The sequence below is a fragment of the Coriobacteriaceae bacterium genome, assembly GCA_025992855.1.
In the GTDB taxonomy this organism is placed as follows: Bacteria; Actinomycetota; Coriobacteriia; order Coriobacteriales; family Coriobacteriaceae; genus Collinsella.
The window spans coordinates 2,133,844-2,249,186 of the sequence record DAJPGB010000001.1; the positions used below are offsets into that span (position 1 = coordinate 2,133,844).

Sequence of the window (115,343 nt, forward strand, 5' to 3'; positions counted from 1 at the left end):
TCGACCGCCTGTATCGGGCATGTCTTCTACGTGACCTGCCATGGTGCGGTGGCATTGTCGTCTGCACCGGCACCGGCATCGCAGCGCTTCGCCACTCCCCGCGCATGGGCCTCTTGCGTCGGCCATTTTCGGAAGCGATGGACAAGCTCGTGGGTGCGGTGCGTATGGGGTGTTCCGTCGAACACGCGCAGCTGCTTGGCGGTGGCAATGCCGGTAGCGTCGATGCCGACGGCATGGTGCGCGTCAAGCCCGCGCTGCCCGCACCGATCTGGCAAGCCATCATGAAACGCCTCGGCGCCCGCGCCCAATCAGATATCTAAATTACAGAGCGCCCCAGTTAACGGCGTCGCGCCAGCGCTCGACAAGGCGTTCCAGGCGCCATGCCGCATTGGCGGGACTAGTCGACGGCAGAACGATGGCCGACAGCCCCGTGCGTTCTTGTAGATAGCGCTTGTAGAGCCGACCAGCTGTACCACCGTTGCATATCACCTGCTCAATGGGAGCTGCGCCGGTAATGCGCTCGACATACGCCGGAACGACGTTTTTGATGCTGGCGTCACTCGAACCCTTAATGTCGCAGCTCTCGATCACGTCCCACAGGGCCACACCGCCGTTGAGCAGCATAGCCCGCTTGGCGGCAATCGAGGCGTCGAGCGTCGCGGGCTCGCCGCTCGCCAAAGAGCCTCCCTCGTTGGGCGGCACGGGCACACCGAGGCACGCGGCCATCACGCGCCAAAAGCGGTTCTGCGGATTGCCATAGTAGAAGGCATTGGCACGCGAGAGCACCGAGGGAAACGACCCCAACACCAAAACGCGCGAGCGCTCGTCAAACACGGGCTCAAACCCATGCTCAATATGCTGATAGCCCTCGTCCGGCGCAGCCACGAGCTAGGCCCTCAGCAGATAGCGCACCTCGTAGGGTGCAAGCTCAAGGGTACCCGTCAGCTCGACCGCGGGTGCATCGTCGGCAAGCAGGTCGACGAAGGAGCCGTTGAGCTCGCCGGCTCCAAAGGTATAGGGCTCGTTCACGGCATTGACCGCCACGAGCACCGTCGCATCGTCGCAAGCGCGCTCGAACAGCAGCTGCTTGTTCTGGATCACCACGTTGCGATAGGCACCGTAGTTGAGGGCACGGGCCGCTGCGTCGTTTGCCGAGCGCAGGTACGCAAGCTGCTTGATGAAAGCCGTCAGCTCGTTGGGTGCAGGCTCATCGAGCGCAGGGCGCAGTGCCCAGTCGCCATCGGGGCCGCCCTTTTCGCCGGCAATTCCCCACTCACTGCCATAGTAGACGCACGGAATGCCCGGCATGCCAAACAGCATGCCATAAGCGGGGCGCAGACAGGACTTGTCGGTAAGGATGCTCGCCAGGCGCGGCACATCGTGGTTGTCGACAAACGACAGCAGATGCTTGCCGCGATAAATGCACCACGGGTCACCGCCAAACTGGCGATGCAGCGAGTGGGCGATCTCGAACAAGTTGACCGAGTTAAAGCTGGAGTACAGGCCCTTGTAGCACTCGTAGTTGGTGCAGGAGTCAAGCATCTCGTCATTGACGATCTGGTTGTAGTCGCCGTGGAGCGTCTCACCAATCAGCACAAAGTCGGGCTTGAGCTCACGGGTAAAAGTATGCAGGCGGCGCATAAAATCGCGATCGAGCATATAGGCGACGTCCAAGCGCAGGCCGTCGATGCCAAACACGTCAGCCCAACGGCGCACGGACTCGAGCAGGTAATCGACCACAGCGGGATTTTGCAGGTTGAGCTTCACAAGCTCAAAATGGCCCTCCCAGCCCTCGTACCAAAAGCCGTCGCCATAGCAGGAGTCGCCGTCAAAGCTGATGTGGAACCAATCCTTGTAGGGCGAGTCCCACTTGCGCTCCTGAACATCGCGGAAGGCCCAAAAGCCGCGACCGACGTGGTTGAAGACGGCATCGAGCACCACGCGGATGCCATGGGCGTGCAGCGTCTCGCACACAGCGGCAAAGTCGGCATCCCCACCCAAGCGACGGTCGATATGGCGCAGGCTGCGCGTGTCGTAACCGTGGCTATCAGACTCGAGCGGCGGGTTGATAAGCACAGCGCCGATGCCGAGCTCTTGCAGGTAGTCGGCCCATTGGGCAATCTTCATGATGGGGGCATCGGGGCTAGCTGCGGCATCGGCAGCCTGGGCGAGCTCATCCTCGGCAACGGGGGCGGCGTTTTCGCGCGGAGCTCCGCAAAAGCCCAGCGGATAGATCTGATAGAACGTCGTCTCGTATGCCCACATAGCAACCTCCCGGTAAACTCAACACAACGACGTCCATTGTATGCCCAACAGGGTAGCTAATTTGGGACGGGGCTTTTTTAGCTGCCCCGCAGGTGGGGCAGCTAAAAAAGCCCCGTCCCAAATTAGCTACCCCAGTCCGTATTTCACCGCAACTGATGAGGGGATGTGGTTAGGCGACGGCTTTGGCGCGGCGAATAGCCGGGAACATTACCGTGATGGCGAGGATGACGCCGACGACGGCAATTGCGCCACCTGCGCAGCCAATCCAGGCGATGCCAGGGCCCGAAACCACGGCGCCGCCGATCGCGGTGCCCGTGCCGATACCGAGATTAAACAGGCCCGAGAAGATTGACATGGCAACGGCCGACGAATCCGCCGGCGTGTACTTGATGAGCTCGGCCTGGAACGCCACGTTAAAGGCCGTGGCGCAGCAGCCCCACAGCGCGCAGACGCCAAGAACCGCGGCAAGCGACGACGCGGCAGGACCCATAAGCAGCAAGGCAACCGGCACGCCGGAGAGCGTGATCGCAAGGAACGGGAAGCGGTGCCCGTCGAACAGGCGGCCGAACAGCCAGCTGCCGAGCAGGCCAGAACAGCCGAACGCCGTCAGCGTCATGGTGATGGCGCTTGCGTCGACATGTGCGACCTGAGCCAGGAAAGGCTCAATATAGCTGTAGCCCGCGTAATAGCCGGTCGCCATGAACACCGTAACCACATAGAGCGCGATGAGGAACGGGTTCTTGAGCAGCTCGGGCAGCTGCTTGAGCGTAAAGCGCTCGCCCGCTGGCATGGCGGGGAACACCGTGGCCTGGTACACCACCGCAGCGGCAGAGAGGGCCCCGACCACGGCAAACGTCATACGCCAGCCCACGGCCAGGCCGATGGCGCGGCCGAGCGGCAGACCAAAGATCTGCGCGATGGACGAGCCCGTGGCAATCATGCTGATGGCGAGCGCTCCGTGGCGTGTATCGACCAGGCGCGAGGCCATGATCGATGCGACCGACCAGAACACGGCATGTGCGCAAGCGACCACCAGGCGCGCGCAGACCAGGATGGGATAGGTCGGCGCCACAGCAGACAGGAACTGGCCCAGCGAGAACACGGCCAGCACGCCCAGCAGCATCCGCTTAAACTCAAAGCGCGAGGCGAACACCATGAGCGGCAACGACAGCAGCATGACGCCCCAGGCATAGACCGAGATCATGATGCCAGCTTGGGCCTCAGTGAGTGCGAACGACGCAGCGATATCGGTCAGCAGGCCGATGGGCATGAACTCCGACGTGTTGAACACGAACGCGCAGCAGGTGAGCCCGATGAGCGGAAGCCACTGCTTGAGTGTGATGCCATCTTGCCTTGCCTGACTCATATATAACGTCTCCAATCATTTTGAGCGGAGGCGATTATATAGCAACGGCCCCGCATCCGTCAGCAACAGATGCGGAGCCGAAAACAATTCGATACACAGAGGTTGCGCCGTCAATACATAACTAAGCCAGCCCCAGCAATATGCCCGCCGAATGCACGACAAACGCCACGATCCAGGCGACCGTCACCTGAAACGCGAATACGGCCACGGCATAGCGCGCGCCCAGCTCGCTCTTGACGGCGCCGATGGCCGCCACGCAGGGCGGGTACAGCAACGTAAAGACCAGAAACACATAGGCAGTAAACGGCGAAAACATGGTCGACAGTGCCGCGGGCGAGGTCGCGCCCAAAAGCACCGTGAGCGTCGATATGACGCTCTCCTTGGCGATAAGTCCGGTGACGAGCGCCGTGGACGCACGCCAGTCGCCAAACCCAAGCGGCGCCAGCGCCGGCGCGATGATGCTGCCGAGGCCCGCAAGCAGGCTTTGCGACTGATCGGCGACCACATTAAAGCGAATGTCGAACGTCTGAAGGAACCAGATGACCACGGTAGCGGCAAAGATAATGGTAAAGGCCTTGGTAATAAAGTCTTTGGCCTTATCCCATGCCAGCATCACCGTCGTCTTGACGCTCGGCAGGCGGTAATTGGGGAGCTCCATGATAAACGGCACCGGGTCGCCCTTAAATGCCGTGCGGTTGAGCACCAAAGCCGCGACGCAGCCGACCACGATACCGATCAGATAGAGCGAGACCATGGCGGGAACCGTCGCCTGCGGGAAAAACGCCCCGCACAGCAAGCCGTAAACCGGCAGCTTGGCTGAGCAGCTCATAAACGGCGTGAGCATGACCGTCATCTTGCGGTCGTGCTCGGATGGGAGCGTACGGGTCGACATGATAGCCGGCACGGTGCAGCCAAAGCCGACGAGCATGGGCACGAAGCTGCGGCCCGACAGACCAAAGCGACGCAACACCTTATCCATGACAAAGGCCACGCGCGCCATGTATCCGGAGTCTTCCAGAATGGAGAGGAACAAAAAGAGCACGACGATAATCGGCAGGAAGGTCAGCACACTGCCCACGCCCGTAAGCACGCCGTCGACAGCCAGCGAGCGCACCACGTCGTTGGTACCGAACGCCTTGAGGCCCGCATCGGCCGAGGCGATGATGGCAGCGATACCGTCCTCCATGAGTCCCTGCAACGCCGCGCCGATCACGCCAAACGTCAGCCAAAAGACGAGGCCCATGATCAACAGAAACGCCGGAATGGCCGTATAGCGACCCGTCAGAATGCGGTCGATTTTGACAGAGCGCACGTGTTCGCGACTTTCGTGCGGCTTGACGACGCAGCGCCCGCACACATCGCCGATAAAGCTAAAGCGCATGTCCGCCAGCGCAGACAGGCGGTCAGTGCCGGCCTCGCCCTCCATCTGGGTGATGATGTGCTCGATAGCGTCGAGCTCGTTGCGATCCAGGTGAAGCGCCTCGGTTACCAGCTCATCGCCCTCGACCAGCTTGGTCGCCGCAAAGCGCACCGGGATGTGCGCCGTCACGGCATGGTCCTCGATCAGGTTAGCAATGCCGTGAATGCAGCGATGCAGTGCACCGCCGTCCGGACCGTCGGGCGCGCAAAAGTCCAGGCGACCGGGGCGCTCGCGGAACCGTGCCACGTGCAGGGCGTGGTCCACCAGCTCGCCGATGCCCTCGTTGCGGGCAGCGCTAATGGGGACAACGGGCACGCCCAACAGGCTCTCGAGCAAGTTGACGTCTACGGCGCCGCCGTTGGCGGTCACCTCGTCCATCATGTTGAGCGCGATGACCATAGGACGGTCAAGCTCCATGAGCTGCAGTGTCAGGTACAGGTTGCGCTCGATGTTGGTGGCGTCAATGATATCGATGATGGCGTCGGGATGCTCATCCAGGATAAACTGGCGGCTCACGATCTCCTCACCCGTGTACGGCGACAGAGAGTAAATGCCGGGCAGGTCGGTAACGCTCGCCTCGGGGTGGTTACGAATGGTACCGTCTTTGCGGTCGACCGTTACGCCGGGAAAGTTGCCGACGTGCTGGTTGGAGCCCGTAAGCTGGTTGAACAGCGTGGTCTTACCGCAGTTTTGGTTGCCGGCGAGGGCAAAATGCAGCGGCGCGCCCTCAGGCACGGCCGTCTTCGCGGCGCGGGGCGAATACGTCCCCTCGCCCAGGGCCGGATGCTCCGTCGTGCCGATTGCGGCGTTAGCGCGCGGACCCGCATCGGTGTCGTGAACACCCACGAGCTCGATGCGAGCGGCATCGTCCTTGCGCAGCGTCAACTCGTAGCCACGCAGGCGGATCTCGAGCGGGTCACCCATGGGGGCGTACTTCATCATGGTAACTTCGGTGCCCGGCGTTAGACCCATGTCCAAAATATGCTGTCGAAGCGCCTGATCGTCGGATGTCACCGATGCGACAACGGCGTCCTTTCCAATCTCGAGTGTATCGAGCTTCACGTCCGTGTTCCTCCCCCGGCGCCCACAGGGCGTTGCATTTATGTTCACCATGGCTAACCGTTTGCCATGGCTAACCAATTTTAAGCTTACATGATAGCGTGAACACACAATGACGTTCAATCAGCAGATTGGCGCAATGGGGACAGGCAAGAGTTCAGGGCCATAGTTTCCCGATGAGGCCTCTCGGGGAAACTACATCCCAGAATTCTGGCTCGAAACGGGATATGGTTTCCCAAACAGGCCTCTTACGGAAAATGCATCCCGGAATCCCCACTCGAAACGGGACGCACTTTCTCAGTCGAGGCCCTATGGGAAACCGTGTCCCACCTTGAAGGGGGAACTGGGATGCAGTTTCCGGACGGGACATCAAAAACAAAGTTGCGGTGGAATAGTTCCTGGATGGGCTGGTTGATGCCCCAGATAGGAACTATTTCACCGCAAGTTATTGAAGGGCTGGGATGCCCGTCCTCTTACAGATGGCGCTCCAGAAAGCGGAAGGCTAGGCGAATCCAGGGGCGGACCGCCACCTGCTTGTCCTCGTTGTCGACCGCGGTGTTGGCGTTGCCGAGCGAAAGGCCGTGACCGCCCTGGTCAAAGACGTGCATCTCGCAAGCGACGCCCTCCTCCGCCATGCGTTGGGCAAACGGATAGACCTGCGCGATCGGCGCCGTCTTGTCGTCGGACACGCCCCATACAAAGGTCGGTGGCATCTGACGCGAAACATGCGTGGTGGGGCAGATGTCGGCCAGATGCTCGTCAGTTGCCTCGCCGCCCGTCACCATCGACAGGTAGTCGTTGAGCAAATCGCGCCCCGTCTTGCCGCCCGTCTTGGGCACGCGCAAGTCAATGCGCGGATCGCGCGTCTGCATGTCGCGCACATAGGCAAAGTCGAGCAATGGATAGCCCAGCACCACGGCATCGGGACGAATGTCGTCCGGACGCGCCCCGGCAAGTGCCGCGAAGGGGCCGGTCTTCCACTGCGTTGCCAGCGAGGCGCAAATCATGCCGCCAGCAGAAAAGCCCACGACGCACACGCGCTTGGGATCGACATGCCACTCGTCGGCATTCGCACGCACCGTGGCGACCATCTTGGCAAGATCTGCCTGGGGGTGCGGAAAGCTCACGTCACCCGTAGAACTTGTGACATAGTTGAGCACAAAGGCCTGGTAACCGTGATCCAAAAACGCAAACGCCACGGGATCCTGCTCATGCGGAGCGATATGCGTAAACGCACCTCCGCCGCAGATAATCACGGCAGGGCGGCGGCCATTCGGTTTATCGGGCAGCGGTTCGGCACCCAAATACGTAAACGTCGCCGGATATTCCTCGGTCGGCTCCTCGCCCCACAGCGCATGGTTCTCGACAATCATATGTGCTCCCTTCGCGCAAATTAAGCGCCATTGTTTTTCGCCTTCAAGCGTACCCCACTTGAACCCGTGGCGCAGAAACACGCCAGCAATAAGTTTCCCTTCAACTGATATATCACATAATCCCAGCTCAGAGGTATCGCTGAGCAGCGTAGAATAGGGGGTGTTGACCAAGCCGCGAAACAGATATGAAACGTTTCCGGCAAACCAAACGCGCGATATGCGCCTATTTAAGTTGGAGGCAACTATGGGTCTGCTCGATTCGCTTAAGTCCACCTTCACCTCGACCGGCGAGGCGTCCGTTCCGCCCGCAGCAAGCTTCGCCACCCGCGAAGGCGTCATCTATGCCCCCGTCAACGGCGTGCTCGTCAGCCTGGACGAGGTTCCCGACGAGACGATCGCCTCGGGCATGCTTGGCCAGGGCTATGGCATCGAGCCCATTACCGGCACCATCTATGCGCCCGCCAACGGCCGCATCGGCGCCACCACTGTCACCAACCACTCCATCGGCATGATTACCGAGGACGGTCTGCGCGTATTCATCCATGTTGGCCTGGGCACCGTGGAAATGAACGGCAAGGGTTTTGCCCGCTTTGTCGAGATGGGCGATGTGGTCAAGGCCGGCCAGCCGCTCATCAGCTTCGATCGCGAGGCCATCAAGGCCGCCGGCCACGAGGACATCGTGACCGTCATCGTCTCCGAGCTCGATCGTCTTAAGAGCATCGACCATGTCGGCGAGTCTGGAACGCTTATCGGCGGCAACCCGCTCGTCAAGCTTGGCGACCCGCTGCTGGTTGCCAAGACCAAGTAGCCAGGCCCCGCGCCACACAGCCAAAAGGCACCTCGTCAAGCGCCCGCGACCATTTGGCCGCGGGCGCTTTTCGTTTGAAAAACCATCCCGCCAATGCCTTATCTGTATAGCCCAAATGAGCCGAGCTGCTAGAATATCGAACTGTATGGATAACTATCATTCAACCGTTATGGGAGGATACGTGAACCGCACCAAAATCGCGCAGCTCTATGCCGATGCCGAGTCGCTCGGCGGCCAGACCGTCACCGTCGCCGGCTGGGTCAAGTCCATCCGCGACATGAAGAACTTTGGCTTTGTTACGCTCAACGACGGCAGCTGCTTCCGCGACCTGCAGGTCGTCATGAACCGCGAGGCACTCGACAACTACGACGAGATCGCCCATCAAAACGTCTCGGCCGCACTCATTTGCACCGGCACCGTCAAGCTGACCCCCGATGCGCCCCAGCCTTTCGAGCTTTCTGCCACTTCCATCGAGGTCGAGGGCGCGAGCGCCCCGGACTACCCGCTGCAGAAGAAGCGCGCAACCGTCGAGTTCCTGCGCACCCAGCAGCACCTGCGCCCGCGCACCAACCTGTTTCGCGCCGTGTTCCGCATCCGTTCTGTCGCGGCTGCCGCCATCCACCGCTTCTTCCAGGAGCAGGGCTTTGTCTACGTCAACACCCCCATCATCACCACGAGTGACTGCGAGGGCGCCGGCGAGATGTTCCGCGTGACCACGCTCGACCCCAAAAATCCGCCCCTCACCGAGTCCGGCGAGGTTGACTGGAGCCAGGACTTCTTTGGAAAGCACGCGAGCCTTACCGTATCCGGCCAGCTCAACGCCGAGAACTTCGCCATGGCCTTTGGCGACGTGTACACCTTTGGCCCCACCTTCCGCGCCGAAAACTCCAACACCACGCGCCACGCCGCCGAGTTTTGGATGATCGAGCCCGAGATGGCCTTTGCCGACCTGAACGACTACATGGACAACGCCGAGGCCATGCTCAAGTACGTCCTTAAGGACGTTATGGCCACCTGCCCCGACGAGCTCAACATGCTCAACAAGTTTGTGGACAAGGGCCTGATCGAGCGCCTGGACCACGTGGCAAACTCCGACTTTGCCCGCGTCACCTATACCGAGGCCGTCGAAATCCTGGAGCAGGCCGTCGCCGCCGGTCACAAGTTTGACTATCCCGTGAGCTGGGGCATCGACCTGCAGACCGAGCACGAGCGCTTCCTGACCGAGGAGCACTTTAAGCGACCGTCCTTCGTGACCGACTACCCGGCCGAGATCAAGGCGTTCTACATGCGCATGAACGAGGACGGCAAGACCGTCGCCGCCGCCGACTGCCTGGTTCCCGGTATCGGCGAGATTATCGGCGGCTCCCAGCGCGAGGAGCGCCTGGATCTGCTCGAAGCCCGCATCAAGGACCTGGGTATGAATCCCGAGCAGTACAAGTACTACCTTGACCTGCGCCGCTACGGTTCCTGCAAGCACGCCGGCTACGGTCTGGGCTTCGAGCGCTTGGTCATGTATCTGACCGGTGTGGGCAACATCCGCGACGTCCTGCCGCACCCGCGCACCGTGGGCAACGCCGACTTCTAATCGCCACAGCGCCACCAAACGCGTTCCAGCGCATCACGCCAGCGCCTCTCGGCAACAGCCGAGGGGCGCTTTTTTCAACAGCATCCGTCAAGCTTTTGGCAAGCTTTTGGTTAGTTGAGCAGGGCTGTTGAAAACTCGACCCACCGTTTGCCGGCAGCCATCGACCGTCCAAGGCGTCATGCGTCCTTGGCCAGGCTCCACGTCCTAGGCTCTGAACCGCCAACACCAAAAACGGAAGGGACGTGGACGCTATGACCGAAGCCGTTGTTGAAAACTACGAGACCACGACCAGGGGTGCCGCTTCGATGGCAGCCTATCGCGCCGTGCGCATCCTACAGCTCTTGAGCGAGAACACCGGCGAAGACAAAGCCTTGCTTTCCGACGAATTGGTCGAGCGCCTTGCCCATCCCGACGACCCCGCCCGCATGCCCATCTCGGCGGCGCGCCGCAGTATCTACACCTCGATATCCGCGCTTCGTCACGCCGGATACGAAATTGACTACAAACGCGGCACGGGCTATCGGCTGCTTACCCGCCCGCTTACTGACGAGGAGATCATACGGCTTCATGGCATGGTCATGCGCAACCGCTCCACGCCCATCGCCATTCGAAAGAGCATGGCGCAGCACCTGGTCGCCATGGCGAGTGCCGACGTTCGCGGCTACCTCGATATGCCCGAACCCGCACCAAGCGCAGACAGTAAATCTACCAAGGCCAAACACGCGCCCATCAAACGTATCGATACCTGCGAGCTCGTCGAACAAGCCATCGACCACGGGGCCACGGTGAGCTTTGATATTTCGAACGTCACGACACGCGGCGAAACCGAAGTGGTGCGGATGACGATCCGACCCTTTGCCATCAGACAGCGCGATGGCATCTCGTATCTACTGGGAACGGTCTACGACGCCCGAGGCACCGACGATACCCTGCGCACCGTTGAGATCGGCCGCATGAGAAACGTCAGTACACGCCTGCTCGACGGCAAGAAGCTTTTTGCCGCCCTGGACGAGGACGAGAGTCCCGCACCCGCCGCGTAAGCCCGACTACCGTCCATCGTTCCTCAGCGCCGCCCATCCGATTCAGAATTAAATTACCCGCCCAGATGTTGTAAAAATGGACATCGGCGCTACTATAGACCCACTTGCACTTTTTCTCAGTGCAGTGTTTCCAGCCATTTTTATACTGGGGGTAATGCTATGAAGGACATCACCATCAGCCGCAGGAGCCTTCTGGTCTCCGCCGGCCTGCTCGCGCTCGCTCCGCTCGCCGGATGCGGCGGCAATTCTGGCTCCGGCTCCGCTGCCGCCGGTTCCGACTACACCATCGGCGTTCTGCAGCTCACCGAGCACTCCGCGCTCGACGCCGCCAACGACGGCTTTGTCAAGGCCATCAAGGAGAGCGGCCTCAAGGTCAAGATCGACCAGAAGAACGCCCAGAACGACCAGTCCACGTGTAAGTCCATTGCCGACAAGTTCGTGGGCGACGGCGTCGACCTGATCTATGCCATCGCCACGCCCGCCGCGCAGGCTGCCGCCGGCGCCACGGCCGATATCCCCATCGTGGGCTGCGCCATCACCGACTACGCCGCTTCCGGCCTGGTCCAGGACAACGACAAGCCCGGCACCAACGTCACCGGCGCCTCCGACCTCACCCCGGTCGCCGAGCAGCTCGAGATGATGCAGAAGGTCCTGCCCGACGTTAAGAAGGTCGGCCTGCTCTACTGCACCGCCGAGTCCAACTCCGACGTCCAGATCAAGGCCGCCAAGAAGGAGCTCGACAAGCTAGGCCTCGAGTACACCGACTTCACCGTCTCGAGCTCCAACGAGATCCAGTCCGTCGTCGAGTCCGCTGTGGGCAAGGTTGACGCGCTCTACTCCCCCACCGACAACACCATCGCCGCAGGCGCCTCACAGGTCGGTCAGATCTGCAAGGAGAACAAGCTTCCCTTCGTGACCGGCGAGGAGGGCATGTGCATGGCCGGCGGCCTGTTCACCCTCTCCATCAACTACGAGGACCTGGGCTACGCTGCGGGCGAGATGGCCGTCAAGATCCTGAAGGGCGAGGCCAAGCCCGAAGACATGGCTATCAAGCACCTCTCGAGCAAGGACCTGGTCGTCGTCAAGAACGACGAGATGGCCGAGGCTCTGGGCATCGACCTTTCCGCTCTGGACGAGTAACGCCATGCACGGCGATGCGTCTAGAGCCCGTGCTCGCGCTACAGCCGTGTTATTCAATATCTGAGTCCTTGGGGCGAACGCTAAAGACCGGCGTTCGCCCTGCTTGTTTCGGATGAGACAAAACATCCGTCCGCAGCTCTTTTATGCATTGGTACCGCTATTATGGAAAATCACGTGTCCACCCTATCCTAGGAGGTATGAAGCATGCTCATTGCATTGCAGGGCGCCGTTTCGCAGGGCGTCCTCTGGGGCATTATGGTGCTTGGCGTGTTTATCACGTTCCGCCTGCTCGACATCCCCGATATGACCTGCGACGGCAGCTTTGCCCTCGGCGGCTGTGTCTGCGCCGTACTCATCGTCAACAATAACGTCGACCCCTTGCTCGCCGTGCTGGCCGGCATGTGCGCCGGCGCCATCGCGGGCGCCGTCACGGGCATCTTGACCACCGTCTTTGAGATTCCCGCAATCCTCGCCGGAATCCTTACGCAGATCAGTCTGTGGTCCATCAACCTGCGCATCATGGGCAAGTCCAACACGCCCATCCTTGCCAAGGGCACTATCTTCTCATCCGTCAGCAACATGACGGGCCTGCCGCAGTCCACTGTTGCCATTATCCTAGGCATTGTGCTGGCCGTGGCCATCGTCGCCATCCTGTACTGGTTCTTTGGCACCGAGATCGGCTCGGCGCTGCGTGCCACCGGCAACAACGAGTACATGATCCGCGCCCTGGGCGTTAACACCAACACCACCAAAATGATCGCCCTCGTGCTCTCCAACGCCCTCATTGGCCTTTCGGGTGCGCTCATCTGCCAGAGCCAGAAGTATGCCGACATTGGCATGGGCACCGGCGCCATCGTTATCGGTCTTGCCGCCATCGTCATCGGCGAAGTGCTCGGTCGCCTGCTGCCCGGCGGTCTGACGCAGTTTAGCGTCCGTCTTGCCTCCGCCGTCTTTGGCTCCGTGGTGTACTTCCTTATCCGCGCCATCGTGCTGCAGCTGGGCATGGACGCCAACGACATGAAGCTGCTCTCTGCCGCGATCGTCGCCGTGGCCCTGTGCGTGCCCGTGATTTGGGAGCGCTATAAGCTCCGCAGCTCCTACACGAAGGGAGATGAGGCAGATGCTTAAGCTCTCGCACGTCAAGAAGACCTTTAACAAGGGCACCGTCACCGAGAAGCGCGCGCTCACCGGCGTCGACCTCACCCTCAACGATGGCGACTTTGTAACCGTGATTGGCGGCAACGGCGCCGGCAAGTCCACGCTGCTCAATATGATCGCCGGCGTGTATCCGCTCGATTCGGGCGTTATTGAGCTCGACGGCAACGATATCTCGCGTCTGAGTGAGTCGCAGCGCGCCAAGTACCTGGGCCGAGTGTTCCAGGACCCCATGCGCGGCACCGCAGCCGACATGCAGATTGCCGAAAACCTAGCCCTCGCCAAGCGTCGCGGTCAGCGTCGCGGTCTTTCGTGGGGCGTCACCAAGGCCGAGAAGGACGAGTACGTTGAGCTGCTCAAACGCCTGGACCTTGGCCTGGACACACGCCTCAACGCCAAGGTCGGTCTGCTCTCGGGCGGCCAGCGCCAGGCACTCACCCTGCTGATGGCCACGCTCACCAAGCCGCGCCTGCTGCTGCTCGACGAGCACACAGCGGCCCTCGATCCCAAGACGGCATCGAAGGTGCTCAACCTGACCGAGGAGATCGTCGACGAGAACCACCTGACTACGCTCATGGTCACGCACAACATGAACGACGCCATCCGTCTGGGCAACCGTCTGATCATGATGCACGAGGGTCACGTGATTTACGACGTAGCGGGCGATGAGAAGAAGTCACTCACCGTGGCCGACCTGCTGCAGAAGTTCGAGGAGGTCTCGGGCGGCGAGCTCGCCAACGACCGCATGCTGCTGAGCTAAAACCCGCCAAAAAGGGACAGGTCTATTTTGGCAGGTTTTATCTGCGCAAACGTCAAAACCGCCGCAAAGGGACAGGCGCCCTTGCGGCGGTTTTCGCATATTATGTCGATAATCCAGCATCAGCAGGGACCACTGGTTAAGAACTAAGGAAACTGCCATGAGAAGATCTCTTCCCCGCCGTGCAAACCTTATACCCACCAAGAAGCCCGTCCGAATTTGATCGGACAGGCTTCTTGGTGGGTATCATGGTTGGACGATCATTAGGAGGTTTCCCCACATGGAATTGTTTGAGCCAATTCTTCATTTCTTTGCACAACGATGGGTCCACAACATCATCTGGGCAGGTATCTTGGCCATCGGCACCGCCGTTGCCGCCAAGGTCGCGTCCAAGACCCTGCACCACCTGCTTAGCCGCGACGATAACCCACTCCCTTCATCGAGCATCTTCATCAACATCGCGCGCGCTATCATCTGGATGATCGGCGGCAGCTTTATCCTCGACAACTGCTTTGGCATTAACGCAAACGCCCTCGTCGCCGCCCTTGGCGTCGGCGGCATCGCCATCTCGCTCGGCTTTCAGGACACGCTGTCAAACCTTATCGGTGGCATGCAGGTGACCTTTATGGGCATCATCAAGCCCGGCGACAATATCGAGGTCGGCGGCGTGTCGGGCGTGGTCCAAGACATCACCTGGCGTCATACGACCATCGAGGACGCCTGTGGGCAAACCATCATCGTCCCCAACTCCAATATCTCCAAGAACACGCTCGTGCACCTCATGCCCTTTGGGCGCGTAGCCGTCCCCGTCGCGGTCATGGACACGTCCAAGTGGGCCTCGCTCGACGCACTGGCAGACGAGCTGACCAGCGCCACCAAAACCGCCGTGCTTCCCATCTCGAGTTTTGACAAGGAGCCGTATGTGCTCTTTAGCGAGATCGGCGACTTTGGCATCAAGGGCAAGATCATCTTTATCGTCAGTGACGACAGCACCACCTTTACGGCAGCCGACGCCTGCATCCGCGCCATCGCCCCCATCATCGCCTAAAACCACCACAAAGGGGACAGGCACCTTTGTGGTGGTTTCGCATCGTGGTACCATGGTTCATATCGTTGTTTAAACGACTAAGGGAGTAGACACCATGGAAGAGGCCTATCGTCAAGCACGCAAGCGCGGCGAGCAGGGACGTCGTCGCGCCATCAGCCAAAGCGAGCACCCGTACCTTACGGACCTCGACGGCCTCGTTGCCCAGCTCCCCTTAGGCCAGCGAGAGAGCGTCGGCCTGAGGGACATTCCGCTCGAAATGGTCGTCGGCACGGTCACCAAAGGCCGTCAGTCTGCCTTTTCGTGTAACTTTATGCCCCTGCTGCCGTTTAACACCGAGTTCGCCCGCAAGTGGTCCAACCTCTACGACATCCAGGTGACCGAGGGCTATCGCGACCCCATCATCGTCACCGAGTTCATGCATCGGTTCTATGTCCAGGAAGGCAACAAGCGCGTCAGCGTCCTCAAATTCCTGGACGCCCCGACGGTTTCGGCCAAGGTCACCCGTCTCTACCCCGGCAAATGGGATTCCGTCGAAAGCCGCCTGTACGGCGAGTTCTGCGCGTTTTGGCGCGTCTGCCCCCTATACGAGATCGAGTTCTCGCGTGAGGGAAGCTACGAAACGCTCGCCAAAATGCTCGGCCAGAACCTTATCGAAAAATGGCCGCAGAAAAAGGTCGACTACCTGCGCCACACCTTCCTACTCTTTAAGCGCGCCTACCTTCGCGCAGGCGGCGACCACCTGGACATTACGCCCGCCGACGCCATGCTCGTCTACCTCAATGTGTACAACCAGGACCGCCTGCTGGATACGCCAACGGATATCGTCGTAAACCGCCTGTGCAAGATTTGGCGCGAGCTGGTCATCGCCGGCAAAAATGACGAGGACAAGGTCGATCTTGTCGAGGCACCGAGCGTCGATGAGGAAGAGTCGCCCGCCAAGTCCACCTCCGGCGTGCTCAACTTCTTTATGGGCAAGACCGTTTATTCGGCGGCCAACCCTCTGCGCATCGCCTTTATCCATGAATTCCCCTGTGCATCGTCGAGCTGGGACAGCTTGCACGACCAAGGGCGTCAGTATCTCGATGAGCACTTTGGCGGTATCGTGCGCACCGAGGCGTTCGAGGACTGCCACGATCCGGACGCGTTCTACGCCGCCGCGGAAACGGCTGTCAAACATGGAGCAAACGTCATCTTCTCGACCTCGCACCGCCTGATGGAATACACGCTCAGGGCTGCCGTTGAGTATCCTCGGGTTCGGTTCCTCAACTGCTCTATCGGCCTTCCCCACCAAAGCGTGCGCTCGTATTTTGGAAAGATGTACGAGGCCAAGTTCCTCCTGGGCGCCCTTGCGGCCAGCATGGCGGACAACCATCGCATTGGCTACCACGCGTCGGTCTTTGCGTCGGGTGCGCTTAGCGAGATCAACGCCTTTGCCATCGGCGCCTCGTTGCTCGACCCTCGCGCGCAGGTAATCCTCACCTGGGGCGATGTGCCCGCCGGCGGCCTTGCCGAGGCCATGTGCCGCGAAGGCGTGAGCGTCATGACCGGCGCCGACATGTCAAAGTCGCTCGAAGACCCCACGGCTTACGGACTCCACCGCCTGGTCGATGGCAAGGTCGTCGGCATCGCCATGCCGGTATGGAACTGGGGCCGATACTACGAGCTTATCGTGCGAAGCCTGCTGCATGGCACCTGGGATGAGACCAGTGACGACAGCCAGGTTCGCGCCGTCAACTACTGGTATGGTATGAGCTCGGGCGTTATCGACATTCGCTACGCTCCGGGCCTGCCTTATCAGACGCGCAAGCTTGTTCAGCTGCTCCGCAATGGCATCGTCGAGGGCTCCATCAATCCGTTTGGCGGCGAGCTCCACAGCCAAGACGGCGTGGTGCAGATCGAGGGCTTTCCCCCGCTGCCGAGCACGCAGATTGTCGAGATGAATTGGCTGGCCGACAACGTGGTGGGCACCATTCCGCAGTCCAACGATGAGCCGAAAGTCCACGCCCTATGAAAATCCTTGCCGTAGCCGATACCGAAGAACGATGCCTTTGGGAATGCTTTCACAAGGAACGCTTTGAGGGTGTTGACCTGATTTTGTCAGCTGGCGATCTGGACCCGGACTATCTTGAGTTTTTGGTCACCGTCATCAATAAACCGCTCATCTACGTGCGCGGCAATCACGATGACCGCTATGCACGTCATGCACCGGGCGGCTGTATCTGCGTCGAAGACACCGTGTACGTGTATCGCGGCGTCCGCATTGCGGGGCTTGGCGGCTCCATGCGCTATCGAGACGGTGCCAACATGTATAGCGAGCGCGAGATGGCCAAGCGCGTGCGCAAGCTGTCGCGTAAAATCAGGATGGTCGGCGGCTGCGACATCTTGCTCACCCATGCACCCGCCGCCGGTGTGGGCGATCTGGATGATCTGCCACATCGAGGATTCGAATGCTTTAACACAGCGCTCGAGACCTGGAATCCCGACTATATGGTGCACGGGCATGTGCACCAATGCTATGGTCGCGACTTTCAACGTGAGCGTCAGCATGCATGCGGGACAACGATTATCAATGCCTGCGGCTATACGCAGTTTGAGCTGGACGAAGCGCGCTACCCCATCCGTGGATGGCAGGCAGCCTGGCTCAACTCGCAAACCATGCGGCACGAGCTCAAGCGCCACGAGGCCATCGAGTCCTCATTCGGCAAGACTCCCTGGTAACCACCAAAAACCACCACGAAGGGGACAGGCACCTTTGTGGTGGTCGTACTCGGCTTGCACGGGTCGTTCCGCCGGTTTGTCTCAATCTGTAACAGTAAGAACCCAAATACTCGGCTAGATGTTACAGATCGAGATTAACCGCGATAACGAAACCGAAAATCTCAATCTGTAACAGTTAGGGGCATTTTTGCCGTCCAGATGTTACAGATTGAGATGTTTGACGGCAAGTGCTACAGGGCGGCAACGACCTTGTCGCCCATTGCTGTGGTGCCGAGGATTTTGTCGGCAGGGGTATTGGCGTCGGCGATGTCGCGGGTGCGCCAGCCTTCGTCGAGCACGCGCGTCACGGCGCTCTCGATCCAAGCGGCCTGCTCGCCCATGTCGAGTGCATAGGTGAGCAACATTGCCGCCGACAGGATCTGTGCCAGCGGATTGGCGATACCGAGTCCCGCAATATCGGGTGCACTACCGGCACTCGGCTCGAACAGCGACACGCCGTCACCCAGCGAGGCGGAGGCGAGCATGCCGAGTGAACCCGTAATCTGCGCAGCCTCGTCGGACAGAATGTCGCCGAACATATTCTCGGTCACCACGACGTCAAAGTCCGCCGGTCGGTTGATGAGCTGCATCGCCGCGTTGTCGACGAGCAGGTCCTCGAGCTGCACATCGGAATATTCCTCGTCATGCACGCGATGCACGACCTCGCGCCACATGCGGCTTGTCTCCAGCACGTTGCGCTTATCCACGCTCGCTACCTTACCGCGGCGCTTGCGAGCAGCCTCGAACGCCTGACGGGCGATGCGCTCCACCTCGTACTCGCGGTACTCCATAATGTCGATGGCACGCTGACCGGCAGCACCATCTACACCCGCGCCATCCTCATCGTAGAAACGCTCATGCTTACCAAAGTAGACACCACCGGTGAGCTCGCGAACGAGCACCATATCCACGCCCTTGATGACCTCGGGGCGAAGCGTCGACGCACCGGCCAGCGCATCGTAGATCTTGACGGGACGAAGGTTGGTATAGAGACCGAGTTCCTTGCGGATGCGCAGCAGGCCCTGCTCAGGGCGCGGAGCCGTCGGATCGGTCGAATCCCACTTGGGACCGCCCACCGATGCCAGCAACACGGCATCGGATGCCTTTGCCGCCGTAAGGGTCTCGGCGGGCAGCGGATCTCCGCATGCGTCAATCGCCGCGCCGCCAATCAAGTGATCTTCAAAGGCAAACTCCACACCGACGCGTTTACCCACCGCAGCCAGTACCTTCTTGCCCTCGGCAATGACCTCGGGGCCAATGCCGTCGCCCGGAAGGCAGCAAATCTTATAGCTCTTCTTCACGTTGCAGCTCCAGCTCTCGCTACTCGGCCCGCTTGCAAACGGGTTATCCAACTTGACCGTCATAATCGCCTACGCCTCCTGAGCCTTTGCCGCGGCAATCTTGGCACGCGTGCGCGCGACCAGGCCGCCGGCCTCGATAATCTCGGCAATAAACGGCGGAAACGGCTCAGCCGTAAAGCTCTCGCCGGTACGCTCATTGGTAATGACACCCGCCTCGGTATCAACCTTCACCGCATCACCGGCGTCAATCGCGTCGACCGCCTCAGGACATTCCATAATGGGCAGGCCAACGTTAATGGCATTGCGATAGAAAATACGCGCAAAGCTCTTAGCGATGACGCACGACACCCCAGCAGCCTTAATAGCAACCGGAGCATGCTCACGCGAAGATCCACACCCAAAGTTCTCCTCAGCCACAATGATGTCACCGGGCTTAACGGTGGCGGCAAATGACGGATCAATATCCTCCATAGCATGCGCCGCGAGATGAGTATGATCCGACGAGTTGAGATATCGAGCCGGAATAATCACATCAGTATCGACATCGCGCCCATACTTAAAAACCTTGCCTTCAAAGTTCATATCGTTCTCCGTTCAAAAATGGGATGTGGGGGATTTGATATTTACTTGCTTATTCGGACAGTCCTGCTCGCACGGAGAGCACATTAAGTGCTCTCCGGCTCGTGCGGAACTCAACGCGAGCAAATATCAAATCCCTCGTTCTCGTTTCGACTACAAAAAAAGCTAATGGTTCAATATCAGATAAGACCTTTCCACGGCGCGGGTCCATCTGGCCCCACCCAGCAGTACGGCAACCCCTACCGTGGCAAACATGTCATGTCAGACCTCATAACTGCAGGGCCTTCGACCTTTGCTCGATACAAGTTCCGCACGAGCCGGAGGCCACTAAATGTGGCCTCCGTGCGAGCCAGGACTGTTCGCAGTAGCGAGCAAAGGTCGAAGGGCCCCGTAGCCCTTACAGGTCGCTCGGCAGACAGATATGCCCCGCCACAGCAGAAGCGGCAGCAACAGCCGGCGAGGCCAGATAGACCTCGGACGTGGGGTCGCCCATGCGTCCGACAAAGTTGCGGTTGGTCGTGGAGACGCACCGCTCCCCCGCCGCCAGGATGCCCATGTAACCACCCAAGCACGGACCGCACGTGGGCGTCGAGAACACGCAGTTGGCATCCAGGAAGATGTCGGTCAGGCCCTCCTTCATGCACTGACGGAAGACCGCCTGCGTCGCCGGAATCACAATGCAGCGCACGCCGTCGGCAACCTTATGGCCGCGCATGACCTCGGCCGCTGCACGCATGTCCTCAATGCGGCCGTTGGTGCATGAGCCAATGACCGCCTGGTCAATCGTGATATGGCGGCTCTCACTCACCGGATGGGTGTTGCTCGGCAGATGCGGCCACGACACGCACGGTTTAATGTCTGCGGCGTCGATAGCAATGACCTGGGCATACTCGGCATCCGGATCGGCATGGTACTCAACGTAATCGCGCTCGCAACGTCCCCTGAGCCAGGTGCGGGCAACGTCATCGACCTCGATAATGCCCGCCTTGCCACCCGCCTCGATCGCCATGTTCGAGATGGTCATACGACCTTCCATCGACAGGCCCTCGATGGTGCTGCCGGCAAACTCCATTGCCTGGTAGAGGGCGCCATCAACGCCGATCATGCCGATGATGTGCAAGATGATGTCCTTGGCTGTAGCGCCGTCCGTGAGCTCGCCGTTAATCTCAAAGCGAATCGTCGGCGGCACCTTAAACCAGGCACGACCCGTCGCAATGCCCACGCCGGCGTCCGTCGAGCCAACGCCTGTCGAGAACGCACCCAGCGCGCCATAGGTGCAGGTATGCGAATCCGCGCCGATGATCAGGTCGCCCGGTACCACCACGCCGCGCTCGGGCAGCAGAGCATGCTCAATACCTGCGCACCCCTGCTCGTAGTAGTGCGTCACATGCTGCTCGTGCGCGAAATCGCGCATCTTCTTGGTCTGCTCGGCGCTCTTGATGTCCTTGTTGGGCGCATAGTGGTCGGGCACCAGGCAAATGCGGTCGCGATCGAACACCTCGATCGCGCCCAGCTCGCGGAAAACGTCGATCGCAATGGGCGCGGTAATGTCGTTGGCGAGCACAATATCCAGGTCGCACTCGACCAGCTGCCCCGGCTTTACCTCGTCCAGGCCTGCATGTGCTGCCAAAATCTTCTCTGCTACGGTCATGGAACGTGCCATGTGATTCCCCTCTCATGCGGGCTTGCGCCCTGCCAAATATCGTTACTTGCCCGCCTTGGAACGATTGGTCTGGATCATGCGGTTGATGGCGTTGATGTAAGCCTTGGCCGAGCTCACGATAATGTCGGTATCCGCACCGCGGCCGGTATAGATCTTGCCGTCCTCGGCGGTAATACGCACCGTCACCTCGCCAATGGCATCGATGCCGCGCGTGATGGCCTTGACGTTGAACTCCGTCAGCTCGCCGTGGGCCGAGATTGCCTTGTCGACCGCCTTGTACGCCGCATCGACCGGGCCGGTGCCTGTCGAGCACACCACGTGGGTCACGCCCTCCTCGTCGGTAATGGTTGCGGTGGCCGTAGGAATGAGCGGATCGCCGCAGGAGACCTGAAGTGCATCGAGCGTGTAGATAGCTTTGACCTCGCGCTGACGCTCCTGGATCATCGACTCCAGATCCTCGTCAAAGACTTCCTTCTTTTGGTCGGCAATCTCCAGGAAGCGCTGGTAAATGGCCTCGAACTCCTCGTCGGCAAAGGTATAGCCCAGCTCGGCGAGGCGGTGGCGCAGCGCCGCATGACCCGAGCGTGCCGAAAGGATGATCTCGGAACCGGCGGCGCCCACGTCCTTGGGATCGATGATTTCGTAGGTATCGCGCGCCTTGAGCACGCCGTCCTGATGAATGCCCGAGCTGTGGGCGAAGGCGTTGGCGCCCACGATGGACTTATTGGGCTGCACGTTAATGCCAGTGATGGAGCTGACGAGCTTGGAGGCGCGCGTGAGCTCGGTCGTCACGATGTCGGTGTGGGCGTCCAAATCCTGCTCGTGCATCTTCATGGCCATCACGACCTCCTCGAGCGCCGTGTTGCCCGCGCGCTCACCCAGGCCATTGATCGTGCACTCGATCTGCGTTGCGCCATTGCGAACGGCCTCGAGCGCAAGCGCGGTGGCCATGCCCAGATCGTTATGGGTGTGGACCGAGATCGTGACGTCCTCGATACCGGCCACGCGCTCGCGCAGGTCACGGATACGAGCACCGAACTCCCAGGGCATGTTGTAGCCCGTGGTGTCAGGGATGTTCACGACCGTGGCGCCGGCCTTGACTGCAGCCTCGATAATGCGGACAAGGAACTCCTGATCGGAGCGGCCCGCGTCCTCGGCATAAAACTCAACATCGTCGACAAACTTGCGAGCATGCTTCACGGCGTGAATGGCGCGTTCAATAGCCTCATCCTCGGTCATATGGAGCTTGTCGCGCAGATGGCTGGGACTCACACCCAGACCGGTGTGGATACGGGGCCTCTGAGCCATTTTGAGGGCTTCTGCGGCCACCTCGATGTCCCTGTCTACCGCGCGGGTGAGACCGCATACCGTGCAACGGTCGCCCGCGATCTTGCCGATCTCCTGCACCGAGCGAAAATCACCGGGGCTCGAGATGGGAAAGCCCGCCTCGATAACGTCCACGTTCATGCGCACGAGCTGACGCGCGATGACGAGCTTCTCCTCGGTATTCATGCTGGCGCCGGGAGACTGCTCTCCGTCGCGCAGGGTGGTGTCAAAGATTGCGATTTTGCGGCTCATGATTTCCTCCTGATAGGCCTGAGATACAGATGGCTTTCAGGAGAGATGGAGTGCCCCAAGATAGAAAAATACCCGTGTCGCTCATCACGCCCAAAAGCGGCGGACGATAGCGCACCCGGGTACAACTCATCGTTATAGCGAGATTACAACCCTAGCGCGCTATCCCATCTAGTAGCGCTAGGCCTAGGAGCTGCTGCGTGTTCTTAAACATGTTCGGCTCCTCTCGGCCTCGGGTATTCACTACATCGCGCTAAAGTGTAACACAGACGAAACGATGCGCAACGGCGATTTTGGTCCGTCCGGGGCAAAACCACCACAAAGGCACCTGTCCTCTTTGTGGTGGTTTTGGTGTCGCGATAGCAAGAAACCCGGCCCTGCACGAGGCAGAACCGGGTTTCTTTAGCAATGCTTGCTTTGCTCAGGCAGTAACTAAAAGTTACTCAGCCAGGAAGTCGCGCTGGACAGCGGGATCGACCTTGATGCCAGGGCCCATGGTGGAAGACACGGAGATGGACTTGACGTACTTACCCTTAGCAGAAGAGGGCTTGACGCGCAGGATCTCGGTGTACAGGGCAGCGTAGTTCTCGACGAGCTGCTGCTCAGAGAAGGACTTCTTGCCCAGGGGCACGTGGCAGATGCCGTAGCGGTCGGCGCGATACTCAACGCGGCCGGCCTTGAGCTCGGAGACCATCTTGGCGACGTCCATGGTAACGGTGCCGAGCTTAGGGTTCGGCATGAGGCCACGGGGACCAAGGATCTTACCGATGCGGCCAACCTTGGCCATCATGTTCGGCGTAGCGATAGCGGCGTCGAAGTTGATCTCGCCCTTCTGGATCTGGGCGACGAGCTCGTCGGAACCGATGATGTCGGCACCAGCGGCCTCGGCCTCGCGGGCCTTCTCGCCCTCGGCGAAGACGGCAACACGAACGGTCTTGCCGGTGCCGTGGGGCAGAGAGATGGAACCACGGATGTTCTGGTCAGCCTTACGAGTATCGATGCCCAGACGGAAGTGGGCCTCGACGGTCTCGTCGAACTTGGCGGTGTCGAGCTCCTTGATGAGCTTGGCAGCCTGAAGGGGGGTGTAGAGCGTAGCGCGGTCGATCTTCTCGGCAGCGGCGTTATAGCTCTTACCATGCTTAGCCATGTGCATTACCTCCTGTGGTTAAACGGGCTTATGCCCTCCCACATCGTATCGTGTGCCCTATTGCACACATATAACGGGCGCCCCGGTCGGGGCACCCGTCATTACCTAAAGAAATCGCTACTCAGCGATGGTGACGCCCATGGAACGGGCGGTACCGGCGATGATCTTCTTGGCGGCGTCAATGTCGTTGGCATTGAGGTCCGGCATCTTGATCTCGGCGATCTTGGTAAGCTGCTCCTGGGAGAGCTGACCAACCTTGTCGGCCTGGGGCTTAGCGGAACCAGACTTGAGGTTCAGCTCCTTCTTGATGAGGTGAGCCGCCGGCGGGGTCTTGGTGATGAAGGAGAAGGACTTATCCTCGTAGACAGAGATCTCAACGGGGATGATGTCACCCTTCTTGTCCTGCGTCTCGGCGTTAAAGGCCTGGCAGAACTGCATGATGTTCACGCCAGCAGCGCCCAGGGCGGGACCGACGGGAGGAGCGGGGTTAGCTGCACCAGCAGGAATCTGGAGCTTAATGACGTTGGCAACCTTCTTCTCAGCCATGGTCATTCCTTTCGAATCACGAGTGTGAAGTACTTGCTATATCGTAAGCACGCACGTGTTAGAAGCACTCCTGAGATGAGCAGTCACAGAAGAAGCACGCTCGCGCGAACGGACAAAAACTTAAGCGATGACAGCGACCTGGTTAAAGTCGAGCTCGACCGGCGTCTCGCGGCCAAAGATCATCAGCGTGACCTTGAGCTTGCCAGCCTCGGTGTTAACCTCGGAGACCTTGCCATCAAAGTCGGTAAGCGGGCCATCGGTGACGCGGACGGACGTGCCGACCTGAATATCAACCGAGGTGCGCTTGGGCGAATCGCCCTTACCGGGACGACGAGTCATCTTGTTGTACTCGTCACGGGAAAGCGGAGCGGGCTTGCCGTTGCCGCCTAGGAAACCGGTGACGCCAGGCGTGTTGCGAACACACGTCCAAGCATCGTCATCCATCTCCATGCGGACCAGGACATAACCCGGGAAGATCTTGGAATCCTTGGTCTCGCGCTTGCCACCCTCTTTAATCTCGGTGACGCGCTCCATAGGAATCTCGATATCAAAGATACGGTCCTGCATGCCCATGGTCTCGATGCGATGCTCGAGATCGGACTTAACGCGGTTCTCGTATCCAGAGTAAGTGTGAACGACGTACCAACGCTTAGACATGGTTTAGCCCCTCAATCCAGAGAACAGAGCAAGAGCCTCGCCAAAGCCAGCATCGAGCAGAGCGATGACGACGCCGACGACGATCAGAGAAGCGCAAACGACGACCGAGTAGTTCACGAGCTCCTTCTTATCGGGCCACGTGACACGCTTCATCTCGGACTTCACCGAGGCGAAATACTTCTTGGTACGGGCGAAGAAACCAGGCTTCTCGTTCTTCTTGGACTTCGCAGCCTTCTCGTTCTTCTTGGCAACGGCCTTCTTGGCCTCAACCTTGGAGTTGGCGGCAGCGTTGTTGGCAGATGCCGGCTGCTGAGCCTTCTTCTTGTTCTTCTTGTTGGCCATTTGGGTTACCTCCGCGCAATGCGCTTATACATGAGTAAACCGTAAGCCCCCAATTGGGAGCTTACGGAATAATGACTGGCACGCCAGGAAGGACTCGAACCCTCAACACTCGGTTTTGGAGACCGATGCTCTACCAATTGAACTACTGGCGTATGTGACTAGAGACTAGCGAGTCTCTTTGTGCAGCGTGTGGTGACGGCACCAGGGGCAATACTTCTTGATCTCCATACGATCAGGCATGGTCGACTTGTTCTTGGTGGTCGTATAGTTGCGGCGCTTGCACTCAGTGCACGCAAGAGTAACTAGAGTACGCATGTATCCTGAACCTTTCATTTCCGCCCCGTACGGGCACGAGTTGGTACTTTATCAGCTCTATATAAGTGCTGTCAATGAAAACCTCGAATCAATTGGTTCTCGGTGGATCCATTCATATTTGGAACACATCAATGAAGCCAACGAGAGCTAATCGACGGTGCGCCCAGGACCATTGTCGATCCTCTCGACACCAGCAACGGCTCAATATCCATTGCAGAAAAGAACCCGGCACCCATATAAGTGCCGGGTTCTCTAAGTCAGCTATATCAAAGAGCTAATTTACTCAATGATCGTGGAGACGATGCCCGAACCGACGGTGTGGCCACCCTCGCGGATAGCGAAACGCAGGCCCTCCTCCATGGCGATCGGGTGGATGAGGTCGCCCTCGATGGTGATGTGGTCACCAGGCATAGCCATCTCGGTGCCCTCGGGGAGCTTGACCGTACCGGTAACGTCGGTGGTACGGAAGTAGAACTGAGGACGATAACCATCGAAGAACGGGGTGTGACGGCCGCCCTCCTCCTTGGTCAGAACGTAGATCTCGCCGGTGAACTTGGTGTGCGGGGTAACCGAACCGGGCTTGCAGAGAACCTGGCCGCGCTCGATGTCCTCGCGCTTGATGCCGCGGAGCAGCAGACCGACGTTGTCGCCAGCCTCGCAGAAGTCCATGGACTTACGGAACATCTCGATACCGGTGACAACGGTGTTCTGGGTATCCTTGATGCCGACGATCTCGACGGGCTCGTTGAGCTTGAGCTCACCGCGCTCGACACGGCCGGTAGCAACGGTACCACGGCCGGAGATGGTCATAACGTCCTCAACAGCCATCAGGAACGGGAGGTCGTTGTTACGAGCAGGCGTCGGGATGTACTCGTCGACAGCGTTCATGAGCTCGCGAATGGCGTCCATCCACTTGGCGTCGCCCTCGAGAGCGCCCAGAGCGGAACCACGGATGACGGGGATGTCGTCGCCGGGGAAATCGTACTCGGAGAGGAGCTCACGGGTCTCCATCTCGACGAGGTCGATGAGCTCGTCATCGTCGACCATGTCGCACTTGTTCAGGAAGACGACGATGTAAGGAACGCCGACCTGACGGGCGAGCAGGATGTGCTCGCGGGTCTGAGCCATGGGGCCGTCGGTAGCAGCGATGACCAGGATAGCGCCGTCCATCTGAGCAGCACCGGAGATCATGTTCTTGACGTAGTCAGCGTGGCCCGGGCAGTCAACGTGAGCGTAGTGACGGGCAGCAGTCTCGTACTCGACGTGGGAGACGGAGATCGTAATGCCGCGCTCGCGCTCCTCGGGAGCCTTGTCGATGTTCTCGAACGCAGTGAAGTCAGCCTTGCAGCCCTCGGTCTCGGAGAGAACCTTGGTGATGGCAGCGGTCAGCGTGGTCTTGCCGTGGTCGACGTGACCAATGGTGCCGATGTTAACATGCGGCTTAGTGCGCTCAAACTTCTCTTTGGCCATAAAGCCCTCCTCTAAACAGGTCGTCCCCGGACGGGACTTTGCCTTTATACCATAGTGGCCTCTCAACATACTATTGAGAAGCCACCGTGTTACCTATGGTAGCGGTGACTGGATTCGAACCAGTGACGCCACGGGTATGAACCGTGTGCTCTAACCAACTGAGCTACACCGCCGGATGGAGCCTGCAACCAGACTTGAACTGGTGACCTCTTCGTTACCAACGAAGTGCTCTACCGACTGAGCTATACAGGCACTTGACGGGTGGGAGCTATAGGATTCGAACCTATGTAGGCAGAGCCAACGGGTTTACAGCCCGTCCCCATTAACCACTCGGGCAAACTCCCAATCGTTCAAGTATCCGCAGGTCCTTTGGTCTTTTGGACCGCCGCCCCCGCGAACGAAAAAGATAATACGATGCAACCTTGGGGGCTGTCAACGAAAACCTCTAGATACACGGTGCCGGGCGTATCTATATACCTTTGACCTGCTGTTTTGCTGAGTTTGAATATGAAGGACGGTGGATTTTGCTGCACTGGTGACATTTCCCGAGGGAGCACTTTGTCACGGTGGAGTACTCCGGCGGGAACGAACTTCGATAACGGCTCATTTGCACCTATATATAGGTCGTGATCGGGGTCCGGCAGAATCGAGCGTGGATAATCTCCCACTTTTGGCGTACCCCCAAGGCCAAAGTGGCAGATTATCCACGCTCATTCACTAGGCGGGAGATTTTCCACGCTCGTTCGTCCGAAAATCCTCGCCCGATCAAGTAGACCAGGGGCCTCATCGTTTTCATCTCAATCTGTAACAGTAAGAGGGTTATTCCTCCCCTATCTGTTACAGATTGAGATATTACGCAGACACCCCAGCTCACGTCTCATTCTGTAACAGTAAGAACGGTTTTCCGCCCCTTCGTGTTACAGATCGAGACAAACCTGAAGCCTGGTTGACGCCAAACCCGCTACTTATCGACATAAATAGAAACGGGCCCTGTCCCATAAGGAACAGAGCCCGAAACTCTCATGGAGCCAGTGACAGGAATCGAACCTGCAACCCACTGATTACAAATCAGTTGCGCTACCGTTGCGCCACACTGGCACACTTGGCGCTTTCGCGCGAAGCCTGTTAAGAATAAAGGAATTGCGGACGGGGCGCAACAGACCCTTCGACCGACCACATCTCAAAACTATTCGCCAGAACGAATAGTTTTATCTGTTCGCCAAAACAAAAAACTATTCGTTTTGGCGACGGCAAGTCCACAACCCAACAACTACAAGTCAGTGAATTGACCAGCCGAGTAGCTGGTCTCTACAGATACTCCCCTACCGGCCACGAAGGGCCTTGAGCTTGGCCAGGGCATCGGGGCTCAGGCGACTGCCCAGAGTCATCTTGATCTGCGGAGCTTCCTCTGCCTCGTGAACGTCGTTATCGATCTGCTTGATCTCGTCCACCAGCATACGGCTCGAGATGCGCGTAACACCCTTGCCCATGACGACGGCCTGGATTGTGCCGTCACTCGACACCACGGAGCATGCGCGGCCTTCCTCGCGTGCCTCGATGCAGAGCTTCTGCACCACGGTATCGGCAGAGACACCCGTCGGCGAAAACTCGATGCGCACGCCGCGGGCCGGCAGGTTGGGACGCTCGCTGGAGATATTGCCCGCGCCGTCAAACACGATCACGGCCTCGTAGCGGCCCTGGGCAAAGGCGGCGACGTCGTTGATGAGGGCGGTGCGCGCCATATCGTGAACGTCGCTGGAATACGGATCGTCGGAATGGTCGTATACGAGCTTTTCGTAGCGCGGCGTGCAGTGGATCACGTTGTAGCCGTCGACCACCAAAAGCTCGGGCTTGTTGGAGTGCACCGTCGAGACCGGGTCAGCGATAGCCTGCGCAAACGCATTGCCGCCCACGCCATAGGTCGCGGCCGAAACAATCGGCTTGGCCGAGCCCTCGCCAAAGCGCTTGGCCTTGGACTTGGCACGGTTCTTTTTGGACATGCGCTACTCCTCCCCCATGAGCTCGCCGGCGTTGCGGCGCAGCCACTCAAAGCAGAGGGCCGTAGTCGCCTGGGCAACATTGAGGCTCTCGGTCATGCCGCGCTGGGGAAGCTTGGTCAAAAAGTCGCATTTCTCGAGCACCAGACGCGAGATGCCGTCGCCCTCGGAACCCATGACGAGTGCCACGCGGCCCTCGAAGGGGGCATCCCAGCAGCTGCCCTCGGCGTGCTCAGAGGCACCGCCCACCCAAAAACCGGCGGCTTTGAGGTCATCGAGCGCACGAGCGATATTGGGGACCTGCGCGATGGGCAGATGCATAACGGCGCCGGCAGAAGTCTTGTAGCTACCCACCGTTACGCCGGCGGCTCGTTTGTTGGCGATGATGACGCCCGCTGCGCCCACAACCTCGGCAGAGCGCACGATGGCGCCAAAGTTACCGTCGTCGGTCACATGGTCGAGCACAACGACAAGCGCCGGGCCGTCGCCCGCGCGATCGAGGATGTCGGCGACATCGGCATAGGGGAAGTTGCCAACCTCGAGCGCAATGCCCTGGTGAGCGCCATGGCTCGACAGCGCATCGAGCTGCGCGCGTGGAACGAACTTAATGCGGACGCCCGCGGCGTTGAGGTCATCGACCAGGCGCGACAAGGCGGCATCGCGCTCCCCGCCCTCGGCAATGAGCGCGCACTTGATGGGAAAACCAGTGCGTAGCGCCTCGGCGGCAGCACGACGACCTTCGATAAACTCGCCCTTGGGAGCCTGGACAGCGTCGCGGTTGCGATCGCGCTGCGGACGTGCGGCCTGGGTGCGATCGCGCTGGCCCTTGGGAGCGGCAGCGCGATCATTGCGGCGAATCGGACGCGAGCCAGAAGCAGCCTGCTTGCCGCCACGAGGCGCACGCTTGCGATTGTCGGCCATAAAGCGACCTCCTAAATACAACTATCAAACGAAACAAAATAAACGACCGCCCATGAATATTAATTCGGGCGGTCGGTACGGGTTTTCCAAGTGCCCGAGATTGCCGTGAAAGAGGAGCGACGCGTACTTGAGTACGCGAGCGACGGTTTGAACGGCAAGGTCGGGTGCTTGGGAAACCCGCGGGGATTAGAGAGATTTGATACGAGTGCCGGCGGCGGTATCCTCAATGGTGAGGCCCAGGTCCTTGAGCTGGTCGCGGATGGCGTCGGCCAGATCCCAGTTCTTGGCGGCACGGGCCTCGGCGCGGGCCTCGAGAATCTTGGCAGCAGCCTCGTCCACGTCGTCGCCCGTGTAGGCGACCAGGCCGGCGGCAACGCCCAGCAGGCCCAGCGGCAGCTCGACCTTGGGCTCGGGAAGCTCGACGCCAAACGTATCGAGCAGCTCGACCAGCGTATCGGCGGCGGCCAGGGCAGCGGCCTTGTCGGCAGCATCGCCCGCCTGCTCCAGGTACTGGTTGCACTCGGTCACAAAGCCAAAGACAGCACCCATGGCACCGGCGGTGTTAAAGTCGTCATCCATGCACTCCTTAAAGGTGGTGCGGGTCTCGGCGGCCTTGGCGGCAAACGCCTCGGCAGCCGCTTCGTCGGCATCGGCCGTCGCGTGGTTCGCGGCCCAACGCAGGTTCTCGACCGTACCGGCGATACGCGTGAGCGAGTTCTCGGCACCCTCCAGGCGCTCCCAAGAAAAGTCGAGCGGCGAGCGATAGCTCGTCTGCAGCATCAGCAGGCGCAGGGCGGCAGCGGAGTGCTGCTCGAGGACCTCGGCCAGCGTAAAGAAGTTGCCGAGCGACTTGGACATCTTCTCGCCGTCTACCAGCAGCATGCCCGTGTGCATCCAGGTGTTGGAGAAGCCCTGGTGCCAGGCGCAGGTGGCCTGGGCGCACTCGTTCTCGTGATGCGGGAAGGCAAGGTCGGAGCCGCCGCCGTGGATGTCGATCGGAGTGCCCAGGTAGCGATGCACCATGGCGGCGCACTCGGTGTGCCAACCGGGACGGCCCTCGCCCCAGGGGCTCGGCCAGCTGGGCTCGCCGGGCTTGGCGGCCTTCCACAGGGCAAAGTCGAGCGGGTCGTTCTTGTCCTCGTTCTCCTCGATGCGCGCGCCAACCATAAGGTCGTCGATGTTGCGGCCCGAGACCTGACCATAGTTGGGATCGCTGCGCACGGCAAAGTACACGTCGCCGTTATCGGCTGCGTAAGCGTGGCCCTGCTCGATAAGCGTCTTGATCATGGCGATCATGGGGCCGATCTCCTTGGTGGCGCGGGGGCGCACATCGGGATCGAGCACGTTGGCGGCGCGCATGACGCCGATGAACTTGTCGGAGAACTCCGTCGCGACCTCGGCGGCCGTACGGCCCTGCTCGTTGGCGCGCTTGATGATCTTGTCGTCGACATCGGTGAGGTTCTGGGCGAACGTGACCTCGTAACCGCTCGCGATGAGCCAGCGGCGAATCACGTCAAAGCTGATGAACGTACGGGCGTTGCCGATGTGGATGTTGTCGTAGACCGTGGGGCCGCACACGTACATGCGGACCTTGCCGGACTCGATGGGCTGGAACTCTTCCTTTTTATGGGTAGCGCTGTTGTAGATACGCATTCGTTACTCCTTAACGGTTTTCTGTAGCAGGCAGACGGCCCAGGCGCCGATTCCCTCGCCCTGGCCTTCCCAACCGAGCTTTTCGGTCGTAGTGGCGGCGACGCCCACGTTTTCGACGTCAACGCCCAGGGCATGGGCAAGGTTGGCGCGCATGGCATCGCGATGCGGGGTGATCTTAGGCTGCTGGCAGGCAATGGTGCAATCGGCATCGACAAACTCAAAGCCCAGCTCACGCGCATAGTCCATCACGCGGGCAAGCAGCACCATCGAATCGGCACCCTCGTAGGCGGGATCGGTGTCGGGGAATAGCTTGCCGATGTCTCCCCCACGGCAGGCGCCCAGAATGGCGTCGGCCAAGGCGTGCGCGAGCACATCGGCATCCGAGTGGCCCAGCAGGCCGCGCTCGTAGGGAATGTCGACACCGCCGATGATACATCGACGCCCCTCCACCAGACGGTGAACGTCGTAGCCATGGCCAATGCGCAGGTTACTGAACATGGGGAAGGTCCTCTCCCTCGGCCATGCGGCCAAGCAGAATCGCGGTTACGGGACGCAGGTCCTCGGGCACCGTCACCTTAAGGTTATCGCGTGGGCTCTGGACGCAGCGGACGCGCCCACCCATGCGCTCGACCAGCGACGAATCATCGGTACCGATAAAGCCCTCGGCAATGGCTGCAGCGTGGGCGCGCTTCATAGCATCGACGCTAAAGATCTGCGGCGTCTGCGCTGCCCAGTAGAGTTCACGCGGCGGCGTCTCGACGATATTATCGCCGTCAACGATCTTGAGCGTGTCGATCGCGGGCTGACCGCACACGACACCGTCGAGGGCACGGTCGCTCACGAGCACGTCGATAGCGTGGTCGATGGCCTCGGTCGTAATGAGCGGACGAGCGCCGTCGTGGATGGCGACATATTCGAAACCCGCCGGAACCGCATGCACGCCGGCACGGGTGGAATCCTGACGGGTATCGCCGGCATCGGCAAAGCTGATGGGCGTGTCATAGTCAAACGGGTCAATGGCCAGGCGGCGCATCTCGGCACGGCGCTCGGCAGGGCAAACCACGACGATATGGCCGACCTTATCGCTACGATCGAACGCGCGGATGGACCAGCTCATGAGCGGACGGCCCGCCACATTAACGAGCTGCTTGCCGCCGGGATTTCCAAAGCGCTGGCCGCTGCCGCCGGCAACGACCACGGCGCATACGGGCGCCATTATGCGTTCCCCTGTTTGGTGCCCTTCATGCGGTACAGCGAGTCCGCAAGAATGGCAGGGTTGTTGACGCCAAAGTCGCCCAAGCGCTCCGGATCCTCGCTGATGTCGTCCATGAGCTCCTGCAGCGAGCCGTACTCGTCGACGATCTTCTCGGCCACGCCGTCGCGCACGACGGACACGCGCGAAAGCGTGCGCAGGCCCAGCGGCGTCATGACGGAGTCCTCGTCCAAGTCGTCATAGCCCAGAACTGCCGCCACGTGCTGCGGGTCGGACAGGTCCTTAGGCGTCATACGGCTCAGCTCGGCGCGAATCTTCTCGGCGTTGGCCTCAGAGGAATCGCTCGCGTAGTCGCGGATCATCAAGTCGTATTCGGTATCCATGCTGGAGCCCGCGAGCTGCTCGAGCTGCATCTGCACGAGCTTACCCTGGTTACCCAGCTTGACAATGCAATCCTTAAGCTCGGTCTTTGCCTGCTGCATGATCTCGAAGCTCGAGAAAATACCGGTAATGTCGGCGAGTGTGACGTAGTCGTCGAGCTCGAGGGCCGTTAGGCGCAGCAGGGAGCGATCGAGCGACTGACGGGTAGTCTGGAGCGTGGCGACGAGCTGGTTGACCGAACTCATGATGGTGGTGACGGGCTGGATCTCGTAGCTCTTGCCGTGGACGTACACGTTGACGACGGCACGACGGGCCGAGACCGAGATCACGATGGCATCGGTGAGCACCGACATGCGAGCGGCGGTGCGGTGACGCATGCCCGTCTCGCTCGTGGCAAGCGAGGGATCGGGATTGAGGTGGAAGTTGGCGCGCAGGATCTGGGTGAGGTCGCCGTCGATGACGATGGCACCGTCCATCTTGGAGAGCTCGAACAGACGGTTCGAGGTGAACGAAATGTTGAGCGGGAAGCCGTCGTTACCGGCAGCGAGCACGTTTTCGGTGTCGCCGACGCAGATAAGGGCGCCCAGGTGACCGGCGATGATCATGTCGAGGGCGGTGCGGATCGGCTGACCAGGTGCCGTCAGGCGGATGGCCTGTTCCATACGCTTTTGCAGCTCGTTCTTATCCAAGGCATCGCTCCCATCGTATACGCTCCATAAACGCTAAATAGTTTCTCACGGTTTGTCCCCGCAGCGCTTGCGAAATCCGATGCTTACAGAATGAGCGAACACCGCTTAGGTAGCTCATTTGGGACGGGGTTCTTTTGACTGCTCGTGTGGTAGCATCGGGTCTCATATTAATGAGGGAGTAGTCGCGTAATCGGGCTCGCCCGCAGAGAGGGAGCCAGACTATGGGACTCGCAGAGCTCGTGCTGCTCGCCGTTGGCCTTTCGATGGACGCTTTTGCCGTTTCCATCTGCAAGGGTCTCGGCATGAAAAAGATCAACCTTAAAGTCGCCGTGGTGCTCGGCCTATTCTTTGGCGGCTTCCAGGCCGGCATGCCCGTAATCGGATGGGCGCTCGGCAGTCAATTCATGGGCATCATCGGACCGATCGACCATTGGATCGCCTTTATCCTTCTGGCCTTTATCGGCGGCAAAATGCTGTGGGAAGCCTTTTCCGAAGACGAAGATGAGGACGAAGGCGACGACAAGGATGCCGAAAAGATTGACCTGGTAGAATACCTGATCCTCGCCATCGCTACCTCAATCGACGCCCTAGCCGTAGGCATCTCGTTTGCGGCGCTCTCGGTTGACATCGTTCCCGCTGTATCGCTTATCGGCGTCACAACGTTTATCTTCTCCGTCGCCGGCGTAGCGATCGGCCACACCTTTGGCGCGCGCTACGAAAAACCCGCCACCATCGTGGGTGGCGTCGTGCTCATCCTCATCGGGCTTAAGATCTTGCTTGAGCATCTGGGGATTCTCACGATATAAAAACGCCTCTCATAAGCTCAACGTCAATGTAGAGGCCTTATGCAGAGTTTTGCATGAGGCCTTTTCGTGCAGACTTTTGCATGTCATACTGATATGCAAAAGTCTGCATGTTGGAGATCGCCATGGATACCCTTCCCATCACCACGCCGCGCCAAGCTGGCATCTATGTGCGTCAGGCACGCGAGTCGCAGGGAATCACCCGTGCGACCCTCGCTAAAAAAGCCGGTGTTTCGGAGCGTCTGCTCGCATCGCTCGAGCTAGGAGACGCCACCGGCATTCGACTCGACAAGCTGCTGACGATTTTCAATGCTCTTGGACTGGCACTCGCCGCTCAAGGGGATATCGGCGAAGCGAAAAACGAGCGACCAGTCGACGCCCCGCATGCCAATCCGCTGCCTCGCAGCATCCCCAGGCGCCATCACACTCAACGTCCTCATCATCGCAACCGTCGTAGTACCCCCATTCCGGCTCTTGCAGATGCCCCCTTTACATCCGCACTCTACGACGAGGTCTTCGCCGATTTCGCCATGTCCAATCTCGGAGTCTCGATTGCCGCAAACGTATCTAACCAAACCAAGCCCGAAGGGAAATAGCCAATGGCCAGAACATCACTTCGGACCATTATTTGCGACGTACCTGCGGGAACGCTCACGCAAGATGAGAACGGTCTTATCAGTTTTACCTACGATCATGACTATGACGGGCCAGCCCTATCGACCAACATACCCGTATCGAATCGCACATACGGACAACAGGTCATGAATCCGTACCTGTTTGGCCTTCTACCCGACAGCGAGGACCAGCGAAAAGCGATTGCCGCCGAATTCGACGTTAGGCCCAACAATCCCGTTGCGTTGCTCAGCCATATCGGACTCGACTGTCCGGGCGGAGTGCAGTTTTGTGCCGAAGAAGATGCCGATGCCGTCCTGCATCGCGCTGGCGAATACCGCCCTATAGACGACCACGAAATTGCTCTCCGTCTCAAGTCGATCAGAGATGACCGCGATGCATCGTGGATGGGTCTAGATGAAAGTTGGTCACTCGGAGGCAATCAGGGCAAGTTCGCGCTCGCGTTCATAGACGGTCGCTGGTGCGAATGCGTAGGTTCCTCGCCCACGACGCATATTTTCAAAAATGGCGTTATCGGATTTAAACTCGAGGCTCTGAATGAGTTTGTCTGCATGAAAAGCGCCCAGCGCGCGGGTATCGCAACGGCGAACGTTGAGTATCGCTTATTTGAGGACGAACCCGCCCTCATTGTTGAGCGATATGACCGCGTGAAAGTCAAAGACGGAACAATCATGCGTCTACACCAAGAAGACCTCTGTCAGGCTCTTGGAGTGATGCCCGCTCAAAAGTACACGGCAGACGGCGGCCCGACCGCACGCGATATTCAGGAACTCCTCGTCAATACGAGCCACCATCAACTTAACCTGTATCTGTTTACGCAGATACTTTTCTTTAACGCCATCATCGGCGCACCGGACGCGCATGCGAAGAACTATTCCCTGCTTCTTGGAAACGGCGGCACAGCTATGATGGCCCGTATGTATGACGTTGCATCGGGGCTGGCATACGAACGCATGCGGCGAAAAGCGCGCCTTGCCATGAGCGTTGGCGGCGAAAATCGTGTGGGGCGCTTCGGTCCAGGCGCTATCCGCCGATACCACGGTATGGGCGACCCCGCGCTGGAGGCGGCGCTCACCGATGCCGGGCTATCCGAGAAGTTTTGCTTTGCGACCATGATGGACCTCGCCTACGAGGTACCCATTTGCATGGAAGAGGTCATGGACGAATACGCCGACCTGCCCGGCATGGCGGACCTGCGCGAGCACATGCTCGGCCCCGTCCGCGAAAACTGCCAGCGCGCCCTCGACCTCATCAAGGCGGATATGGGCTAGGTGTCCGTAATCTCCCATTTCCCAAAAGAAGAGAGGGGGCACCCGTCGCAAAAGCTCGGGTGCCCCCTCACGCAATGTCATTTGCAATCCACCAGCACGTGGCTCGGACTGCTGCTAGCGAACCTTTACGCAGCGAGGCGCTTTAGGACGTCGATGAGCAGCTCGTAGAAGCGCTCGGCAGAAGCGAGCTCCATGCTCTCGTCCGGGGTGTGGACATCGGAGAGCGTCGGGCCCACGGCGATGGCGTCCAGGCCGTGCAGGGCCTCGGCAAACAGGCCGCACTCAAGGCCGGCGTGAATGGACTCGATGCGCAGCTCGGAGCCAAAGAGCTCGCGATAGCTCTCGACAAAGACGTCGCGGACCGGCGAATGCTCAGCATAGCTCCAACCGGGATACTCGAACTCAAACTTGGCGTCGAAGCCCAGGACATCGGCAAGCGTCTGCAGACGATCCTTGAACTCGTTCTGTAGCGAGGTAATCGAGGAGCGCGGGGACAGCATGATCTTGACTTGGTCGTCAGAGGTGGCAACCACGCCGATGTTGGAGGAAACCTCGACGGAGCCGTCGGTGGCGACGTTGCGGCGAATCACGCCGTTAGGAGCAAGACGCAGGGCGCGGATGAGGGCAAGCGCGGACTTCTGGTCCATGGCCTCGACCTCAGTGTTGTCGGCAATCTCAACCGTGCAGGTAAAGCCGGGGTCGAAGACCTCGAGCTCGGCAGTAACGTCGGCGATGATGCCCTTTGCGATCTGGGCCGCGGCCTCGGCTGCAGCGTGGTCGGCGTAGACCAGAACAGCCTTGCACTCACGGTTGATGGCGTTGTCCTTGGTGCCGCCGTTAAAGCTAACGATGGCGGGCTCGCCGGCAACCATCAGGCGGTCGATGATGCGGGCCATGATGAGGTTGCCGTTGCCGCGCTCCAGGTTGATATCGCTGCCGGAGTGGCCGCCCAGCAGGCCGGAGATGTCGAGCGTGAGGGTGCTACCGGTCTTGTGCTCGCGTACGATTGGGCAGGTGTAGGTAACGACGACGCCGCCGGCGCAGCTGACGGTGGCCACGCCCTCTTCCTCGGAGTCGAGGTTAATCATGGTGCGGGCGCTAATCTGGGACTTGTCGAGCGTCTCGGCGCCGACCAGGCCAGTCTCCTCGTCGGTGGTGAACACGCACTCGAGGGCGGGGTGAATGATCGAATCGTCATCGAGAACAGTGAGCATCAGAGCGACGGCAATACCGTTGTCGGCGCCCAGAGTGGTGCCGTTAGCGGTGAGGACGCCGTCCTTGACGACCAGGTCGATACCGTCGGTCGTAAAGTCGTGCTCAACGGAGCCCAACTTGTCGCACACCATATCGATGTGGCCCTGCAGCATCACGGTCGGGGCATTCTCGGCACCGGCAGATGCGGGCTTGCGAATGATGACGTTGTAGACCTCGTCCTGGTACACATCGAGGCCGCGCTCCTTGGCAAACGCGACCAGAAAATCGCTGATGCCCTTCTCGTTGCCAGACCCGCGGGGGATCGCGCTGACCTCCTCAAAGAAATGGAACAGCTGGGCGGGCTCGTAGCCGGTAATCTTGTAGTCCATGGTGCCTCCTTGGCGCAACTGGTTAGACAGTAAGACATGCGACTTGTATATTCCCAGACTTTGCGTGCATAAACCAGTCGAAAACGCCGAGCGCCCTCGCATCATCGGCTAACGGTGGACCGCATAGCGTAACGGTCACAGTTACCGCAGCTCTACAAATCGAGGCGCCCTTTCCGGAGCGCCTCGATTGCGCGTATCAAATTGTCGCCACGCCCTACAGCGCGCCGGAACCGGCTTGCATCATGCCGCCGGGGCCCGAGCTCACGCCACTGCTCACAGGCGCGGCGTTTCCGGTGTGCGGCGCCGCCGGAGCGGTATCGCCCCCGAGTGCACCCGCCGGACGCGGCGCCGGAATCTCACCCGTGCCGTGGCTAAAGACAAACTTGCCGTCGACCACGTCGCACAGGACGGTATCGCCCTCGCCCCACTCACCGGCCAGCAGCTCCTCGGACAGCGGATCCTCGATGAGCTTTTGGATGGCACGACGCAGAGGACGCGCGCCGTTGGTGAGGTCGGTACCCTCCGCCACAATCTTGTCGTAGGCCGCATCGGTAAGCTTGATGTTCATGCCGTTTGCGATCAGGCGCTGGCGCAGATCGTCCACCAGCAGGTGCGCAATCTTGGTCAGGTTCTCGCCCGAGAGCTTCTGGAACACCACAATATCGTCGATACGGTTGAGCAGCTCGGGGCGGAACAGGCGCTTGAGCTCGCCCATCGCACGGCCCTTGATCTCGCTCGACGTGAGACTCTGCTCGCCGGTGGTGCCAAAGCCAACGCTCGCATCCTGCGCGATCTCGCGGGCGCCCACGTTTGACGTCATGATGATCACCGTATTGCGGAAGTCGACCGTCTTGCCCTGGCTATCGGTCAGACGGCCCTCCTCCAACACCTGCAGCAGGATATTGAAGATGTCGGGGTGCGCCTTCTCGATCTCGTCGAACAGCACGACCGAGTACGGGTGACGGCGAACAGCCTTGGTGAGCTGGCCGCCCTCGTCGTGGCCCACATAGCCCGGGGGGCTACCGATGAGCTTGGAGACCTCGAACTCACTGCCAAACTCCGACATATCGAAGCTGATGAGCGCGTCCTTGCTGCCAAAGAGATACTCGGCGAGCGTCTTGGCGAGCTCGGTTTTGCCCGTGCCGGTGGGGCCCAGGAAGATAAAGCTGCCGCCGGGGCGACGCGGGTCCTTGAGCGGCGAGCGGCTGCGGCGCACGGCCTTGGCAACGGCCTCGACGGCCTCGTCCTGACCGATGATGCGCGTCTTGAGCACGCTTTCGGCCTGCAGCAGGCGGCGGCTCTCGCTCTCGGTGAGCGAGGACACCGGCACGCCCGAGGTCACGGACACGATGTCGGCAATCTGGGAGACATCGATGGTGAGCGGGCTGGCGTCGAGCTCGGCCGTCCAGGCAGCCTTGGCCTCGGCGAGTTCAATCTCGGCAGCCTTTTGCTGCTCGGTGATCTCGGCGGCCTTGTTCATGTCGTCGCTCTCGGTGGCCTCCTGCGCGGCGGCCTTAAGCTCCTCCACGCGATGCTCGGCCTCGCGCACCGGCTCGGGCGCGCGGTTGGCGGCGATGCGGGCGCGGGCGCCGGCCTCGTCAATGAGGTCGATGGCCTTATCGGGCAGGAAGCGATCCTGGATGTAGCGGTCGGAGAGGTTCGCGGCGGCCTCGATAGCACCCTGCGTATAGCGCACATGGTGGTGCTCCTCGTAGCGCGGCTTGAGCGCGGTCAGGATCTTGACCGTGTCCTCGACGCTCGGCTCCTCGACATCGATGGTCTGGAAGCGACGCTCGAAGGCCGGGTCCTTGGTGAGGTACTTGCGGAATTCCTCGGCCGTGGTGGCGCCGATAATCTGGAAGGCACCGCGCGCGAGCACGGGCTTGAGCATGGAGCTCGCGTCGATGGAGCCCTCGGCAGAGCCGGCACCGATGATGGTGTGCATCTCGTCAATAAACAGGATGACGTCGTCAGCTTCGGTGGCCTCCTGGATCACGTTCTTGAGGCGCTCCTCAAACTCACCGCGATACTTGGCGCCCGCAACGAGGCCCGGCAGGTCGAGCGTCCAGATGTTCTGGTTCATAAGGTTCTCGGGCACGTTGCCAGCTGCAATCTGCTGAGCCAGACCCTCGACGATGGCCGTCTTGCCCACGCCGGGGTCGCCCAAGATAAGCGGATTGTTCTTGGTGCGACGCGAAAGGATCTCCATCATACGCTGGACTTCCTTTTCGCGACCAATTACAGGGTCGAGCTCGCCATCGCGCGCCTTCTGCGTGAGGTTGGTGGCGAACTGCTTGAGCGTATCGGTGCCACTCCCCTTTTGCTGAGAGGCATCCGAGCCGCTAAAGAACGGCAGGCCCGCACCGGGACGACCAGCACCGGCGCCGGCGAGCGGACGCTTCTTGTCCTGGTCCTTGGCGGTGAGTTTCTCGATAGCCTTTTTGATGGAGGCGGACGACACACCCAGGCGCATGAGGATGTCCATGGCCATGCCGTTGCCCTCTTCGACGATGCCGATCAGCAAGTGCTCGGTCGACACGTAGGTCTGGTTGTTCTCACGCGCCACGCGGAAGGAGCGCTCCATCACGCTAATGACGAGCGGCGTAAAGGCAAGCTTGGCAGCCTCGGTCTCCTCGCTGGGCTCGGGAACCGTGGTCTGGACCTCCTTGAGGGTATCCATGATGTCGTCGTAGGAGATATCAAGCGAGCGCAGCGCCTCGGCAGCAATACCCTCGTCCTCCTTAGCGAGCGCGAGCAGCAGGTGCTCGGTGCCCACCTTATTTGAGTGCAGATCGAGCGCCTCCTGCTTGGCCATGGACATGACCTTGCGCGCTCGATCGGTAAATCTATCTAACATGCTCGTTTCCTTACATGAGTTCATCGAAATCAAAACGCCCGCCCGTCGGCGGCGCTTTTGTCTCTTTACCCACAGGTTGTCTATGTTAACAGCTGGAGGAATATCTATAAACCCGGCTCACATGAATGCAGGTTATGACCGCATCGCGGGACTCACCGCGCGATGCGCGACAGGCGCCCCGCAAGAGAAACCCTAGGCGTCTTTCACCACGTCGGGACTCGTCGCACGCGATGCGCGATAGGCATCGGCCTCCTTGGAGACGCGTTCGAGCAGCTCGGATGTATCGACGCCCTCGACTTGCGCGACCGTTTCCACCGTCTGCATGGCGACCGCCCTCAGGTACGCGCACGCGCTGTCCCCCGGCTGCTCGAGGTCTATCTCCTCGCCGCCCTCCCGGGCAAAGCCGACCGCCATCACAAAGCCCATGATGCCCGAGACCAGAAAGCCCACCGCAAAGCTCGAATCTGCCTTGAGCTCTTCTCCGTCGGGGTGGACGATCTCTCTCACGCGGTCGATGATGATCGTATGGATGCCCTGCACGACCTGCTCGGCGGCACCCGCCCTCATGGTGATGACGATGCGCTGCAGCAGGCAGCGGACGTCGCGCCGGTCGAACGCCGAAAGGTCGCCCTCGCTCGAAAAATGCCAGAGGGCATCGGTGATGAGCTCGTTATCCTGCAGCAGCTGGGCTATGGCGATGGCGACGAGTTCATCGAAATCGTGAAAATAGTAGTAAAACGTTCCGCGATTGCACTGGGCGGCGCGGGTCACCTCGCCAACCGACAGCTCGAAGATGCTGTTGTTCTCGATGAGCTCCCAAAACGCCTCGATGATACGGGTGCGTGCATCGGGCGCATCGGCGTCCTTACGCGGTCTCGCCATGCGCCTCACCGCACCCCTGCGCCTTGGCGTTCATGATGAGCATCTGAAGACGGTTCTCCACGTTGGCGAAGCTCACGTCGGGATCGTAGTCGAGCGGCAGGAACTGCGCCGTGGGATACTGCTCCTTGAGCGCATGGATGAGCCCGCGCCCCACGACATGGTTGGGCAGACACCCGAACGGCTGCAGGATCACGAAGTTGCGGCAGCCGCGCTTGGCGTGCTCGAGAATCTCCGCCGGAATCAGCACGCCCTCGCCCGCATCGAACGTATGGTGCAGGATCTTATCGCTCGCGCGCACGAGCTCGGGCATGCGCGTCGGCGGCTCGTAGAGCGGGCTCGCCGCGCCCAGGCGGTCGCAACGGTCGTGCGCGAGCTCGAACAGGTTGTCCGCCGTGGCGTACCAGGCCTTTTCGGGCAGCGACAGGTCGACGTGGAACTCGCGCGACTGCGCATGCTTGTAGAAATAGGTCTTGCGGATCACGTCGGTCATGCGCGCCTCGATGACCTCGAGCCCGTTGTCCTCGAGGTAGCGCTCGATCTCGTGGTTGGCGCCGAGATGGAAATTGAGCAGGTACTCGCCCACGATGAGAACGGTCGGATGCGGGTTCGAGCGGTCGTACGGAACGGCGTCCATGATCGCAAGCGCGCGTTTGAAGCCCGTCGCCTGGCCTCTCAGCCCGGAGCGCTCCATGCCCTCGATAACCTCATCGAGCGCGCGGTCGAACGCAGCGTCCGCCGCGCCCTTCTCGAGCTCGTAGGGACGGATGCGCCTAAGCATGGCCTCGAGGGCATCGATCATGGGAAGACCGTAGGCGATCTGGATGCTCGGGCCAAGGCCGAGCTTGAAGCCCGGATGCGCATTGTGGGCATCGACGTCGTCGTTGGTGAGCACCGGGACATAGTCGTATCCCGCGTCGTCGAGCGCGCGGCGCAGCAGGGGCATGTAGTGCGTCAGGCGGCAGTCGCCGATATACTTGCCAGTCACCACGGCGACGTCGTGCGGGTCGTACTTACCGCTCTCGAGTGCCGCGAGCGCCTCGCCGATCACGATTTGCGCGGGGAAGCAGATGTCGTTGTGCACATAGCGTTTGCCCAGGCGGATGGCATCCTCGCGCCCGATATCAAGGGCCTCGGCGCGCACGCCCTGATTGCGCATCGCCGCGGTCATGAGCCTGCAGAACGCATGGGAGGTGTTGGGGACCAGCGCGATCTTGTCGTGCCGGTCGCGCTTGGTGTACTTGACCTTATACGGGTCGTCGAGCGGATGGACCGCGTGCACCCGGGCGCCCTCGGCACGCTCCTCCGCGCGACGACGGTTGACCGACTCGATAAACGAACGCACGCGAATGCCCATGGGACCGGCGACGTCGCTCTCATCGAGCTTGATCATCATCGGAACCTTGGAGCCCATCTCGCCCATCATGCGCGCGATCTCGTCGGTGAGATACGCATCGTGGCCGCAGCCGAAGCTGCCCATCTGCACGAGCTCGAGCTCGGGCGTCGATGCGACGATGACCGCGCACGACAGCATGCGCGCATGATAGTTGTTCACGATGTCGATGCGGCTGTTGGAAAGATCGACGTTGCAGACCCCCGGCACCGCATCGGGCGTCAGCACGGGGATGCCGCGCTCAGAGAAGAGCTTGGGCAGCCCGTGGTTGACCAGCGGGTCGTTGTGGTACGGGCGCGAAGCGATCACCACCGCGTAGCCGCCGTCCTCGTGCACGTTCTCGAGCACCTGCCTGCCGCGCAGCTGCAGCTGGTTCTCAAACGTCTCCTGCGCGCGGTCCGCCTGCTCGGTCGCCTTGGCAACCAGGTCGGCATCGATATCGAAGGTCTCCTTGCACCACGCCTTGAGCTGGCGGTTTCGGTCGCCCTCGTCGTACCAGTGGAACAGCGGCGTATCGAACGGAACGCCGAAACGCTCCTCCGGGTTATCGGAATTGCGCATCACGTAGGGGTATCCCTTTACGACGGCGCACATCCACTCGCTGGTAGAGGCGGTGTTTTCGGTGGGCACCGTCGTGATGATGGGCATGAAGATGCGGTCGACGCCGGCGTCGACGAGATTGCGGATGTGCCCGTGGACGAGCTTGGCCGGGAAGCACACGGTGTCGGATGTGACGTGCGCCAGACCGCGCTCGTACATCGCCTTGGTGCTGCGTCCCGAGACGCGCACCTTAAAGCCGAGCGTGCTGAAGAACGTCGACCAGAACGGCATGGTGTCCCAGAACTCGAGCACACGGGGAATGCCGATCGTGACATCGCGCCCCCCGCTGACGGGAACCGTGGGGTACGGCTCGAACAGCAGCTTCTCGCGGTCGACAAAGAGATTGGGGGCAGCCGCGGTCCGGTCGCGCCCCGTGCCGGGTGCCTGTGCCTCGCAAGCACCCTGCGGACGCAGCTCCTCCGCCGCGAGAACCTCGCGCACGAGCTCATCCCATGAGATGGCGCCGCCGCGCGGGCAGCGATTGCCCGTGACGTAAAGCGAGCCGTCGCCAAATGCCACGACCGCGCGCTGGCAGCGGTTGTTGCACCGACGGCAGGTAACGCCGCCGAACTCGCGATGCTCGAAGCGCTCCACGGCATCGAGCCCGATAAACGACGTGCCGGCATCGCCCTTGCGGCATTCCTCGCGCGCGAGCAGGGCGATACCGATAGCGCCCATCAGCCCCGGGTGGGGCGCACGCGTGACGGGTTTGCCCAGATACTGCTCGAATGCGCGCAGCACCGCGTCGTTTCGGAACGTGCCGCCCTGGACGACGACTTTGTCGCCCAGACGGTTGAGATTTGAAACGCGAATGACCTTGGTGAACACGTTCTCGATAATCGAACGGCAGAGACCGGCCATGATGTCGCCCGGACCCTTACCGCGCCGCTGCTCGGAAACGACGCTGCTGTTCATGAACACCGTGCAGCGGCTGCCGAGAACGGCGGGGGCTTTGGACGAAAATGCCTCGGTCGCGATATCCTCAACGGCTATTCCGAGGTTTTTGGCAAAACCCTCGAGGAACGAGCCGCAGCCCGCAGAGCACGCCTCGTTGACGACGATATCGGTCAGCACGCCGTGGTTGAGCCAGATGGCCTTCATATCCTGTCCGCCGATGTCGAGCACGAAGGTCGCATCGGGAACGCATGCGCACGCGGCGCGGGCGTGCGCGACCGTCTCGACCGTATGGTAGTCGGCGTGGAACGCGCGCGCGAAAAGCTCCTCGCCGTATCCCGTGGTGCCCACGGCATCGATCGCAAGCGTGACTCCCGCTGTCTCCCAGCGGTTCTTCAAGCTGACAAGACCCTGTTGGGCGACGTCGAGCGGTCTGCCGTTATTAGACGCGTAGAACGAATCGACAAGCTCACCCGCCTCATCGACCAGGGCGAACTTGGTCGTCGTGCTCCCCGAATCGATACCGAGCGCCACACGCACCGTCTCTCCGGGCGCATACGCATCCGGACCCTTTGCCGGCGTCTCTTTGCCATGGCGTGCCGTAAAATCCGCCTGCTCGGCAGGTGTGGCAAAAAAGGGCTGGGCAAGACGTCCCTCCCCGCTTGCGGGCGCGACCGTCTCGAGCTTATCCAGCCGGACAAAAGCGTCGGGAAGGTCGATCGGTTGGGACGATGCGAACATGTCGGTCAGCGACAGGGCGGCACCGCGCGCGACCATGATCTGCGGATCGCGCGGGACGATAACCTGATCGTCCGATAGATTCAGTTGCTCCCGGAACACGCGGACCAGTGTGGGGTTGTAGGCGAGCGTACCGCCCTCGAAGATTACCGGCGGCTCGATGTCGATACCCTGGGCCAGACCGCCGATCGTTTGGCGGGCGACCGCGTGAAGCGCCGAAAGCGCCAGGTCGGTGGTAGGAATGCCCTCGTTGAGCAGCGGCTGGATATCGGTCTTTGCGTACACGCCGCAGCGGCCCGAGACCTCGTGGACGGTCGTTCCCCGGCTTGCGAGCTGCTCGAACTCGCCCGATTCGGTGCCGACCCCCATGAGCTTTGCCATCTCGTCGATAAATGCACCGGTACCGCCTGCGCACGAGCCGTTCATGCGCATGTCGGCAACCTCGATGTCTCCCTTATCGTTGGTGCGGAAGAAGATCATCTTGGCGTCTTGGCCGCCCAGCTCGATGGCGCAGCGCGTCTGCGGATAGAACCTGCTGATCGCGAGCGCGTTGGCGACCACCTCCTGAACGTACGAGGCGCCCAGCGCGGTCGCGATATCGCGCGCACCCGAGCCGGTCACCGCAACGCGCAGTGACTCATGGGGAAAGCGCTCGGCGAGCTCGCCGAGCATGGCGCGCACGCTCGCTGTCTGACACGCCCCGTGGCGGCGATATCCCCACCACGCCTCGGTCATATCCTCGTGCATCGCGTAAACTTTGGTCGTCGTCGACCCTACGTCCAGTCCTACTAGCAACGCCATAATGCTCCGTCTCTCGCATTTTTCCCGCTAGAGATATACCACTCTACGTAATACAACAGACTGTTGTATTTAAACTCCGTATAAAAAGCGGCTGCCGAAACGCTTCAGCAGCCGCCGAATGCACCAACAGATTGTTCTGCGCGCTAGCACGTCGGGCAACGGAGCAGCACGGGCCCTCCGGTCATGCGCACCGCTCACGCCCGCGATGTCGCCGAGAGAGCTATCCACGCTTTGGGCTCCAACCAAGCAAGTCGCCCGCGCTCAGCAGATCCCTAAGCGAGCTACTCGCACTCAGGAGCCATAGCCTGCTCCAAGAGCTCGGCATGCTCCTCCTCGAAAACCGTCCCCACAGGGAAGGCGCGACGGAAGACGAAGCGGGAAATCGGACCGGCTACCAAAAGGTTCCACGGCAGCGCCATCACAAAATTATGCGGGATGTTGATCATCCAGATCGCGGGCACGGAATACAGGTTCGCAAGGATGCCGCCGGGCATGTGCGTCAGACCCTCACAGGCACCGTACAGCGACATGATGATGACCATGGGAACGACCATGCAGGAGCTGACGGCAAGCGTCATGGCAAGCGGCGAACTCTTGCCCGGCGTGACCAGGAATTTAAAGGCGAAACCCTTGGCAAGGGGGCTGGCAACAAACCAGTCGCAGCACATGGCAAAAATGTAGGCAACGGGGAAGCCGAGCCACGCGGCGGCAACAACCTCGCCGTTGATGGCCCCATGCTGCAGGGCAACGTTGTAGATGCTCATCCAGAGCACCATGCAAAAGCACATGATAAAGGTGAACAGCAGGCTCTCTCGTTTGTTGATAGGCATAAAGGGCATTGTCCTTTCTGTGTTACGCCGCGGCACCACGCAACAAAAACGGGCGGGCAAGATGGAGCTGTTGGGACTTCATCTCGCCCGCCCGTGGTACGTGCGTCTGCGACTACTTATGTGGTGGAACTACCCTAACACGAACGGCGCGCGCTTCGTAAGCGTTGAGTTTATGGAGATGCAGGGCACCAATAATCCCCCCCCCCGACCCCATAAGTTGCGGTGGAATACGGACTGTTTTGACCCTTTAAGCAGCAATTCAGTCCCTATTTCACCGCAACTCATTGGGGGTGCAAAGTAACCTGTCCCCTTTGCACCAATTAGCTGGTGTGGCGCCAGCGAGGGTCGGTGAGTGTACGTGCCACACCCAGACCAACGGGCAAAAACGCCACGATGAGCACTGCACGCACAAACCAACCGAGCATATTGACTGTGTCGAAGGTGCACATGTAATACATCGAGCGATACAGATACAAACCCGGCACCATAATGACAATCGAAGGCACCGTGAGAGCGATACGCGGGTAGGTGAGCTTGACTTCGGCCAAGCTTGCCAGCAGACCCGATACCAGCGCGCCGATAAACGCTGCTGCCTCGGGAGGCATTCCCGTGCTGAGGCCCAGGAAGGGAATCATCGTCGGCGCATCGACGAGCGTAAGGCGCAGGGTATTGGAAACGGCGCCGATCAACCCAGCTGCCGCGGCCATCTTTACCGGGCTGTTGAACATCACCGAGAAGCCGAATACGCCAACGAAGCTCATCACCACGCGCAGGAGCGTAAGGGCAAGCGGCGAAAGGCCGAGCGGGGCAAAATCATCCGGTGCCAGCCCCACACACTCGGCAACCATCCAGCCCACAAGGGTCGCCATCACAATAATCGACACGGCATACGAAAGACGCTCAATGCCGCTTCGCATATCGAGCTTAGCGATGTCGAGGCCTGCCGTAATGAGGGGAAAGCCGGGAATCACGAAGAGCATGGCGCCGATATAGCCTTCTTGGTGCGACATTGCCCCCGGTACGACCTGGCCAAGGCCGAGCAATGCCAGCAGATACGAAACGCAAGCGAGCGCAACGCCCGTCGTCAGCGCGCTAAACTGGCCAAGACCCTGCTTGAGAATATGGGAGCGAGCAAAGTTACCGACACCAGCGCCTACGAATGCGCAGGCCATCTCGATAGGGCCGCCGCCGAGCAAAAAGACGAAGGCGCCGCAAGCACAGGCTGCCGCAAGGCCCTGTTGCCAGGGAGAGTAATCGGGTTTTGAGCTCTCAACGGTCCTGAGCATCTCGTGGTACTCGTGTACCGTGAAGCGACGACCATAGGTCTCGATTTCCTTGAGGAAACTCTCCATCATCCAAATGCGATGGGTATTGACTCCCGTTGTGGGCAGGCTGACAACCTCGTTAAAGCAGTGGCCATCTTCGATGCAAGTACACTCAAACGACAGAAGGCTCAGGTCGACGTGAATCGTGACGCCGAGTACGGCAGCAACACGATTCATGGTATCGCGCACGCGCCAGGCACCTGTTCCGCTTGCCAGCATAAGCATGCCGGTGCGGCAGATGATGGATGACTTATCGGTGAGCGGCGCATCGACGGCAAGCTCATCGCCTGCCGTCACGATCTGGTGCCAGTCAGTTTTCATATGGAGCGCGCCGGCACGAACGCCGTGGTGCATGGGGGCTCTCGAAAGCAGCGAGTCAAGGCGCGAAGGCTGTGGGGGCTCCACTGATTCACCCTCAACCTCATCAGCCTCTTCATCGACCAGATCAAAGGAATCAAGCGGCGCTGGCTCGCGACGGTCGATCAGCTCCTCGTCCTCATCATCAAAGTAATTGAACTGATCGAGCATGTCCTCTTCGATTGCACGCTCGCTCGCGTCGTCCATATAGACGCTCCCTTCCTGCCGACTAACACCCATCCTAGGCAGCAACGGCTAAAGGAAACATAAAAGAGACGACTGTCATGCGAGCCATGTGGGCAATAGCCGTTGGGTAGTCGTTTAAGAACGTCCCCAATGACTACATCGATGTTCTAAGTGTCAACCAAGTCAACGCCGCAGATAGAGGACGGACAGCGAGCGACGTCCAGGGCGAACAAGTTGGCATGAAAAAGGCAAGGCATAGACCTTCTGGTCATGCCTTGCCTTTTGAATGACAAATTGTCGCCCTGGACGTCGCGCAGCGTCGAGCCGTTACGCGGTTCGTAGAACCGCGTAACTAGTTAGTACATCTTTGCGCCGGCGGGAATGGAAGCGTCGAGCTGAATCAGGTTAAGGCGCTCCTCGCCCCCCTCCTCGTGGATGGCACTGATGAGCATGCCGCAGCTGGGGATGCCCATCATCTTACGCGGAGGCAGATTGGTGATGGCAAGCAGGGTCTTGCCGACCAGGTCCTCGGGCTCATAGTATTCATGGATGCCGGAGAGGATGGTGCGGTCGGTGCCGGTGCCGTCGTCGAGCGTAAAGTTCAGCAGCTTCTTGGACTTCTTGACGGCCTCGCATGCCTTGACCTTCACGGCGCGGAAGTCGCTCTTGGAGAAGGTATCAAAGTCGACGAACTCCTCAAACAGCGGCTCGACGGCGATCTTGGAGTAATCAACCGTGGGCTTGAGCGGCTTGACGAACGGGCTCGCGGTGTTGCCGGCCTCGGCAGCCTTGGCGGCAGCGGCACCGGACTGGAAACCCTTCTCGGGCTTCATGTGCGGGAACAGTAGCACGTCGCGGATGGAAGCCTGGTTGGTGAGCAGCATGACCACGCGGTCGATACCGATGCCGATGCCGCCCGCGGGAGGCATACCGTACTCGAGGGCGCGCACGTAGTCCTCGTCGTACTCCATGGCCTCGTCGTCGCCGCCAGCCTTCTCGGCCATCTGAGCGGCAAAGCGCTCGGCCTGGTCGACCGGGTCGTTGAGCTCGGAGAACGCATTGGCGTACTCGTGACCGGCAATAACCAGCTCAAAGCGGTGCGTCAGGCGCGGGTCGTCCTCAAAGCGCTTGGCAAGCGGGCTGACCTCGATGGGGTAATCGCACACGAACGTGGGGTTGACGATGGTGTCCTCGCCCAGCTCATCGTAGATCTCGGCGATAATCTTGCCGGCGGTCCACTCGGGCTTAATCTCCAGGCCCTTCTCGCGCGCGGCGGCAGCAAGCTCCTCGACCGGCGTGTCGATGGTGACCTGCTTGCCGAGTACGTCGGAGACGATGTCGGTCATGGGACGGCTGGCCCACTCACCAGAAAGGTCGATGGTCTGGCCCTGGTACTCGATGACCTCGGGGTTGCCGATGGCCTTGTTAGCCGCCTTAATGACACCCTGGGCGAGCGCCTTCATACCCTCGAGGTCGGAGAAGGCACGGTAGGCCTCCATCGTGGTGAACTCGGGATTGTGGGTAAGGTCCATGCCCTCGTTACGGAAGATACGGCCGATCTCGAACACGCGCTCAAAACCGCCGACGATGCAGCGCTTGAGGTGCAGCTCGGTAGCAATACGCAGGTAGCACTCCTGATCGAGCGCGTTGAAGTGCGTGATGAACGGCTTGGCAGTAGCGCCGCCCTGGATGGTCTGCAGGATGGGGGTTTCGACCTCCATGTAGCCGTCGGACTCCATAAAGCGACGGAAGGTGGAAAGAATCTGCGAACGCTTACGGAAGGTCTCGCGAACGTCGTCGTTGGCGATCAGGTCGACATAGCGCTGGCGATAGCGGGTCTCCTTGTCGGAAAGACCGTGGAACTTCTCGGGCAGCGGACGAACGGCCTTGGAAAGCAGGGTCGCGCTCTTAGGGGCAACGGAAAGCTGGCCGCGCTGGGTGCGCACAACCACGCCGGTCACGCCCAGGATGTCGCCCAGGTCGAGGGACTTGAGCGTATTCCAGGCAGCCTCGTCCATGTCGTTGATGCGGCAGAACAGCTGAATCTCGGCAGTCGCATCGCGCACGACGATGAACATGATCTTGCCCTGACCGCGCTTGGCGACCACACGGCCGGCGATCTTCACGACGTCCTCGGTGTCCTCGCCATCGGCAAGCTCGGCGTACTTAGCCTCGATATCGGCAACGTAGTCCTCAAGCTCAGAGTGCTCGGGATAGGGGTTCTGGCCCGCCTCGAACAGGGCGGCGCGCTTGGCCAGGCGGGTGGCGCGCTCGTCGTTGAGCGTCGATGCCTGATCGGCGGCGTTCTGGTTCTCTGCCATAAGTTAGCTCCTCAAACTAAAACGCTCCCCAGGATTCGGTCCCAGGGAGCGAAAACATACCTTTACGCGGGACCGTGGTCTAGCGTGCGATCTTGGCGATGGTGTAGACGCGAGTCTTGCCGGAAGGCGTAACGACTTCGACGGAGTCGCCCTCGCCGTGACCGATGATGGCGTGGCCGACCGGAGACTCGTTGGAAATCTTGTGCTCGAGCGAGTTGGTCTCGGTGGTACCGACGAGCGTGACTTCCATGACCTCACCGTTGGGATCAATCAGAGAAACGGTGGAACCGATGGAGACGGTCAGATCACCTGTGGTGGCAGCAACCTGAGCGTTGGCAAGGATGGCCTGGATCTCGGCAATACGAGCGGCGTTCTGGGCCTGCTTGTCCTTGGCGGCATCGTACTCGGAGTTCTCCGAAAGGTCGCCGAACGCGCGGGCTTCCTTGATGTCCTCGACGATCTCCTTGGCGTAATCACCCTCACGCCAAGCGAGCTCCTCGACGAGCTTCTGGCGGCCCTCAGCGGTCAGTACGATCTGGCTTGCGTCCATACGGATATCTCCCCAACTCTGATCAAACAATCAACTGTCAACAAAACGAAAAAGACCGGCTAGCCTGCGGGCAAGCCGGTCAGGTGCTCACCCCAAAGGGATGGGACTACTCTGCGTCCGCGTCGCTGTCCTCTGCCTGCTTCTTCTTGGCAGCAGCGAGCTTGGCCTCGAGCTCAGCGATCTCCTTGTCCTCCTCGGACTGCTCGACCACGACCTCCTCGGCCTGCTTGGTCTCGGCCTTATCGTCGCCCTCCATACCCTCACGGATATTCTTGACGGTAGAGCCGAGGGACTTGCCGAGCTTCGGCAGGTTCTTGGGCCCGAAGATAATCAGGACAACGACGAGAATAATGATGAGCTCAGGAGCCCTCAGTCCAAACATGTAGACCTCCACAATACAGCGAGACAAGCTCGAATGAGTATACCGCGGGTCTCGCGGTATCACAACAATAGCTAAAAAAAAGGGACCGCAAGAAGCGGTCCCTCCTCATGCTCTGGTCGGGTTGACTGGATTTGAACCAGCGACCCCTGCGTCCCGAACGCAGTGCTCTACCAAACTGAGCCACAACCCGTTAGCTCGACTATAGTAACAAAGATTTTCGCCGCGTGCTAGATAAATTTTTATTTCTTTGGCGCTTCAATGCGAACCGTGTCGGAAACGAGCTCCGTTGCATAAGCCCACCAGCCGTTTTGTTGAGCCGTCGCCGCAAGATTGGCTGCCGTGGCGGCGCTATCGCAGAGAGCAAACGAGCAGGCACCCGAACCGCACACGTTTGTGGCAATGGTACCGTCCTGTGAACGAAGCCAGTCGAGCACCGTTTGAATCCGCGGCTCCATCTGCGCGGAAATGGCACCCAGGTTGTTGTGGACGAGCGCGTAGGCCGCCTCTGCGTCTCCCGAGCGAAGGGCAGATGCGATCGCTCCGGGCTTGTCCGCAGGCGCTGGGGTCTCGTCAAAACGTCGATAGGCTTCAATTGTCGAAACGCTTGCCTCGCGCGGCTTGACCAACACGACGGGCGTTGCGGGCAGCGCGGGATACTCAGTTGCCAGCACGTCTCCCCCACCTACGTAGAACGCAGGGCTCGCGTGCAAAAAGAAGGGAACGTCGGCGCCAATACCGCGCGCGATGTTGTCCAGCGCGGGATCGGTGCGATCAATTCCCCAGAGCTCCGCCAAGGCAACAATGACCGCGGCCGCATCCGTCGAGGGACCGCCCAAGCCGGCGCACAATGGAATGCGCTTCTCAATCGTCACGCAGATGTTTGCCTCGCGACCATAATGCTCGGCCATAGCAACCGCAGCCCGATACGCCGTATTCTTTTGCATGGGAAAATCTGATGACGGAACCGTCTGGACGGTCAACGCCTGCGCCGGCGTAACCGTCACGGTATCGGAAAGACCGACAGCTGCCATCAGGGAATCGACCCTGTGGTAGCCGCGGTCATCGCGCTCGGTATGAACCCCCAAGTAGAGGTTAATCTTTGCCGGCGCGGAAAGAGTCAGGGACCGATCGGTCACCGCTAGTGCTCCTCGAGCTGATTGCCGAGCGGGGTAAAGATATGCTCGCCGCTCTCGGGGTCGAACAGCTCGACCTGACCGGTGAGGACATCGATATACTGGTAGGACTGACGCGACTTGCGGCCGCGACGTTCGTCAACCTCGACGATAAAGACTGCCGGATGGACGCTCTTGATGGTGCCCATGCGCTCGACGACGCGGGTGCGGCCCATGTTGGCCTTCACCTTGACGCGATCGCCCACCATATCGGTCAGCTTCTCGTGGATGTCGTCGACGTGATTGACTTCCATCTCTTCCATGAACAGGGCCTCCAGAAGGTGCAATTCAAAAAGGGGATAATACCCCTAAGATAGACAAAACTCTAATACTATAGCACCCTGTTGCCGCTATACGCAAGTAGCTAAATCAGCCCCGTCCCAAATACGTACCAGACGACAACCTCGCATGACCAGTTGTTACGCGGTTTAGTAAAACCGCGTAACCTAAAGGTTGTCGGTATCGAGGACGATGGTGAATGGGCCGTCGTTGACGAGGTCGACTTTCATATCGGCGCCAAAGATGCCGTGCGCCACGTGTTCGACATCTTTGCGAACGAGCGTCAAGAAGTACTCGTAGAGCTCGTTGGCAACATCGGGGGCGCCGGCATCGGTAAACGATGGGCGGCGGCCGTGACGGCAATCGGCGAACAGCGTGAACTGCGACACTACGAGAACCTCGCCGTCGACATCGGCAAGTGCCAGGTTGGTCTTGCCGTTCTCGTCCTCGTTAATGCGCAAGCCGCGGAGCTTGCCCCACAGCTTATCAGCCTCGGCGCGCGTGTCGCCGTGGCCCACGCCCAACAGCACCAGATAGCCGCGCCCAATTTTGCCCACGTACTCGCCGTCGACCGTCACGCCGGCGTTGAGCACGCGCTGAACCACCGCACGCACGGCCTACTCCTCGCCCGTCAGTTTGGCGGATAGGTGCTCGAGCGCATGGAATCGATGGCTGATGGCGTTCTTCTCGTCCGCCGTGAGCTCGGCCATAGTCTTGCCCGGCGTATCGACCGGCAGGAACAGCGGGTCGTAGCCAAAGCCGTGATCGCCGCGGCCCTCGTGCGCGATAACGCCCTCACAGGCGCCCTCGCCATAGGTGACCAGGCCGTCCGTATCGATGAGCGCAACGACGCTCATAAAGCGCGCGGTGCGGTCCTCGTCTGCCACGCCTTCCAGATTCACGAGCAGCTTGGCATTGTTGGCGGCATCGTCGCCATGCACGCCCGCATAGCGCGCGCTATACACGCCCGGCTCGCCGTCCAGGGCATCAACGACCAAGCCCGAATCGTCGGCAATGGCCATAAGGCCCGTCTCCTCAACCGCGGCTTGGGCCTTGATGATGGCGTTCTCCAAAAACGTCGTGCCGTTTTCCTCGGGGTCCTCAAATTCGCCCAGCTGGCCGAGCGCCACAAAGCGCACCTCGGGCATGACCTTGCCCAAAATGGCCTCGATCTCGGTGAGCTTATGGGCGTTGCCCGTTGCCACGACAATGGTCGCCGCCGGGTCGAGGGTGTCGATGTCGATCTTCTCAAGTGCCATGAGTGGTCTCCTTGTCTCTATAGCAATGCCGCGCCGAGGGCGACGAGGGCCTCCGCCTCTCCCCTCTCAATCAACGGCAGTCTTATACTTCGACGTTTTCCCAGATAAAACCTGCCAAAATAAACCTGTCCCTTTTTGGCAGGTTAGGCGAGGGCTTGGCGCTGAAGCTCGATGAGCTCGGCGATACCCTTGTCACCCAGGTCGACCAGGGCGTTGAGGCGCTTGCGGTCGAAGGGCGCCTGCTCGCCGGTACCCTGGAGCTCGATCATCTCACCGGTGTCGGTGGCGACGAGGTTCATGTCGACCTCGGCATGGCTGTCCTCGGAATAATCGAGGTCAAGCAGCGTATTGCCGTCGACAACGCCCATGGAGATGGCAGCCACCTGGCCGATAAGCGGGATGCGCTCGATCTTGCCCGCCTCGACCCACATGGCGAGGGCGTCGTGCAGCGCCACCCAGGCGCCGGTGATGCTCGCTGTACGCGTGCCGCCATCGGCCTGAATCACATCGCAGTCAACGGTGACGGTGTACTCGCCGAGCGCCTTCATGTTGACGACGGTACGCAGGCTGCGGCCAATGAGGCGCTCGATCTCCATGGAGCGACCCTTGCGGTTGGCGTGCTCGCGCTTGCAGCGCTTGCCGGTCGACGCCGGCAGCATGGCGTATTCCGCGGTCACCCAGCCGGCCTTAGCTCCCTTTCGCCAGCCCGGCACGCCCTCCTCGATAGTGGCGGCGCACAGCACGCGCGTGTCACCGAACTCGGCCAAACACGAGCCGTGGGCGTGCTTCATGACCCCACGGGTGAGCTTAACGGGGCGTAACTCGTTGGCGGCGCGATCGTTGGCGCGGTTGACCTGCATGTACTCCATAGAAATTTCCTTTCGGCAAAAGATGTGGCGAAGGCTTTGGCGGCTGCCTTACATCTATTTCAGCTCATCGATATCGATATGTTCGATGCTCTTGAGCGGCTGACCAAAGATAAAGCTGCCCGCCACCGCAAACTCGGCAATGTTATCGGCCGTCGTGGCAAAACGATGCTGCGGCTCGGCGGCGTCGCCCGCCAGCTGCTCGCGGCGCGTGAGGATATCGGTCAGCTCGCGTGTGGTCTCCTCGGCGGAACTCACGACGCGCACCCCAGACCCCAGCGCATGGCGGATAGGTCCCACCAACAGCGGGAAATGCGTACAGCCGAGCACCACGGTATCGATACCGTGGTCGCGCAGCGGCTCAACCGTGGCACCCACCAGCGCACGCACGGCAGGCGTATCGAAGATGTCCTCGTTCTCAAGCCACTGTTCCTGCAGATGTGCACCCGAGGCGAGCTCGTGTTCGACAACCTCGACAAAGCTCGAGGCAGGACAGCCGTATACATCGACGCCGGCATCTAGATCCTGAATGGCGCGCGTGTAGGCGCCCGAGCGAATGGTGAGGTTGGTGGCGAGCACGCCCACGCGACGCGCACGCGTGCTGTTGATTGCTGCACGGGCACCCGGCGCGATCACGCCGATCACGGGAACGTCGAGCACCTGCTGGGCCAAACGCAAGGCCGCAGCGGTCGCCGTGTTGCAGGCGATGACCATAATCTTGACGTCGTGCTTCGAAAGCCAACGACCCGCCTGCAACGCAAACGAGCGCACCTCATCCTCGGTGCGCGTGCCGTAGGGGCAGCGCTTGGTGTCGCCAAAGTAGTAGACGGACTCGTGCGGCAGCGCCGTCGCGATGGCGCGCGCAACCGTCAGACCGCCCAAACCAGAATCGAACACGCCAATCGGGCGCGTGTCGCCTGCCGGATTCTCGATATCGGACATTACCTCACCAGTCTCTCTCGAAAAGACATGTCCAAGTGCGGCGGCGCCGCGCTACGAACGCGCCGCGACCAGCAGCTCTGCCGTCGCCGCCCAACCGTCGACAATTTTGCCGCGCGTAACGAAAGCGTTCTCGCAAGCAGCCAGGAACTCGGGCGCGCCGGCGCTCGTCAGGCCATTCTCGACCAGGCAGAACGTGCCCACGTGATCGGCCATGTAGAAGTCGGACTCGGAATCGCCGAGCGCCAACGTCTCCTCGCGCTCGATCCCCAGGTGCTCGCAGAAGTGCGCAATGGCGACGCCCTTGTTGAGGCCCGCGGGGTTGATGTTGAATGCGCGACCGTCCTCGACGCGATCGAGCTCGAGCGTCGTCGGCTTGGACAGGTGAGTCAGATGGCCGTTGCAAGCCCAGATCAGACCGCAGCCGGCCTCGTCCAGGATGGCCTGAACCTCATCGTCGGGCACATCGCCGCGCATGCCGACGGTGACCTCACGGTATTTGTAGCCGGTCGACATGTCGTTGTGATACTCGATCTTGTGCGGCCAGCGGGCGAGGATCTTCTCGCACACGCCGGTCTGCTCGATCACCTGGTGCGGCGTGAGGCCGCAAGAGGAGTCGTAGGGCATGTCGCCGGTCAGATACTCCCAATCGTTGGCTTTAAGGTCGTACATGACCAGACCGCCCATCTCGCCAATGTAGGAGTTGAGGCCGAGCACGCGCGCGTCCTCGTGGATCATGGTACGGTTGCGGCCCGAGGTGGGAACCACCTGAATACCAGCGCAAGCGAGCGCCACGACGGCCTCGACGAGTTTGGTCGAGGGGTTGCCGTCGTTGTCGCGCAGCACGCACGAGCCGGGTGCAAGCATCGTGGCATCCAGGTCGGTAAAGACGTACTTGACCTTGGCCAAGCGCTCGCGCATCTCGCCCGAAAGCTCGGCGACGGTCGGCAGGGTATTGTGGGACATGGTTACTCCGTTTACGTAGAAGGGTTTGGACTTGGACGGCATGTTTTGATTGAGGGAACACGCTTATGGCGACAGCGCACTCAGGGCGCCGCCGCCATCATGGTTCATTAGTCAAACTGGGCAACATCGATCAGGCGATTGGCCAGCGAAAGGTCGCTCTCGATGGGCACGAACTCGTCGCCCACGTGCATGAGCTCCTCGTCACCCTTTGCCAGCAGCAAGACAATGGTGGGAGCATCGGGGTTGACGTACTCCTCGCGCGCCGCCTTGAACGCCGCATGCACAGCGGCTTCGCGATCGAGGATGATCTTGTTCGGCGTATCGTCGGGAACATGTTCGGCAAGCTCGCGACAGACCTTCATCGGGTCCTCGTGAGCCGGGTCCTCATTGGCAAAGATCATCAGGTCGGAATACGGTGCGGCCTCGCGCGGAAGCTGCTCGCGGCGCTCCTGCGCCTTGCCGCCGGCAGCGCCAAACACCGCAATGACCGGACTAGCGGGAAACGCGCGCTTGACCGACGAGAAAAGCGAGCGGAACGAAAGCTGGTTGTGCGCGTAGTCGACGACACAAATTACGCGGCCGTCCTTCGACTCCACGACCTCCATACGGCCCGGCACACGCAGTTTTGAGAGGCCCTTCTTGATAGCCTCGATACCGATGCCGATCTCGCGCGCAGCGGCGATAGCGACCAGCGCGTTCTCCACGTTAAAGTCGCCCGCGATACCCAGCAGGACCTTCTCCCCCGCCTCGGACTCGTCGGCACACAAGCCATGCAAGTTGAACTCGATGCTAAAGCCGACCATGCGTACGTCGCTCGCCCACAGACTTGCCTCGGGATGCTCGACGCCAACGGTCACCAAGCGCTCGGCCGTCGACGCTGCCTCTAGCACACGGTCAACCTCTTCGGTGCCTAGATTCACCACGGCGGTCTTTGCCTGGTCAAAGATCCTGAGTTTGCTCTCAAAATAATCCTCAAACGTGGGGTGTTCGATCGGCGAGATGTGGTCGCGGCCGATGTTGAGGAAGCACGCCACGTCAAACGGCAGATTCTCGACGCGTTGGTACTTGAGCGCCTGGCTCGAAACCTCCATGACCATGGACTGGCGACCGGACGTGCGGCAGTTGGCGATATGGCGCCAGACCTCGGGGGCCTCGGGCGTAGTATTGGTGCTCTCGTAGCACTCGATGCCATCGTCGGTACTCACCGAGCCGATCATGCCGCAGGACTCGCCCGCCGCTTTGATAATCGACTGGAGCATAAAAGCGGCCGTGGTCTTTCCCTTGGTACCGGTGATACCCACGATCTTGACGTCGTGGTCGGGACGGTCGTAGACCTCCGGCGGCAACAGGGCCATGGCCGTGCGAACGCTATCAACAACCAGCATCGCAGCACCGCTCTCCTGCGCCAGCGGCTCCAGAGACTCGACCAGTGACTCCTCGCACACAAATGCGACGGCGCCCGCATCGAGCGCCATGCTCAAAAACGCGGGCTTAAAGGCAGCACCTTTGCAGAAGAACACGTCACCTGCCGAGACCGCGCGCGAATCAAACGAGCAACCGGTCACGGCACGCTCGTCAACCTGCTCTGATGCGCGCAGCTCGCCGCACACATCGAGAAGCTTGGCAAGCGTATCGACCGTGGTCACGGTCGCGGAATCCGAATGGTGCATCTTTCACCTTTCTCAGCCATTTGGCAGGGACGGTTTTATAGTAACTGAAACGCACCCACGCAAAAACGGCTCCCGGAGGAGCCGTTACGCGCAGGCGTTCGTCAGCCGAGGCTAGGCAGCCTGAACAGCGGGCTGGTCCTCGTCGATAAAGAAGCGCTTGTACCACACCAAGAACACGAGCGGCGTATAGATCTTGCGCTGGAAATCGCCCTTGCCCGCAAAGTGCAGATCGAGCAGGTGCATGAGTTCGTCGGTATCGAAGAACTCGCTTGCCCACGGCGCGGTGAAGTACTCCTTGACATAGTCGTACCACTTTTGCTCGCGCAGCCAGTAGACAATCGGCACCGGGAAGCCCACCTTGGGACGGGTGGCCCACTCATCGGGCAGCGACTTGTTGGCAGCGTGGCGGAGTACCTGTTTGTTGCCGTTCTCGTTGATGCGGTAGCGGTCGGGAATGTGCTCGGCGAACTCCATGACTTTGCGGTCCAGGAAGGGCACGCGCAGCTCCAGTGAGTGTGCCATGCACATCTTGTCGGCCTTGAGCAGAATGTCGCCCGGGAGCCACATGTTCATGTCCAGGTACTGCTTCTTGACCAGCTCGGGCTGACCCTTCACGCGCGCATAGATGGGAGCGGCAAGCTCGAAGGCGCCATCGCCGGTGTTGTACTCGGGCTTGAGCACGCCGTCGACCTCGCGCTCCGGCCATACCAGAGCCTGTCCCAGGAACGACTTCTCGGGGATCTCGGCACCCTTGACCAGGAAGTTATGTCCCTTGAAGTACGGCATATGCAGCGCCAGGTTACCGAGCGCGCGACGGATGGGCAGCGGCACCATCTTTTTGTACTTGCGCACCGGGACCGTGTCCTCGTAGTAGGCGTAGCCGCCAAAGAGCTCGTCGGCGCCTTCGCCCGAAAGCACGACGGTAACGTCCTTGCGAGCCATCTCGGCCAAGAACCACAGCGGCACGGAAGACAGGTTGGACTGCGGCTCGTCCATGTGATACTGGATGTCCTCGAGCGCACCGAAGAACTCGTCGGCGGTAATCATCTTGCGAACGTTCTCGACGCCGAGCTTATCGGAAAGCTCCTTGGCGTAGTTGGTCTCGTTGAAGTTCTTGTAGTCAAAGCCCACCGAGAAGGTCTTGTCGGGCATGAGGCAAGCGGCGATGTAGCTGGAGTCGACGCCACCGGAGAGGAACGACGCGACCTTGACGTCGGCGATGCGATGGGCCTCGACGCTCTCGTGCACGACCTCGTCCAGCTCGTCGACGTACTCCTCGAACGGCTTCTCGACGGCAGAGTAATCGCAATCCCAGTAGCGCTCGATGTTCATCTTGCCGGTCGGGATATCGACGGTAAAGTAGTGCGCCGGCGGCAGCTTGTAGACACCCTCGAAGAAGGTCTCCTCGGTTGCCGAATACTGCAGCGTCATGTACGGACGCAGGGCCTTTTTGTTGACCGCCTTGTGGAAGTGCGGGTAGTCCAGGAAGCTCTTGATCTCGGAACCAAAGAGCACGCCCGGAGCGCCGTCGCCCGCATCGGCCATGGGATAGTAGTAAAGCGGCTTGATGCCAAAGATGTCACGGGCGCCAAAAAGCTTGTTCTTCTTTTTGTCCCAGATGACGAAGGCGTACATACCGCGCAGGCGATCGAGGACAGCCTCGCCCCACTCCTCGTAGCCGTGCAGGAGGCTCTCGGTGTCGGCGCCGCAATGGAACTTGTAGCCCTTGGCTTCGAGCTCGGAACGGAGTTCTTGGAAGTTGTAGATCTCACCGTTGAAGACGATAACGACGCTGCCGTCCTCATTGGCCATGGGCTGAGCGCCGGCCTCGGTCAGGTCGAGGATCGACAGGCGGCGGAAGCCCAGGGCAACGCGGCCGTCGATAAACTGACCGCCCATGTCGGGACCACGATGGACGATGCGGTCCATCATCTTGGTGAGCACCTCGGATTGGTTATCCGTCCCACCGACAAAACCGACAAAACCGCACATATACTATCCCCTCTGCTGTTGCTGGGCATCAAATCGAATCAGTAGCTTTTGAGTATACCCGAGGGCGTAAAGAGGGGCGGAATGTTCAGGCAATCTCAACTGAATCAGCTCCGCCGTGACACGCGACGGTTACCTTTAATGGATATGAGATGAATGAGGCGATTGTTTTGCTATACTCTCTCCGCACGGGCGATTGGCGCAACGGTTAGCGCAGGTGCTTTACACGCACAAGGCTGGGGGTTCGAATCCCTCATCGCCCACCACCGATTTGGAAACGGTCCTCGAAAGGGGACCGTTTTTTGTTTGGGCCCATTTCATGGGATTCGAACCCGCAAGGGTGCGGAGCTGAGGAAACGCGAAGCGTTTTCCAGCGCAGCACGCGAGGAGCGGAGCGACGAAGCGGGGCGCGGGCGGCGCCAGCCGCACGCGGACATCCCTCATCGCCCACCACTGATTTGATAGGCTCCCAGCTATGGGGGCCTTTCTTTTTTGGGCCCAGCGCAGAGGGATTCGAACCCGCCAGCACGTCCGTCACAAAGGCCGTGGCCAAAAAATGGCAAAAATGAGTACTGTTACTAATTTTGTAGCAGCGATTTTTGGGTTTCGCTGGGTAAATCTAGCCCTGAATCAGCGATTTGAAGCCTTTGCTAGCTGTTTCCCCATTAACATAACTGAACATGTGTGGTCTAACTAATCCTAGATAGTCGGTTTCATATGAGATTCAGCTGGTAACAGTACTCATATTTGATGTTTTTTGACCAGCAGGTCTCCCCGCCTTAGCAAATCTAAGGCAAAACGGGCTCCAGACCGCTGAATCATGCCACATAGGGCACGTCCGCAGTCCGGAACCCGGTCAAAGTTAAGTTATTTCGCTGTGTTAGGCCAAAACGTCCGACAGGATCTCGATCAGACTGTCCACGTCGGATTCCTCGCAGACGAGCGGCGGCAGGAAACGCAGCGTATGGGCACCCGTAGCGTTAATCACGGCACCGGCGGCCAGCGCGCGGGCAACAATATCATGCGCGTCGCCCGCGGCATCATCCAAATCACAGCCGAGCATCAAGCCGCGGCCACGCACCTCGGTCACGTTCGGCAGCTTGGCGAGCTTTGCCTCCATATAGGCGCCTACCTTGGCAGCATGGTCGGCATAATCGCCGCGCACGAGCGCGGAGAGCGTCGCGGCGCACGCCGCGACAGCCAAGCAGCTACCGCCAAAGGTCGAGCCGTGGTCGCCCGGCTTAAACACGTCGGCAATCTCCTTCTTTGCTACGACGGCACCCATGGGCACGCCATCGGCAATGCCCTTGGCAAGGCTCATGATGTCGGGTTCCACGCCATAGGTTTGGAATGCAAACGGCTTGCCGGAGCGGAAGATGCCGCACTGGACCTCGTCGGCTATAAGCACGGCGCCCACTTCGTGTGCCAGGTCGCGCGCTGCCGCCATAAACTCCTCGGTCATGGGGTGCACGCCACTCTCACCCTGGATCGGCTCGAGCATCACGGCACAAATTTCGCCCCCCAGCTGCTTAAAGATCGCACGCAGTTCATTGATATCGTTGGGCGTACAGGCCACAAAGCCACCCGGCAGCGGGCGGAAACTATCCTGCAGCCAATCCTGCATGGTGGCGGCAATGGTCTCGAGCGTACGGCCGTGGAAGCCGCCGCGCATGCACACGATAGTGTTGCCGCCGTTACCGGCACGCTTGGCGTACAGGCGCGCAAGCTTCATCGAGCCCTCATTGGCCTCGGCGCCGGAGTTGGCAAAGAAGGTCTCCCAAACCTGCTCATCCGCAGCCGGGGCACCAAGAGCAGCTGCCGTGGTCTCATCGCCGGCGGCAATGGCATCGGCAAGCACGCGTGCACCATCTAAGTCGTCGTTGGCAAGCTTGGACAGCAGCGCCGCGACCTGTCCACGCTGCTCGATGTAGAAGTAATTGGAGACATGCATGAGCTTTTTGGTCTGTGCCTCGAGCGCCGAGAGCACAGCCGGGTCGCCATGACCTAGGCTGCACACGCCGATGCCGGCAAGAAAGTCGAGGTACTCACGACCATCGTCGCCGGTGAGTTTCATGCCGTGACCCTCGACAAACTCGACCGGAGAGCGGCCAAAGGTATGCATAACGTAATGGGATTCAAGCGATTGCTGAGCTGCAAGTGACATGGGATGCCTTTCGTTGAGCGCCGGACGGCGCAGGCCTATGGGTGCAGAAATGGGGCGGCTGCGGGTCAGTTAGACCGTCTGAAGCTTCTCGACCTCGTCGAGGTTCTCGGTCAGACGCGCAGCAAACGTCGAAAGCGGATGCGGATGCGTATCGAACTCGTAAGCCGTCTCGGTGGAATGGATCACGGTGCCGACGCCGGCATCGGTCAGCAGCTCCAGCAGCAGCGAATGCGGCGTGGTGCCGTTGATGATGTGAGCGCGAAATACGCCGCCGGCAAGCGCATCGACGGCCGCGCGCAGCTTGGGAATCATGCCCTTATCGACCTCGCCGCCGTAGAGCATTTCGTTAACCTCGTCGAGTGTTAGGTTGGAGATGAGTGAGTCTTTATCGCTAAAGTCCTTGTACAGGCCGTCGACGTCGGTCAAAAAGATCGCCTTGTGCGCGTGGAGCGCTGCCGCAACGGCACCGGCGGCGGTATCGGCGTTGATGTTGAAGAAACCGCCGTCCTCCCCCGCCGCGACGGTAGCGATAACGGGGATGTACTCGCTATCGAGTAAGCGCTCGATATAGTCGGTGTTGACGTGCGTCACTTTGCCCACGCGACCGAGCTCGGGATCGAGCGGCTCGGCGATGAGCGTGCCAGCATCGCTGCCCGACACGCCCACGGCCAGGTTGCCGTGGTGGTTGATGGCGGCAACCAGCTCCTGGTTAACCTTGCCGCCCAGCACCTCGCGCACGATATCCATAGTCGCCGGCGTGGTCACGCGCTGGCCGTTCTTAAACTCGACGGGGATGTCGTAGTGGCTCAGCGCCTCGTTGATGGCCTTGCCGCCACCGTGCACGATAACAGGGCGCATGCCGATGATCTTGAGCAGCACGATGTCGCTCATCACGTCGCGGCGCAGCTGCTCATCAACCATGGCGGCTCCGCCATATTTGATAACAACCGTCTTACCGGTCAGGTTCTTAATCCACGGCAGCGCTTCGAACAGCAGCTGCGCGGTTGCTTCGTTGGATTCGTTCGAACGACAATCGCGTGCGAATTTCATAATCTGCCTCGTCTTTCGTATCGTTATCGCGCCGTGCTCCGCTGTCCGCAATCGCGGCAAGATGCGCAGCGTGCCTGGAATCTAGGAACGGTAGTCGCCGTTAATGGAGATGTACTCATGCGTGAGGTCGCAGGTCCACACGGTCGTTGCCGCGTCGCCTGCGCCCAGGTCGGCCGAGATCACGATCTCGGGCGCCTCGAAACGTCGTAGAGCCTCGTCCTCGTCAAAGGGAACAGTCAGACCGTCGCGACAGACAGGCATGCCCATCATGTCGATGGAAACGTCTTCCTGATTAAACTTCACGCCGCACTTGCCAAGCGCCATAGCAACGCGGCCCCAGTTGCAGTCGTGGCCGGCGATGCAGGTCTTAACGAGCGGCGAGTTGGCAACGGCACGGGCGGCGATATCGGCCTCCTCGTCGTTGGCGGCGCCGGTAACGTTGACCGTAACAAGCTTGGATGCGCCCTCACCATCGGCGGCGATATTGCGCGCCAGGCTCTCGCACACCTCGTGCACGGCAAATGCCAACTCGTCAAAGGCATCGGAGCCCTCGACGATAGGCTCGGCATCTGCGGCAGCGGCGCCGGAGGCAAGCATGATGCAGGTGTCGTTGGTCGAGGTGTCGGAATCGACCGTTACCTTGTTGAAGGTCTGCTTGACGGTCGAGAGCAGCAGGGCATGAAGTGCCGCAGGCTCGACGGGGGCATCGGTGGTGATAACTGCGATCATGGTGGCCATATTGGGCATGATCATGCCCGAGCCCTTGCACATTCCGCCTACCGTATAGACATTGCCCGCATGACCCGCAGCCTCACTGACGTAGGATACGGCGTACTCCTTGGAGTGCGTGTCGGTCGTCATGATGGCGCGAGCGGCATCGGCGCCACCGTGGGCGGAGAGCGCCTCGTAGGCAGCAGGAATGGCAGTCTCAAATGTGTCGATGGGCAGAATCTGTCCAATCACGCCTGTGGATGCAACTAGGATCTGCTGGGATTCACAGCCGATGACCTGCGACGCGATGTTGCAGGTCTCGCGCGCGCATGCAAGGCCGGTCTCACCCGTGGCGGCGTTGGCATTGCCAGAGTTGATCGAAACGCCGGCGATGATACCGTAGCCCTTGTCGGCACCGCCCAGGTTGGCACGGCTCACCTGCACGGGCGCCGCGCAAAAGCGATTGGTGGTAAACACGCCGGCACCGGGACAGGGTTTATCGGGCACGACGAACGCGTAATCCAGACGCTCGGGGTTCTTGCGGAACCCAGCGTGGATGCCTGCAGCCTTAAAACCAGCCGCAGCCGTAACGCCACCCTCGACGGCGCGAATCTTGATATCAAACAGCTCGGTATTCATCGTCTTTATGACTCCTTATGTCAAACAAAAAACGGACATCGGTTGGTGCGCCATGCCAGTCGTAATCATGAGACCGGCTTAAGAGTGGCGCCCCACTCGATGCCCGACTACCAAATCGTTAACAATCGAATGTGCTACACCGGGCACGCCACTGTGGGCAAGCCTCGTCGCTCGTCAAAGCCAAAGACGATATTGGCGCACTGGACCGCTTGGCCCGCAGCGCCCTTGCACAGATTGTCGATGGCGCCCGTCGCCACCAGCACGCCCGCGCGCTTGTTGAGCGCGAGGCCAATCTGGGCGGCGTTGGTGCCGACAACCGAAGCCGTCTTGGGCTGCTGGCCGGTATCGAGCACGCGCACAAAGGTGCGACCGGCATAGAACTGCTTGTAATAGTCGACAACGTCCTCAAGAGCCAAGGAGTCGATGGCCTGCGGCGCGAGCGGCATCGTCACCGTGGAGAGCAGACCACGCTTGAGCGGTGCCAGGTGCGGGGTAAAGACGACGCGATCGGTCAGGCCAAGGATTTGCTCAATCTCGGGCGTGTGGCGATGCTTACCCACGCCGTAGGCCTCCAAGTTCTCGTCGGCGCTGCAAAAATGCGTACGAGCGTTGCAGGACTTGCCGGCACCCGTCACACCGCTGATGGCATCGACAATCACGGGACCGTTCTCGGCCACCCAGCCCGCACGCACGGCAGGAGCGGCAGCAAGGCTCGTTGCGGTGGGATAGCAGCCGGCGCAGGCGACCAGCACGGGTTTGCCGTCGGCATGATCGGATGCAGCGGTCTCCAAATCCTGGGAGAACAGCTCGGGCAGACCGAAGGCGCGGGTCTTGAGCAACTCGGGGCTCGTGTGCTCGGCGGCATACCAGGCCTCAAAGGTGGCCGGATCGCTCAGGCGATAGTCGGCCGAGAGGTCAATGCAGGAGACTCCCGCGGCAAGCAGGGCGGGCACCTGAGCCATGGCAGCCGTGTGCGGCACGGCCAAAAATACCGCGTCACAGTTCTTGAGCTCGGGGGCATCATGCGTCGTGAAGACAAGATCGCTTACGCCGGTGAAGCTCGGGTACACCGCAGACAACGGCTGGCCGGCATCGGCGTTGGACGTAATGGCAGCAAGTTCAAACTCGGGATGACCGAGGACGAGGCGAATGAGCTCGGCTCCGGCATATCCAGCCGCGCCGACGATTCCAACCTTCAAAGACATATCAGACTCCTTGTCTGCGATTTATGCACCGATGCGCATTTCGCAGCGGTCGTTATGAAGTGGGTTGAAACTTTAGCACCAAAAGATGCATGAATACGTAAATGGCTTGCATATTCATGCATTGAAACATTCCCGACACATTCGCTTGAAGGAATTGACAAATGGAGCGGGCCCCGTATTGACCGGCGCTCCTAACGGCGCCGGGCAATACGGGGCCCGCCCATGCGAAAACCAAGTTGTTAGGATGAGCCAGCTGGCTAGAGCTCGACCGGCACCCATTCGTCGTGATTGCAGATAAAGGCCTCGGGTTCCTCCACGCTAAAGAAGACGAGCGTGGGATCGCCTGCGCCCTCGTAGTGCTCGCCTAGGCGCTCCAGGTGCTTCCAGCCTGCCTCGCGCATATCGGGAGCGGCCTGGTCATCCAGACCCGCATGCCCGCGCAAGGTGAGCCAGCCATGGCCCGGCCACCAACTCGTAGCCTCAAAGCGTTGATTTTGCAGCAGCTCTTGCCACACGTCTTTGGTGCGCGCCGTTACAAACCACAGCTTGCCGTCCTGGATCTGCGCAAACGAAAACGGACGCACATGCGGCTGCCCATCAACGCTCGTCGCCAAATACCATGCCGGCACCGACGTCAGATACTCCAACACCGTATTCAATCCGTCCACGTTTCCTCCTGCCACTAGCCAATTTGGAACGGGTAGTTAATTTGAGACGCGCTAGAGCTCCAGATGCTCTTCGCTGCCGTCGATATCGCAGAAGCGGGCGGCGATATTGCGGACCGAGAAAAACGCAAGACGACCGTCGTTGGCGCTCTCATGCTTCTCGCCAATGCCCACCATGTGCTTAAAGCCTGCTTCGCGAACGCGGTCGCTCACCACCGCATCGTCCTCGAGCGAGGCCTCGCCGGACAATACGATCCAGCACTCCCCCGGCTTCCAGCCCGAAAGCTCAAACTTGGGGTTCGCGCTGAGCTCGGCCCACACATCCTTATCGCGCGAGGTGCAAAACCACAGCTTACCTTCATCGACCATGGCAAACGAAAACGGCCTCACGCGAGGCTGATGCCCGTCGGCCACATCGGTCGTGGCCAGATACCACGCCGGAATGCGCCTAAGATACGAGCAGGCGCGCTCGAGCTGCGCCGTGCGGTCGTTGTCGGTCATGGGAATCCCTTTCCTGCGCTCGAATCGCGCCTAAACAAGTTGAAGATTAATGACGATGACGCAGATGAGCAGCAGCGCTGTCACCACCGCCGCCAACGCATCGCCGCGGCCAAATGCAAGCGCATGCAGACGCGTGCGGCCCTGTTCGCCGTGATAGCAGCGTGCATCCATGGCAGCAGACAACGTCTCGGCATGACGGAACACGCCCGTGAACAGTGGAATCGCCACACTGCCGAGCATACGCACGCCGCCGAGCGGGCCACCCATTACGCGTGCACCACGGCTTGCCTGCGCATCGGCCGTCTGCTTCATCTCGGTGGCAAACTGCGGCATAAAGCGCAGCGCGATGCCCATGATCATGCCGAGCTCGTGCGCAGGGAGCCCCACACGCGCAAACGGCGCGAGCAGGCGCTCGAAGCCCACGGTGAGGTCGAGCGTCGGTGTGGTGAGCGTGATGGCGCTCATACCGGCCATCATCAAGGTCAGGCGGCACGCCATAAAGGCGGCGGAATGCAGCGAGCCCTCGCTTATCTGCAGAAAGCCGAGCTGCCACAGGATGCGCCCACTCTGATCGGTAAACAAGTTGAGCACCGCAACCACGACGACGATTGCCAGCAGCGGCGCCATCGACGACAGAACGCGACGAACCGGCACCCGAGACACGGCATAGATCAGCACAACGAAAATGGCGACCGGCGCCAGTCCGCGGAAGCCACTGACCGTGAGCGTCATGATCAGAAACACAAAGCCCAAGAGCAACTTGGTTCGCGGGTCCAGGCGGTGGATTGCACTATCGCCGGGATAGTAGCTGCCAAACGAAAACGCCTCCATTAGCAGCCCTCCTCTCGCGCGACCGTCTTGGATTTAGCAATGTCCGCGACGTTAGAAGGACCGTCTGAGCGACCGATCAGCAAATCTGTCAGCTCGTCGGCCAGCGACTCAACCGTATAGAGCCCGCCGCAACGCAGCGGCACGCCCGCTTCCGCGAGCGCCAACGCCATGCGCTGGGCGGCGGGAACGCCCAAGCCGATCGACTTGAGCTCATCCGCATGCGCAAAAACCTGAGCGGGCGTGCCCTCGGCAAACACCGCGCCCTCGTTCATCACGACAATACGGTCGCAGCAATTGGCCAGGTCATCCATACTATGCGAAACCATGACAACGGTCAGGCCATCGCGGTGAAGTCGACCGATAAGCTCAAGGAAATCCCTGCGCGCAGCCGGATCGAGCCCCGCCATGGGTTCATCGAGCACCAGGACCTCGGGCTCCATGGCGAGCACGCCGGCGAATGCCACACGCCGTTGCTGACCGCCCGAAAGCTCAAAGGGACTCTTGTCGCCGACCGTGGAAAGATCGAGGCCCACGCGCGAGAGTGATGACTCGACACGACGGTCGACTTCATCTTGCGGCAAGCCAAGGTTGTGCGGACCAAACGCCACGTCCTGCGCCACGGTTTCGGCAAACAGCTGACGCTCAGGATACTGAAATACCACGCCGACCTTGGCCTTAACCGCAGCGGCGTCTTTCTTGTTTGATAGGTCGAGCCCCAGCGCGCGAACGGATCCCTCCTGGGGGCGAATCAAACCGTTGAGATGCTGGACCAGCGTCGACTTACCCGAACCGGTATGACCTGCCAAGCCCAGGAACTCGCCGCGACGCACCGTCAGCGATACATCGCGCAGCGCCCACGGACTGCTGGGGTCGTTTCCCCAGAGAGCCTGTTTGCTCGATTTGCCCGCAGTGACCGAGCGCTTATGCCAGCGGCGGCGCTCGCGGGCACTCAGCGAGTAACTATGCGAGAGGTGCGAAATCTCGATGACGGGCTCCGACACGGCTGTCCCGTCGGTTGCAGAGGAGACGTTGTCGAGCACACGAGAATCGGATGCAGAAGGCCGCCCTGCGGTGTCTTCCCCACTCCGGTCGGCATATACCTGCGCAATCTCGGCGACCATATCCGCCTCGCGCACCTGCGCATGAACGGGCACGCCCTTCGCACGAAGCGCCATGCCCAAGCAGCACGACGCCGGCATATCCAGGTTGAGCTCCACGAGCCCATCTGCCCGCGTCAGAATCTCCTCGGGCGTACCGAGCATGGCAACGCGCCCCGCCCGAAACACCGCGACACGATCGGCCTCGGCGGCCTCTTCCATAAAGTGCGTAATCATCACGATGGTCATGCCGCGTTCGTGCAGCACGTGACAGGCCTTCATAAGGCCCTTGCGCCCGCGCGGATCGAGCATCGAGGACGCCTCGTCCAAAATGAGCACGCGCGGTTCCATGGCGAGCACACCGGCAAGCGCCACACGCTGCTTTTGACCGCCCGAAAGCGCATGGGTCTCGTGGCGCTCAAAGCCCACCAGGCCCACGCCCTTCAGCGCCTCGCGTACGCGCTGCGCAATTTGCGCCGATGGCACGCCAAGGTTTTCGGGACCGAACGCAACGTCATCTTCGACAAGCGTTGCCACCAGCTGGTCGTCGGGATTCTGGAACACCATGCCTGCGGTCGAACGAATGTCGTAGACCAGCTCGGGATCGGACGCATCCATACCGTTGATACGTACCGTGCCCGCATCGGGCTGCAGCAGCGCATTCAGATGCTTGGCAAACGTCGACTTGCCCGACCCATTGCCACCGAGGATGCAGAAAAACTCCCCGTCCTCGATGTTCAGATCGACACCGTCGAGTGCCGACACGGCACCGTCATAGCTAAAGGAAACGCCCCGACACTCAATCATGCGCGGCCTTTGACCTGGTCCTTTTTAGGCGTGATGAGGTTGGAGACCGCTTTATACACCGCCAGTGTCAACACCGAGTTAAGCACGGTCTTGATAAGGTTGAACGGCAGCACGGCAGGAATCATGAGCGGGGCGATCACATCGACCGAGCCATACCAGAACCATACGCCAATGGTAAGGTTTGCGACCATAGACAACGCCGTAGCGGCAATAACGCCGAGCACCAGGCCAATCACGGCACCCTTATAGGTATGCATCTTCTGATAGACGATAGCCGCAGGCAGAATGTAGCCCAGCGTGGCAACCAGGTTCATAAGCGCGCCGACCCAGTCACCCGTGGTGAGCGCATGGATAACGATAGCCATAGCGGCAACAGCAGTGCCGGCGCCAGGGCCATACGCAAAACCGCACACCATCGCCGGCACCAGCGACGGGTCATACGTCAAAAACGGCGCCGAGGGAAGAATGGGTAGCTGCACATACATAAACAGGGCGCCCAAGGCGCACATCAACGCCATGGTTACGAGCTGTTTGGTGCTCCACCTATTCGTGTTCTCAAAATGGATATGCTGCGACTGTTCAGACATAAGATCACCTGCCTCTTTCATCCGGACTCTAACCGTTGGTACTGGGATCTCACCAGTTCAGCCGGCATGCGAACCAACGCACACACGGGTCGCGGACTCATCGGCTCGGTCACAGGAATCTCGCCTGCGCCACGGCGTCCCTTTGACACCGCCCGATTTACCGCCAGTGGGGAATTTCACCCCGCCCTGAAACAGCAATTGCAAGTGTAGCACGAGCAATCGTTCGCGCAAGTATGCCAAGGGTAATTTGTGGCGGGGATCAGTTGCCGCAACAACCACGTTCCCCACCCATCCCAAAGTAACGCGCCTTTCGCGCAAAGCGCGAAACAGCGAAGGGGACAAGCCACTGCACCAACCACATCCTCCACTCGCCCCAAAATGGCGCGCCTTTCGCGGCAAAGCCGCGAAACAGCGACCGGGACACGTATTCCCAACAACCAAGTCCTCCGCCCACGCCGACCTCAAGGCCGTAAACGCAGGGAATCCGGGGGCGTGACGGGGGCTTCTCTCCGGAACATTCCGCAGGACGCAAAGAGGCTCCGCAGCGCGAAGCGCGATGCGGAGCCTCTTTGCATGTCCGAGGACGTTCCGGAGAGAAGCCCCCGTCACGCCCCCGGATTCCCGGTGGGAGTTCTAGACCTTGTCGGCCTTAGTACATACCGCCGCCCTGCTGACCAGCGGTAGCAGCAGCGATAGCGTCCTCAAGCTGAGTGTTCTTGGGCACATCGGAGACGGTAGCCTCGGTGATGAGGATCAGGCTGGCGACAGAAGCAGCGTTCTGCAGGGTGACGCGGCTGACCTTGACGGGGTCGAGGACGCCCATCTCGATCATGTCGCCCCACTCGCCGTTGGCAGAGTTGAGACCCTGGCCGGCGGGCAGCTCGGCAACCTTGTCGACCACGACAGCGCCCTCAAAGCCAGCGTTCTTGGCGATGGTGGCGACCGGAGCGGTCAGAGCCTTCTTGACGATATCGACGCCAATCTTCTCCTCGGGGTCGTCGATCTCGACAGCATCGAGCGCAGGAGCAGCGTCCATGAAGGCGACGCCACCGCCGGCGACGATGCCCTCCTCGACAGCAGCGCGGGTAGCCTGCAGGGCATCCTCAACGCGGTGCTTGATCTCCTTGAGCTCGGACTCGGTAGCAGCGCCGACCTTGATGACGGCAACGCCACCGGAGAGCTTGGCCAGGCGCTCCTGGAGCTTCTCACGGTCGAAGTCAGAGGTGGTGTTCTCCATCTCGCCCTTGATCTGAGCGATACGGGCGTCGATGGCCTCCTTGGAGCCAGCACCGCCGACGACGACGGTGTTGTCCTTGGAGATGGTGACGGACTTAGCGGTACCGAGCATATCGGCGGTGATGTCAGCGACCTTCACGCCCAGCTCGTCCAGGGCAGCCTGGCCACCGGTGAGGACGGCGATGTCCTCCAGGATGCGCTTGCGGCGATCGCCGTAGCCCGGGGCCTTGACGGCGCAGACGTTGAGGGCGCCACGGATCTTGTTGAGGACCAGGGTAGGCAGAGCCTCGCCATCGATGTCCTCAGCGATGATGAGCAGGCCACGGCCAGCGCGCTGGACAGCCTCGAGAACGGGCATGATGTCCTGGACGCTGGAGATCTTCTGGTCGGTGATGAGGATGTACGGATCCTTCATCACGGCCTCCATGCGGTCGTTGTCCGTGACGAAGTAAGCGGAGACATAGCCCTTGTCGAACTGCATGCCCTCGACGGTGTCGATGGTGATGTCGAACGTCTGGGAATCCTCGACGGTGATGACGCCGTCCTTGCCCACGACCTCCATGGCCTCGGCGATCTTCTCGCCGACCTCGGGGTCACCGGCAGAGATGGTACCGACGGAAGCAATCTGCTCCTTGGTCTCGACCGGCTTGGCCTGCTTCTTCATCTCGGCGACGGCGGCGTTGACGGCCTTGTCGATGCCGCGACGGATGGCCAGCGGGTTGGCGCCAGCGGCGACGTTGCGCAGGCCGTCGTTGACGATGGCCTGGGCGAGCAGGGTTGCGGTGGTGGTGCCGTCACCCACGGTGTCGTTGGTCTTGGTGGCGACCTCCTTCACCAGCTGGGCGCCCATGTTCTCGATGTTGTCCTCGAGCTCAATCTCCTTAGCGACAGAAACGCCGTCGTTGGTGATGGTCGGGGCACCGAACGTGCGCTGCAGCGCAACGTAGCGGCCCTTGGGGCCCATGGTGACGGTAACGGCGTCGGCCAGGGTGTTGACGCCCTTGGCGAGCTTAGCGCGGGCATCGGTGTTGAACGTAATGTTCTTTGCCATGGTAGGTAATCCTCCAAAAGAAATGTGACTCGCGTCGCCGCTTCCGAGTCCTATGCGGCGGGCGCGTTCAAAGACGAATCAGAGATTCTGACGAGACTAGGCCTCGACGACAGCGTAGATGTCGTCGGCGCGCATCAGCAGATACTTCTCGCCGTCGACCTTGACCTCGTTGCCACCGAACTTACCATAGATGACAACGTCACCGACCTTGACGTCCATGGGGATGCGCTCACCCTTGTCGTTGACCTTGCCGGCGCCAACGGCAACGATGGTGCCGCGCTGCGGCTTCTCCTGGGCGTTGCTAGCGATATACAGACCAGAAGCGGTCTTCTGCTCGGCCTCGTCGGGCTTGACCAGAACACGATCTGCAAGCGGCTTCAAAGACGACATGCTTGTCTCCTCCTTTTTGGGCCGCGTGGTTATGCCACGCGAATTAACCCTTTTTGTTTGCGTACGCGTTGAATGGTACCCACGAATGGCGGGTTATACAACACGGAGTCAAAAAATCTTATTTTTTGGCACTTAGATTTTCTGAATGCCGGGGGATAACTTAGCGATGCCTCCCGTGTGGCTCCGGAGGGGCGGGGCATAAGGTTTCCTGCTCGGGCAGTCCTGCTCGCACGAAGGCCACATTAAGTGGCCTTCGGCTCGTGCGGAACTCGCGATAAACCTTATGCCCCGCCCCTCCGGAGTCACACGGGAGGCAGGTTAACTAATTCGGGCCCGGCATTCAGAAAAGTCAGTGCAGCAGAATGGCGATGCGGATAGGAACGTGGGCATGGTTTTCGCTGCGCGCACGGGTCCCCTGGGGAGCACCGTGCATTTTTGGGAGTATTCAGCAGGCCAGGGTGGCTGCATACGCGCCAGACATACCTTATTGATCCCAAGAACGTCTTCAGCGGGCGGTTTTGGTCGGTGGGCAGACCCCGTTGGGACAAATGGGCGTACTTCGCGCCGTACCGGAGCCCAAAATGACGTCAATCTCCGTAACGTTACTCAGCCGCAGCGGCACCGGCAGAGCTTGCGGTGCTGAATACTCCGTTTTTTGCACGGTCCAGGCGGGGGTACATCAGGGCCAGAAAGAACATCCCGGCCTTTTTATGCAATCTGTAATGTGAAGTATGCAAAACACATGAGGTTGCACTGCTGATGTCCAAATTGAACGCACGGAGCAGCAGTACCTCAACCCCGCGCCCAAATCCAACAGAGCAGGGACGCTCATGGCGGATCCCCACCGAAACGCAAACGCGGCTCGAGCGCCATCCCAAAATAGGCTGCACGAGCCGCGTTTAACGGTACGACATGAATATTAGCGCTCGTAGACCAGGTTGCCGGCTAGGTAGGTGGCTTGGACTTTGGTGGCTTGGAGCTCTTGGGGGTCGATGGTGAGCGGGTTTTGGTCCAGGACTACCAGGTCGGCGTATTTGCCGGGTTCCAGGCTGCCGAGGTTTTGCTCGTCACCCGCTGCATAGGCGCTGCCCAGGGTGTAGTTGCGCAGGGCTGTTGCTGCATCGATGCGCTCGCTCGGCAACCAGCCGCCCTCGGGCCAGTGGCTTTTGGGGTCCTGGCGCGTGATAGCCGTGTAGAGCACGTTCATGCTGGTAACAGCTGTGATAGGGCTGTCGGTACCGAAGGCTTGGCGAATGCCGCGCTGCTTATAGGTCGCAAACGGCCACATGATGCGGCTGCGCTCCAGGCCCAGATCGCGCTCGGGGCCGCCCGGGTCGAGTGTAATGTGACAGGGCTGGCTCGAGGCAACGACATTAAGCTTGCGTAGACGATCGATGTCCTCGGGCAAGAGGTTCTCCAGATGCTCGAGCGTGTTATGACTGTGCTGGGGCAGGCCGTACAGTTCGGCGGCCTCCTCAAAGATATCGAGCGCGGCATGGATGGCACCGTCGCCGATGACGTGGATGCGCACGGTGTGGCCGCGCTCCGCGGCCGCCAGAACCAGCTTACGCATGCGCTCGGCAGGAACTGTCAGACGGCCTCGGTCGCCCGGGAAACGCGGGTTGGTATAGGGCTCGGTGAGATAGGCCGTGTGTTCGCTCGACACACCGTCGAAGAACTGCTTAAAGCCTGGCGCCGAGAGCAGCGCGTTGTTCGCGTAACGTGCCTGCAGCTCTTCCAGGCGCGACTGGTCATCCAGCAGCGTGGGGAACAGATGGGCTCGGATGCCCAACTTGTCGGCTGCCTGCAGCTTGTCATAGACGTCGTCGCGGATAAAGTCGCAGCCCGGCATGGGCATGAGCGACATATCGCATATCGAGGTGATGCCCTGCTCGGCCATACGCCTCATTTGATCGGCGTAAGCGCTTGCGATGCGATCCTCCCCCAGCCACTCAAGGCAGCGCGGTAGCAGCTGCATGGCAGCCGCCTCGTGAGCAATGCCCGTGAGTTCGCCGTTTGCATCCTTGTCGTAACTGCCGCCCGCTGGCGGCTCGCTGTCGCGTGTGACGCCGAGCGCCTCGAGTGCGCGGCTGTTGAGCCAAAGCGTGTGCCCGTCGCCCGAATACATAACGCAGGGACGATCGGGGAATGCCGCATCGAGCGACGCCTTGGTAGGATGCTCGGGCGGGTCCCAACGGTAATCACGCCAGCCCTGCGTCACAACCCAAGCGTCGTCGGGCAGGTCCCGGGAAAACTCGAGCGCGTGCTGCACCAGCGCAGCCTCGGACGTGCCCATATCCATGAGCATGTACGGCGAGGAACCGACCGAGGTATGGAAGAAGTGCAGATGAGCGTCATGGAAACCGGGGCAGACAAACTGCTCGCCGTAGTCGATAACCGGCGTGGCGGCAGGAGCGGCGGCGATCACGTCATCGGGCGCACCGACTGCGACGATACGGTCGCTTGCAATGGCAATCGCCAGCTCGCGGGCGGTATCGGTGCCGTCTTGCGCGGTAAAGACGTTCTTGGAGCGGATAATCCGATCGATATGTTGCATGGGCATCCCCATCTCTGGCAGGAAATTCAACACCCCCGAGTGTACTCCCCCGCCCTTGTAACAAAACCCCAAGCGGCAAACGGCAACTTTACCAGCCCTAGCGGCAGGTGGCATACTGGAGAGAGCCTGTACGATTTTGCGATCAACCCAGCAAGGAGCAAATCGACCATGACGAAGACCAAGGCACAGCAGATTATGGCGGCGACCGAGGCTCGCGCGGCTGACGACGTCACCGCAGCCATCAAAGATATCGCTACCGAATTTGAACCATATATCATCAAGCAGCGCCGGCACTTCCATAAGCACCCGGAGCTGAGCCTTGCCGAGGAGCGCACGACCTCCGACATCGCCAACCAGCTCGACGCCATGAATATCCCCTACGAGCGTCCGCTCAAGACCGGCTTGGTGGCAACGCTTCGCGGTACCGCGCCGGATGCCTACCGCGAGGACGGCACGCCACGCCGCCGCATCCTGCTGCGCGCCGACATCGACGCCCTGCCCGTCACCGAGCAGACCGGCGAGGAGTTCGCCAGCGTCAACGAGGGCTGCATGCACGCTTGCGGCCACGACTGCCATATCGCCATGATGCTCGGAACGCTGCAAATCCTGCGCCATATGACCGACGACATCCACGGCGAAGTCCGCATCGTATTCCAGCCCAGCGAGGAAAACGGCCAGGGCGCTAAGCTCATGATCGGCACGGGTGTGCTCGACGGCGTCGATGGCGCCTACGCCGCGCACATCTGGAGTGAGGTCGACGCCGGCACCGTGAGCTGCGAGCCCGGTCCGCGCATGGCCAATACCGACTGGTTCCGCATCGACGTCCGCGGCACCTCGTGCCATGGCGCCATGCCCCAGCGCGGCCACGACGCCGTCATGGTTGCCGCCGAGATCGTTAACGCCCTGCAGACCATCGTCTCGCGCGAAATCAGCCCCTACGAGCCGGCCGTCATCACCGTCGGCGAGCTGCACGGCGGCACCGCGCGCAACGTTATCGCCGGCACGGCCTACCTCGCCGGCACGGTGCGCACCTACGGAGATTCGACCCACGAGGAAATGCCGGAGCTTATGCGCCGCATCGTGGAGCATACCGCGGCCGCCTTGGGCGCCGAGGCAGAGCTCACCGACTACACCATCGCCAACTACAAGGTCGAAAACGACGCCGCCTCGAGCGAGCGCTGCCGTCAGGCCGTAATCAAGTGCCTGGGCCCCACCGGCCAAGGCCATTATCGCGGCACGCTTTCGGGCGAGGATTTTTCGGAGTACCTGCGTCGCGTACCGGGCGTGCTCGCCTTTGTAGGTACGCGCAACCCCAAGATTGGCGCCACGTACGCCCAACATTCCTGCTTCTACAAGATCGACGAGACCGTGCTGGCAAAGGGCTCCATGGTGGCCGCCCAGTATGCTATCGACTTTTTGGCCGAGCCCACGCAAGAGGAGCTCGACGGCCCCGCGATTACCGCGGTCGCCGAAACCAACCCCGATCTGGCCGCCAAGTTGCGCTCTGCCAAGGCGACGACCGCCGAGGCTCGCGACGCCATCCATGATGCCCGAACGGCTCGCCATGCCGCGATCAAGGGCATCCACGACGCACGCGCTGCCGCACGCCGTGAGGAGAAGCACGACGAGTAATCGATTCGCTGGCATCTCGCAGTCATAGCCACATCGCGATGTCAAAGCGGGGGCGGACGTTTCGACACGTCCGCCCCCGCTCATTTATCAAGCGCTATTTCTACCATTTCTACCCCGTCCCCAAATGGCAGACGGCATGGCTACTCGTCCTGAGGTTCCTCGTCGGAGCTTGGCTCGGACGCCGACTCAGGTGCAGGTGCCGGCTCAGGTGCAGGTGCCGGCTCAGGCTCAGGCGCAGGCTCAGGCGCAGGCTCGGGCTCAGATGCCGTCTCAGACTCGGGCGCCGGCGAAGCATCCGGAGCGCTGTAACCCGAGGGAGCGGACTTCTTCTCGAAGGGCAATACAAAAGTCAGGACGTCGTCCTTGTCCTCGTCGGCCCACTCGCTTGCATAACGTGCAACCCAATAGCCAACGGCACGGTGCTTGAGCATCTTGCCAAAGACCGTAAGAAATACGGTGACAAAAGCGACCAGCACCAAGAACAGCGCGAGCGTGACGCCACCGCCGGTAACGATTGCCTCAATACCCGTAGGACGATAGTAGTAGCTATACATACCGACAGAGGCAATGGCGCCAAAGACGACCGTCAAGATCCATGTGACAACGATGGCGACCAGGCCCGTCAAAAACTCGGGAAGGAACGAAGCACAGAACAGCTTGGTCTTGTTGTGCTTAAACGCCGCCCAGACCTTATCGAGCGAAAACGCGCTCTCGACACGCCCGGTCACCGCAAAGTGCATCACGGCGATGTCGGCGAACATCTTAAAGAAGACACCCAGAATCGCCGAGGCAATTAGCGCCAGGACAAGCAGGCCAAGCGAGCCAAACAGCGCAGCCTCGAGCGCATAAGAACCGTAATAAGAATACGAGCCCGCAGCGCCAATTACCACGCCCTCCACCAGCGAAAGCACTACACCGATAACGGGAATGGCAGCGATAACCTCGAGCACGACCGAAATAACGCTCGAAAAGACTCCGAGACCAAACGACGTGGAACGCATCAGCGGACGATCCATGCCGTCATCGACCTTAAGCGACAGGTCGCGGCCCCATTCGATGCCAAAGCCAGAACCGCATGCGCTTGCCACACAGGCAGCCAAAAAGCCGATGGCAGCCGCAATGCCGCCAATAACGGGAATAAACAACACGAGCACTGACACAACGCAAATCAGCGCCGGCAAAAACGCGATTTGGCATACACGCTGAAGCACGCCCGGAGTCTTGGTCATATCTTGGAACGCCTGAGCCACACAGCCCTTTGGCGCATTCGCCACGGGCGGTTGCGGAACAAACTGCTGGGGCTGAGGCTGTCCCTGGGGAGCGGGGCCAGCGGCACCGGCATTAGGAGCACCGCACACGCCGCAGAACTTGTCGTTATCGCCCATGGGGGCGCCACACTGCGAGCAGAACATAGAATCATCCCTTCATATTTTGAACGAATCACTTGGATCGCAAACGATGTCTTTAGCATCATTATTGCCCAATGTAGGGTCAAATACTCAAAGATGACCGATTTGCAAGGTACACGGCGCCAGCAGGCGGTTCGTTGAATACGTCTGTGCTAGTTCGTTCCGCGGAAGCCCTTGCCGACGATCTCGGAGCTGTCGACGATCGTGATAAAGGCACCTGGATCGACTTCGCGCGCATAGCGGCGCAGCTGCACGGCCTCGCGACGGCTCAGCACGCTCATGATCACCGTCACGCACTTGCCCGAGAAGGCACCGTAGCCGCGGCTGATGGTCGCCGTGCGGTTGAGATGCTTGACGATAAACTCCTCGACCTTAAGGGGCTCGGAACAAATGACCGTGCAGACTTTGCGCAGATGAATGCTCTCAATGGCTTTGTCGACCACAAGCGTCTTGGCAAACAGGCCGAGCACGCAATACAGACCGACACGCGGGCCATACAAAAAGGCCGCGATGGTCACGATGCCGATATCGACCAGCAGCAGGGCGCGACCAATCTCGAGCGTGGTGCGGCGCTTGAGAATCATGGCAAGAATGTCCGTGCCACCCGTCGAGGCGCCGATGTCAAAGACAATAGCGCTGCCGAGCGCCGGCAAGATGACGGCAAAGCACAGGTCGAGCCACATATCACCCGTCAGAGAGACATCGGTCGGAATGAAGAGCTCAAACAGCGAGACGTAGGCCGAAAGCGCAAACGAGGCGAAGACACTCCAAAGAATCGCCTTGCGCTCCAAAAAGATAAAGCCCAAAACGACGAGAACCGCGTTGATAATCCACATAAAGACGCCGACGGGCAGGGTCGGGAACAGCGTGGACAGAATGACCGACACGCCCGAGGTGCCGCCAAAAGCAAAGTGATTAGGGGTTTTAAACGCAACGATGGCAAAGGCCGTAAGAATCAGGCCCAGATTGAGCTCGGCAAAAAAGCGCGGGAAACCCGGCTCCTGGCTGCGCTTTTGGCCGGCACGCTCGCCGCGCTCGATATCGGTGCGATCAACCACGCGCTCCATCGGCACTACGGGAGGACGATGCACCTCTTCGGCAGCACGCGATGCCGCCTCTGCCGCGGCGGCCTCAATCGCCCATGCCTTGCTTTCTGTTTCGTGCTCGTCAGCCATTACGGCAACCCCTCGTTAACAATTTGGAAACAATGCGCCCATTAGGGTAACGCGGAACGCGACGATTGCAACCCCTAGTTAGACGAGCGGTATGCCTACATCGGGGGGCATACAAATAACGGCCGGCCACGCTTTTGCTTGCGCGGTCGGCCGTTTAACGTTTTCGCAGATAAAACCTGCCAAAACAAACCTGTCCCTTTTTTGGAAGGCTATTCGTGCTGGCTGGTGCGGTGCTCGTACTCCTCGGGGGTGATGACGTCCTCGATGCGCAGGTTGACGCCCGCCACCTCAAGGCCGGTCATCGCGGCAAGGCGCTCGGTGACACGTGCCTTGACATCGTCGAAGATCGCGGGCGCATAGGCGCCGTACTCGATGATGACGGAGATGTTGACGACCACGCGATTGTCATCGGTGACCTCGACCGTCACGCCCTTGGTCAGATTCTCGGCACCAAACTGCTCCTGCACAAAGTGCATGAGGTTACCCTTCATGCCCAGAACGTGCGGAACCTCGCGGGTGGCCATGGCAACGATCTTCTCGATCACACCGTTGGAATAGGTCAGCGAGTCCTCGGACTCGTCCGCCTCCTCGTCGTCCTCATCCTCATCGGACTCGACCTCGACAAGAGCCTCGTCCTCGAGCGTCACATCCTCAGCTTCGGCGACGACCGCCTCGTTCGCCTCGAGCTCGGTATCGGCCACATCGACCTTCGTATTAAAAGCCATGGTTCCTCCTTATGCCTGCCGCGGATGCGACAGTCGAATACATATTAGCGACCGCTAAACAGACGGCCGAAGAAGTTGACGATCCCGTTCTCGCCGTCGCGAATTTGGCCGATCACAGCGCCGATCAGCACGAAGAATGCAATGACGAGCGTGTCCCACAGGCCGAGCGTGAGCACCAACACGGCGAGGATAAAGCCAGCGACGGCACCGAGCGTGGTGTTGGGATGACGCACAGCATAGCTCCAGATGGCAGCGCCCGTACCCTTGATGAGACCCATAGCCTCGTCAAAATCCGCGGCTGCCGCATCTTGCAACTCGGTTGCCTCTGCTTTGGAATCAACAGGTTCGCTCGCCGGCGCAGCGCTCTGGTCAATCGTCAGGCGCGGCGTACGAGCGGTCTTATCTTGATTGGTATCACTCACCGGAAACCTCCACGGTCTGGACGGTAGTCTTGGACGGCAAAAAACGGACGCGCGTGGTCGTACCCGGCGTGCCGAGCATGGTGTCGCAAGCTTCCTCGATGCGCTGCTGCATCGCGGTAGCCAGAGATGCCACGTCCTTATCGTCAAGCGCGATAGCCTCGACCTTAAATCGGACGTGCGAATCGTCGGAGCCTTGGACGCGGGCCTCGATATGCTCGACCATCACGCGGTCGTCGCGCTCGGCAGCAGCCCTGGCACACGAAGAAAGCGCCGCGAGCGTGACCTCGATATTGCGCTCCCCCGCCGGATGCACGCAGGACGGCTCGCGACGAGCAAACATCAGGCGGAAGAAGCTTACCAGCACGCCGATCGCCACGACGCCGGCACACGCCGTGACGACGATGCGCGGCATGGGGTCGCGCATCAGCAGCATAAAGCGATACGTATACGGCCCCCAAAACTGGCAGACAAGCGTACCCAGCGCCACGATGGTGGCGGCAAGATACACGATCGCTAGGGCTCGTTTGAGTACGCGCACGCGGCGCTCCCTTCAAATCTCGGCTCTCGAAATACAAAACGGTTCGCATCATTATAAAAGAGCCGGGTCCGGTGCTCTACGCACGCGGATCCGGCTCATCTATTCCACGAGGCTTGCATGCTCGCTTCATTATGCCCAGATATGCACGGCTTAACCCGTGCGGGCGCTACTCCTCCTCGAGGGCAGCGATGACCTCGTCGGTCATGTCCATGGTGCTGTAAACATCCTGGACGTCGTCGAGCTCCTCAAGACGGTCGATGAGGCGCTGAACCTTCTTGGCGTCGGCGCCGGAGACCTCGGTCGGGGTGGTCGGGACCATGGTGGTCTCGGAACCCTTGACCTGGACGCCCTGCTCCTCGAGCGCCTTGGAGACAGCCATGACCTCGTTGGCAGTAGTCCAGACGATCCACTCCTCGCCGGCGTCCTCGTAGTCCTCGCCACCGGCCTCGGCGATGGCCATCATGAACTCATCCTCGTCACCGGCAGCACCGTTGGCGATCATGGTCTCCTTCTTGGCGTTCTCGTCCAGGATCTCCTTGGCGACGACGATCTGGCCCTTGCGCTCAAACTGGAAGGCGACGGAGCCGGAGGTGCCCAGGTTGCCACCAGCGTGGGAGAAGGCGGAACGGACATCAGCGGCGGTACGGTTGCGGTTGTCGGTCAGGCAGTCGACGTAGACGGCGACACCGGCGGGACCGTAGCCCTCGTACACGATGTTCTCGTAGACGGCGGCGTCAGCACCCGAACCAAAAGCCTTGTCGATAGCGGACTTGATCTTGTCCTTAGGCATGGACTGAGCCTTGGCCTTGGCAACGGCAGCGGCGAGGCTGGCGTTGTTCTCGGGCAGCGGGTCACCGCCGAGACGGGCAGCAACGGTGATGTTGCGGCTGAGCTTGGAGAAGAGGGCGGAACGCTTGGCGTCCTGCGCGCCCTTACGATGCTTGGTTGTGGCCCACTTAGAGTGTCCGGACATACGTGTCTCCTATCGGTTTCGACCTAAAGCCCAGCGCAGATGCTCGGGCAATATAAACAAACGTCGTTATGATATACCTACTGGCCTGCGAGATAAACCCCAAAATGAAGGCGTCGTGATGATGGCCCCTTTGGTGCAAAGAAACCTGACCCCAATGCACCAAGTTAGGACCAGAGGAAGTCGCTGCGGGTGACGGTGGCGCCGATGGCGAAGGGCATGCAGGCGATGACCGGATACAGGTAGCGCATGTAGGTCGAGCCGTTGCACGGGCCAATCAGGCACACGGCGAGCACGCCCAACAGCGGCACCCAGATCGCCAGCGCACGCCATGAATGACGACGCAGCAAGTAGACCACCACGGCGATCATGATCCACACATAGGTGGCCGAGCTCATGGTGAGCGAAATAAACGGGATGCGCTGCACCGCCACACGGTACAGATTGATCAGGTGGTCGCACCAGCGCACCACGTTGCTGTCAACCGGATGGAAGTCGAAGTACTTGAGGTTGTCGGGACGCGCCATGATCTCGGCACTACGCGCCGTGCTGTAGACCCAGGCATCGCGCGCGCTCGGATAAAAATAACCATAGTAGTTATTGATAAGCGCCGAAATATAGCACTCGGGATCCTTCTTAAACATCTGATCCCATACCTCAAAATAGGCATCGATGTCCTCCCGCGAGGCATACTCGTTAAAGCAGTTCTTGACGGCATCGGACTTGTCGGGGTTGTAGCGGCGGCCCAGGTTCTCGTACTTGAGTACGCGATCGATCACGGCACGCTCTTCGTCGGTCACCGAACCGTCGCAAGGAGCCTCCACGATGGTGCCGTCCTCCTTAACCGTGGGGTTGACGCCCGAGTTGAGGCCGTCGTGCTTTTGGACGAAACGAGCCGTCTGCTGGAATGGAATCGAGAGGATTTCGCGCTTGGAGCCGGGCGTAATGTCGTGCGTCGGCATAAAGACCTTGGTGAAGTACATATTAGAGGCAAGGCAGAGCGCGAGCACCGCGAGAACGCCAACCCAGCGGAAACGCGGGATGGCGCCCGAAGGCGCAGCACCAGTCTGCTTGGCTGCACGACGAGCCACATGCACGTCCCATACGCAAAACGCCGCCGCGATTACGCATGCCGCCAGCGGAAACACCAGGCCGCCGTTGCGCAGAAACGTGGAACCCATGGCACCCAGAGCGAGCAGCAGCCAATCGTGGCGCGCAAAGAGCACGGGGGCTTTCTCGCCCGCTCGCTCGACATTGGCATCACGACGGGGCAAGCCACATGCCACGAGCTTGACGGTCTGTACCAGCAGAACCAAGAACGCGTCGGCAAAGAGCACGTCTTTGGTGAGCAACGCCGCGTAGTTAGAGAACATCGGCATAAACGCAAAGAACAGCAGGATCGCACCGCGAACCGGCAGGCTCACGCCCAGTTTGCGCAGCGACGAAATGGAATACGCCATGCAGGCAGCCGTGATGACGAACTGAGCACAGGTATAGATGGCAAGGCCCGCGTTAGCGCTGTTGAACAGCGAAAGCCCCAGCTGAACGCACGAGCCGATAATGGCCGTGTGCACCACGGGGTGATGTCCGTTGAGCAACACGTTGGGATTGAGCAGGCGCAGGTAGTCGCTCGTGCCGTTGGGGTAGTTGAACCACTGGCGAATCTGCGCACCCGTATCTCCCATAAAAAGGCCGGGCAGCGAAGCGATGAGCGTGGGCGCCCAGGCGATCATAAGCACCAGGAAGGGCCCGACAAAGGGATGGACCGAGAGCACGGCGTGAGTCACACGCCATACGCGGCCAAAGTGCGCCTCGGAAAACGGAATGCGCCGAGAGCTCAGCCAATCTAGACACTCAAAGGCAAGGTAGAAGGCAACGACCGCCAAGAGCATCCAGCCCGCGCCGCCAATCCAGGCGCAGATGATGCGGGCTTTGTCGCCAAGGACAATCTCGGCCGAGTCGGTGAGATCGTAGCTGCGGCCGAACACCATGCAGATGGCGAAGAACAGCGACGGCAGAATGATCGATGGACGCCAGGTGTCGCCACGGCCAAAGAACACGTAGCGAAACGGCAAGGTGAGCAGGCAGGCAAGTGCAAGCAGCATGACCGCGTCGGTATGGCCGGCAAACGAAAGAAGCACCTCATAGCACACGTACAGCGCACCCGTCGCCTTGGGGTCGATTGCCAAGACTGCGTTGCTCGACACCGGGGCGGGATCGATGGAAAACGCCGTGGTCGCCAACAGCGCGAGCAAAAATGCGATGAGCGTCTGCTTGGCGGGGTAGCGCTTAAACCAGACGATGCGGGCAGCGTCGCGCGCAGCCGTTGTGGAGAGATCGGAATCCTTCACAGTCCAAAGAGCCTTTCTAGAAACCTGCCAAAAAGGGACAGGTTTATTTTGGCAGGTTTTATCTGGGGAAACGTTACGGTTCTGTCATCGTTGCCCAGCGAACCACCACAAAGGTGCCTGTCCCCTTTGTGGTGGTTAGGCGTCCAGGTAGACGCGCTGGGGACGGTTGCGGCGGAGGGCAATGATGATGAGCGCCAGGCCCGCAATCACGAGTGGCAGACTCAGCAGCTGGCCCATGGTGATGACGCCGCCCAGCAGATAGCCCAGCTGGGCATCGGGCACGCGCACAAACTCAATGAGGAAGCGGACGATGCCGTAACCCATCACAAACACGCCCATAAACGTGCCTTGGGGCAGTAGCGGCTTTTTGCGGCTGAGCACCTGCAGAATGCAAAAGAGCACGATGCCCTCAAGAAATGCCTCGTAGAGCTGGGAGGGGTGGCGCGGCATATCGCCCGCAGCCCCGCCAAAAACCACACCCCAAGGCAGATCGGTCGGCTTACCCCACAGTTCACCGTTCACGAAGTTGGCGCAACGTCCCAGGCACAGCGCCAGCGGAGCACCGATGACCGCGAGGTCTGCCAAAGTCCACGCATCGAGCTTGTACATGCGGCACACGAGCACGCCGCCGATGATGCCGCCCACCAGGCCGCCATGGAAACTCATGCCGCCCTCGTTGGTGGCAAAGATCTCGAGCGGATGCGTCCAGTAGTAGCCATCACCGTAAAAGATGACGTAGAACAGGCGAGCGCCAATGATAAGGCCAAAGACCACGCCGACCACGACGCTCGTCAGGTCGTCGACCGTAATGTCAAAACCCCAACGGCGCTGCGTGCGATACATGACGACCGCCGTGAGCAAAGCTCCGACCACATAGGCCAAGCCGTACCAGTAGATGGTGATGGGCCCCGCCGAAATGGCGACGGGATCAAGCATATGGTAGAGGTCGTTGAGCATATCGGTCCCCCTGCTCCCTACATACAAATGCGGCCGCGGGCCTTGCGCTCGCAGCCGCATATTTGGGCGTAACGTCTATGCGGAGTATGCCGTCCGCAGCTTTCGCATCTTAGAACGGCGCGTACTCGTCGTACAGGTCGTCGGTCTCGCCGGAGGCATTGACCTGCTCAACACGGGTAACGCCGGGCACATGCTCCTTCAGGATGCGCTCAATACCCATGGACAAGGTCAGCGAGCTCATGGGGCAGCCGGCGCAAGCGCCCTGCAGCTCCAGTTTGACGACGCCCTCGTCGTCAACGCCCACATACTCCATATCGCCGCCGTCGGCCTGCAGGTTGGGGCGAATCTCTTCAAGAACCTTCTTAAGCAGCTCTTCGTTAACAGCCACAGGGGCTCCTTTCTCACAATTACGCGGGCGCGCCCGCGGACAGGGGCTATGTTACTACAGCCATGTACCCGCTTAGGCGCCAGCCATGCGTGCGGACACGACTTTCACGAGCGGTCAATTTGGGACGGATCTCTTTTGGCTGTTTTGCCGCCAGCTGGCGTTGCCACGCGCTACTGCTGAGCCTGCCCCTCGGTGCCGATGTGAACATCGACGATGACCTGGCGGTAGCTGATGCCACAGGAGTCAAGAATGCGGCGGCTGATACGGCCGTCATCGGTGTCGGCGTACTTGTTGTCCAGGTAGACGACCTCGCCCACGCCCACCTGAGCCAAAATCTTGGCGCAGTCGTGGCACGGGAACAGCGTGACGTAGACCGTGGAACCCTCGAGGTCCTTGAGCGAGCCACGGTAGTTGAGCACGGCGTTTGCCTCGGCATGGACCACGTAGTTGTGCTTGTCCTGCAGCGGGTCGTCGCTCGTACCCCACGGGAAAAAGTCGTCGTTGAGCGCCGAGGGCGTACCGTTGTAGCCCACCGAAAGGATGCGGTGGTTGGTGCTGGCGATGCACGCACCCACCTGTGTGTTGGGGTCCTTGCTGCGGCGCTGCGCGGCGATGGCCACGCTCATAAAGAACTCGTCCCAGCTAATGACGTCGCGGCGCTTGCCCGACGCAGTTTGATGCTGAGTGTCCGACATATGCGTACCTCCCCAGTCGATGTGATGCCCCGCTCGATGCGGTATAGGAGATTTCGCTCCATTGTAGCAGGCAGATATCAACCCTTATAAATGACTTGCTAATTCGAGCCGAATAGACTTTTCAAGTCGATGTCCAATGCATCGGCAAGTTTTATCAATGTACCAATTGTCGGATTAGCATTGCCCGTTTCGATTGAATGAATATGCGCATAGTCAATTCCGGTCATATAGCCAAGCTTTCGCAACGACAGTCCTTGGGTCGTTCTCAGCTTTTTTAAATTATGACCTACGAGCACTCTATATCCCGCATTCTGGCTGTTATCCATGCTAGAGAGCGTATGTGATATAGTAATGCTACTGTTGGGATATATTACAACAAGGACGGTCAGACATGGAAGTTCAGGGGAACGACCTGCAAAACTACGTCAAATCAATCTACTGTTTAGAAAAATCAGTGCTTGTACAGCAAAACGCAATCCGGGCTCTCGAAGGCTATGTCAGTTCAGAAAGAAAAAAACTGGCCCCGACCGACGTTCCAAACGACTACAGCGAAAGTGGACTTGCCGGCAATATATCTGGAGGCATCTTCTCAGCCCTATTGTTTGGCGCAATATCTGCCGCAGGAATTATCGCACTGGCCTTCATAGTGACGATCTTTGCTTCGTTTATTAGTTCGATTTTCAGCGGGTATGCATTTGTAGCCCTTATTTTTAGTCCCGACCTCGGCGGCTACTGCTCATACCTAGTAAAGCCCTTTTTTGGCTTAATTAATGTAATTAAACCATTTCTCCCTCTTGCAATAACCGCACTAATTGGAATCGGCTTTCTGTTTGGCATGAGCGAAAGGTCGAACGAGAAAAGCGAAAAGATAGAAGCAGATAATCGGAAGAAGACAATTATCGAGAATAATCGCCAAAAAACGCTCTTATTGGAGGATTTAAATGCATCCGAGGCGAAAAACCTCAATAAAATGAGGGCTAAACTACAAGAATCCGAATCTCTTTTGAACGATTTCTATAGCGTTGGTTTGATCTATCCAAAATATCGTTCTCTTATCCCCATGGCGTCAATTAGCGAATATTTCGAAGCAGGCAGATGTTCGACGCTCGGTGAAGCTTATAACATCTTCGAAATGGAACGTAAATTAGGAACCATTATCGATAAGCTAGATATTGTCATCGATAAGTTAGACGAGATCAGCTCTCAACAACGACTCGTTTACGAAGCCGTTGAAGCCTCGGACAAAACAATCCAAAATATGAGTCAAGCGGTTAACAGGCTTTCAAATTCCGCCTATTCGATTCAACTAGACGCAGCATATGCCGCATCAAATACTCAGATTATTGCTAGAAACAGCGAGTATCAACGATTCCTAACAATGATTCGATAAGGCAAAGAGCGCGTTAATCCGCCCCAAATACCTTATTAATCACAACGAAATAAATCGACTTAGAACGGGGGCAACTTGCATGTTGTCCCCACCTCTTAACTCAGTTGCAAATAAATAAACAATCGAAATATCAGTAACGCTACACTTTACGCCGCTGCGTATTCACGCGGTAGAGCTCTGCCAGACCGCGGAGGGTGATCGTGTCGTCGGGAACAAGGTCATGGCGTAGCAGACCCGCCATCTCGCGTGCGGCGTCGCCGGTGATCGCAATGGGCACCGGTTCCTCCCCCGCCGACGTCCTCGGCTTTATGCGCGGCGAGGCTTTTGGTTGATACGGTAGAGCTCGGCGAGACCCCGCAGCGTCAGTGCGTCATCTACCGTCAGGCTGTGGCCGACCAACGCCGCGAGCGCCTCGGCATCGTCGCCGGTAATGACGATGGGCACGCCATCCTCCCCCGCCGCCTTGGTCGCGCGCATCTCGGCAAGCACCATGTCGAGCATGCCGTCGATGCGGGCCACCTCGCCCAAGACCACGCCCGAACGCATGGCCTCGCGCGTGTTGCGGCCGATGACATGCGTCGGTGCCGAGGGCTCAACCTGGGGCAGGCGCGCCGCAGCGGCCGAAAGCGAGCGGGCACCAAGCGCCAGACCCGGCGCGATGACGCCGCCCACAAAGGTACCGTGCGCATCGATGACCTCGATATTGGTCGTGGTGCCAAGATCGATCACGATGCACGGCGAGCCGTAGACGGCGCGGGCCGCCACGGCATCGGCGATGCGGTCGGGACCGATCTCGGCCGGGTCGTCGTAGTGCACGGGCATACCGGTCTTAAGTCCCGGCCCCACCGTGAGTACGCGCCCCGTGCAGGTACGGGAGAGCGCCGCCTTCCACGGGCGCTCGAGCGCCGGCACCACGCAACTCAGCACGGCCGCCGCAGGAACGAGCACTCCCGACATGCCCGCATCGGCCGCCAGCGCGGCCATGACTTGAGCGAGACGCATACGCGCTTCGTCGGCCGTAATGCTCGACGGCGTCGTGATCTCGCACGTCGCAAGCGGGCATTCCTGCGCCGCGGCCGAATCCTCGGCAAACAGACCAAAGCGAATGAACGTGTTGCCCACGTCGACCGTCAATATATATGCGCACCCATTAAGCATCGTCGGCGCTCCTTTCGTCTGCCCAGCAGTATATCGCCTACCTAAACCAGTCATCCCAAAATGACTAGCTTGCGGCTATACTGGTGCGCGGTCGCGCGCGAGCTCACGCGGCGGCCCTTGGTAACCCGACTTCCCGCGCCGTATCCGTAACGGCGCTCCCGGGGGAAGCGGATATACGCAAAGGAGTTTTATATGAGCAATCCCTCGAACCGCGCTTCGATGCGCGGGCAACTTACGCTGCGCGGCGTCGTCATCGGCGTCCTTGGCTGCGTGATCATCACGGCAAGCTCGGCCTACACCGCCCTCAAGATGGGCGCACTCCCCTGGCCGATCGTCTTCGCTGCCGTCATCTCGCTGTTCTTCCTTAAGCTCATGGGCAACGCCAGCCTCAACGAGGCAAACGTCACCCACACCATCATGTCCGCAGGCGCCATGGTCGCCGGCGGTCTGGCGTTTACCATCCCGGGCGCCTGGATGCTGGGCTATGCCGACCAGATCAGCTGGCTCGACATGTTTATCGTGGCACTCGCCGGCACCATCCTGGGCCTGCTGGCCACGGCGCTCATCCACCGTCACTTTATCGTGGACGCCGCGCTTGAGTTCCCCACCGGCAACGCCGCAGCTCAGACCCTGCGCGCCACCGAGGCCGGCGGCAAGACCGGCAAGCAGCTCTTTGGCTCCATGGCCATCGCGGGCATCTACAGCGTGCTTCGCGACGCCCTGGGCATTGTGCCCAGTATGCTGTGCACGCTCAACATCCCCGGCGTGACCTTTGCCATCTACAACTCGCCCATGCTGCTCTCCGTCGGCTTCCTCGTGGGCTTCGCCCCGGTCGCTTTCTGGTTTGCCGGCGCGCTGCTGGGCAATTTTGGCATCATCGTCGGCGGCACCGCTGCCGGTCTGTTTGACGTTATGACCGCACAGGGCATCGTCAAGTCCCTGGGTATGGGCCTCATGATGGGCTTTGGCGTCGCCGTCGTCCTCAAGGACATCCTGCCGCAGGTCGCCGGCATCGTCCGCGGTCTTGCTGCCGATAGCTCCACCGACACCGACGAGCAGTCGCTCATCTCGGGCTCCCTTAAGCTCGACGCCGGCATCATCGGCCTGGGCGCTGCCGCCATCGCCGTGATCATCGCCATCGTGCTCGACCTTGGCCCCGTTCCGGCTGTCATCGTCACGCTGTTCACCTTTGTCACCACCATCATGAGCGCGCAGAGCTGCGGCCAGACGGGTATCGACCCCATGGAGATCTTTGGCCTCATCGTCATGCTCATCGTGGCTGCTTTTGCCCAGATCGCTCAGGTCAAGCTGTTCTTTATCGCCGGCATCGTTGCCGTGGCGTGCGGCCTTGCGGGCGACGTCATGAACGACTTTAAGGCCGGCGCCGTGCTGGGCACCAACCCGCGCGCGCAGTGGATCGGCCAGGCCATCGGCGGCATCGTGGGCGCTCTGGTCGCCGCCGCCGTCATGGTCGCACTCGTCACCGCCTATGGCCCGGACGCCTTTGGCCCCGACAAGAGCTTCGTGGCCGCACAGGCCAGCGTGGTCGCCACCATGGTCTCGGGCATCCCGAGCGTGCCGTGGTTCGTGGGCGGCTTTATCGCCGGCATCGTCATGTACTGGCTCGGCATTCCGGCCATGATGATCGGCCTGGGCGTGTACCTGCCGTTCTACATGTCGCTCACGGCCTTCTTGGGCTCCTGCGTTAAGCTCGCCTACGACAAGTGGGCCGCTCACCGCGACGCCACGGCCGGTCTTTCGGACGAGGAGAAGGCCGCCAAGGACGCCGCCTTCCAGGAGCAGGGCCTGGTCGTCGCCAGCGGCCTGCTCGGCGGCGAGTCCATCGTCGGCGTTATCCTGGCGTTTGTCTCCGTGGGCTTGAGCCTGCTGGGATAAACCCAACAACAACGTAACCGCACAGAGCGCGGGGTCGGTGACTATCCGGCCCCGCGCTTTTTTGTATCTGCCGAAACCCTCGGCAGTACTCGCATGTGGCATGTCTTCCTTTGCCCGCTCGCCTAAGTTCCATGTCAAGATGACTGTCCCGCCCGTCACGGTGTAGAGTACATGCTGCGAACGCACCCGCGTTCTTGCGGCAATACGAGGTGGACATGGAACTCGATAAACAACAGCTCAAGCGACTGCGCGAGCGCCATCATCGGCGCCATGGCATCCGCCCCGCCCACAGCGAGGCCATGGAGAACGCAAGCCGCTTTCTAAAGCAGGCGTTCAACATTCGCGAGGGCCGAGCGCCCTATCACGTGATCCGCAAGCGCTTTGTAAACGGGGCGCGCCTGACCGGCTCGCATCTGTGCATCCTCATCATCGCCATGCTGATCGCGAGCATCGGACTCGATATCGACTCGGATATCGCCATCGTGGGCGCCATGCTCATCTGCCCGCTCATGGGCTCGGTCCTTGCCATGGCATACGGCATCGCCACGCTCGACCGCGAGATTGCCGTCGAGGCCGTCGCCAGCCTCGCGCTTCAGATGGCCTTTTGCCTGGTCACGTCCACGTTGTACTTTAAGCTCTCGCCCCTTGGCACCACCACGGCCGCCATCGTCGACAATTCGACACCGACTGTGTGGGACCTTGCCGTCGCGCTCGCGGGCGGCTTTGCGGGTGGCCTGGGCAACTCGCGCGACCAGGAGCCCGCCACGCTCATCGCCGGCGTGGCCGTGGCGACCGCGCTTATGCCACCCCTGTGCGCGGCGGGCTATGGCATCGCCATCGCAAGCGGGTCGCTGTTTCTCTCGGCGCTTTACGAGTTTGGCATCAACGTCGTCTTTATCGCGCTGGCGGCCGAAGCTGTATTGCTTCTCTTACGTGTACCGCTCAAGCGTGACCTCAACGGCGACGGCATTGTAACTGCCGAGGAAAATGCCGAGGTCGATGAGCTGTCGCGCAAGGTGCGCCGCCGCATCATCGTGGGTACGGTGATCTTTGCCATCCCCTGCATCGTTATGACCGCGGGTTCCATTGGCTCGGCGCAGGCCGGCGTGCAGGACGGCTACGGCGTCACCGAGACCACGCGCGAGCTTGCGGCGGTGCTGCCAGGCTTTAAGGATTACACCGTCGCCGTCGAGACCTCGGCCACCGAAGGCGACGAGGAGGGTATTGTCGAGCGCGAGATAGTCGCCCACGTGACGACAAGCGAGGCGCTCGGGGCACACGACCGCCGCGTTGCCCGCAAGCTCATCGACCTCAACGTGCCCGAACTCGATCGCGTGGAGTTTGACGTGAAGTGATGCCGGCGCGGGATGAGCGCTCGCACGGACGCAAGTTATGACGAGGCGTAGACGCGATACGGACACGAGCAAATAGCGGGGTCCAGCTCACACCCGCGCCCCGCTCGCCGTTTTATTGCCGTGAATCAACTGGCCGGATTGACATCGCCAGACTCCACCGTAAACGCCGGATCGGTGCTCACAAGATAAAATCGGGTCACCTTAGTATTTCTAATTAGGTAAATCTGTCCTTGATTGCGTCGGCGTGACATATACGCGACGTGGACCGTACCGAATTCTTCGCCGTTTTCCTTCTTTAATATCAGGATGTTGGGGTCATCCGTACGCTTAAACTGCCCATCTGTGCAGATTCCGTCTTGGTCGACCAGCTGCCATCGACAGTTGTCCTCCTCAAGAAAAGCCAGGGTTTCCCGACTCGTTTTGTCATCCCGGTAGAAACCATCAATGGCAAACCCTTCGGAAGCGCATTCCTGCATATAGGACGTTTCTCGGCTTATAGCAAACAGCCCTGTAGCGCCCAGGAGCACAGCCAGACAGACCACTGCAAGGGTTATCGAAATAGCACTGCGACCCATGTTAGCCCAACCGATAGTTGTTTAACGGAGCGCGAAACATACCCGGAACCTCCGATATCAGGGGGAACGCCGCCAGCGTATCGCCACCGTGTGGCGTGCGGAAAAGGCGGCGACTTTGGGCGTATCGTCGGTTTTTCCACGACGGCGTCGGCATCATGACGGTGCCGGTCTCGCCCACCGTCTGAAGCAGGGCCTCGATCACCGGCTGCGCGCCGCCGCACACATACCCCAGCGCGCTGAGCGAGCAATGGACCATAACCGTCTGCCCCACGCGCATACCAACGGCAGAAAGCGCGCCGAGGATATCCTGCTTCAGCACGATTTTCCGGTCCATTGCCGCCCCTTTCTATTTCTAAGCTCGTCTTCTCACTGTTGGCGGCCGAAAATGATCCGTTTTCCTCCGTCCCCGAGGGATCATTTTTTAGTACTTGAAGAAGCCCTCGCCCGAGCTTTCGCCCAGCTTACCTTCGTCGAGCATTTTCTTGAGGACGGACGCCATAGCCTTAAAGTTGTAGGGCATCATCATCTTCTTGAGCAGCGGGCTCACCAGGCCCGGGACCTTCTGATACTGCATGACGATGTTGTAGGCCGTCTGGATGCCCGCCGTGTCGAATACGCGGAACGGGCCCTTGGGAGCGCCGGTGCCGCGCGTCCACGCGAGGTCGATGCTCTTGGGGTCGCTGACGCCCGAGACATACAGGTCGAGGCCCGAGAGCAGCCACGGTACCAACATGGAGTTGAGCAGGTAGCCGTTCTTTTCCTTGTTGACGGGCAGGGCAAGCATGCGGATGTCGTTGGCAAAGTCGACAAGCTCGTCGAAGTAGCGCTTGTCAGTTTGGCTCTGGGCCATGACCTCGGTCATGTTGTTCTTCCAGATGGAATTGGCAAAGTGCAGCGACAGGTACTTCTTGGGGCGGCCGGTGTACTTGGCAAAGGTGCTCGGCAGCAGCGTAGAGGAGTTCGTTACGACGACGGTCTTTTGCGGGAGGACCGGGGCGAGCTTCTTGTAGAATTCGATTTTTGCCTGGGTGTCCTCGGTCATAGACTCGATGACCAGGTCGGCGTCGGCCACGGCCTTGGCAAGATCTAACTCCAGCTTGAGCGTGGAGTAGGCACGCTCGACGGCGGCGAGTGCCGCCTCCTTGTCGAAGGGTTGGCCGCTATCGGCGATACCGGCGCACCACTCACCCGTACCGTCCGCCATGCCCTCGATAGCCGCGATGTACTCCTTGCGCACGTGATCAATCTTGGGTTGGGTGCGGCCGATGCTGCCCTCGCTGCGCAGCCAGATCGTCACATCAAAGCCGCAGTAGGCTGCCTGAAAGGCAATCTGGCTTCCCAACACGCCGCCGCCGGCAACACAAACGGTCTTGTAGCTCATGGGACGGTCCTCTCTTACGTAATTCCATACATGTGTATTTATTCAACCGTAAGGAGGACGCGCGCTGGGGGTGGGTTCTATAAACGGACGGTAATTTGCGGCGAACGGCAACATTTGTTCATTATCTCAGGGTTCCGAGGACGATTTTTTTGTGCCACCGAGACGTCGTTTGCGGAAGTATGCGGCAAATTCCGGAAGCCTTGAGCACACCCCGGTTTTCCGCCAATAAAACCGCAGGTACAGGGCTTGGACATATCTGGTGTGCTCGGCCTATTCAGATTTTGCCGCATACTTCCGAAAATCGATCTTATAAGAGGCGGCAGTGAGGCAATTTACGCAACATATGTCCAGCAAAACGGGTGGTAGCCGGTACGGCTACCACCCGTTTGTCTTATATCCGGCTCGAAGCAGGCCGACTACTTCTTAATGCCGCGGCCCAGGCGCTTGGCGACCGATGCCACGGCCTCCTCGCTCACCGAGTCGCAGCTCACGCAGCCATCATGGGCGCGCATCTGGCCGGTGACCTCGTCCATCGCGAGCGGCGCCACCTTCTCGAGCTTAAAGCCCTTGCCGGCGCGCATGTTTTCCTTGGCCACGCTGATCATGAGCTTAATGCGGTTGAGCTGGTTGACCTCGGACGCACCGGGGTCGTAGTCCACCGCGACGATGTTGCTCTCGGGGTGCTGACGGCGCAGCTCCTTGATGACGGCCTTGCCCACCACATGGTTGGGCAGGCACGCGAAGGGCTGCGTGCAGATGATGTTGGGCGCACCATGGTCAATCAGGTCGAGCATCTCGGCCGTGAGCAGCCAACCCTCGCCCATGTTGTTGCACACCGAAAGCACCGTACGGGCCTTGTCAGCCATGGTACCGATGCGCTCGGGCGCCTCGAAGCGGCGGGACTTCTCGAGCAGCTCCTCCACCGGCGTGCGCATCCAGTCCACCAGCTTAATGAGCGCTTGCATGCCAGCGCGCGCCGTGGCAGAGCTTCCCAGCTCGTCTTTTTGCAGCTCGGCGTTGCTCATGGAGTACAGGAAGAAGTCGAGCAGGCCCGGTACCACGGCCTCGCAGCCCTCGCGCTCGATCACGTCGACCACGTGGTTGTTGGCCGTGGGGTGGAACTTGACCAGGATCTCACCGACCACGCCCACGCGCGGCTTAGTACCCTCGCCCACGAGCGGCATGGTGTCGAACGCGCGGATGGCCTCGCGGCACAGCTTGGTGTAGTTGTGGCGGTTGAACTTGGGCGCCAGCTTGCGGGCGCGCGCCATGTACTCCTCGTAGAGTGCGTTCGCCGCACCGGGCGTGGCCTCGTACGGACGGCAGCGGTAGAGCATCTGCATCATCACGTCGCCAAAGAGCACCGCGTAGACTGCCTGCTTAAGCAGCGCCGGCGTAATCTTAAAGCCGGGGTTATCCTCGCCGAGTGCCACGGCCGAAAGCGAGATCACCGGGATCTCGGGGTGGCCGCTCTCGCGCAGGGCCTTGCGGATGAGTGCGATGTAGTTGGTGGCACGGCAGCCGCCGCCGGTCTGGCTGATAACCACGGCCGTCTTGGACAGGTCGTACCGACCGCTCTCGATGGCCTCCATAATCTGGCCCGTCACCAGAATCGACGGGTAGCAGATGTCGTTGTTCACGTAGCGCAGGCCGGCCTCGACGGCATCGTGATCGGTCGAGGGCAGCAGCTCCAAGTTGTAGCCGGCACCGCGGAACACCTCTTTGACCAGGTCAAAGTGGATCGGTGCCATCTGCGGGCACAGGATGGTGTAGCCCTCCTCGCGCATCTGCTCGGTAAAGGGCACCTTGGGCCATGCGGTCGAGGCGCTCTCTCGCTGCGCCTCGAACGTGTACTTGCGGCTCGCGAACGCAGGGGCATCCGTGGAGGGCGCCACCGGCGCGGCATCGCCCTGCTCGTAGGCCTCGCCCGCTGCCGTAGCCTCGGCCAAGCGCTCGGCCTCCTGGTCCTTAAGCGCGGCCATGAGCGAGCGGATGCGGATGCGCGCGGCGCCCAGGTTGGACACCTCGTCGATCTTGAGCACGGTGTAGATCTTGCCGCTGGCCTCCAGAATCTCCTGCACCTGGTCGGTGGTCAGAGCATCCAGACCGCAGCCGAAGGAGTTGAGCTGGATCAGGTCCAAGTCGTTGCGCATCGTCACAAAACGGGCGACGGCGTACAGGCGGCTGTGGTACATCCACTGGTCGACGACGCGGATGGGACGCTCGGGCTTCACGAGATGCGCGAGCGAATCCTCGGTAAAGACCGCAAAGCCAAAGCTCGAGATAAGCTCGGGCAGGGCGTGGTTGATCTCGGGGTCGTTGTGGTAGGGGCGGCCGGCGAGCACAATGCCATGGCCACCGTGGTCCTCGACCCACTTAAGGGCCTCCTCGCCCATGGTCTGGATGTCCTCGTGGAAGCGCGCATCGGCCTCAAAAGCAGCGTTGACGGCGGCATCGACCTCGGAGCGCGTGATCTTGGGACCGCGCACACGACCGCGACCGGCTTGCGCATCGGCCACGCGGTCGACGGCGAGCACCTGATACAGGCGGCGCTTGAGCTCGGTCTTGTCGTGATACGGCACAAACGGATACAGGAACTCGATGTTCTGCTCGCGGATCTCGTCGATGTTGAGCGCCAGCGCCGTGGGGTAACTCATGACGATGGGGCAGTTATAGCAGTTGCCGGCGGTCGGATCCTCCTTGCGCTCCCAGCGCACGCACGGCATCCAGATGAAGTCGACATCGCGGTCGATAAGGTTCATCACATGGCCGTGGCTCATCTTGGCCGGATAGCACACGCTCTCTGACGGCATGGACTCGATGCCCGCCTGGTAGGTCTTCTTGCTCGACTGGTCGGACAGCTGCACGCTAAAGCCTAGGCGCGTAAAGAACGCGTGCCAGAAGGGGTAGTTCTCGTACATGTTGAGTGCGCGCGGGATACCCACGGTGCCGCGCGGGGCCTCGTCAGGACTCAGAACCTCGCGGTTAAAGAGCAGCTCGTTTTTCTTTTTGAAGAGGTTGGGGGCCTCGGTCTTTTGCTTTTTGTGGCCGGCACCCTTCTCACAGCGGTTGCCGGTAATGAAGCGCCTACCGCCGCCAAAGTCGTTCACAGTAAGCTGGCAGTTGTTAGAGCAACGGCCGCAGCGGACGTGCTTTTGCGTCACGGTGAGGTGCGCGATGTCCTCGGCCGAGAGGATGGTCGAGACGCCGTCGGCGCCGGCGCGGTCGCGTGCGAGCAAGGCCGCGCCATAAGCACCCATGCAGCCGGCGATGTCGGGGCGCACGGCATGAACGCCGGTGAGCTGCTCAAACGCGCGCAGTGTGGCGTCGGACATAAAAGTGCCGCCCTGGACGATCACCTGACTGCCGATCTCCTTGGGGTCGCGCAGCTTAATAACCTTGAACAGGGCGTTCTTGATGACGGAGTAGGACAGGCCGGCCGCGATGTCGCCCACCGTGGCGCCTTCCTTTTGCGCCTGCTTGACGCGCGAGTTCATAAAGACCGTGCAGCGGCTGCCCAGGTCGACGGGAGCCTTGGCATGGATGGCGGCGTCGGCAAATGCGCGCACGTCCATGTTCATGGACACGGCAAAGCTCTCGATAAAGCTGCCGCAACCCGACGAGCAAGCCTCGTTGAGCATGATGTGCTCGATCACGCCGTCCTTGACGCGCAGGCACTTCATATCCTGACCGCCAATGTCCAGGATGAACTCGACGCCGGGCAGGAATGCCTTGGCGCCACGCAGGTGAGCGACGGTCTCGATCTCGCCGGAGTCGGCCTTGAGGGCCTCGATGAGCAGTGCCTCGCCATAACCGGTGGTGGTCACGTGGCCGATGGTGCAGCCGGCGGGGATGTGGTTGTAGAAATCGGCCATGATGACCTTGGCCGTGCCCAGGATGTCGCCATTGTTGTTGCCGTACCAGGTGTGCAACAGCTGGCCGTCCTCGCCCACGAGCGCAGCCTTCATGGTGGTGGAACCGGCGTCGATGCCAATGAACACCCGGCCGGTGTAGCCTTCGAGTTTGCCCTTGGGGACGACTTCCTGGTTGTGGCGGGTTTTGAACTCGGCGAAGTCCTCGTCGGTGGCAAAGAGCGGGTCCAGGCGCTCGACCTCGGCACCCTGTGTGTCACCCAGGGTATCGATAGCCTCGATAAGCTGCGGGAACGTGCTGAGCTTGTTGGACTCGTGCGCCATGGCGGCGCCGCTCGCCACAAACAGGTGGGCGTTTTGAGGCACGATGCGGTGCTCCTCGTCCAGGTTGAGCGTGAGGTAGAAGCGGTGGCGCAGCTCGGAGAGGTACTGCAGCGGGCCGCCCAGGAAGGCGACGTTGCCGCGAATGGGGCGACCGCACGCCAGGCCCGAGATGGTCTGGGTCACGACGGCCTGGAAGATGGACGCGGCCACATCCTCGGGGCGGGCGCCCTCGTTGAGCAGCGGCTGCACGTCGGTCTTGGCAAAGACGCCACAGCGGCTGGCGATGGGATAGATGGTGGTGGCGTTGGCTGCAAGCTCGTTGAGGCCGCTCGCGTCGGTGTGCAACAGGGTTGCCATCTGGTCGATGAACGCACCCGTGCCGCCGGCGCAGGTGCCGTTCATGCGCTGCTCGATGCCGTTGTCGAAGTAGATGATCTTGGCGTCCTCACCGCCCAGCTCGATGGCGACATCGGTGGCCGGGATGAGGGTCTCGACGGCACGCTTGCTGGCGATGACCTCCTGGACAAACTCCAGGTCGAGCCACTGGGACAGCAGCAGGCCACCCGAACCGGTAATGGCGCAGGTCATTTGGACCGTCGGCAGCACGGTCGCGGCACCCTCGAACAAGTCGCGGGCGCAAGCGCGGACGTCGGTGTGGTGACGCTGGTACTTGGCGTAGACGATCTGGTTGTCGTCGTTGAGCACAGCGAGCTTAACGGTGGTGGAGCCCACGTCGATGCCCAGGTGCAGGTTGCCGCGGGCGGCCTCGGGGTTGAAGATCGCGCCTTCGGGGGTCTGGCCGGCGGCTACGGGCTCAGCGGCGGTGGCGGGCTCGCTAGCGACGAACGTCTCCCCTGCCGCGTTCTTGGCATCGGCAACTGCCTCGGCAACTTTCTCAGCAGCCGCGGTCGCGGCCTTCTGCGCGGCATCCACCACGGCGGGTGCAGCCTCACGCGCGGCAGCGACCATACGGTCCTTGATGCCCTCGACGAGTTTGCTCATTGTCTCTCCTCTTAGTTGTTGGACTCGACGGCTGCGGCGGTGTCGGCCGCGTCCTCGAGCTGCAAGTTCAATAGCTTCATGCCATATTCCGGCACGTTGATATCGATGGGTTGGCCGTACAGGTCACCAGGGCGCACAAAAGCGAGCACCGTCATAATGCGTGCCATGGCCTCGGGCGATTCGGTAAGCCCGCGCTCAAACCAGCGCTGGATCAGGCCGACCTCGGCACTCACGACGTAGGTGACGTAGTAGTCAAAGAACGTGCCCAGCGCCAGGCCCAAAATGCCCGTCTGCGCACGCGGCACCACGGCCTCACGTGCGGTATCGATAATCTTTTTAATGAAGGCCTGATCGCCGCCCGGGCCCAGCAGCGCACCGATTAAGTCGCGGTTGGCCGCAAGATAACGCAGCAGCTCAACCGAACCGGGTGCCGGCTCGAGCTCATCGATGTTGTGATAGAGATCAGGCAGCTGGGCTGCGGTGATGAGCTCAATGCGCTCACGGATCTCGGCCAGCAAGCCGTCCTCGATCTGGTTGATAAAGTCGGGAATATCGCGATAGTGCGAATAGAACGTACGGCGCGTGAGGCCGGCACGCTCGGTAAGCGACGCGACGTTAATGCGCGAAAGATCGCCGCTTTCGGCAAGCTCGCTGGCAAGTGCCTGGCGAAGGGCACGCTGCGAGCGAAGGGACCGGCGGTCGCATTTCTCGAGCTGGGACAAGCGTCCTCCTTGTTACTCAGCCTGTGCGCTATTGCACAGTGCGAGTATTATTGCACACCGTGTGCATCAACACGTAAAGGCAATATTTAGAATGTGACGAGGGGGCAGTCCCTTTGTCACATTATTCGATGATGGTGCGGGAGTTTTGCTTGCGCATGGTGGCGAGCATGTGTTTGGGGACGGCATGGACCATGCAGCTGCCGATGGTCACGCTCGCGGCGGCCTTAGCTGCATCGCTTGCGTTTTTGGTCGCGTAGCTGTGGCGGAAACGCTTGAGCATGGCGATGTCGTTGCCGCCGTCTCCATAGACCGCGACCTCGTCCTCGGCAATGCCGTAGTAACCCGCCAGCCAGGCCACGCTCTCGCCCTTGTTGCATGCCGCGTCCGTGATCTCGAACATCACCGGATCGAACGGCGCGTTGACCACACGGTCCGAGCGCTCGGCAAGATACGCCTTAAGGTCGCGCTCCAGCTCGGGCGAGGTCACGCGACAATTGATCTTGCATACATCGTGACGCAAGATATCGCCGATCGACTGGTCGAAATACTGTTCCTCGTGATACCCGCCGCGCGCACGCATGCCGCGCATCACAATACGCTTGATGGGGCTGTCCTTTTTAAAGCCCGCCTGGTGCATCTCGAACGATCCGCTCGAAAACATGCCGTCGGGCGTGGAGCAGTCAAAACAGATATCCGGAAACTCCTTGAGCAGCTCCTCGGTGATCTGCGGATCGATGGTCCAGGTCTTGAGCACCTCGCCATGGCTGTCGCGCACGATGGACCCATTGGAGCAGCAGGCGTCAAGCGCCAGGCCCGTAAAGCCATGCTCGCCGATCGGCAACGTCGAGCGTCCAGTCGCGGGAACCACATGCAGGCCAGCCTCAGTCAACTCGCGAATGGCGCGGCGGATAGTCCTATCTGCCTCGTGCAGGGCGTTAAGCAGCGTTCCGTCTAAGTCACTCGCGAACATCTTGATCATGGGCATGCCTCTCCTTCGTCTGCACGATATTGTAGACGAGAATGAGCGTGCCCATGCAAGGGCGCTCCAACGCGCCGGGACATTCGCTCCCGCAAAGCCACAGTGCCCCAGCGCGTTAAGACAATCGCCGCAATCGATTTTTCAGCCGATAAAACAGAGCCGTCGTCAACGTCAGCACCGCCAACATGGCTGCGAATACAATCGCCGGTGCCCATCGATCATATGCAACCCCGTACACCAATTGCCCGATCGGCGTTGCGCAGGAAAGGACCATGTAAACGACCGAAAGCACTTTTCCGCAGAGTTCAGTCGGCGCTGCCCGCTGGGCAAACGCGATGATTTCAACCGACGCGATGCTTGCCCACACCATGACCCATGCCGAAGCGACCGCAAACACGGTGAACACGCATACATCTGCGCCGAACAGCAGCGTAACAATAATCGGTGCGACTCCAAAACAGATCATCGCAACATATCGACATATGCCATTGAAAGAAAAGCGATGCGGCCAAATGCCGACCAAGCCACTGCCGGCAAGACCACCCAAGCCCATAGCCACCTCAACTATCCCAACGCAGGACGATTGCATGCCGAGATGCTTTGTAACAATAATGGGAGTGCCAATCGTTAGCCCAACCAACGCAAGGTTCAAAACTGCCGCAAGCAAAATCACAGCGACCAATGATGCATTTTGCAACAGATACCGAATCGACTCCCGAAAATCGTTTCGGCATGTCGTACGAGTCGCGCCGTCTCCCATCGTTTCAGATGAGGCATTTTGCTTGAGTACGCCACCAAACAACAGAGCTGAAATCGCAAACGTTACCGACGCGATTGTGCAAAGAGCATCGATGCCAAAGCACCCATAGACTGCCGTCCCGACCACAGGGCCCAAGATATTGCTCACCATGGTCATCTGCGAAACCAATGCAGTGGCCCGCTCAACCTTCTCTTCACCCGCCATGCGCACCGTCTCAATTTGGAGCATTGGCTTCAGCAGCGATTGAACACCATATTGAACACAAAGTATCGCTACTACGACGACCGCAAGAGGCAATGAGTGCTTCATGGGGATAGACAGCAGTGATGCAGTCATCAGAGCAATGCCGAGGGCCACGAGGGCCTCGCGATGTCTTCCCCTATCCGCCAAGATTCCGCCAATCGGAGTTGCGAGTACGCCGGGTATGAACGCTATCGCCACGGCGGTGCCATATAACGTTGACGATCCGCTGCAATCGAACAAGTAAAGCGGATACGCAAAGCACAGCGCCGACAGCATCGAATACGTGCACAGCTGCGCAACCAGAAGTTCCGCGAGCCTGATTGACCGCACTGTTTTTGATTTCAACGAGACGCCGACGTCTCTCAGCCCAGCCATAAGCCCACCCCCTATACATACCACTAGTATGTATTTAATGACTTGAAAAGGGCAGCCGTGGCTACCCTCACAAATCAATTACATACCGTTGGTATCTATATTACCACTCAACGCGGTCCCATACGTCCCAAATCCGTGCCGTTGTCTGGAGCACTTCCTCGCCCAAATCGAGTCCCACCGCAGCGGCCATCTGCGCCAGACATTGTGCACGAGCGAGCATTCGCTCCTTGGGCTCGAGCGGACGGAACAGCGGCAGCAGCCAGAGATTCGCTAGCAACGATACGGCCTCCGCCGCTTCGCGCGGGCATTCGCACGCAATGGAGCCGTCGGCGATGCCCTCCTCGATCACTGGCAAGAGACAGCCATCGGCTGACTCGTCAAACGAGCCCTGGTACTGCATCGCCAGTAGACGCGAGCTTTTTACCGGATCCGCCGCAGGATGCATGCGTGCCCATAGCTCAATTTGCGGAACAACGGACTCGGGCGCGTACAGCCGCCTGAGCTTTTGGGCTCCGGTCATATTACCGACGCCAAGCATCGAGCGGCGGTGCTCAACAATCGGAGTCATCGCCCGATCAAACGCGGCGTTGAAAATCTCTTCTTTGCTCTTGAAGTGATGATAGACAGCGCCCTTGGTCATGCCGTCGAGACGGTCAACGATATCTTGAATACTCGTCCCCTCATAACCCTGTGCGCAGAATAGCTCCAGTGCCGCGTCGAGAATCTTCGCGACCGTCTCCTCGGGATATTTATTGCGACCCATAATCCGCCCATCCGCAACGCAAGTCTTGTGCCTCATTGCAGCATTTTAACGTTGCGGATGGCAGACGGTCGATTCTACACCGCGGCCGGGCCGTGTTCGCCGGTGCGAATGCGGATGACTTCTTCGACCGGCTCGACCCAAATCTTGCCGTCTCCAACGGCACCGGTGCGGGCGGCATTGCAGATGATGTCGACAATTCCGTCAACGTGCTCATCAGCGCAGATGAGGGTGAACTGCACCTTGGGGATGGTATTGACGAGCAGTTCGTTGCCGCGCACGTATTCCTTCCAGCCATGCTGTGCGCCGCAGCCCTGCACCTGGTTGATAGTCATACCGCGAACATCAGCAGCAAACAGCGCGTCTTTAAGAACCTCAAGCTTCTCCTGGCGCACGATAGCCGTAATTTTCTTCATAGTGAATTCCTCTCTTCAATAAAAGAAATGAATTGTCCTTCACATGGCACGGGTTTTCCAGGTGCCCGAGATTGCCCCGAAAGAGGAGCGCCGCGTACTTCGGTACGCAAGCGACGGCTTGAGGGGCAAGGTCGGGTGCCTGGGAAAGCCGTGCTGCTAATCGAGTCCGGAGAACGAAGGATATGCGCTCTCGCCGTGCTGACTGGCATCCAAGCCCAGCGCCTCATCGGCCTCGTCCACGCGCAGGCTGCCGCGGAACAGCGCCTTGACCACCGCGGCAATCACCAAGTCGAGCACCAGCACAATAGCGACCGTCACCACAATGCCCAGGATTTGCGAGATGAGCAGCGACATGTCACCCGTGTAGAACAGGCCGCCCTTACCGGTCCACGAGAGCTCCGGCACGCAGAACAGGCCCGTGAGCACACCGCCCAAGATGCCGCCGATACCGTGGCAACCGAACGCGTCGAGCGCATCGTCGTAGCCAAACTTGGTCTTAAGATGGCTGATGACCAGGTAACAGACGGGCGAGACGATCAGGCCCATGACCAGCGCTGCCCACGGCTCGACAAAGCCCGCACCCGGCGTGACCACCACAAGGCCCGCAACCAGACCGGTGCTGGCACCCACCAGCGTGGGGCGACCGGTGTGCACGCGCTCGACGGCAAGCCACGAGACCATGCCCGCCGCGCTGGCCGTCACGGTGTTGAGGATGGCGAGCGCCGCCGCGGCGTCGGCCTTAAACTCGCTGCCGCCGTTAAAGCCAAACCAGCCAAACCAAAGCAGGCCGGCGCCCAGCGCCACAAACGGCACGTTATGCGGACGGTAGCTCATCATGCCAAAGCCGCGACGACGGCCGAGCATTAAGCAGAGAATCAGGCCCGTGAGACCGGACGAAATGTGTACCACGTCGCCGCCGGCAAAGTCGAGCGCGCCGATGATGTCGCCGATAAAGGAACCATCGCCGCCCCAAACCATGTGGGCGAGCGGCGCATAGACCACGAGCAGCCAAATGCCCAGGAAGGCCGTCATGGCACCAAACTTAACGCGGCCTGCCAGACTGCCCGTAACGATAGCGGCGGTGATCATGGCAAACGCCATCTGGAAGGCGATGTTGATGATCTGAGGGTAGACGGCACCATCCGCAGCATTGCCCTCGGCCGCCTGCAGCACCTGGTTGAGCACCGGTAGGCACAGCAACTGGTCAAGGCCTCCAATAAACGGGCTGGAACCGTCGCCGCCGTAGGCCAGCGACCAGCCAGCAACAATCCACAGTACACCAACCAGGCCAATGGCGCCAAAGCACATAAGCATGGTGTTGATGACATTTTTGCGCCTGGACAGGCCGCCATAGAAAAACGCCAGACCCGGTGTCATTAAAAACACGAGCATGGTGCAGATGAGCATAAACGTTGTCGATCCCGTATCGTACATTCGCTCCCCCTTTGTCGCATGAACGTTGTCGGCGCTCATGATGCGGCCGAGGGGCAACTGGTGTAGACCAGATACGGCGTTGTTAAACGCTGCGTTGTCGAATGGAAACGGTGCCGCAATCTTGGAAACGGCGCGGCAACGGGCGCGAAACGAACGGGAAATACGCGAGCAAGGAAGCCGCAAACACGCCCGTCCCGGCTAGCGGCGGAACAGCTCGCGGGCTCGGTCGCGGAGGTCGGTAGCTCGGATGACGCCCTCGTAGCGATTGATGCGCAGACGCGGGAAGGCGTTAAAGAAGCGCAGGTCACGACGGCTGAGCGACACACTCGGCACCGGACGGCTCATGCGCTTGCCGGCAAGGCGACGACTGAGCGACGGACGCGGCATGCTCGGCGCGACATCGGCAACGCGGCGGGCAGCGAGCGCCAGGCCGCGAGCACCATCCGAGATAAACGTCGGCATCGAAGCCTTCTCGCGCAGGGCATCGAGCGCCGCGTCGCCCAGCTCGGCCAGCCAAGCGTTAACGGCGCGACCGCGGATATGCGTCTGCGCCACCGAGTCGATCGCCGAATCGGGAATACGTTCGAGCATAGAGTCGGAGGCGTCGGCAAGCGACTCATTGATGCGGTCGGCAAGGTCGGCACGCACACGCTCAAGCTGATCGGACAGGCGGCGCCAGCTGGCCAACGAGCACACCGCATCGACCATCATCGCGACCGCGACGATAAAGGCGGACAGCCGCACAATCAGCACCGGCAGATGGCCAAGCAGCCCCAGCAATGCCGGCTCCACTAAACGGCAAATACACAACGCACCCAAGCCAAACGCGCAGGCCCAGTACAGGCAGATGCGTCCGTGCAGGTTAAACGGCAGATGCGAGTAATCCCAAAACCGGGCACCCGTCGTTTTTTCCAACAGCACGCCCACGCTATATTCGATCACGCTGCATACGAGCGCGGCAGCGACAAACTGGCTCGAGGCGTCTGGGATTCCACGCAGCAGCAACCAGCACGCGATGCCGCCCGCACCGTAGATGGGACAACACGGCCCTAGCAAAAAGCCGCTGTTGGCAAAGCGTCCGTGGTTGAGCATGGCGCAGACTGTCGACTCCCATACCCAGCCGCAAAAACCGTAGAAGGCAAACGAGAGTACCAGCGCCGAGAGCGGACAGGCGGCAAGCGTCGCGCCGTCAAATGCCATGTCGATCGCGGTTCCCACCGTCTACCCACTCCTCTTTTCGTTCGATTCGCTGCTCACGTCATCGTCCGCCCTGTCTTTGCGCGGCAGACGGCCGGCAATCGTCTCGCGCAGCGCGCACCATTTATCCGCCAGGCACACAATCCATGCCTCACGACACGTCGGCGGCACCGGCACCAGCGGAAACATATGACGCACGATAATATTCCGCTCGCGCGGCGTCAGCTCAAAATCTTCCTCCGCACGCGCCAGGGCAAAAAACGGATGCCGAAAGCCATGCAGTCGATGGCTTGGGTCGGGATCGTGCCAGTCATAGAGAAAGTAATCGTGCAGCAGGGCCCCGCGCAGCAGCGACAAGCGGTCGACGGAGATACCGACGCGGCCCAGGCGCTCGGCAAAGGACAGACTTGCCCGCGCCACCGAGGTCACATGCGTATACACCGTCACATCGCCATGCTGGATAAACTCGCGCGTCAGGTCCAGACGGCCCTCCTGTGCCAGTTGACGGGCAGCATGGTCTACTTCGCACGCGATTTTCTCGGCACGAACGGTATCGGACATGCGGCCTCCTTCCGGCGGCGCTCGGCGGCAAGCCACAGCCTGCACGCAATGAATAAAATCATCATGGAACTTATCAGTATGGCATCGGACAAAACGTTTTGCCCCACCAGTTGGCGAATTACCGCGCCGCCGTCACATATCAAACGCCAAAATGTGCGAGACTGTCTTGTGCAATTGTGCCGGCCGAGGGAGTGCCGGCGCACGATTCGCATGGAGTAACCCACAACGATGCTGCTTACGCAAACGACAACGCCCGAGGACGTCAAGGCTCTCGATCGCGCCGAGCTCCCGCAGCTCTGCGGCGAGATCCGCCACGCCATCCTCGAAAGCTCCGCCGCCGTCGGCGGGCACGTTGCCCCCAACCTGGGCGTCGTTGAGCTTACGGTCGCGCTCCATCGCGTGTTTAACTCCCCCACCGACAAAATTGTCTTTGACGTGTCGCACCAGACCTACGCCCACAAGGCGCTGACCGGGCGCGCGTACACCTATATCGACCCGGCACGCTACGGCGAGGCCTCTGGCTTTGCCAATCCCGACGAGTCCGAGCACGATCTGTTTGCCATGGGGCACACCTCCACATCGGTGAGCCTGGGCTGCGGCTTGGCGCACGCTCGTGACCTGGCGGGCGATGCGTACAACGTCATCACCATCATTGGCGACGGTTCGCTTTCGGGCGGTCTGGCGTTTGAGGGCTTTAACAATGCCGCCGAGCTCGACAGCAACCTGATCATCATCGTCAACGATAACGACCAGTCCATTGCCGAGAACCATGGCGGCCTGTATCGCAATCTGGCCGAGCTGCGCGCCAGCAACGGCACCTGTGAGCGCAACGTTTTCCGCGCGATGGGGCTCGACTACCGCTATCTGGACGCCGGTAACGATGTGTTGGCCCTGGTCGACGCGCTGCAGGAACTGCGCAATATCGATCATCCCATCGTGCTGCACGTCTCCACCGCCAAGGGTAAGGGCTTTGAGCCGGCCCAGAGCGACCCCGAGCGCTGGCACCACGTGGGTCCGTTTGACATGGCGACTGGGCGCAAGCTCTGCCCGGGTCATCCGAGCGAGCCTGCGCCGCGCACCTATGCCGACATTACGGGCGAGGCGCTCAGCGCCGCCATAGAGCGCGATCCGCAGGTCGTGGGCATCACGGCCGCCACGCCCTACATCATGGGCTTTACACCCGAGCTTCGCGCCGCGGCAGGCAAGCAGTTTGTTGACGTGGGCATTGCCGAGGAGCACGCCGTGACCTTTGCCACCGCGCTGGCGCGCTCGGGCGCCAAGCCAGTCTTTGGTGTGTACGGCACGTTTTTGCAGCGCGCCTACGACGAGCTGTGGCACGACCTGTGCCTCAACGATGCCCCGGCGACGATCCTAGTGTTTGGCGCATCAATCTTTGGCACTACGTCCGAGACGCACCTTTCGTTCTTTGATATTTCCATGCTGGGCGGTCTTCCCAACATGCACTACTTGGCACCAGCCTGCATGGAGGAATATCTGTCCATGCTGAGCTGGTCGCTCGACCACCGCGAGCATCCCGTAGCGATCCGTGTACCGGGCATTGGCCTGGTAAGCCGCCCCGACCTGGCACCTGCCGAAGACACCGACTACAGCGCCGTTCGCTACAACGTGGTGCGCCAGGGCCGCGACGTGGCCGTGCTCGCACTTGGCGACTTCTTTGAGCTTGGCGAGCGCGTGACAAATCGCTTGGCTGCCGAGTACGGCATCGAGGCCACGCTCGTCAACCCGCGCTTTGCAACCGAGCTTGACCGTGAGTTCCTCGACAGCCTTGCCGCCAAGCATCGCGTTGTCGTCACCCTCGAGGACGGCATCTTGGACGGCGGCTGGGGCGAGCGCGTGGCATGTTATCTGGCATGCACGCCGTTGCGCACGCGCACCTTCGGCATCGCCAAGGGCTTCCCCGACCGCTACGACCCCAACGAGCTGCTCGCTCAGAACGGCATGACGGTCGAGAACATGGCCGCCGAGGCCGTGAGACTGCTCAACGAGTAAGAAAACCTCCGCAAGGGAAGCACCCTCGCGGAGGTTTTTGTTTTCACAGCTCAATTATCTCAATCTGTAACATCTAGGGCCCGAATTCCCGTCTAACTGTTACAGATCTAGACATTCAAATCCCCCTAAGGAGAAAATCTCGATCTGTAACAGTTAGAACCCATTTCCTCGTCTACCTGTTACAGATTGAGACATTCGAATTCCCTTGAATAGAAAATCTCAATCTGTAACAGTTACTCGGCAAAAACGGCTGAAGATGTTACAGATCGAGACAAAACAGTAAGGCATGCCGCTGCATCGGCCAGAACCACCACGAAGGTGCCTGTCCCTTTTTGGTAGATACAATAACCCATAAGGCAAGTATGTTTCTGAGTTATTTCGTGTTGACCCATTTGAGCGCGATGGGGTATAACTCTACTCAACCGCTAGGGATTTTATTGAGAAAGGTGTTCTACCATGAGCAAGAACCTCTCCCAGCAGGTCGTTCTCGACCGCCGCGGCTTCGTTGCCGCCACCTTCGCAACCGTCGCCGGCCTTGGTCTTGCCGGCTGCTCCGACACCAGCGCCGAGGCCGACAAGGGTTCCGCCGCCGGCTCCTCCAAGGGCTCCGAGGATACCGAAGCTTCCACCACGCTCGACGCTAAGGCATTCGACAAGCTCGTCGACAACGGCCCCAAGGCCGATGACGACGCCATCGCCGCCAGCACCTGGGCCACGGCCGTCAAGGACGCCGGCGTCTTTAAGATCGGCGGCGTTCAGACCTCTACGCTCTTCTCCCTCCTCAACGAGAAAGACGGTCAGACCCGCGGCTTCGATGCCGGTATCGCACAGCTCCTGTCCAACTACATTCTGGGCGAGAACAAGGTCGAGATCACCCAGGTGACCTCGGACACGCGCGAGTCCGTCCTGCAGAACGGCCAGGTCGACGCCGTCTTTGCCACCTACACCATCACTGACGAGCGCAAGAAGCTTGTCTCCTTTGCCGGCCCCTACTACTACACCCAGCAGGCCATCCTGGTGCTCGCCGATAACGACGACATTAAGAGCGTCGACGACCTGGCCGACAAGAACGTCGCCGTCCAGTCCGGCTCCAACGGCCCCGCCATCCTGGAGGAGTTCGCCCCCAAGGCCAGCCAGCAGGAGTTCAAGACCGACGAGGAGGCCCGCCAGGCACTCCAGCAGGGCCGCGTTGACGCCTACGTCATCGATAACAACATGCAGCAGAGCGCCCTGGTCCGCGAGCCTGGTAAGTACAAGATCGCCGGCAAGCCCTTCGGCAGCAAGGAACCCTACGGCATCGGCCTGCCGCTCGATTCCGACGGCGTCGCCTTTGTCAACGACTTCCTTAAGAAGATCGAGGACGACGGCACCTGGACCGAGCTGTGGCAGATCTGCATCGGCGACCGTACGGGCGACACCAATGTTCCCGAGCTGCCCGAGATCGGCGCCTAGGCAGCGGGCCTGGTAACGGCCGCAACGAAACCATACGGAAACGCATGATGCGCTTTATTGCGGTAAACTGTTTCCTCACTGAGTTGTCGGGGCTTCCGTACACACGGGAGCCCCTTTCCTTATCGGCGGGAGGTCCGCATGAGTCTCTCCGAACTCTGGTCGCTCTATGGCCAGAACTATATCGACGCGCTGCTAGCAACCTGGGGCATGACGCTTGAGTCGTTTGCCATCGCCATGGTACTGGCCGTCGCCGTCACCGTGATGCGCGTGTCGCCGCTCAAGCCACTGCGCGTCTTTGGCGACCTGTATGTCCAGGTCTTCCGTAACATCCCCGGCATCGCGCTGCTCATCATCGTCGTCTATGCGCTGCCGCCGCTCAAGGTCGTTCTGCCCTACCGCACCTGCGTTATCGTCGCCACGGTCCTTTTGGGCTCGGCCTTTGGCTCCGAAAACTTTATGAGCGGCATCAACACCGTCGGCGTCGGCCAGGTGGAAGCCGCCCGCTCGCTCGGCATGAGCTTTAACCGCATCCTCGCCAAAATCGTGATTCCGCAGGCACTGCGCTCAAGCGTATTGCCCATGACGAACCTCTTTATCGCCGTCATGCTCACTACCGCCTTGGGCAGCCAGGTGCCGCTTAAGCCGCAAGAGCTTACCGGCGTGGTGAGCTACATCAACACGCGCTCGCTCGGCGGCGTCGCCGCGTTCTTTATCTCGGCGCTCGGCTACCTGGGCACGGCCTTTGTGGTGAGCCACATTGGCAACTACATCGATAAGAAGGTGAGGATCCTCCGATGAGCAAGCACTCCTCCCCTGCGCTTACCATGCGCGATGCGCTCTACGAGGCTCCCGGCCCCAAGATGCGCGCCAAGATTCGCATCGGCACCGCCATCTCACTCGTCGCCGTCGCCGCGCTCGTCGCCCTGGTACTGCAGCGCTTTTATGTGACCGGCCAGCTTTCGGTCCACTATTGGTATTTCTTTACGCACCTCACCACCTGGAAGTTCTTGCTTGCCGGCTTTGAGGGCACCGTTAAAGTCGCACTCACCGCTGGCGCCATCGCGCTGGTGCTGGGCTTAGCCCTTATGCTCGGCCGCACCAGCGACATTAAGCCGCTGCAGCTGGTCTGCCGCGTGCTTACCGACTTCTTCCGCGGTGTGCCGAGCCTGCTGTTTATCTACTTCTTCTTTTTGGTGCTGCCCCAGTACAAGATCGCGCTACCGTCGTTTTGGATGCTCACGCTTCCCGTCGCGCTCGCCGCAGCCGGCGTACTTGCCGAGATCTTCCGCGCCGGCGTCAACGCCGTACCGCGCGGGCAGGTCGAGGCGGCCCAGGCGCTCGGTCTCTCCAGGGCCAAAATCACCTTTAAAATCGTGTTGCCGCAGGCTATTCGGTTTATCATTCCGTCCTTGATTTCGCAGCTTGTGGTCGTGGTCAAGGACACCACCGTCGCCTACGTGGTGAGCTACCCCGACCTCATGCAAAACGCCCGCGTGCTCATTACCAACTACGACGCCCTCGTATCGGTCTACCTGGTGATCGCAGTCATCTACATCCTCATCAACGTCGCGATCAACAAGGCCGCTGTCTATGTTTCGCACAAGACCGGCGCGACCATCATCCGCTAACGCTTTACCATTTCAAGTCATAAGGAGCCGAGCACCATGGCACAGAGCACCTCTTCCACCGGCAATCAGCCGCTGATCGAGCTCAGACACGTCGATAAGCACTATGGCGACCTGCACGTTCTCAACGACATCAATCTGTCGGTCGACCGCGGCGAGGTCGTCGTGGTGATTGGCCCCTCGGGCTCGGGCAAGTCAACCATGTGCCGCACCATCAACCGCCTGGAAACCATCGACTCGGGCGAGATCCTCATCGAGGGCGAGCCCCTGCCGCAAGAAGGCAAGGACCTTGCCCGTATGCGCGCCGAGCTGGGCATGGTGTTCCAACAGTTCAACCTGTTCGCACATATGACGGTGCTGCAGAACGTCATGCTGGGACCGGTCGATGTGCTGGGTGTCTCCAAGGACGAGGCCCGCGAGCGCGCCATGGACCTGCTGGGCCGCGTGGGCGTGGCCGAGCAGGCCGACAAGGTGCCCGCACAGCTTTCGGGCGGCCAGCAGCAGCGCGTGGCCATCGCCCGTTCACTCGCCATGCAGCCCAAGGCCATGCTTTTTGACGAGCCCACAAGCGCCCTCGATCCCGAAATGATCAACGAGGTGCTCGAGGTCATGGTGCGCTTGGCCCAGAAGGGCATGACGATGATCGTCATCACGCACGAGATGAACTTCGCCCGCCGCGTGGCCGATCGCGTCGTGTTTATGGCCGACGGCCAGATCGTGGAAACCGGCACGCCCGACGAGTTCTTCGATCACCCCCAGACCAAGCGCGCCCAGGACTTCCTCAACTCCATCAAGGGCCACTAACCCAATTGCCACGCGGGCAAATTCATCAGTAACGTTTGCTCCGCGCCACCCCTGTGCCATGTCCACCCGGATTCGAAAGCTACGCCCATGATCGGAACCCGCACCTCATCGTCCTACACTCCGCACGTCGACGTCGATCCCGCCGACCGTCCGCTCATCCTGGTCGCACCACGCTGGGAAGAAGCGAAACCCTATTTGAGCGAGACGCTCTCCCCCAACGAGGAGATTGCGAGCGTCTTTGTCGATGCCATCCTTGCCGCCGGCGGCCTGCCGCTGCAGATGTCCATCACCGAGGACATTGAGGTCATCCGTCATTACGTCGATATCGCCGACGGCATCGCCATTCCCGGCGGCCCCGATGTCAATCCCAAACGTTGGGGCGATGATCGACCCTACGACCCCACCCTCTGCTGCGAGATCCGCGATAGCTTTGAGTTTAAGCTGGTCGGCGAGGTGCTCCGCGCCAAAAAGCCGCTCTTTACCACCTGCCGCGGCACGCAGTTGCTCAATGTCGCCACCGGCGGCACCCTGTGC

The 115,343-nt window shown here is 60.4% G+C and carries 98 protein-coding genes, 7 tRNA genes and 1 riboswitch (2 of these 106 only partly in view); of the genes, 24 read left to right on the top strand and 81 right to left on the bottom strand.

Features of this window, described 5'->3' with window-relative positions; translation table 11 throughout:
- Nucleotides 1-320, top strand: partial view of a hypothetical protein gene (locus tag OIL88_09095; protein HJI72514.1) — the 3' end only. 340 nt of this gene lie to the left of the window's left edge; only the last 320 of its 660 coding nucleotides appear in the window; the start codon falls outside the window, past its left edge; it ends in the stop codon at nucleotides 318-320.
- Nucleotide 321: 1 nt separating this feature from the next.
- Here the strand turns inward: OIL88_09095 and OIL88_09100 are convergent, their stop codons facing one another.
- The 5 genes from OIL88_09100 to OIL88_09120 form a co-directional block, all read right to left on the bottom strand.
- Nucleotides 322-885, bottom strand: coding sequence for a uracil-DNA glycosylase family protein (locus tag OIL88_09100; protein ID HJI72515.1), 564 nt, complete (start codon nucleotides 883-885; stop codon nucleotides 322-324).
- A gap of 3 nt (nucleotides 886-888) precedes the next feature.
- On the bottom strand, nucleotides 889-2,265 hold the full coding sequence (locus OIL88_09105; protein HJI72516.1) for an alpha-amylase family glycosyl hydrolase: 1,377 nt from the start codon (nucleotides 2,263-2,265) through the stop codon (nucleotides 889-891).
- Nucleotides 2,266-2,434: 169 nt separating this feature from the next.
- A complete protein-coding gene (locus OIL88_09110; GenBank protein HJI72517.1) occupies nucleotides 2,435-3,631 on the bottom strand; it encodes an MFS transporter in 1,197 nt (398 codons plus the stop codon).
- A 121-nt stretch (nucleotides 3,632-3,752) separates the two neighbouring features.
- Nucleotides 3,753-6,164 carry a ferrous iron transport protein B gene (gene feoB, locus OIL88_09115; GenBank protein HJI72518.1) on the bottom strand — a complete coding sequence of 804 codons (2,412 nt, stop codon included), beginning with the start codon at nucleotides 6,162-6,164 and terminating at the stop codon, nucleotides 3,753-3,755.
- A 419-nt stretch (nucleotides 6,165-6,583) separates the two neighbouring features.
- On the bottom strand, nucleotides 6,584-7,483 hold the full coding sequence (locus OIL88_09120; GenBank protein ID HJI72519.1) for an alpha/beta hydrolase: 900 nt from the start codon (nucleotides 7,481-7,483) through the stop codon (nucleotides 6,584-6,586).
- Nucleotides 7,484-7,727: 244 nt separating this feature from the next.
- Between OIL88_09120 and OIL88_09125 the strand changes: the two genes are divergently transcribed.
- The 9 genes from OIL88_09125 (at nucleotide 7,728) to OIL88_09165 (ending at nucleotide 17,734) form a co-directional block, all read left to right on the top strand.
- Nucleotides 7,728-8,291, top strand: coding sequence for a PTS glucose transporter subunit IIA (locus tag OIL88_09125; GenBank protein ID HJI72520.1), 564 nt, complete (start codon nucleotides 7,728-7,730; stop codon nucleotides 8,289-8,291).
- Nucleotides 8,292-8,472: 181 nt separating this feature from the next.
- Nucleotides 8,473-9,876, top strand: a complete 1,404-nt coding sequence (gene asnS, locus OIL88_09130; protein HJI72521.1) for an asparagine--tRNA ligase — start codon at nucleotides 8,473-8,475, stop codon at nucleotides 9,874-9,876.
- A gap of 251 nt (nucleotides 9,877-10,127) precedes the next feature.
- Nucleotides 10,128-10,916 (top strand): hypothetical protein, encoded by a 789-nt coding sequence (locus tag OIL88_09135; protein HJI72522.1) that lies wholly within the window; start codon nucleotides 10,128-10,130, stop codon nucleotides 10,914-10,916.
- A 159-nt stretch (nucleotides 10,917-11,075) separates the two neighbouring features.
- Nucleotides 11,076-12,056 (top strand): ABC transporter substrate-binding protein, encoded by a 981-nt coding sequence (locus OIL88_09140; protein ID HJI72523.1) that lies wholly within the window; start codon nucleotides 11,076-11,078, stop codon nucleotides 12,054-12,056.
- Between the two features lie 204 nt (nucleotides 12,057-12,260).
- A complete protein-coding gene (locus OIL88_09145; GenBank protein ID HJI72524.1) occupies nucleotides 12,261-13,184 on the top strand; it encodes an ABC transporter permease in 924 nt (307 codons plus the stop codon).
- Nucleotides 13,177-13,971, top strand: a complete 795-nt coding sequence (locus OIL88_09150) for an ABC transporter ATP-binding protein (GenBank protein HJI72525.1) — start codon at nucleotides 13,177-13,179, stop codon at nucleotides 13,969-13,971. Before OIL88_09145 ends, OIL88_09150 begins: the two co-directional genes overlap by 8 nt.
- Nucleotides 13,972-14,248: 277 nt before the next feature.
- Nucleotides 14,249-15,016: a mechanosensitive ion channel family protein gene (locus OIL88_09155; protein HJI72526.1), complete on the top strand. Its 768-nt coding sequence runs from the start codon at nucleotides 14,249-14,251 to the stop codon at nucleotides 15,014-15,016.
- 94 nt (nucleotides 15,017-15,110) lie between these two features.
- Nucleotides 15,111-17,027 carry a BMP family ABC transporter substrate-binding protein gene (locus tag OIL88_09160; protein HJI72527.1) on the top strand — a complete coding sequence of 639 codons (1,917 nt, stop codon included), beginning with the start codon at nucleotides 15,111-15,113 and terminating at the stop codon, nucleotides 17,025-17,027.
- Nucleotides 17,024-17,734, top strand: a complete 711-nt coding sequence (locus OIL88_09165; protein HJI72528.1) for a metallophosphoesterase family protein — start codon at nucleotides 17,024-17,026, stop codon at nucleotides 17,732-17,734. The genes OIL88_09160 and OIL88_09165 overlap by 4 nt, the downstream gene beginning before the upstream one ends.
- Before the next feature lie 230 nt (nucleotides 17,735-17,964).
- Here OIL88_09165 and leuB read toward each other — a convergent pair whose 3' ends face one another.
- The 21 genes from leuB to disA all read right to left on the bottom strand — a co-directional run bounded on the left by leuB (nucleotide 17,965) and on the right by disA (nucleotide 34,222).
- On the bottom strand, nucleotides 17,965-19,137 hold the full coding sequence (gene leuB / locus OIL88_09170; protein HJI72529.1) for a 3-isopropylmalate dehydrogenase: 1,173 nt from the start codon (nucleotides 19,135-19,137) through the stop codon (nucleotides 17,965-17,967).
- Between the two features lie 6 nt (nucleotides 19,138-19,143).
- Nucleotides 19,144-19,656 (bottom strand): 3-isopropylmalate dehydratase small subunit, encoded by a 513-nt coding sequence (leuD, locus tag OIL88_09175; GenBank protein HJI72530.1) that lies wholly within the window; start codon nucleotides 19,654-19,656, stop codon nucleotides 19,144-19,146.
- A gap of 394 nt (nucleotides 19,657-20,050) precedes the next feature.
- The gene (leuC, locus tag OIL88_09180; GenBank protein ID HJI72531.1) at nucleotides 20,051-21,316 is read right to left on the bottom strand and encodes a 3-isopropylmalate dehydratase large subunit; all 1,266 of its coding nucleotides are present in this window, start codon (nucleotides 21,314-21,316) and stop codon (nucleotides 20,051-20,053) included.
- 42 nt (nucleotides 21,317-21,358) lie between these two features.
- Nucleotides 21,359-22,894 (bottom strand): 2-isopropylmalate synthase, encoded by a 1,536-nt coding sequence (locus OIL88_09185; GenBank protein ID HJI72532.1) that lies wholly within the window; start codon nucleotides 22,892-22,894, stop codon nucleotides 21,359-21,361.
- 436 nt (nucleotides 22,895-23,330) lie between these two features.
- Nucleotides 23,331-24,038: a 50S ribosomal protein L1 gene (rplA, locus tag OIL88_09190; protein HJI72533.1), complete on the bottom strand. Its 708-nt coding sequence runs from the start codon at nucleotides 24,036-24,038 to the stop codon at nucleotides 23,331-23,333.
- Between the two features lie 117 nt (nucleotides 24,039-24,155).
- Complete coding sequence (gene rplK, locus OIL88_09195) at nucleotides 24,156-24,584, bottom strand: 50S ribosomal protein L11 (GenBank protein ID HJI72534.1); 429 nt, start codon at nucleotides 24,582-24,584, stop codon at nucleotides 24,156-24,158.
- A 120-nt stretch (nucleotides 24,585-24,704) separates the two neighbouring features.
- Nucleotides 24,705-25,241: a transcription termination/antitermination protein NusG gene (nusG, locus tag OIL88_09200; GenBank protein HJI72535.1), complete on the bottom strand. Its 537-nt coding sequence runs from the start codon at nucleotides 25,239-25,241 to the stop codon at nucleotides 24,705-24,707.
- A gap of 3 nt (nucleotides 25,242-25,244) precedes the next feature.
- The gene (gene secE / locus OIL88_09205; GenBank protein ID HJI72536.1) at nucleotides 25,245-25,583 is read right to left on the bottom strand and encodes a preprotein translocase subunit SecE; all 339 of its coding nucleotides are present in this window, start codon (nucleotides 25,581-25,583) and stop codon (nucleotides 25,245-25,247) included.
- A gap of 76 nt (nucleotides 25,584-25,659) precedes the next feature.
- Nucleotides 25,660-25,735 (bottom strand) — tRNA-Trp (locus OIL88_09210).
- Nucleotides 25,736-25,748: 13 nt separating this feature from the next.
- The gene (rpmG, locus tag OIL88_09215) at nucleotides 25,749-25,898 is read right to left on the bottom strand and encodes a 50S ribosomal protein L33 (protein HJI72537.1); all 150 of its coding nucleotides are present in this window, start codon (nucleotides 25,896-25,898) and stop codon (nucleotides 25,749-25,751) included.
- Between the two features lie 279 nt (nucleotides 25,899-26,177).
- Nucleotides 26,178-27,368: an elongation factor Tu gene (gene tuf / locus OIL88_09220; protein ID HJI72538.1), complete on the bottom strand. Its 1,191-nt coding sequence runs from the start codon at nucleotides 27,366-27,368 to the stop codon at nucleotides 26,178-26,180.
- 96 nt (nucleotides 27,369-27,464) lie between these two features.
- A tRNA-Met gene (locus OIL88_09225) sits at nucleotides 27,465-27,541 on the bottom strand.
- A 3-nt stretch (nucleotides 27,542-27,544) separates the two neighbouring features.
- A tRNA-Thr gene (locus OIL88_09230) sits at nucleotides 27,545-27,620 on the bottom strand.
- Nucleotides 27,621-27,630: 10 nt separating this feature from the next.
- Nucleotides 27,631-27,712, bottom strand: a tRNA-Tyr gene (locus OIL88_09235).
- A 679-nt stretch (nucleotides 27,713-28,391) separates the two neighbouring features.
- Nucleotides 28,392-28,466, bottom strand: a tRNA-Thr gene (locus OIL88_09240).
- A gap of 224 nt (nucleotides 28,467-28,690) precedes the next feature.
- On the bottom strand, nucleotides 28,691-29,368 hold the full coding sequence (locus OIL88_09245; GenBank protein ID HJI72539.1) for an NYN domain-containing protein: 678 nt from the start codon (nucleotides 29,366-29,368) through the stop codon (nucleotides 28,691-28,693).
- Nucleotides 29,369-29,371: 3 nt separating this feature from the next.
- Complete coding sequence (rlmB, locus tag OIL88_09250) at nucleotides 29,372-30,286, bottom strand: 23S rRNA (guanosine(2251)-2'-O)-methyltransferase RlmB (protein ID HJI72540.1); 915 nt, start codon at nucleotides 30,284-30,286, stop codon at nucleotides 29,372-29,374.
- A gap of 186 nt (nucleotides 30,287-30,472) precedes the next feature.
- Complete coding sequence (gene cysS, locus OIL88_09255; protein HJI72541.1) at nucleotides 30,473-31,939, bottom strand: cysteine--tRNA ligase; 1,467 nt, start codon at nucleotides 31,937-31,939, stop codon at nucleotides 30,473-30,475.
- A 3-nt stretch (nucleotides 31,940-31,942) separates the two neighbouring features.
- A complete protein-coding gene (gene ispF, locus OIL88_09260; GenBank protein HJI72542.1) occupies nucleotides 31,943-32,437 on the bottom strand; it encodes a 2-C-methyl-D-erythritol 2,4-cyclodiphosphate synthase in 495 nt (164 codons plus the stop codon).
- A complete protein-coding gene (gene ispD, locus OIL88_09265; protein ID HJI72543.1) occupies nucleotides 32,427-33,155 on the bottom strand; it encodes a 2-C-methyl-D-erythritol 4-phosphate cytidylyltransferase in 729 nt (242 codons plus the stop codon). The genes ispF and ispD overlap by 11 nt, the downstream gene beginning before the upstream one ends.
- On the bottom strand, nucleotides 33,155-34,222 hold the full coding sequence (disA, locus tag OIL88_09270; GenBank protein HJI72544.1) for a DNA integrity scanning diadenylate cyclase DisA: 1,068 nt from the start codon (nucleotides 34,220-34,222) through the stop codon (nucleotides 33,155-33,157). Before disA ends, ispD begins: the two co-directional genes overlap by 1 nt.
- A 221-nt stretch (nucleotides 34,223-34,443) precedes the next feature.
- On the opposite strand from disA, the gene OIL88_09275 reads away from it, so the two are divergent.
- From OIL88_09275 to OIL88_09285, 3 genes are all read left to right on the top strand, one after another.
- Nucleotides 34,444-35,028 (top strand): manganese efflux pump MntP family protein, encoded by a 585-nt coding sequence (locus tag OIL88_09275; protein ID HJI72545.1) that lies wholly within the window; start codon nucleotides 34,444-34,446, stop codon nucleotides 35,026-35,028.
- Nucleotides 35,029-35,150: 122 nt separating this feature from the next.
- Nucleotides 35,151-35,621: a helix-turn-helix domain-containing protein gene (locus OIL88_09280; GenBank protein HJI72546.1), complete on the top strand. Its 471-nt coding sequence runs from the start codon at nucleotides 35,151-35,153 to the stop codon at nucleotides 35,619-35,621.
- Nucleotides 35,622-35,624: 3 nt separating this feature from the next.
- On the top strand, nucleotides 35,625-36,929 hold the full coding sequence (locus tag OIL88_09285) for a type II toxin-antitoxin system HipA family toxin (protein HJI72547.1): 1,305 nt from the start codon (nucleotides 35,625-35,627) through the stop codon (nucleotides 36,927-36,929).
- A gap of 125 nt (nucleotides 36,930-37,054) precedes the next feature.
- Here OIL88_09285 and OIL88_09290 read toward each other — a convergent pair whose 3' ends face one another.
- The 19 genes from OIL88_09290 to asnB form a co-directional block, all read right to left on the bottom strand.
- Nucleotides 37,055-38,512 carry an aminoacyl-histidine dipeptidase gene (locus OIL88_09290; GenBank protein HJI72548.1) on the bottom strand — a complete coding sequence of 486 codons (1,458 nt, stop codon included), beginning with the start codon at nucleotides 38,510-38,512 and terminating at the stop codon, nucleotides 37,055-37,057.
- Nucleotides 38,513-38,726: 214 nt separating this feature from the next.
- Entirely contained in the window at nucleotides 38,727-41,369 is a 2,643-nt protein-coding gene (locus OIL88_09295; protein HJI72549.1) for an ATP-dependent Clp protease ATP-binding subunit, read from the bottom strand.
- Between the two features lie 192 nt (nucleotides 41,370-41,561).
- The gene (locus OIL88_09300; GenBank protein ID HJI72550.1) at nucleotides 41,562-42,251 is read right to left on the bottom strand and encodes a TetR/AcrR family transcriptional regulator; all 690 of its coding nucleotides are present in this window, start codon (nucleotides 42,249-42,251) and stop codon (nucleotides 41,562-41,564) included.
- Complete coding sequence (locus OIL88_09305) at nucleotides 42,235-46,674, bottom strand: acyl-CoA dehydratase activase (protein HJI72551.1); 4,440 nt, start codon at nucleotides 46,672-46,674, stop codon at nucleotides 42,235-42,237. The genes OIL88_09300 and OIL88_09305 overlap by 17 nt, the downstream gene beginning before the upstream one ends.
- 281 nt (nucleotides 46,675-46,955) lie before the next feature.
- Entirely contained in the window at nucleotides 46,956-47,504 is a 549-nt protein-coding gene (locus OIL88_09310) for a DUF2798 domain-containing protein (GenBank protein ID HJI72552.1), read from the bottom strand.
- 320 nt (nucleotides 47,505-47,824) lie between these two features.
- The gene (locus tag OIL88_09315; protein ID HJI72553.1) at nucleotides 47,825-49,393 is read right to left on the bottom strand and encodes a threonine/serine exporter family protein; all 1,569 of its coding nucleotides are present in this window, start codon (nucleotides 49,391-49,393) and stop codon (nucleotides 47,825-47,827) included.
- Nucleotides 49,394-49,728: 335 nt separating this feature from the next.
- Complete coding sequence (gene lysS / locus OIL88_09320) at nucleotides 49,729-51,693, bottom strand: lysine--tRNA ligase (GenBank protein ID HJI72554.1); 1,965 nt, start codon at nucleotides 51,691-51,693, stop codon at nucleotides 49,729-49,731.
- Between the two features lie 79 nt (nucleotides 51,694-51,772).
- Nucleotides 51,773-52,243, bottom strand: a complete 471-nt coding sequence (gene greA / locus OIL88_09325; protein HJI72555.1) for a transcription elongation factor GreA — start codon at nucleotides 52,241-52,243, stop codon at nucleotides 51,773-51,775.
- A gap of 106 nt (nucleotides 52,244-52,349) precedes the next feature.
- Nucleotides 52,350-52,625 (bottom strand): twin-arginine translocase TatA/TatE family subunit, encoded by a 276-nt coding sequence (gene tatA / locus OIL88_09330; protein ID HJI72556.1) that lies wholly within the window; start codon nucleotides 52,623-52,625, stop codon nucleotides 52,350-52,352.
- A 113-nt stretch (nucleotides 52,626-52,738) separates the two neighbouring features.
- Nucleotides 52,739-52,815: transfer RNA gene (locus OIL88_09335), tRNA-Pro, on the bottom strand.
- Between the two features lie 49 nt (nucleotides 52,816-52,864).
- The gene (ispE, locus tag OIL88_09340; GenBank protein ID HJI72557.1) at nucleotides 52,865-53,761 is read right to left on the bottom strand and encodes a 4-(cytidine 5'-diphospho)-2-C-methyl-D-erythritol kinase; all 897 of its coding nucleotides are present in this window, start codon (nucleotides 53,759-53,761) and stop codon (nucleotides 52,865-52,867) included.
- 2 nt (nucleotides 53,762-53,763) lie between these two features.
- Nucleotides 53,764-54,060: a Veg family protein gene (locus tag OIL88_09345; protein HJI72558.1), complete on the bottom strand. Its 297-nt coding sequence runs from the start codon at nucleotides 54,058-54,060 to the stop codon at nucleotides 53,764-53,766.
- 183 nt (nucleotides 54,061-54,243) lie between these two features.
- Nucleotides 54,244-54,690, bottom strand: a complete 447-nt coding sequence (gene dtd, locus OIL88_09350; GenBank protein HJI72559.1) for a D-aminoacyl-tRNA deacylase — start codon at nucleotides 54,688-54,690, stop codon at nucleotides 54,244-54,246.
- A gap of 3 nt (nucleotides 54,691-54,693) precedes the next feature.
- Nucleotides 54,694-55,335, bottom strand: a complete 642-nt coding sequence (gene rdgB / locus OIL88_09355) for an RdgB/HAM1 family non-canonical purine NTP pyrophosphatase (GenBank protein HJI72560.1) — start codon at nucleotides 55,333-55,335, stop codon at nucleotides 54,694-54,696.
- Between the two features lie 143 nt (nucleotides 55,336-55,478).
- On the bottom strand, nucleotides 55,479-56,204 hold the full coding sequence (rph, locus tag OIL88_09360) for a ribonuclease PH (protein ID HJI72561.1): 726 nt from the start codon (nucleotides 56,202-56,204) through the stop codon (nucleotides 55,479-55,481).
- Between the two features lie 54 nt (nucleotides 56,205-56,258).
- Nucleotides 56,259-57,143, bottom strand: a complete 885-nt coding sequence (gene murI / locus OIL88_09365) for a glutamate racemase (GenBank protein HJI72562.1) — start codon at nucleotides 57,141-57,143, stop codon at nucleotides 56,259-56,261.
- Between the two features lie 51 nt (nucleotides 57,144-57,194).
- Complete coding sequence (locus tag OIL88_09370) at nucleotides 57,195-58,106, bottom strand: HAD-IIB family hydrolase (GenBank protein HJI72563.1); 912 nt, start codon at nucleotides 58,104-58,106, stop codon at nucleotides 57,195-57,197.
- 107 nt (nucleotides 58,107-58,213) lie between these two features.
- On the bottom strand, nucleotides 58,214-59,776 hold the full coding sequence (locus OIL88_09375; protein ID HJI72564.1) for a UDP-N-acetylmuramoyl-L-alanyl-D-glutamate--2,6-diaminopimelate ligase: 1,563 nt from the start codon (nucleotides 59,774-59,776) through the stop codon (nucleotides 58,214-58,216).
- A 111-nt stretch (nucleotides 59,777-59,887) separates the two neighbouring features.
- Nucleotides 59,888-61,768 (bottom strand): asparagine synthase (glutamine-hydrolyzing), encoded by a 1,881-nt coding sequence (gene asnB / locus OIL88_09380; GenBank protein ID HJI72565.1) that lies wholly within the window; start codon nucleotides 61,766-61,768, stop codon nucleotides 59,888-59,890.
- Between the two features lie 187 nt (nucleotides 61,769-61,955).
- Between asnB and OIL88_09385 the strand changes: the two genes are divergently transcribed.
- Nucleotides 61,956-62,031: transfer RNA gene (locus OIL88_09385), tRNA-Val, on the top strand.
- A 614-nt stretch (nucleotides 62,032-62,645) separates the two neighbouring features.
- Here the strand turns inward: OIL88_09385 and OIL88_09390 are convergent.
- The 12 genes from OIL88_09390 to OIL88_09445 form a co-directional block, all read right to left on the bottom strand.
- On the bottom strand, nucleotides 62,646-63,929 hold the full coding sequence (locus OIL88_09390) for an aminotransferase class III-fold pyridoxal phosphate-dependent enzyme (protein HJI72566.1): 1,284 nt from the start codon (nucleotides 63,927-63,929) through the stop codon (nucleotides 62,646-62,648).
- A 69-nt stretch (nucleotides 63,930-63,998) separates the two neighbouring features.
- Nucleotides 63,999-64,979, bottom strand: a complete 981-nt coding sequence (argB, locus tag OIL88_09395) for an acetylglutamate kinase (protein HJI72567.1) — start codon at nucleotides 64,977-64,979, stop codon at nucleotides 63,999-64,001.
- Nucleotides 64,980-65,060: 81 nt separating this feature from the next.
- Nucleotides 65,061-66,329 (bottom strand): bifunctional glutamate N-acetyltransferase/amino-acid acetyltransferase ArgJ, encoded by a 1,269-nt coding sequence (argJ, locus tag OIL88_09400; GenBank protein HJI72568.1) that lies wholly within the window; start codon nucleotides 66,327-66,329, stop codon nucleotides 65,061-65,063.
- A 134-nt stretch (nucleotides 66,330-66,463) separates the two neighbouring features.
- Nucleotides 66,464-67,534 (bottom strand): N-acetyl-gamma-glutamyl-phosphate reductase, encoded by a 1,071-nt coding sequence (gene argC, locus OIL88_09405; protein HJI72569.1) that lies wholly within the window; start codon nucleotides 67,532-67,534, stop codon nucleotides 66,464-66,466.
- 257 nt (nucleotides 67,535-67,791) lie between these two features.
- Entirely contained in the window at nucleotides 67,792-68,202 is a 411-nt protein-coding gene (locus tag OIL88_09410) for a pyridoxamine 5'-phosphate oxidase family protein (protein HJI72570.1), read from the bottom strand.
- 51 nt (nucleotides 68,203-68,253) lie between these two features.
- Nucleotides 68,254-68,700, bottom strand: coding sequence for a pyridoxamine 5'-phosphate oxidase family protein (locus OIL88_09415; GenBank protein HJI72571.1), 447 nt, complete (start codon nucleotides 68,698-68,700; stop codon nucleotides 68,254-68,256).
- Between the two features lie 30 nt (nucleotides 68,701-68,730).
- On the bottom strand, nucleotides 68,731-69,531 hold the full coding sequence (locus OIL88_09420; GenBank protein ID HJI72572.1) for an energy-coupling factor transporter transmembrane protein EcfT: 801 nt from the start codon (nucleotides 69,529-69,531) through the stop codon (nucleotides 68,731-68,733).
- On the bottom strand, nucleotides 69,531-71,435 hold the full coding sequence (locus OIL88_09425) for an energy-coupling factor transporter ATPase (protein HJI72573.1): 1,905 nt from the start codon (nucleotides 71,433-71,435) through the stop codon (nucleotides 69,531-69,533). Before OIL88_09425 ends, OIL88_09420 begins: the two co-directional genes overlap by 1 nt.
- Nucleotides 71,432-72,022, bottom strand: coding sequence for an ECF transporter S component (locus tag OIL88_09430; protein ID HJI72574.1), 591 nt, complete (start codon nucleotides 72,020-72,022; stop codon nucleotides 71,432-71,434). Before OIL88_09430 ends, OIL88_09425 begins: the two co-directional genes overlap by 4 nt.
- Before the next feature lie 5 nt (nucleotides 72,023-72,027).
- A riboswitch (FMN riboswitch) is annotated at nucleotides 72,028-72,220 on the bottom strand.
- A gap of 451 nt (nucleotides 72,221-72,671) precedes the next feature.
- A complete protein-coding gene (gene groL, locus OIL88_09435; protein ID HJI72575.1) occupies nucleotides 72,672-74,309 on the bottom strand; it encodes a chaperonin GroEL in 1,638 nt (545 codons plus the stop codon).
- Nucleotides 74,310-74,405: 96 nt separating this feature from the next.
- The gene (gene groES, locus OIL88_09440; protein HJI72576.1) at nucleotides 74,406-74,699 is read right to left on the bottom strand and encodes a co-chaperone GroES; all 294 of its coding nucleotides are present in this window, start codon (nucleotides 74,697-74,699) and stop codon (nucleotides 74,406-74,408) included.
- A gap of 919 nt (nucleotides 74,700-75,618) precedes the next feature.
- The gene (locus OIL88_09445; protein HJI72577.1) at nucleotides 75,619-77,256 is read right to left on the bottom strand and encodes an amidohydrolase; all 1,638 of its coding nucleotides are present in this window, start codon (nucleotides 77,254-77,256) and stop codon (nucleotides 75,619-75,621) included.
- Between the two features lie 168 nt (nucleotides 77,257-77,424).
- On the opposite strand from OIL88_09445, the gene OIL88_09450 reads away from it, so the two are divergent.
- On the top strand, nucleotides 77,425-78,888 hold the full coding sequence (locus tag OIL88_09450; GenBank protein ID HJI72578.1) for a M20 family metallopeptidase: 1,464 nt from the start codon (nucleotides 77,425-77,427) through the stop codon (nucleotides 78,886-78,888).
- Nucleotides 78,889-79,028: 140 nt separating this feature from the next.
- Here OIL88_09450 and OIL88_09455 read toward each other — a convergent pair whose 3' ends face one another.
- The 10 genes from OIL88_09455 to OIL88_09500 form a co-directional block, all read right to left on the bottom strand.
- Nucleotides 79,029-80,300, bottom strand: coding sequence for a zinc-ribbon domain-containing protein (locus OIL88_09455; protein HJI72579.1), 1,272 nt, complete (start codon nucleotides 80,298-80,300; stop codon nucleotides 79,029-79,031).
- A 149-nt stretch (nucleotides 80,301-80,449) separates the two neighbouring features.
- Nucleotides 80,450-81,472, bottom strand: coding sequence for a YitT family protein (locus OIL88_09460; protein HJI72580.1), 1,023 nt, complete (start codon nucleotides 81,470-81,472; stop codon nucleotides 80,450-80,452).
- 209 nt (nucleotides 81,473-81,681) lie between these two features.
- Nucleotides 81,682-82,197 carry an Asp23/Gls24 family envelope stress response protein gene (locus tag OIL88_09465; GenBank protein ID HJI72581.1) on the bottom strand — a complete coding sequence of 172 codons (516 nt, stop codon included), beginning with the start codon at nucleotides 82,195-82,197 and terminating at the stop codon, nucleotides 81,682-81,684.
- A gap of 44 nt (nucleotides 82,198-82,241) precedes the next feature.
- Entirely contained in the window at nucleotides 82,242-82,619 is a 378-nt protein-coding gene (locus tag OIL88_09470; GenBank protein HJI72582.1) for a DUF2273 domain-containing protein, read from the bottom strand.
- Entirely contained in the window at nucleotides 82,612-83,157 is a 546-nt protein-coding gene (locus OIL88_09475; protein ID HJI72583.1) for an alkaline shock response membrane anchor protein AmaP, read from the bottom strand. Before OIL88_09475 ends, OIL88_09470 begins: the two co-directional genes overlap by 8 nt.
- Nucleotides 83,158-83,323: 166 nt before the next feature.
- Entirely contained in the window at nucleotides 83,324-84,130 is an 807-nt protein-coding gene (locus OIL88_09480) for a YebC/PmpR family DNA-binding transcriptional regulator (GenBank protein ID HJI72584.1), read from the bottom strand.
- Nucleotides 84,131-84,294: 164 nt separating this feature from the next.
- Nucleotides 84,295-86,478: a DUF6020 family protein gene (locus tag OIL88_09485; GenBank protein HJI72585.1), complete on the bottom strand. Its 2,184-nt coding sequence runs from the start codon at nucleotides 86,476-86,478 to the stop codon at nucleotides 84,295-84,297.
- Between the two features lie 135 nt (nucleotides 86,479-86,613).
- Nucleotides 86,614-87,435 (bottom strand): prolipoprotein diacylglyceryl transferase, encoded by an 822-nt coding sequence (lgt, locus tag OIL88_09490; protein ID HJI72586.1) that lies wholly within the window; start codon nucleotides 87,433-87,435, stop codon nucleotides 86,614-86,616.
- Nucleotides 87,436-87,544: 109 nt separating this feature from the next.
- Nucleotides 87,545-87,823, bottom strand: a complete 279-nt coding sequence (locus OIL88_09495; GenBank protein HJI72587.1) for a NifU family protein — start codon at nucleotides 87,821-87,823, stop codon at nucleotides 87,545-87,547.
- A gap of 170 nt (nucleotides 87,824-87,993) precedes the next feature.
- Nucleotides 87,994-88,518 carry a dCMP deaminase family protein gene (locus OIL88_09500; GenBank protein ID HJI72588.1) on the bottom strand — a complete coding sequence of 175 codons (525 nt, stop codon included), beginning with the start codon at nucleotides 88,516-88,518 and terminating at the stop codon, nucleotides 87,994-87,996.
- 391 nt (nucleotides 88,519-88,909) lie between these two features.
- Here OIL88_09500 and OIL88_09505 point away from each other — a divergent pair, with 391 nt between their 5' ends.
- Nucleotides 88,910-89,908, top strand: coding sequence for a hypothetical protein (locus OIL88_09505; GenBank protein ID HJI72589.1), 999 nt, complete (start codon nucleotides 88,910-88,912; stop codon nucleotides 89,906-89,908).
- A 139-nt stretch (nucleotides 89,909-90,047) separates the two neighbouring features.
- Here the strand turns inward: OIL88_09505 and OIL88_09510 are convergent, their stop codons facing one another.
- Nucleotides 90,048-90,185, bottom strand: a complete 138-nt coding sequence (locus tag OIL88_09510) for a hypothetical protein (GenBank protein HJI72590.1) — start codon at nucleotides 90,183-90,185, stop codon at nucleotides 90,048-90,050.
- 29 nt (nucleotides 90,186-90,214) lie between these two features.
- Nucleotides 90,215-91,066, bottom strand: a complete 852-nt coding sequence (locus OIL88_09515) for a type III pantothenate kinase (protein HJI72591.1) — start codon at nucleotides 91,064-91,066, stop codon at nucleotides 90,215-90,217.
- A 192-nt stretch (nucleotides 91,067-91,258) separates the two neighbouring features.
- On the opposite strand from OIL88_09515, the gene OIL88_09520 reads away from it, so the two are divergent.
- Together OIL88_09520 and OIL88_09525 are read left to right on the top strand one after the other, a co-directional pair.
- A complete protein-coding gene (locus OIL88_09520) occupies nucleotides 91,259-92,962 on the top strand; it encodes an OPT/YSL family transporter (GenBank protein ID HJI72592.1) in 1,704 nt (567 codons plus the stop codon).
- Between the two features lie 215 nt (nucleotides 92,963-93,177).
- Entirely contained in the window at nucleotides 93,178-94,317 is a 1,140-nt protein-coding gene (locus OIL88_09525) for a DUF389 domain-containing protein (GenBank protein HJI72593.1), read from the top strand.
- Between the two features lie 125 nt (nucleotides 94,318-94,442).
- Here OIL88_09525 and OIL88_09530 read toward each other — a convergent pair whose 3' ends face one another.
- The 12 genes from OIL88_09530 to OIL88_09585 all read right to left on the bottom strand — a co-directional run bounded on the left by OIL88_09530 (nucleotide 94,443) and on the right by OIL88_09585 (nucleotide 108,918).
- Nucleotides 94,443-94,892 (bottom strand): hypothetical protein, encoded by a 450-nt coding sequence (locus OIL88_09530; protein HJI72594.1) that lies wholly within the window; start codon nucleotides 94,890-94,892, stop codon nucleotides 94,443-94,445.
- A 1-nt stretch (nucleotide 94,893) separates the two neighbouring features.
- Nucleotides 94,894-95,226, bottom strand: a complete 333-nt coding sequence (locus tag OIL88_09535) for an AAC(3) family N-acetyltransferase (protein ID HJI72595.1) — start codon at nucleotides 95,224-95,226, stop codon at nucleotides 94,894-94,896.
- Between the two features lie 87 nt (nucleotides 95,227-95,313).
- The gene (locus tag OIL88_09540; GenBank protein HJI72596.1) at nucleotides 95,314-96,273 is read right to left on the bottom strand and encodes a 3-hydroxyacyl-CoA dehydrogenase; all 960 of its coding nucleotides are present in this window, start codon (nucleotides 96,271-96,273) and stop codon (nucleotides 95,314-95,316) included.
- Nucleotides 96,274-96,689: 416 nt separating this feature from the next.
- Nucleotides 96,690-101,471: a 2-hydroxyacyl-CoA dehydratase gene (locus OIL88_09545; protein ID HJI72597.1), complete on the bottom strand. Its 4,782-nt coding sequence runs from the start codon at nucleotides 101,469-101,471 to the stop codon at nucleotides 96,690-96,692.
- An 11-nt stretch (nucleotides 101,472-101,482) separates the two neighbouring features.
- Nucleotides 101,483-102,193: a TetR family transcriptional regulator C-terminal domain-containing protein gene (locus OIL88_09550; GenBank protein HJI72598.1), complete on the bottom strand. Its 711-nt coding sequence runs from the start codon at nucleotides 102,191-102,193 to the stop codon at nucleotides 101,483-101,485.
- Between the two features lie 121 nt (nucleotides 102,194-102,314).
- Nucleotides 102,315-103,172 (bottom strand): Cof-type HAD-IIB family hydrolase, encoded by an 858-nt coding sequence (locus tag OIL88_09555; GenBank protein ID HJI72599.1) that lies wholly within the window; start codon nucleotides 103,170-103,172, stop codon nucleotides 102,315-102,317.
- Nucleotides 103,173-103,287: 115 nt separating this feature from the next.
- The gene (locus tag OIL88_09560; GenBank protein HJI72600.1) at nucleotides 103,288-104,550 is read right to left on the bottom strand and encodes an MFS transporter; all 1,263 of its coding nucleotides are present in this window, start codon (nucleotides 104,548-104,550) and stop codon (nucleotides 103,288-103,290) included.
- Between the two features lie 100 nt (nucleotides 104,551-104,650).
- Nucleotides 104,651-105,313, bottom strand: coding sequence for a TetR/AcrR family transcriptional regulator (locus OIL88_09565; GenBank protein HJI72601.1), 663 nt, complete (start codon nucleotides 105,311-105,313; stop codon nucleotides 104,651-104,653).
- A 74-nt stretch (nucleotides 105,314-105,387) separates the two neighbouring features.
- Nucleotides 105,388-105,726, bottom strand: coding sequence for a P-II family nitrogen regulator (locus OIL88_09570; protein HJI72602.1), 339 nt, complete (start codon nucleotides 105,724-105,726; stop codon nucleotides 105,388-105,390).
- Between the two features lie 156 nt (nucleotides 105,727-105,882).
- Entirely contained in the window at nucleotides 105,883-107,160 is a 1,278-nt protein-coding gene (locus OIL88_09575) for an ammonium transporter (GenBank protein HJI72603.1), read from the bottom strand.
- A gap of 198 nt (nucleotides 107,161-107,358) precedes the next feature.
- Nucleotides 107,359-108,378: a putative ABC transporter permease gene (locus OIL88_09580; protein ID HJI72604.1), complete on the bottom strand. Its 1,020-nt coding sequence runs from the start codon at nucleotides 108,376-108,378 to the stop codon at nucleotides 107,359-107,361.
- A gap of 3 nt (nucleotides 108,379-108,381) precedes the next feature.
- Complete coding sequence (locus OIL88_09585; protein ID HJI72605.1) at nucleotides 108,382-108,918, bottom strand: HD domain-containing protein; 537 nt, start codon at nucleotides 108,916-108,918, stop codon at nucleotides 108,382-108,384.
- 228 nt (nucleotides 108,919-109,146) lie between these two features.
- On the opposite strand from OIL88_09585, the gene OIL88_09590 reads away from it, so the two are divergent.
- From OIL88_09590 to OIL88_09615, 6 genes are all read left to right on the top strand, one after another.
- A complete protein-coding gene (locus tag OIL88_09590; protein ID HJI72606.1) occupies nucleotides 109,147-110,928 on the top strand; it encodes a 1-deoxy-D-xylulose-5-phosphate synthase in 1,782 nt (593 codons plus the stop codon).
- Between the two features lie 456 nt (nucleotides 110,929-111,384).
- Nucleotides 111,385-112,380, top strand: coding sequence for a glutamate ABC transporter substrate-binding protein (locus OIL88_09595; GenBank protein ID HJI72607.1), 996 nt, complete (start codon nucleotides 111,385-111,387; stop codon nucleotides 112,378-112,380).
- A 138-nt stretch (nucleotides 112,381-112,518) separates the two neighbouring features.
- Nucleotides 112,519-113,178 carry an amino acid ABC transporter permease gene (locus OIL88_09600; GenBank protein HJI72608.1) on the top strand — a complete coding sequence of 220 codons (660 nt, stop codon included), beginning with the start codon at nucleotides 112,519-112,521 and terminating at the stop codon, nucleotides 113,176-113,178.
- The gene (locus OIL88_09605) at nucleotides 113,175-114,008 is read left to right on the top strand and encodes an amino acid ABC transporter permease (GenBank protein ID HJI72609.1); all 834 of its coding nucleotides are present in this window, start codon (nucleotides 113,175-113,177) and stop codon (nucleotides 114,006-114,008) included. Before OIL88_09600 ends, OIL88_09605 begins: the two co-directional genes overlap by 4 nt.
- Before the next feature lie 72 nt (nucleotides 114,009-114,080).
- Nucleotides 114,081-114,809, top strand: a complete 729-nt coding sequence (locus OIL88_09610; protein ID HJI72610.1) for an amino acid ABC transporter ATP-binding protein — start codon at nucleotides 114,081-114,083, stop codon at nucleotides 114,807-114,809.
- 87 nt (nucleotides 114,810-114,896) lie between these two features.
- Nucleotides 114,897-115,343 carry the 5' portion of a gamma-glutamyl-gamma-aminobutyrate hydrolase family protein gene (locus OIL88_09615; GenBank protein ID HJI72611.1) on the top strand. 363 nt of this gene lie beyond the right edge of the window, so 447 of the gene's 810 nt are visible here — the first part of the coding sequence; its start codon is at nucleotides 114,897-114,899; its stop codon lies off the right edge, out of view.

What these genes read in the sequence shown, in the direction of transcription:
- OIL88_09105 (HJI72516.1), bottom strand. Translation starts at nt 2,265, where the DNA reads ATGTGGGCATACGAGACGACGTTCTATCAGATCTATCCGCTGGGCTTT.
- OIL88_09110 (HJI72517.1), bottom strand. Translation starts at nt 3,631, where the DNA reads ATGAGTCAGGCAAGGCAAGATGGCATCACACTCAAGCAGTGGCTTCCG.
- feoB (HJI72518.1), bottom strand. Translation starts at nt 6,164, where the DNA reads ATGGTGAACATAAATGCAACGCCCTGTGGGCGCCGGGGGAGGAACACG.
- OIL88_09120 (HJI72519.1), bottom strand. Translation starts at nt 7,483, where the DNA reads ATGATTGTCGAGAACCATGCGCTGTGGGGCGAGGAGCCGACCGAGGAA.
- OIL88_09125 (HJI72520.1), top strand. Translation starts at nt 7,728, where the DNA reads ATGGGTCTGCTCGATTCGCTTAAGTCCACCTTCACCTCGACCGGCGAG.
- OIL88_09135 (HJI72522.1), top strand. Translation starts at nt 10,128, where the DNA reads ATGACCGAAGCCGTTGTTGAAAACTACGAGACCACGACCAGGGGTGCC.
- OIL88_09140 (HJI72523.1), top strand. Translation starts at nt 11,076, where the DNA reads ATGAAGGACATCACCATCAGCCGCAGGAGCCTTCTGGTCTCCGCCGGC.
- OIL88_09145 (HJI72524.1), top strand. Translation starts at nt 12,261, where the DNA reads ATGCTCATTGCATTGCAGGGCGCCGTTTCGCAGGGCGTCCTCTGGGGC.
- OIL88_09150 (HJI72525.1), top strand. Translation starts at nt 13,177, where the DNA reads ATGCTTAAGCTCTCGCACGTCAAGAAGACCTTTAACAAGGGCACCGTC.
- OIL88_09155 (HJI72526.1), top strand. Translation starts at nt 14,249, where the DNA reads ATGGAATTGTTTGAGCCAATTCTTCATTTCTTTGCACAACGATGGGTC.
- OIL88_09160 (HJI72527.1), top strand. Translation starts at nt 15,111, where the DNA reads ATGGAAGAGGCCTATCGTCAAGCACGCAAGCGCGGCGAGCAGGGACGT.
- OIL88_09165 (HJI72528.1), top strand. Translation starts at nt 17,024, where the DNA reads ATGAAAATCCTTGCCGTAGCCGATACCGAAGAACGATGCCTTTGGGAA.
- leuB (HJI72529.1), bottom strand. Translation starts at nt 19,137, where the DNA reads ATGACGGTCAAGTTGGATAACCCGTTTGCAAGCGGGCCGAGTAGCGAG.
- leuD (HJI72530.1), bottom strand. Translation starts at nt 19,656, where the DNA reads ATGAACTTTGAAGGCAAGGTTTTTAAGTATGGGCGCGATGTCGATACT.
- leuC (HJI72531.1), bottom strand. Translation starts at nt 21,316, where the DNA reads ATGGCACGTTCCATGACCGTAGCAGAGAAGATTTTGGCAGCACATGCA.
- OIL88_09185 (HJI72532.1), bottom strand. Translation starts at nt 22,894, where the DNA reads ATGAGCCGCAAAATCGCAATCTTTGACACCACCCTGCGCGACGGAGAG.
- rplA (HJI72533.1), bottom strand. Translation starts at nt 24,038, where the DNA reads ATGGCTAAGCATGGTAAGAGCTATAACGCCGCTGCCGAGAAGATCGAC.
- rplK (HJI72534.1), bottom strand. Translation starts at nt 24,584, where the DNA reads ATGGCTGAGAAGAAGGTTGCCAACGTCATTAAGCTCCAGATTCCTGCT.
- nusG (HJI72535.1), bottom strand. Translation starts at nt 25,241, where the DNA reads ATGTCTAAGCGTTGGTACGTCGTTCACACTTACTCTGGATACGAGAAC.
- secE (HJI72536.1), bottom strand. Translation starts at nt 25,583, where the DNA reads ATGGCCAACAAGAAGAACAAGAAGAAGGCTCAGCAGCCGGCATCTGCC.
- rpmG (HJI72537.1), bottom strand. Translation starts at nt 25,898, where the DNA reads ATGCGTACTCTAGTTACTCTTGCGTGCACTGAGTGCAAGCGCCGCAAC.
- tuf (HJI72538.1), bottom strand. Translation starts at nt 27,368, where the DNA reads ATGGCCAAAGAGAAGTTTGAGCGCACTAAGCCGCATGTTAACATCGGC.
- OIL88_09245 (HJI72539.1), bottom strand. Translation starts at nt 29,368, where the DNA reads ATGTCCAAAAAGAACCGTGCCAAGTCCAAGGCCAAGCGCTTTGGCGAG.
- rlmB (HJI72540.1), bottom strand. Translation starts at nt 30,286, where the DNA reads ATGGCCGACAATCGCAAGCGTGCGCCTCGTGGCGGCAAGCAGGCTGCT.
- cysS (HJI72541.1), bottom strand. Translation starts at nt 31,939, where the DNA reads ATGCGTATCTACAACAGCGCTACCCATAAAAAGGAAGAGTTCCAGCCC.
- ispF (HJI72542.1), bottom strand. Translation starts at nt 32,437, where the DNA reads ATGTTCAGTAACCTGCGCATTGGCCATGGCTACGACGTTCACCGTCTG.
- ispD (HJI72543.1), bottom strand. Translation starts at nt 33,155, where the DNA reads ATGGCGCCCGTATGCGCCGTGGTCGTTGCCGGCGGCAGCGGCCAGCGC.
- OIL88_09275 (HJI72545.1), top strand. Translation starts at nt 34,444, where the DNA reads ATGGGACTCGCAGAGCTCGTGCTGCTCGCCGTTGGCCTTTCGATGGAC.
- OIL88_09280 (HJI72546.1), top strand. Translation starts at nt 35,151, where the DNA reads ATGGATACCCTTCCCATCACCACGCCGCGCCAAGCTGGCATCTATGTG.
- OIL88_09285 (HJI72547.1), top strand. Translation starts at nt 35,625, where the DNA reads ATGGCCAGAACATCACTTCGGACCATTATTTGCGACGTACCTGCGGGA.
- OIL88_09290 (HJI72548.1), bottom strand. Translation starts at nt 38,512, where the DNA reads ATGGACTACAAGATTACCGGCTACGAGCCCGCCCAGCTGTTCCATTTC.
- OIL88_09295 (HJI72549.1), bottom strand. Translation starts at nt 41,369, where the DNA reads ATGTTAGATAGATTTACCGATCGAGCGCGCAAGGTCATGTCCATGGCC.
- OIL88_09300 (HJI72550.1), bottom strand. Translation starts at nt 42,251, where the DNA reads ATGGCGAGACCGCGTAAGGACGCCGATGCGCCCGATGCACGCACCCGT.
- OIL88_09305 (HJI72551.1), bottom strand. Translation starts at nt 46,674, where the DNA reads ATGGCGTTGCTAGTAGGACTGGACGTAGGGTCGACGACGACCAAAGTT.
- OIL88_09310 (HJI72552.1), bottom strand. Translation starts at nt 47,504, where the DNA reads ATGCCTATCAACAAACGAGAGAGCCTGCTGTTCACCTTTATCATGTGC.
- OIL88_09315 (HJI72553.1), bottom strand. Translation starts at nt 49,393, where the DNA reads ATGGACGACGCGAGCGAGCGTGCAATCGAAGAGGACATGCTCGATCAG.
- lysS (HJI72554.1), bottom strand. Translation starts at nt 51,693, where the DNA reads ATGGCAGAGAACCAGAACGCCGCCGATCAGGCATCGACGCTCAACGAC.
- greA (HJI72555.1), bottom strand. Translation starts at nt 52,243, where the DNA reads ATGGACGCAAGCCAGATCGTACTGACCGCTGAGGGCCGCCAGAAGCTC.
- tatA (HJI72556.1), bottom strand. Translation starts at nt 52,625, where the DNA reads ATGTTTGGACTGAGGGCTCCTGAGCTCATCATTATTCTCGTCGTTGTC.
- OIL88_09345 (HJI72558.1), bottom strand. Translation starts at nt 54,060, where the DNA reads ATGGAAGAGATGGAAGTCAATCACGTCGACGACATCCACGAGAAGCTG.
- rdgB (HJI72560.1), bottom strand. Translation starts at nt 55,335, where the DNA reads ATGGCACTTGAGAAGATCGACATCGACACCCTCGACCCGGCGGCGACC.
- rph (HJI72561.1), bottom strand. Translation starts at nt 56,204, where the DNA reads ATGGAGTACATGCAGGTCAACCGCGCCAACGATCGCGCCGCCAACGAG.
- murI (HJI72562.1), bottom strand. Translation starts at nt 57,143, where the DNA reads ATGTCCGATATCGAGAATCCGGCAGGCGACACGCGCCCGATTGGCGTG.
- OIL88_09370 (HJI72563.1), bottom strand. Translation starts at nt 58,106, where the DNA reads ATGTCCCACAATACCCTGCCGACCGTCGCCGAGCTTTCGGGCGAGATG.
- OIL88_09375 (HJI72564.1), bottom strand. Translation starts at nt 59,776, where the DNA reads ATGCACCATTCGGATTCCGCGACCGTGACCACGGTCGATACGCTTGCC.
- asnB (HJI72565.1), bottom strand. Translation starts at nt 61,768, where the DNA reads ATGTGCGGTTTTGTCGGTTTTGTCGGTGGGACGGATAACCAATCCGAG.
- OIL88_09390 (HJI72566.1), bottom strand. Translation starts at nt 63,929, where the DNA reads ATGTCACTTGCAGCTCAGCAATCGCTTGAATCCCATTACGTTATGCAT.
- argB (HJI72567.1), bottom strand. Translation starts at nt 64,979, where the DNA reads ATGAAATTCGCACGCGATTGTCGTTCGAACGAATCCAACGAAGCAACC.
- argJ (HJI72568.1), bottom strand. Translation starts at nt 66,329, where the DNA reads ATGAATACCGAGCTGTTTGATATCAAGATTCGCGCCGTCGAGGGTGGC.
- argC (HJI72569.1), bottom strand. Translation starts at nt 67,534, where the DNA reads ATGTCTTTGAAGGTTGGAATCGTCGGCGCGGCTGGATATGCCGGAGCC.
- OIL88_09415 (HJI72571.1), bottom strand. Translation starts at nt 68,700, where the DNA reads ATGACCGACAACGACCGCACGGCGCAGCTCGAGCGCGCCTGCTCGTAT.
- OIL88_09420 (HJI72572.1), bottom strand. Translation starts at nt 69,531, where the DNA reads ATGGAGGCGTTTTCGTTTGGCAGCTACTATCCCGGCGATAGTGCAATC.
- OIL88_09425 (HJI72573.1), bottom strand. Translation starts at nt 71,435, where the DNA reads ATGATTGAGTGTCGGGGCGTTTCCTTTAGCTATGACGGTGCCGTGTCG.
- OIL88_09430 (HJI72574.1), bottom strand. Translation starts at nt 72,022, where the DNA reads ATGTCTGAACAGTCGCAGCATATCCATTTTGAGAACACGAATAGGTGG.
- groL (HJI72575.1), bottom strand. Translation starts at nt 74,309, where the DNA reads ATGGCAAAGAACATTACGTTCAACACCGATGCCCGCGCTAAGCTCGCC.
- groES (HJI72576.1), bottom strand. Translation starts at nt 74,699, where the DNA reads ATGTCGTCTTTGAAGCCGCTTGCAGATCGTGTTCTGGTCAAGCCCGAC.
- OIL88_09445 (HJI72577.1), bottom strand. Translation starts at nt 77,256, where the DNA reads ATGCAACATATCGATCGGATTATCCGCTCCAAGAACGTCTTTACCGCG.
- OIL88_09450 (HJI72578.1), top strand. Translation starts at nt 77,425, where the DNA reads ATGACGAAGACCAAGGCACAGCAGATTATGGCGGCGACCGAGGCTCGC.
- OIL88_09455 (HJI72579.1), bottom strand. Translation starts at nt 80,300, where the DNA reads ATGTTCTGCTCGCAGTGTGGCGCCCCCATGGGCGATAACGACAAGTTC.
- OIL88_09460 (HJI72580.1), bottom strand. Translation starts at nt 81,472, where the DNA reads ATGGCTGACGAGCACGAAACAGAAAGCAAGGCATGGGCGATTGAGGCC.
- OIL88_09465 (HJI72581.1), bottom strand. Translation starts at nt 82,197, where the DNA reads ATGGCTTTTAATACGAAGGTCGATGTGGCCGATACCGAGCTCGAGGCG.
- OIL88_09480 (HJI72584.1), bottom strand. Translation starts at nt 84,130, where the DNA reads ATGTCCGGACACTCTAAGTGGGCCACAACCAAGCATCGTAAGGGCGCG.
- lgt (HJI72586.1), bottom strand. Translation starts at nt 87,435, where the DNA reads ATGCTCAACGACCTCTACCATATGCTTGATCCCGTCGCCATTTCGGCG.
- OIL88_09500 (HJI72588.1), bottom strand. Translation starts at nt 88,518, where the DNA reads ATGTCGGACACTCAGCATCAAACTGCGTCGGGCAAGCGCCGCGACGTC.
- OIL88_09505 (HJI72589.1), top strand. Translation starts at nt 88,910, where the DNA reads ATGGAAGTTCAGGGGAACGACCTGCAAAACTACGTCAAATCAATCTAC.
- OIL88_09515 (HJI72591.1), bottom strand. Translation starts at nt 91,066, where the DNA reads ATGCTTAATGGGTGCGCATATATATTGACGGTCGACGTGGGCAACACG.
- OIL88_09520 (HJI72592.1), top strand. Translation starts at nt 91,259, where the DNA reads ATGAGCAATCCCTCGAACCGCGCTTCGATGCGCGGGCAACTTACGCTG.
- OIL88_09525 (HJI72593.1), top strand. Translation starts at nt 93,178, where the DNA reads ATGGAACTCGATAAACAACAGCTCAAGCGACTGCGCGAGCGCCATCAT.
- OIL88_09530 (HJI72594.1), bottom strand. Translation starts at nt 94,892, where the DNA reads ATGGGTCGCAGTGCTATTTCGATAACCCTTGCAGTGGTCTGTCTGGCT.
- OIL88_09535 (HJI72595.1), bottom strand. Translation starts at nt 95,226, where the DNA reads ATGGACCGGAAAATCGTGCTGAAGCAGGATATCCTCGGCGCGCTTTCT.
- OIL88_09540 (HJI72596.1), bottom strand. Translation starts at nt 96,273, where the DNA reads ATGAGCTACAAGACCGTTTGTGTTGCCGGCGGCGGCGTGTTGGGAAGC.
- OIL88_09545 (HJI72597.1), bottom strand. Translation starts at nt 101,471, where the DNA reads ATGAGCAAACTCGTCGAGGGCATCAAGGACCGTATGGTCGCTGCCGCG.
- OIL88_09555 (HJI72599.1), bottom strand. Translation starts at nt 103,172, where the DNA reads ATGATCAAGATGTTCGCGAGTGACTTAGACGGAACGCTGCTTAACGCC.
- OIL88_09560 (HJI72600.1), bottom strand. Translation starts at nt 104,550, where the DNA reads ATGGCTGGGCTGAGAGACGTCGGCGTCTCGTTGAAATCAAAAACAGTG.
- OIL88_09565 (HJI72601.1), bottom strand. Translation starts at nt 105,313, where the DNA reads ATGGGTCGCAATAAATATCCCGAGGAGACGGTCGCGAAGATTCTCGAC.
- OIL88_09570 (HJI72602.1), bottom strand. Translation starts at nt 105,726, where the DNA reads ATGAAGAAAATTACGGCTATCGTGCGCCAGGAGAAGCTTGAGGTTCTT.
- OIL88_09575 (HJI72603.1), bottom strand. Translation starts at nt 107,160, where the DNA reads ATGTACGATACGGGATCGACAACGTTTATGCTCATCTGCACCATGCTC.
- OIL88_09585 (HJI72605.1), bottom strand. Translation starts at nt 108,918, where the DNA reads ATGTCCGATACCGTTCGTGCCGAGAAAATCGCGTGCGAAGTAGACCAT.
- OIL88_09590 (HJI72606.1), top strand. Translation starts at nt 109,147, where the DNA reads ATGCTGCTTACGCAAACGACAACGCCCGAGGACGTCAAGGCTCTCGAT.
- OIL88_09595 (HJI72607.1), top strand. Translation starts at nt 111,385, where the DNA reads ATGAGCAAGAACCTCTCCCAGCAGGTCGTTCTCGACCGCCGCGGCTTC.
- OIL88_09600 (HJI72608.1), top strand. Translation starts at nt 112,519, where the DNA reads ATGAGTCTCTCCGAACTCTGGTCGCTCTATGGCCAGAACTATATCGAC.
- OIL88_09605 (HJI72609.1), top strand. Translation starts at nt 113,175, where the DNA reads ATGAGCAAGCACTCCTCCCCTGCGCTTACCATGCGCGATGCGCTCTAC.